This window comes from Helicobacter pylori (assembly GCF_021062735.1).
Lineage (GTDB): Bacteria > Campylobacterota > Campylobacteria > Campylobacterales > Helicobacteraceae > Helicobacter > Helicobacter pylori_DN.
Genome location: NZ_JAHXLB010000003.1, coordinates 1 through 115,343, shown reverse-complemented (window position 1 = coordinate 115,343; position 115,343 = coordinate 1). Strand labels below are relative to the sequence as shown.

General features: G+C 38.3%; 110 protein-coding genes, 2 tRNA genes and 5 pseudogenes (1 of these 117 running past the window's edge). 55 read left to right on the top strand and 62 right to left on the bottom strand.

Translation table 11 applies throughout. The annotated features are described in order from the left end of the window. Together recJ and pyrG are read right to left on the bottom strand one after the other, a co-directional pair. Positions 1 to 1,078, bottom strand: partial view of a single-stranded-DNA-specific exonuclease RecJ gene (gene recJ / locus KX581_RS02670; RefSeq protein ID WP_231175509.1) — the 5' portion only. 473 nt of this gene lie to the left of the window's left edge; the window shows 1,078 of its 1,551 coding nt (coding positions 1-1,078); the start codon lies at positions 1,076 to 1,078; its stop codon lies beyond the left edge, outside the window. An 8-nt stretch (positions 1,079 to 1,086) separates the two neighbouring features. Continuing rightward, the gene (pyrG, locus tag KX581_RS02665; protein ID WP_180593240.1) at positions 1,087 to 2,703 is read right to left on the bottom strand and encodes a glutamine hydrolyzing CTP synthase; all 1,617 of its coding nucleotides are present in this window, start codon (positions 2,701 to 2,703) and stop codon (positions 1,087 to 1,089) included. Positions 2,704 to 2,962: 259 nt separating this feature from the next. On the opposite strand from pyrG, the gene KX581_RS02660 reads away from it, so the two are divergent. The 10 genes and pseudogenes from KX581_RS02660 to KX581_RS08400 all read left to right on the top strand — a co-directional run bounded on the left by KX581_RS02660 (position 2,963) and on the right by KX581_RS08400 (position 12,306). After that, entirely contained in the window at positions 2,963 to 3,625 is a 663-nt protein-coding gene (locus tag KX581_RS02660; RefSeq protein ID WP_231175508.1) for a phosphatase PAP2 family protein, read from the top strand. Between the two features lie 43 nt (positions 3,626 to 3,668). Further along, the gene (gene fliF, locus KX581_RS02655) at positions 3,669 to 5,372 is read left to right on the top strand and encodes a flagellar basal-body MS-ring/collar protein FliF (protein ID WP_231175507.1); all 1,704 of its coding nucleotides are present in this window, start codon (positions 3,669 to 3,671) and stop codon (positions 5,370 to 5,372) included. Between the two features lie 12 nt (positions 5,373 to 5,384). After that, positions 5,385 to 6,416 carry a flagellar motor switch protein FliG gene (gene fliG / locus KX581_RS02650; RefSeq protein ID WP_000201859.1) on the top strand — a complete coding sequence of 344 codons (1,032 nt, stop codon included), beginning with the start codon at positions 5,385 to 5,387 and terminating at the stop codon, positions 6,414 to 6,416. Continuing rightward, the gene (gene fliH, locus KX581_RS02645; RefSeq protein WP_212874171.1) at positions 6,403 to 7,179 is read left to right on the top strand and encodes a flagellar assembly protein FliH; all 777 of its coding nucleotides are present in this window, start codon (positions 6,403 to 6,405) and stop codon (positions 7,177 to 7,179) included. The genes fliG and fliH overlap by 14 nt, the downstream gene beginning before the upstream one ends. A gap of 2 nt (positions 7,180 to 7,181) precedes the next feature. Then, positions 7,182 to 9,032, top strand: a complete 1,851-nt coding sequence (gene dxs, locus KX581_RS02640) for a 1-deoxy-D-xylulose-5-phosphate synthase (protein WP_231175506.1) — start codon at positions 7,182 to 7,184, stop codon at positions 9,030 to 9,032. Positions 9,033 to 9,046: 14 nt separating this feature from the next. Beyond that, positions 9,047 to 10,837: a translation elongation factor 4 gene (gene lepA, locus KX581_RS02635; RefSeq protein WP_231175521.1), complete on the top strand. Its 1,791-nt coding sequence runs from the start codon at positions 9,047 to 9,049 to the stop codon at positions 10,835 to 10,837. Between the two features lie 14 nt (positions 10,838 to 10,851). Then, positions 10,852 to 11,607 carry a protein NO VEIN domain-containing protein gene (locus tag KX581_RS02630; protein WP_180754874.1) on the top strand — a complete coding sequence of 252 codons (756 nt, stop codon included), beginning with the start codon at positions 10,852 to 10,854 and terminating at the stop codon, positions 11,605 to 11,607. 2 nt (positions 11,608 to 11,609) lie between these two features. Further along, positions 11,610 to 11,846 carry a hypothetical protein gene (locus KX581_RS02625; RefSeq protein WP_001011849.1) on the top strand — a complete coding sequence of 79 codons (237 nt, stop codon included), beginning with the start codon at positions 11,610 to 11,612 and terminating at the stop codon, positions 11,844 to 11,846. Between the two features lie 80 nt (positions 11,847 to 11,926). Further along, complete coding sequence (locus KX581_RS08245; protein ID WP_000364519.1) at positions 11,927 to 12,061, top strand: hypothetical protein; 135 nt, start codon at positions 11,927 to 11,929, stop codon at positions 12,059 to 12,061. Positions 12,062 to 12,097: 36 nt separating this feature from the next. Beyond that, positions 12,098 to 12,306 (top strand): annotated as a pseudogene (locus tag KX581_RS08400) (hypothetical protein). A gap of 213 nt (positions 12,307 to 12,519) precedes the next feature. On the opposite strand, the gene KX581_RS02620 reads toward KX581_RS08400, so the two are convergent. The 8 genes from KX581_RS02620 to KX581_RS02585 all read right to left on the bottom strand — a co-directional run bounded on the left by KX581_RS02620 (position 12,520) and on the right by KX581_RS02585 (position 23,724). Further along, positions 12,520 to 13,329, bottom strand: a complete 810-nt coding sequence (locus KX581_RS02620) for a flagellar hook-basal body protein (protein ID WP_231175505.1) — start codon at positions 13,327 to 13,329, stop codon at positions 12,520 to 12,522. A 49-nt stretch (positions 13,330 to 13,378) separates the two neighbouring features. Continuing rightward, positions 13,379 to 14,665, bottom strand: a complete 1,287-nt coding sequence (locus KX581_RS02615) for an MFS transporter (RefSeq protein WP_180503916.1) — start codon at positions 14,663 to 14,665, stop codon at positions 13,379 to 13,381. A 162-nt stretch (positions 14,666 to 14,827) separates the two neighbouring features. Continuing rightward, a complete protein-coding gene (locus KX581_RS02610; protein ID WP_231175504.1) occupies positions 14,828 to 17,392 on the bottom strand; it encodes a DNA translocase FtsK in 2,565 nt (854 codons plus the stop codon). Then, a complete protein-coding gene (gene addB / locus KX581_RS02605) occupies positions 17,389 to 19,725 on the bottom strand; it encodes an ATP-dependent deoxyribonuclease AddB (RefSeq protein ID WP_231175503.1) in 2,337 nt (778 codons plus the stop codon). Before addB ends, KX581_RS02610 begins: the two co-directional genes overlap by 4 nt. After that, complete coding sequence (tkt, locus tag KX581_RS02600) at positions 19,722 to 21,647, bottom strand: transketolase (RefSeq protein ID WP_231175502.1); 1,926 nt, start codon at positions 21,645 to 21,647, stop codon at positions 19,722 to 19,724. Before tkt ends, addB begins: the two co-directional genes overlap by 4 nt. A gap of 46 nt (positions 21,648 to 21,693) precedes the next feature. Then, positions 21,694 to 22,536: a bifunctional riboflavin kinase/FAD synthetase gene (locus KX581_RS02595; RefSeq protein WP_231175501.1), complete on the bottom strand. Its 843-nt coding sequence runs from the start codon at positions 22,534 to 22,536 to the stop codon at positions 21,694 to 21,696. Further along, positions 22,502 to 23,209, bottom strand: a complete 708-nt coding sequence (gene tlyA / locus KX581_RS02590; RefSeq protein WP_180503925.1) for a 23S rRNA (cytidine-2'-O)-methyltransferase TlyA — start codon at positions 23,207 to 23,209, stop codon at positions 22,502 to 22,504. The genes KX581_RS02595 and tlyA overlap by 35 nt, the downstream gene beginning before the upstream one ends. After that, entirely contained in the window at positions 23,209 to 23,724 is a 516-nt protein-coding gene (locus tag KX581_RS02585) for a hypothetical protein (RefSeq protein ID WP_000523561.1), read from the bottom strand. The genes tlyA and KX581_RS02585 overlap by 1 nt, the downstream gene beginning before the upstream one ends. A 66-nt stretch (positions 23,725 to 23,790) precedes the next feature. Here KX581_RS02585 and pyrB point away from each other — a divergent pair, with 66 nt between their 5' ends. From pyrB to KX581_RS02545, 8 genes and pseudogenes are all read left to right on the top strand, one after another. Next, positions 23,791 to 24,714 carry an aspartate carbamoyltransferase gene (pyrB, locus tag KX581_RS02580; RefSeq protein WP_231175500.1) on the top strand — a complete coding sequence of 308 codons (924 nt, stop codon included), beginning with the start codon at positions 23,791 to 23,793 and terminating at the stop codon, positions 24,712 to 24,714. 253 nt (positions 24,715 to 24,967) lie between these two features. After that, on the top strand, positions 24,968 to 26,407 hold the full coding sequence (gene hofB / locus KX581_RS02575; protein WP_231175499.1) for an outer membrane beta-barrel protein HofB: 1,440 nt from the start codon (positions 24,968 to 24,970) through the stop codon (positions 26,405 to 26,407). Positions 26,408 to 26,497: 90 nt separating this feature from the next. Further along, a complete protein-coding gene (locus KX581_RS02570; RefSeq protein WP_231175498.1) occupies positions 26,498 to 28,153 on the top strand; it encodes an ABC transporter ATP-binding protein in 1,656 nt (551 codons plus the stop codon). After that, positions 28,147 to 28,770 (top strand): neuraminyllactose-binding hemagglutinin family protein, encoded by a 624-nt coding sequence (locus KX581_RS02565; protein ID WP_120871692.1) that lies wholly within the window; start codon positions 28,147 to 28,149, stop codon positions 28,768 to 28,770. Before KX581_RS02570 ends, KX581_RS02565 begins: the two co-directional genes overlap by 7 nt. 3 nt (positions 28,771 to 28,773) lie before the next feature. Continuing rightward, on the top strand, positions 28,774 to 29,352 hold the full coding sequence (locus KX581_RS02560) for a restriction endonuclease (RefSeq protein WP_120880565.1): 579 nt from the start codon (positions 28,774 to 28,776) through the stop codon (positions 29,350 to 29,352). Positions 29,353 to 29,475: 123 nt separating this feature from the next. Further along, entirely contained in the window at positions 29,476 to 30,564 is a 1,089-nt protein-coding gene (locus tag KX581_RS02555; protein WP_231175497.1) for an AAA family ATPase, read from the top strand. Positions 30,565 to 30,592: 28 nt separating this feature from the next. Continuing rightward, positions 30,593 to 31,255: pseudogene (locus KX581_RS02550) on the top strand (DUF3226 domain-containing protein). Positions 31,256 to 31,312: 57 nt separating this feature from the next. After that, entirely contained in the window at positions 31,313 to 32,308 is a 996-nt protein-coding gene (locus tag KX581_RS02545; RefSeq protein ID WP_120871698.1) for a HoxN/HupN/NixA family nickel/cobalt transporter, read from the top strand. A 3-nt stretch (positions 32,309 to 32,311) separates the two neighbouring features. On the opposite strand, the gene KX581_RS02540 is transcribed toward KX581_RS02545, so the two are convergent. Beyond that, complete coding sequence (locus KX581_RS02540) at positions 32,312 to 32,827, bottom strand: flagellar FLiS export co-chaperone (RefSeq protein WP_231175496.1); 516 nt, start codon at positions 32,825 to 32,827, stop codon at positions 32,312 to 32,314. A 135-nt stretch (positions 32,828 to 32,962) separates the two neighbouring features. On the opposite strand from KX581_RS02540, the gene csd4 reads away from it, so the two are divergent. Together csd4 and KX581_RS02530 are read left to right on the top strand one after the other, a co-directional pair. After that, positions 32,963 to 34,279 carry a M14/M99 family metallopeptidase gene (csd4, locus tag KX581_RS02535; RefSeq protein WP_231175495.1) on the top strand — a complete coding sequence of 439 codons (1,317 nt, stop codon included), beginning with the start codon at positions 32,963 to 32,965 and terminating at the stop codon, positions 34,277 to 34,279. Positions 34,280 to 34,495: 216 nt separating this feature from the next. Then, positions 34,496 to 34,777: a hypothetical protein gene (locus KX581_RS02530; protein ID WP_120871806.1), complete on the top strand. Its 282-nt coding sequence runs from the start codon at positions 34,496 to 34,498 to the stop codon at positions 34,775 to 34,777. 151 nt (positions 34,778 to 34,928) lie between these two features. Here the strand turns inward: KX581_RS02530 and copP are convergent, their stop codons facing one another. Genes copP through KX581_RS02495 form a run of 7 tightly spaced genes read right to left on the bottom strand, consistent with a single transcriptional unit; the run spans position 34,929 to position 41,595 of the window. After that, positions 34,929 to 35,129, bottom strand: a complete 201-nt coding sequence (gene copP / locus KX581_RS02525) for a copper-binding metallochaperone CopP (protein WP_120871704.1) — start codon at positions 35,127 to 35,129, stop codon at positions 34,929 to 34,931. Then, entirely contained in the window at positions 35,130 to 37,355 is a 2,226-nt protein-coding gene (gene copA, locus KX581_RS02520; protein WP_231175494.1) for a copper-translocating P-type ATPase CopA, read from the bottom strand. After that, complete coding sequence (gene pssA / locus KX581_RS02515; protein WP_001122213.1) at positions 37,352 to 38,065, bottom strand: CDP-diacylglycerol--serine O-phosphatidyltransferase; 714 nt, start codon at positions 38,063 to 38,065, stop codon at positions 37,352 to 37,354. Before pssA ends, copA begins: the two co-directional genes overlap by 4 nt. Further along, complete coding sequence (locus KX581_RS02510) at positions 38,055 to 38,309, bottom strand: hypothetical protein (protein ID WP_154455583.1); 255 nt, start codon at positions 38,307 to 38,309, stop codon at positions 38,055 to 38,057. Before KX581_RS02510 ends, pssA begins: the two co-directional genes overlap by 11 nt. Positions 38,310 to 38,311: 2 nt before the next feature. Beyond that, positions 38,312 to 40,210 carry an ATP-dependent zinc metalloprotease FtsH gene (gene ftsH / locus KX581_RS02505; protein WP_000805295.1) on the bottom strand — a complete coding sequence of 633 codons (1,899 nt, stop codon included), beginning with the start codon at positions 40,208 to 40,210 and terminating at the stop codon, positions 38,312 to 38,314. A gap of 8 nt (positions 40,211 to 40,218) precedes the next feature. Continuing rightward, positions 40,219 to 41,208, bottom strand: a complete 990-nt coding sequence (gene prmA, locus KX581_RS02500; RefSeq protein ID WP_231175520.1) for a 50S ribosomal protein L11 methyltransferase — start codon at positions 41,206 to 41,208, stop codon at positions 40,219 to 40,221. Between the two features lie 12 nt (positions 41,209 to 41,220). Further along, on the bottom strand, positions 41,221 to 41,595 hold the full coding sequence (locus KX581_RS02495; protein ID WP_000772148.1) for a chemotaxis response regulator CheY: 375 nt from the start codon (positions 41,593 to 41,595) through the stop codon (positions 41,221 to 41,223). 289 nt (positions 41,596 to 41,884) lie between these two features. Between KX581_RS02495 and KX581_RS02490 the strand changes: the two genes are divergently transcribed. Beyond that, positions 41,885 to 42,487: an outer membrane protein gene (locus KX581_RS02490; protein ID WP_000291620.1), complete on the top strand. Its 603-nt coding sequence runs from the start codon at positions 41,885 to 41,887 to the stop codon at positions 42,485 to 42,487. A 1-nt stretch (position 42,488) separates the two neighbouring features. Here the strand turns inward: KX581_RS02490 and KX581_RS02485 are convergent. The 9 genes from KX581_RS02485 to panB form a co-directional block, all read right to left on the bottom strand. Then, positions 42,489 to 42,576: transfer RNA gene (locus tag KX581_RS02485), tRNA-Ser, on the bottom strand. Positions 42,577 to 42,618: 42 nt separating this feature from the next. Next, positions 42,619 to 43,026, bottom strand: coding sequence for a hypothetical protein (locus KX581_RS02480; RefSeq protein WP_231175493.1), 408 nt, complete (start codon positions 43,024 to 43,026; stop codon positions 42,619 to 42,621). Positions 43,027 to 43,028: 2 nt separating this feature from the next. Then, positions 43,029 to 43,259 (bottom strand): PP0621 family protein, encoded by a 231-nt coding sequence (locus KX581_RS02475; protein WP_162967176.1) that lies wholly within the window; start codon positions 43,257 to 43,259, stop codon positions 43,029 to 43,031. After that, positions 43,253 to 43,789 (bottom strand): 16S rRNA (guanine(527)-N(7))-methyltransferase RsmG, encoded by a 537-nt coding sequence (gene rsmG / locus KX581_RS02470; RefSeq protein ID WP_180629178.1) that lies wholly within the window; start codon positions 43,787 to 43,789, stop codon positions 43,253 to 43,255. The genes KX581_RS02475 and rsmG overlap by 7 nt, the downstream gene beginning before the upstream one ends. Continuing rightward, the gene (queA, locus tag KX581_RS02465; RefSeq protein ID WP_120871716.1) at positions 43,786 to 44,823 is read right to left on the bottom strand and encodes a tRNA preQ1(34) S-adenosylmethionine ribosyltransferase-isomerase QueA; all 1,038 of its coding nucleotides are present in this window, start codon (positions 44,821 to 44,823) and stop codon (positions 43,786 to 43,788) included. The genes rsmG and queA overlap by 4 nt, the downstream gene beginning before the upstream one ends. Then, the gene (tatC, locus tag KX581_RS02460; RefSeq protein ID WP_180385746.1) at positions 44,824 to 45,558 is read right to left on the bottom strand and encodes a twin-arginine translocase subunit TatC; all 735 of its coding nucleotides are present in this window, start codon (positions 45,556 to 45,558) and stop codon (positions 44,824 to 44,826) included. After that, the gene (gene tatB / locus KX581_RS02455; protein ID WP_120871720.1) at positions 45,551 to 46,033 is read right to left on the bottom strand and encodes a Sec-independent protein translocase protein TatB; all 483 of its coding nucleotides are present in this window, start codon (positions 46,031 to 46,033) and stop codon (positions 45,551 to 45,553) included. Before tatB ends, tatC begins: the two co-directional genes overlap by 8 nt. 66 nt (positions 46,034 to 46,099) lie before the next feature. Beyond that, positions 46,100 to 47,110 (bottom strand): Holliday junction branch migration DNA helicase RuvB, encoded by a 1,011-nt coding sequence (gene ruvB, locus KX581_RS02450; protein ID WP_231175492.1) that lies wholly within the window; start codon positions 47,108 to 47,110, stop codon positions 46,100 to 46,102. Then, a complete protein-coding gene (gene panB / locus KX581_RS02445) occupies positions 47,111 to 47,923 on the bottom strand; it encodes a 3-methyl-2-oxobutanoate hydroxymethyltransferase (RefSeq protein WP_231175491.1) in 813 nt (270 codons plus the stop codon). A gap of 149 nt (positions 47,924 to 48,072) precedes the next feature. Here panB and KX581_RS02440 point away from each other — a divergent pair, with 149 nt between their 5' ends. The 12 genes from KX581_RS02440 to KX581_RS02385 are packed head-to-tail and all read left to right on the top strand — an operon-like array spanning position 48,073 to position 58,677. After that, a complete protein-coding gene (locus KX581_RS02440; protein ID WP_231175490.1) occupies positions 48,073 to 48,795 on the top strand; it encodes a hypothetical protein in 723 nt (240 codons plus the stop codon). Then, positions 48,785 to 49,642: an outer membrane beta-barrel protein gene (locus tag KX581_RS02435; RefSeq protein ID WP_180629172.1), complete on the top strand. Its 858-nt coding sequence runs from the start codon at positions 48,785 to 48,787 to the stop codon at positions 49,640 to 49,642. Before KX581_RS02440 ends, KX581_RS02435 begins: the two co-directional genes overlap by 11 nt. Positions 49,643 to 49,650: 8 nt before the next feature. Next, on the top strand, positions 49,651 to 50,595 hold the full coding sequence (locus tag KX581_RS02430) for an outer membrane beta-barrel protein (protein WP_220904941.1): 945 nt from the start codon (positions 49,651 to 49,653) through the stop codon (positions 50,593 to 50,595). Positions 50,596 to 50,604: 9 nt separating this feature from the next. Continuing rightward, positions 50,605 to 51,927, top strand: coding sequence for a M23 family metallopeptidase (locus KX581_RS02425; protein ID WP_231175489.1), 1,323 nt, complete (start codon positions 50,605 to 50,607; stop codon positions 51,925 to 51,927). A gap of 2 nt (positions 51,928 to 51,929) precedes the next feature. After that, on the top strand, positions 51,930 to 52,517 hold the full coding sequence (gene minC, locus KX581_RS02420) for a septum site-determining protein MinC (protein ID WP_219025824.1): 588 nt from the start codon (positions 51,930 to 51,932) through the stop codon (positions 52,515 to 52,517). Then, positions 52,514 to 53,401 (top strand): UDP-3-O-acyl-N-acetylglucosamine deacetylase, encoded by an 888-nt coding sequence (gene lpxC / locus KX581_RS02415; protein WP_180629168.1) that lies wholly within the window; start codon positions 52,514 to 52,516, stop codon positions 53,399 to 53,401. Before minC ends, lpxC begins: the two co-directional genes overlap by 4 nt. Positions 53,402 to 53,422: 21 nt before the next feature. Beyond that, positions 53,423 to 53,896, top strand: coding sequence for a tRNA threonylcarbamoyladenosine biosynthesis protein TsaB (locus tag KX581_RS02410; RefSeq protein ID WP_001916905.1), 474 nt, complete (start codon positions 53,423 to 53,425; stop codon positions 53,894 to 53,896). A gap of 53 nt (positions 53,897 to 53,949) precedes the next feature. Continuing rightward, a complete protein-coding gene (thrB, locus tag KX581_RS02405; RefSeq protein ID WP_000261723.1) occupies positions 53,950 to 54,831 on the top strand; it encodes a homoserine kinase in 882 nt (293 codons plus the stop codon). Further along, positions 54,818 to 55,072, top strand: a complete 255-nt coding sequence (locus KX581_RS02400; protein WP_231175488.1) for a DUF448 domain-containing protein — start codon at positions 54,818 to 54,820, stop codon at positions 55,070 to 55,072. Before thrB ends, KX581_RS02400 begins: the two co-directional genes overlap by 14 nt. Then, positions 55,069 to 57,909 carry a translation initiation factor IF-2 gene (infB, locus tag KX581_RS02395; protein ID WP_180629166.1) on the top strand — a complete coding sequence of 947 codons (2,841 nt, stop codon included), beginning with the start codon at positions 55,069 to 55,071 and terminating at the stop codon, positions 57,907 to 57,909. Before KX581_RS02400 ends, infB begins: the two co-directional genes overlap by 4 nt. Beyond that, the gene (gene rbfA, locus KX581_RS02390; RefSeq protein WP_000991176.1) at positions 57,909 to 58,244 is read left to right on the top strand and encodes a 30S ribosome-binding factor RbfA; all 336 of its coding nucleotides are present in this window, start codon (positions 57,909 to 57,911) and stop codon (positions 58,242 to 58,244) included. Before infB ends, rbfA begins: the two co-directional genes overlap by 1 nt. Further along, a complete protein-coding gene (locus tag KX581_RS02385; protein WP_000162226.1) occupies positions 58,237 to 58,677 on the top strand; it encodes a ribosome maturation factor RimP in 441 nt (146 codons plus the stop codon). The genes rbfA and KX581_RS02385 overlap by 8 nt, the downstream gene beginning before the upstream one ends. Positions 58,678 to 58,784: 107 nt before the next feature. Here the strand turns inward: KX581_RS02385 and acs are convergent, their stop codons facing one another. Continuing rightward, complete coding sequence (acs, locus tag KX581_RS02380) at positions 58,785 to 60,773, bottom strand: acetate--CoA ligase (RefSeq protein ID WP_231175487.1); 1,989 nt, start codon at positions 60,771 to 60,773, stop codon at positions 58,785 to 58,787. A 199-nt stretch (positions 60,774 to 60,972) separates the two neighbouring features. On the opposite strand from acs, the gene KX581_RS02375 reads away from it, so the two are divergent. Together KX581_RS02375 and hsrA are read left to right on the top strand one after the other, a co-directional pair. Further along, a complete protein-coding gene (locus KX581_RS02375) occupies positions 60,973 to 62,085 on the top strand; it encodes a metallophosphoesterase (RefSeq protein ID WP_231175486.1) in 1,113 nt (370 codons plus the stop codon). A 340-nt stretch (positions 62,086 to 62,425) separates the two neighbouring features. Next, entirely contained in the window at positions 62,426 to 63,097 is a 672-nt protein-coding gene (gene hsrA, locus KX581_RS02370) for a response regulator-like transcription factor HsrA (protein ID WP_001264984.1), read from the top strand. Between the two features lie 794 nt (positions 63,098 to 63,891). Here hsrA and KX581_RS02365 read toward each other — a convergent pair. Beyond that, complete coding sequence (locus tag KX581_RS02365) at positions 63,892 to 64,935, bottom strand: DHH family phosphoesterase (protein WP_231175485.1); 1,044 nt, start codon at positions 64,933 to 64,935, stop codon at positions 63,892 to 63,894. Between the two features lie 30 nt (positions 64,936 to 64,965). Continuing rightward, entirely contained in the window at positions 64,966 to 67,167 is a 2,202-nt protein-coding gene (flhA, locus tag KX581_RS02360; protein ID WP_001262895.1) for a flagellar biosynthesis protein FlhA, read from the bottom strand. A gap of 134 nt (positions 67,168 to 67,301) precedes the next feature. Here flhA and rpsO point away from each other — a divergent pair, with 134 nt between their 5' ends. The 13 genes from rpsO (at position 67,302) to KX581_RS02295 (ending at position 77,403) form a co-directional block, all read left to right on the top strand. Then, entirely contained in the window at positions 67,302 to 67,574 is a 273-nt protein-coding gene (rpsO, locus tag KX581_RS02355) for a 30S ribosomal protein S15 (protein ID WP_001207130.1), read from the top strand. 29 nt (positions 67,575 to 67,603) lie between these two features. Beyond that, positions 67,604 to 68,893, top strand: a complete 1,290-nt coding sequence (locus KX581_RS02350; RefSeq protein ID WP_120871746.1) for an O-antigen ligase family protein — start codon at positions 67,604 to 67,606, stop codon at positions 68,891 to 68,893. Between the two features lie 130 nt (positions 68,894 to 69,023). After that, positions 69,024 to 69,527: a type II 3-dehydroquinate dehydratase gene (gene aroQ, locus KX581_RS02345; protein ID WP_000699284.1), complete on the top strand. Its 504-nt coding sequence runs from the start codon at positions 69,024 to 69,026 to the stop codon at positions 69,525 to 69,527. Positions 69,528 to 69,540: 13 nt separating this feature from the next. After that, positions 69,541 to 70,614 carry an aminopeptidase gene (locus tag KX581_RS02340; protein ID WP_108506568.1) on the top strand — a complete coding sequence of 358 codons (1,074 nt, stop codon included), beginning with the start codon at positions 69,541 to 69,543 and terminating at the stop codon, positions 70,612 to 70,614. After that, entirely contained in the window at positions 70,614 to 71,102 is a 489-nt protein-coding gene (gene folK, locus KX581_RS02335) for a 2-amino-4-hydroxy-6-hydroxymethyldihydropteridine diphosphokinase (RefSeq protein ID WP_180385730.1), read from the top strand. Before KX581_RS02340 ends, folK begins: the two co-directional genes overlap by 1 nt. Then, entirely contained in the window at positions 71,099 to 72,475 is a 1,377-nt protein-coding gene (gene flhF / locus KX581_RS02330; RefSeq protein ID WP_231175484.1) for a flagellar biosynthesis protein FlhF, read from the top strand. The genes folK and flhF overlap by 4 nt, the downstream gene beginning before the upstream one ends. Further along, positions 72,472 to 73,356 carry a flagellum site-determining protein YlxH gene (gene ylxH, locus KX581_RS02325; RefSeq protein ID WP_231175483.1) on the top strand — a complete coding sequence of 295 codons (885 nt, stop codon included), beginning with the start codon at positions 72,472 to 72,474 and terminating at the stop codon, positions 73,354 to 73,356. The genes flhF and ylxH overlap by 4 nt, the downstream gene beginning before the upstream one ends. Positions 73,357 to 73,360: 4 nt before the next feature. Then, entirely contained in the window at positions 73,361 to 73,675 is a 315-nt protein-coding gene (locus tag KX581_RS02320; protein WP_000868000.1) for a hypothetical protein, read from the top strand. Then, positions 73,653 to 74,420, top strand: a complete 768-nt coding sequence (locus KX581_RS02315) for an RNA polymerase sigma factor FliA (protein ID WP_231175482.1) — start codon at positions 73,653 to 73,655, stop codon at positions 74,418 to 74,420. The genes KX581_RS02320 and KX581_RS02315 overlap by 23 nt, the downstream gene beginning before the upstream one ends. Next, complete coding sequence (gene fliM, locus KX581_RS02310) at positions 74,413 to 75,477, top strand: flagellar motor switch protein FliM (protein ID WP_000763582.1); 1,065 nt, start codon at positions 74,413 to 74,415, stop codon at positions 75,475 to 75,477. Before KX581_RS02315 ends, fliM begins: the two co-directional genes overlap by 8 nt. A gap of 3 nt (positions 75,478 to 75,480) precedes the next feature. After that, positions 75,481 to 76,344, top strand: a complete 864-nt coding sequence (gene fliY / locus KX581_RS02305; protein ID WP_231175481.1) for a flagellar motor switch protein FliY — start codon at positions 75,481 to 75,483, stop codon at positions 76,342 to 76,344. A gap of 28 nt (positions 76,345 to 76,372) precedes the next feature. Beyond that, complete coding sequence (locus KX581_RS02300) at positions 76,373 to 76,909, top strand: NanQ anomerase/TabA/YiaL family protein (RefSeq protein WP_231175480.1); 537 nt, start codon at positions 76,373 to 76,375, stop codon at positions 76,907 to 76,909. Next, on the top strand, positions 76,906 to 77,403 hold the full coding sequence (locus KX581_RS02295) for a DUF2147 domain-containing protein (protein ID WP_000780285.1): 498 nt from the start codon (positions 76,906 to 76,908) through the stop codon (positions 77,401 to 77,403). The genes KX581_RS02300 and KX581_RS02295 overlap by 4 nt, the downstream gene beginning before the upstream one ends. A gap of 20 nt (positions 77,404 to 77,423) precedes the next feature. Here KX581_RS02295 and fur read toward each other — a convergent pair whose 3' ends face one another. From fur to KX581_RS02275, 4 genes are all read right to left on the bottom strand, one after another. Beyond that, on the bottom strand, positions 77,424 to 77,876 hold the full coding sequence (fur, locus tag KX581_RS02290; RefSeq protein WP_000824996.1) for a ferric iron uptake transcriptional regulator: 453 nt from the start codon (positions 77,874 to 77,876) through the stop codon (positions 77,424 to 77,426). Positions 77,877 to 78,035: 159 nt separating this feature from the next. Continuing rightward, the gene (locus tag KX581_RS02285) at positions 78,036 to 79,211 is read right to left on the bottom strand and encodes a replication-associated recombination protein A (RefSeq protein WP_120871761.1); all 1,176 of its coding nucleotides are present in this window, start codon (positions 79,209 to 79,211) and stop codon (positions 78,036 to 78,038) included. Continuing rightward, positions 79,208 to 79,579, bottom strand: a complete 372-nt coding sequence (locus KX581_RS02280) for a heat shock protein transcriptional repressor HspR (protein ID WP_000332994.1) — start codon at positions 79,577 to 79,579, stop codon at positions 79,208 to 79,210. The genes KX581_RS02285 and KX581_RS02280 overlap by 4 nt, the downstream gene beginning before the upstream one ends. A gap of 9 nt (positions 79,580 to 79,588) precedes the next feature. Next, complete coding sequence (locus KX581_RS02275) at positions 79,589 to 80,455, bottom strand: DnaJ C-terminal domain-containing protein (protein WP_231175479.1); 867 nt, start codon at positions 80,453 to 80,455, stop codon at positions 79,589 to 79,591. Between the two features lie 167 nt (positions 80,456 to 80,622). Here KX581_RS02275 and KX581_RS02270 point away from each other — a divergent pair, with 167 nt between their 5' ends. Continuing rightward, positions 80,623 to 81,873 carry a hypothetical protein gene (locus tag KX581_RS02270; protein ID WP_180610143.1) on the top strand — a complete coding sequence of 417 codons (1,251 nt, stop codon included), beginning with the start codon at positions 80,623 to 80,625 and terminating at the stop codon, positions 81,871 to 81,873. Positions 81,874 to 81,980: 107 nt separating this feature from the next. Here KX581_RS02270 and KX581_RS02265 read toward each other — a convergent pair whose 3' ends face one another. Then, positions 81,981 to 82,769, bottom strand: coding sequence for a 5'-3' exonuclease (locus KX581_RS02265; protein ID WP_229763836.1), 789 nt, complete (start codon positions 82,767 to 82,769; stop codon positions 81,981 to 81,983). Between KX581_RS02265 and KX581_RS02260 the strand changes: the two genes are divergently transcribed. Continuing rightward, positions 82,696 to 82,860, top strand: coding sequence for a hypothetical protein (locus KX581_RS02260; protein ID WP_231175478.1), 165 nt, complete (start codon positions 82,696 to 82,698; stop codon positions 82,858 to 82,860). The two genes, KX581_RS02265 and KX581_RS02260, sit on opposite strands and share 74 nt — an antisense overlap. Positions 82,861 to 83,072: 212 nt before the next feature. Here KX581_RS02260 and KX581_RS02255 read toward each other — a convergent pair whose 3' ends face one another. The 15 genes from KX581_RS02255 to KX581_RS02185 all read right to left on the bottom strand — a co-directional run bounded on the left by KX581_RS02255 (position 83,073) and on the right by KX581_RS02185 (position 101,237). Then, the gene (locus KX581_RS02255; protein WP_231175477.1) at positions 83,073 to 83,969 is read right to left on the bottom strand and encodes an OriC activity response regulator; all 897 of its coding nucleotides are present in this window, start codon (positions 83,967 to 83,969) and stop codon (positions 83,073 to 83,075) included. A gap of 21 nt (positions 83,970 to 83,990) precedes the next feature. Continuing rightward, positions 83,991 to 85,211 (bottom strand): bifunctional 2-C-methyl-D-erythritol 4-phosphate cytidylyltransferase/2-C-methyl-D-erythritol 2,4-cyclodiphosphate synthase, encoded by a 1,221-nt coding sequence (locus tag KX581_RS02250; protein ID WP_231175476.1) that lies wholly within the window; start codon positions 85,209 to 85,211, stop codon positions 83,991 to 83,993. Positions 85,212 to 85,232: 21 nt separating this feature from the next. After that, positions 85,233 to 86,663, bottom strand: a complete 1,431-nt coding sequence (locus tag KX581_RS02245) for a Do family serine endopeptidase (RefSeq protein WP_000976635.1) — start codon at positions 86,661 to 86,663, stop codon at positions 85,233 to 85,235. 44 nt (positions 86,664 to 86,707) lie between these two features. Beyond that, the gene (locus tag KX581_RS02240; protein WP_231175475.1) at positions 86,708 to 88,150 is read right to left on the bottom strand and encodes an amino acid permease; all 1,443 of its coding nucleotides are present in this window, start codon (positions 88,148 to 88,150) and stop codon (positions 86,708 to 86,710) included. Between the two features lie 213 nt (positions 88,151 to 88,363). Then, positions 88,364 to 88,903: a CDP-diacylglycerol--glycerol-3-phosphate 3-phosphatidyltransferase gene (pgsA, locus tag KX581_RS02235; protein ID WP_001846799.1), complete on the bottom strand. Its 540-nt coding sequence runs from the start codon at positions 88,901 to 88,903 to the stop codon at positions 88,364 to 88,366. Continuing rightward, entirely contained in the window at positions 88,900 to 89,508 is a 609-nt protein-coding gene (locus tag KX581_RS02230) for a hypothetical protein (RefSeq protein WP_231175474.1), read from the bottom strand. The genes pgsA and KX581_RS02230 overlap by 4 nt, the downstream gene beginning before the upstream one ends. Positions 89,509 to 89,517: 9 nt before the next feature. Next, positions 89,518 to 90,306, bottom strand: coding sequence for an enoyl-ACP reductase (locus tag KX581_RS02225; protein WP_001065845.1), 789 nt, complete (start codon positions 90,304 to 90,306; stop codon positions 89,518 to 89,520). Next, positions 90,303 to 91,205, bottom strand: coding sequence for a 4-hydroxy-tetrahydrodipicolinate synthase (gene dapA / locus KX581_RS02220; protein WP_231175473.1), 903 nt, complete (start codon positions 91,203 to 91,205; stop codon positions 90,303 to 90,305). Before dapA ends, KX581_RS02225 begins: the two co-directional genes overlap by 4 nt. A 14-nt stretch (positions 91,206 to 91,219) precedes the next feature. After that, on the bottom strand, positions 91,220 to 92,554 hold the full coding sequence (gene pqqE, locus KX581_RS02215; RefSeq protein ID WP_231175472.1) for a zinc protease PqqE: 1,335 nt from the start codon (positions 92,552 to 92,554) through the stop codon (positions 91,220 to 91,222). Further along, the gene (locus tag KX581_RS02210) at positions 92,551 to 93,606 is read right to left on the bottom strand and encodes a quinone-dependent dihydroorotate dehydrogenase (protein WP_231175471.1); all 1,056 of its coding nucleotides are present in this window, start codon (positions 93,604 to 93,606) and stop codon (positions 92,551 to 92,553) included. The genes pqqE and KX581_RS02210 overlap by 4 nt, the downstream gene beginning before the upstream one ends. A gap of 36 nt (positions 93,607 to 93,642) precedes the next feature. Continuing rightward, positions 93,643 to 95,670 (bottom strand): RNA degradosome polyphosphate kinase, encoded by a 2,028-nt coding sequence (locus KX581_RS02205; RefSeq protein WP_231175470.1) that lies wholly within the window; start codon positions 95,668 to 95,670, stop codon positions 93,643 to 93,645. 93 nt (positions 95,671 to 95,763) lie between these two features. Beyond that, positions 95,764 to 95,841: transfer RNA gene (locus KX581_RS02200), tRNA-Pro, on the bottom strand. A 261-nt stretch (positions 95,842 to 96,102) separates the two neighbouring features. Beyond that, the gene (locus KX581_RS02195) at positions 96,103 to 97,362 is read right to left on the bottom strand and encodes a restriction endonuclease subunit S (protein WP_180398472.1); all 1,260 of its coding nucleotides are present in this window, start codon (positions 97,360 to 97,362) and stop codon (positions 96,103 to 96,105) included. Further along, the gene (locus KX581_RS02190) at positions 97,355 to 98,986 is read right to left on the bottom strand and encodes an N-6 DNA methylase (RefSeq protein ID WP_231175469.1); all 1,632 of its coding nucleotides are present in this window, start codon (positions 98,984 to 98,986) and stop codon (positions 97,355 to 97,357) included. Before KX581_RS02190 ends, KX581_RS02195 begins: the two co-directional genes overlap by 8 nt. Then, the gene (locus KX581_RS02185) at positions 98,976 to 101,237 is read right to left on the bottom strand and encodes a DEAD/DEAH box helicase family protein (RefSeq protein ID WP_331273815.1); all 2,262 of its coding nucleotides are present in this window, start codon (positions 101,235 to 101,237) and stop codon (positions 98,976 to 98,978) included. The genes KX581_RS02190 and KX581_RS02185 overlap by 11 nt, the downstream gene beginning before the upstream one ends. Before the next feature lie 55 nt (positions 101,238 to 101,292). Here KX581_RS02185 and KX581_RS08320 point away from each other — a divergent pair, with 55 nt between their 5' ends. Further along, on the top strand, positions 101,293 to 101,424 hold the full coding sequence (locus tag KX581_RS08320; RefSeq protein WP_276145998.1) for a hypothetical protein: 132 nt from the start codon (positions 101,293 to 101,295) through the stop codon (positions 101,422 to 101,424). Here KX581_RS08320 and KX581_RS08315 read toward each other — a convergent pair. The 11 genes and pseudogenes from KX581_RS08315 to KX581_RS02135 all read right to left on the bottom strand — a co-directional run bounded on the left by KX581_RS08315 (position 101,408) and on the right by KX581_RS02135 (position 111,274). After that, positions 101,408 to 102,096 (bottom strand): annotated as a pseudogene (locus KX581_RS08315) (type I restriction endonuclease). The gene KX581_RS08320 and the pseudogene KX581_RS08315 sit on opposite strands and share 17 nt — an antisense overlap. A 47-nt stretch (positions 102,097 to 102,143) precedes the next feature. Next, the gene (locus tag KX581_RS02180; protein WP_231175468.1) at positions 102,144 to 104,039 is read right to left on the bottom strand and encodes a motility associated factor glycosyltransferase family protein; all 1,896 of its coding nucleotides are present in this window, start codon (positions 104,037 to 104,039) and stop codon (positions 102,144 to 102,146) included. Between the two features lie 25 nt (positions 104,040 to 104,064). Next, positions 104,065 to 104,832: a TerB family tellurite resistance protein gene (locus KX581_RS02175; RefSeq protein WP_180605107.1), complete on the bottom strand. Its 768-nt coding sequence runs from the start codon at positions 104,830 to 104,832 to the stop codon at positions 104,065 to 104,067. A gap of 9 nt (positions 104,833 to 104,841) precedes the next feature. Then, positions 104,842 to 105,156: a hypothetical protein gene (locus tag KX581_RS02170; RefSeq protein WP_001861281.1), complete on the bottom strand. Its 315-nt coding sequence runs from the start codon at positions 105,154 to 105,156 to the stop codon at positions 104,842 to 104,844. Position 105,157: 1 nt separating this feature from the next. After that, positions 105,158 to 106,645: a DUF5644 domain-containing protein gene (locus tag KX581_RS02165; RefSeq protein WP_231175467.1), complete on the bottom strand. Its 1,488-nt coding sequence runs from the start codon at positions 106,643 to 106,645 to the stop codon at positions 105,158 to 105,160. Positions 106,646 to 106,656: 11 nt separating this feature from the next. Then, complete coding sequence (locus KX581_RS02160; protein ID WP_108300290.1) at positions 106,657 to 107,145, bottom strand: hypothetical protein; 489 nt, start codon at positions 107,143 to 107,145, stop codon at positions 106,657 to 106,659. Next, positions 107,130 to 108,866 carry a M3 family oligoendopeptidase gene (locus KX581_RS02155; RefSeq protein WP_231175466.1) on the bottom strand — a complete coding sequence of 579 codons (1,737 nt, stop codon included), beginning with the start codon at positions 108,864 to 108,866 and terminating at the stop codon, positions 107,130 to 107,132. Before KX581_RS02155 ends, KX581_RS02160 begins: the two co-directional genes overlap by 16 nt. Positions 108,867 to 108,964: 98 nt before the next feature. After that, positions 108,965 to 110,215, bottom strand: a complete 1,251-nt coding sequence (locus KX581_RS02150) for a cation:proton antiporter (protein WP_231175465.1) — start codon at positions 110,213 to 110,215, stop codon at positions 108,965 to 108,967. Between the two features lie 152 nt (positions 110,216 to 110,367). Next, positions 110,368 to 110,553 carry a hypothetical protein gene (locus tag KX581_RS02145; RefSeq protein WP_231175464.1) on the bottom strand — a complete coding sequence of 62 codons (186 nt, stop codon included), beginning with the start codon at positions 110,551 to 110,553 and terminating at the stop codon, positions 110,368 to 110,370. Then, positions 110,537 to 111,097: an outer membrane beta-barrel protein gene (locus tag KX581_RS02140; RefSeq protein WP_000595776.1), complete on the bottom strand. Its 561-nt coding sequence runs from the start codon at positions 111,095 to 111,097 to the stop codon at positions 110,537 to 110,539. Before KX581_RS02140 ends, KX581_RS02145 begins: the two co-directional genes overlap by 17 nt. 43 nt (positions 111,098 to 111,140) lie before the next feature. Then, positions 111,141 to 111,274, bottom strand: a pseudogene (locus tag KX581_RS02135) (orotate phosphoribosyltransferase). 42 nt (positions 111,275 to 111,316) lie between these two features. On the opposite strand from KX581_RS02135, the gene modA reads away from it, so the two are divergent. From modA to KX581_RS08395, 4 genes and pseudogenes are all read left to right on the top strand, one after another. Continuing rightward, on the top strand, positions 111,317 to 112,057 hold the full coding sequence (gene modA, locus KX581_RS02130) for a molybdate ABC transporter substrate-binding protein (RefSeq protein WP_231175463.1): 741 nt from the start codon (positions 111,317 to 111,319) through the stop codon (positions 112,055 to 112,057). A 21-nt stretch (positions 112,058 to 112,078) separates the two neighbouring features. Beyond that, the gene (gene modB / locus KX581_RS02125) at positions 112,079 to 112,753 is read left to right on the top strand and encodes a molybdate ABC transporter permease subunit (protein ID WP_231175462.1); all 675 of its coding nucleotides are present in this window, start codon (positions 112,079 to 112,081) and stop codon (positions 112,751 to 112,753) included. Beyond that, positions 112,750 to 113,547 carry an ATP-binding cassette domain-containing protein gene (locus tag KX581_RS02120; protein WP_231175461.1) on the top strand — a complete coding sequence of 266 codons (798 nt, stop codon included), beginning with the start codon at positions 112,750 to 112,752 and terminating at the stop codon, positions 113,545 to 113,547. Before modB ends, KX581_RS02120 begins: the two co-directional genes overlap by 4 nt. A 29-nt stretch (positions 113,548 to 113,576) precedes the next feature. After that, positions 113,577 to 113,669 (top strand): annotated as a pseudogene (locus KX581_RS08395) (metalloprotease); the annotation flags it as partial. 48 nt (positions 113,670 to 113,717) lie between these two features. Here KX581_RS08395 and gltX read toward each other — a convergent pair. Further along, positions 113,718 to 115,109, bottom strand: coding sequence for a glutamate--tRNA ligase (gene gltX, locus KX581_RS02115; protein ID WP_120871802.1), 1,392 nt, complete (start codon positions 115,107 to 115,109; stop codon positions 113,718 to 113,720). Positions 115,110 to 115,343: the final 234 nt, after the last annotated feature.

The window sequence follows — 115,343 nt, the reverse complement described above, 5'->3', positions numbered from 1 at the left end:
TTTGAGAGCTACGAGCGCTCCCTTTATACACCCCTTCTTTAAAGGTAAAAACCAGGCTTGGCTTTTGAGTGGCTTCCACTAATTTTGAAGCCACGATCCCCAGCACGCCCTCATGCCAATTGTCCTTAAAAGCGACGATGATTTTTTCTCCAACCATCGCATGCTTAAAGGCTTCTTCAAAAACCTGCTGTTGGATCATTTTACGCTTCAAATTGCATGCTTTCAAGCGTTCATACAAAAAATAGCCATCTTGAAAATTACTCGCGCTTAAAAAATCTAAAGCCATTTTCGCGTCTTGCATGCGCCCTGCGGAGTTGATTAAGGGGGCGATACTAAAAGAAATATCGCTCGCTTTTAAAGAGCGTTTTCTAAAAACTTCTCTTTGGCGCAAAAACCCCATCGCCCCTAAGGATTCTTTTTGCAAAAAATACAAGGCTTTAGAAACTAAAAAGCGGTTAAAAAAAGTCAAAGGCATCATATCAGCAATAGTCGCCACACCCGCTAAGCACAGCAACTCGCTAGAATGGCTTTTTTCTTTTCCTAAAAGCTGATGGATCCCATAGCATAAATAAAACGCCACTAACGCCCCGCACACTTCCTTTTGGATAAAATCACAATCCGGTTGCTTGGGGTTGATCACCGCATAAGCGTCTGGGACTTCATCATGGTGTAAGCAATGGTGATCTGTGATGATAAGGGTGTAATTTTTTTCTTTGCAAAATCGCGCGGCTTCAAAAGCGTTAATCCCGTTATCCACCGTGATGATTAAAGGGGCGTGGTGTTTTTCTAAAAATTTTTTAGAAATCCCATAGCCATCAATGAAGCGATTAGGGATTGCAATGCGGACATGCTTATAATTCAGGCTTTCAAAGAATTTTGCCATGATAGTAGAGCTAATCACGCCGTCAGCGTCATAATCGCCCACCACTAAAATTTCTGTGTTTGCACGCATGGCTTCTATGATTTTGAGTGCGGCTTTTTTCAAGTCTTTGAATAAAAAGGGGCTAGGAAACCCTTTTTCATTATAAGCGATAGAGACCACTCGCTCTTTGATTTGAGCTTTAAGCTTTTGTTTCATTTGTTAGATTAGGATTTAGAAAGAGCACTCTTAATGAAATCCAAAATAATAGGGTTAGGGCTTTGCAACCTGGAGGTGAATTCCGGGTGGAATTGCACCCCCACAAAGAACGGGTGATCTTCTAACTCAATCGCTTCAATCAAATGATTCGCTCCAAAACCCACCACTTTCAAGCCCTTATTTTCCCACTCTTGGCGGTATTTGGGGTTGATTTCATAACGATGGCGGTGTCTTTCTTTAATGCTAGGCTTTTTATAAGCTTTTTCTAACAAACTATTTGGCACGATTTCGCATTCGTATTCCCCTAATCGCATGGTGCCTCCTAAAGGCGAATTATAGGTGCGCACCTGTTTTTGGTGGTTTTGATCCATAAAATCTCCAATCAAATACACCACAGGGTATTCGCAGCGTTGGTTAAACTCCGTAGAGTTAGCCCCTTTTAAACCCAAAACATTGCGACAAAATTCAACGATCGCTAATTGCATGCCCAAACAAATCCCTAAAAAGGGGAGTTTTTCTAACCTAGCTCTTTGAATGGCGCAAATTTTGCCCTCAATCCCCCTTTCTCCAAAGCCTCCAGGCACTAAAATCGCATCAACGCCCTCTAAATTAGTCTTTTCATTAAAATTCTCGCTATCTAGCCATTCAATATTGACTTGCGCATCCAAATGCGCGCCCGCATGGATTAAGGCTTCAATCAAGGATTTATAAGATTCTTTTAAACTTAAATACTTGCCCACAAAACCAATTTTGACTTTGTGTTTAGGAGCGATAATCTTTTCTACTAAAGTGTTCCAAGCCGCCATTTTGGGGTGTAGTTTATTCAAATTAAAGCGTCTGGCAATGGGGGTTAAAATGCCTTCTTGCAAGAAAAGAATGGGGCATGCGTAAATGCTTTTAGTGTCTGTGGCGACAATCACGCTGTCTTGTTCCACATCGCAACTCAAAGCGATTTTATTTTTCAATTCTTTATCCAAAGGCTTAGGCGATCGCGCCAAAATGATTTGAGGGGTTACGCCAAGACGCCTTAATTCTTGGACGGAATGTTGCGTGGGTTTGGTTTTTAATTCGTTAGTGGTTTGGATATAGGGGATCAAGGTTACATGCACATTGATGACTTTTTCATTCCCTAATTCCAATTTAAGCTGGCGGATCGCTTCCAAATAAAACATGCCCTCCATATCGCCCACGGTTCCGCCCACTTCCACGATTAAAAAATCCAACCCCTTAGCCGCGCTTTTAATGCGCCTTTTGATTTCATCGGTTACATGGGGGACGATTTGAATGGTTTTGCCTAAATATTCCCCTTTCCTTTCCTTTTCTATCACGCTTGAAAAAATCTGTCCGGTAGTGAAATTATTCAACCTTGTTAAATTCCTGTTCAAAAAGCGTTCATAATGCCCTATGTCTAAATCCGTTTCAGCGCCATCGCTAGTTACAAACACTTCCCCATGCTCTAAAGGGCTCATGGTGCCTGGATCAATATTGATATAAGGGTCAATCTTCAAAATAGAAACCTGGTAATTGCAATGCTGCAAAAGCGTAGCGATTGAAGAAGATGAAATCCCTTTCCCTAGAGAGCTTAACACGCCCCCTGTAACGAATATAAATTTGGCTCTATCCATAAGTTATTGCGTTCCTTTGATTTTTACTTCTCACATTGTAGTCTAAAAAGGGTTAAAAAGCTTTAAAAGAGGGCAAAAATTAAAGCGATTTCAAAAAAAAAAAAAAAAAACAATTTCAGTTTCTTATTAGCTAGGTTTGATTAAAATGAAAAGCTTTTATGTGTTTAAACTTCATTGTCTTAAAACTTTTAAGAGCAATTTTAAAGTTCGTTGGCGTATAATATCCATTTTGAATGAACTACTAAAAAGGTTTTAAATAATGGCTGAAAATTCTTTCAAAAATGTTTCCACACAACCCAAAGCATTTTTTTTATTACCAGTGAAAACCCTGTTTCTTTTAGGAGGCGTTTTTAGTGCGTTTTTTATCCTTATTGCTGGCTTAGTTTTTTTTGATTACACTAATTCAATGGATAATGCCATTTTTAGCTTGATGCGTTCAAATTCTTCTAACCCTATTTTAGATCAAACGCTCCAACGCATTGTTTTTTTAGGCTCTTTTCAATTCGTGTTGCCTTTGAGCTTGTTAGTGGGGGTGTTTTTAAGCCTGTATCGCAGAAACTTAGCGCTTGGGGTGTGGTTTGTGCTGAGCGTGGTTATATTTGAAGCTCTTTTAGAATCTTTAAAACACCTTTTTACGCATTTTGTTCAATGGCTTTCGCACAGCGCTAATTTCCCTAACGCTACTGCGCTTTCTTTAATGCTATTTTATGGGTTGCTTGTTTTATTGATACCCCACTTGATCACGCATCAAATATTTCAAAACATTCTTTCTTGTAGTTTGCTTGGTTTGATTCTTTTAATAGACTTAGCGCTGATTGTTTTAGGGGTGTCTTTTAGCAGTGTTTTAGGAGGGTTTTGTTTAGGGGCGTTAGGGGCTTGTTTTTCCATAGGGATTTATTTGAGCGTGTTTCAAAAGATCTAAGCGAACGGCTTAAAAGAATGAAAATTTTATCAAGGTTTTAATATTGGATTTAAAGGTATTATTGCAACGGATTGTTGATTTTTTCATCAAGCTCAATAAAAAGCAAAAAATCGCCCTAATCGCAGCTGGGGTTTTAATCACCGCTTTGCTTGTGTTTTTATTGCTCTATCCCTTTAAAGAAAAAGACTACGCGCAAGGGGGTTATGGGGTTTTATTTGAAGGCTTAGACTCTAGCGATAACGCTTTAATCTTACAGCACCTCCAGCAAAACCAAATCCCTTATAAAGTCTCCAAAGATGACACCATTCTTATCCCTAAAGATAAAGTGTATGAAGAAAGGATCACTCTGGCTTCTCAAGGGATCCCTAAAACGAGTAAAGTGGGCTTTGAAATCTTTGACACTAAAGACTTTGGGGCGACTGATTTTGATCAAAATATCAAACTCATTCGCGCCATTGAGGGCGAATTGTCGCGCACGATTGAAAGTTTAAACCCCATTCTTAAAGCCAATGTGCATATTGCAATCCCTAAAGACAGCGTGTTTGTGGCTAAAGAAGTCCCTCCTAGCGCTTCGGTGATGCTCAAACTCAAGCCTGACATGAAGCTTTCACCCACTCAAATTTTAGGGATTAAAAATTTAATCGCTGCAGCTGTGCCTAAACTCACGATAGAAAATGTGAAAATCGTGAATGAAAACGGCGAATCAATAGGCGAGGGCGATATACTAGAAAACTCCAAAGAATTAGCCCTAGAGCAATTGCATTACAAACAAAATTTTGAAAACATTTTAGAAAATAAGATTGTCAATATCTTAGCCCCTATTGTGGGGGGTAAAAACAAGGTGGTCGCAAGGGTCAATGCGGAGTTTGATTTCAGCCAAAAGAAAAGCACTAAAGAGACTTTTGATCCCAATAATGTTGTAAGGAGCGAGCAAAATTTAGAAGAAAAAAAAGAAGGTGCTTCTAAAAAACAAGTCGGCGGCGTGCCGGGGGTTGTGAGCAATATCGGGCCTGTGCAAGGATTGAAAGACAATAAAGAGCCAGAAAAATACGAAAAGTCTCAAAACACGACCAATTATGAAGTGGGTAAAACCATTAGCGAGATTAAGGGCGAGTTTGGCACTTTAGTGCGTTTGAATGCGGCGGTTGTGGTGGATGGCAAGTATAAAATCGCGCTTAAAGATGGGGCAAACACTTTAGAATACGAGCCTTTGAGCGATGAATCGCTTCAAAAAATCAACGCTCTAGTGAAACAAGCCATTGGCTATAACCAAAATAGAGGCGATGATGTGGCGGTGAGTAATTTTGAGTTTAACCCTATGGCGCCTGTGATTGATAACGCTACTTTGAGCGAAAAAATCATGCACAAAACTCAAAAAATCTTAGGCTCATTCACGCCTTTAATCAAGTATGTTTTGGTGTTTATAGTGTTATTTATTTTCTATAAAAAAGTGATTGTGCCTTTCAGCGAACGCATGCTAGAAGTGGTGCCTGATGAAGATAAGGAAGTGAAATCCATGTTTGAAGAAATGGATGAAGAAGAAGATGAGTTGAACAAACTGGGCGATTTGAGGAAAAAAGTAGAAGATCAATTAGGGCTTAATGCAACCTTTAGCGAAGAAGAAGTAAGATACGAAATTATTTTAGAAAAAATTAGGGGGACCCTTAAAGAGCGTCCTGATGAAATCGCCACGCTCTTTAAACTCCTAATCAAAGATGAAATCTCTTCAGACAGCGCGAAAGGTTAAAAAAGGTTAAAAATGGCAACCAAGCTTACCCCCAAACAAAAGGCTCAATTAGACGAACTTTCCATGAGTGAAAAAATCGCTATTTTACTCATTCAAGTGGGCGAAGACACCACAGGCGAGATTTTAAGGCATTTAGACATTGACTCTATTACAGAGATTTCTAAGCAAATCGTGCAATTAAACGGCACGGACAAGCAAATCGGTGCGGCGGTTTTAGAGGAATTTTTTGCGATTTTTCAGTCTAACCAATACATCAATACCGGCGGTTTAGAATACGCTAGAGAGCTTTTAACCAGGACTTTAGGGAGCGAAGAAGCCAGAAAAGTGATGGACAAACTCACTAAAAGCTTGCAAACGCAAAAAAACTTCGCTTATTTAGGCAAAATCAAGCCCCAACAACTCGCTGATTTCATCATTAACGAACACCCTCAAACCATTGCCTTGATTTTAGCCCACATGGAAGCCCCTAATGCGGCTGAGACTTTGAGCTATTTCCCTGATGAAATGAAAGCTGAGATTTCTATTAGAATGGCGAATTTAGGCGAAATATCGCCCCAAGTGGTTAAAAGGGTTTCCACGGTGTTGGAAAACAAACTAGAATCGCTCACTAGCTATAAAATTGAAGTGGGTGGCTTGAGAGCGGTGGCTGAAATCTTTAACCGCTTAGGCCAAAAGAGCGCTAAAACCACGCTCGCTCGCATTGAAAGCGTGGATAACAAACTCGCCGGTGCGATTAAAGAAATGATGTTCACTTTTGAAGACATAGCCAAACTAGACAATTTCGCTATCAGAGAGATTTTAAAAGTAGCGGATAAAAAAGATTTGTCTTTGGCACTAAAAACTTCTACCCAAGATTTAACCGATAAATTCTTAAACAACATGAGCAGTCGGGCAGCAGAGCAGTTTGTAGAAGAAATGCAATATTTAGGGGCAGTCAAAATCAAAGATGTGGATGTAGCCCAAAGGAAAATCATTGAAATCGTGCAGAGCTTGCAAGAAAAAGGCGTGATCCAAACCGGTGAAGAGGAAGATGTCATTGAATAGCCGTAAAAACTTGATCCAAAAAGACCATTTGAATAAGCATGACATTCAAAAATACGAATTTAAGAGCATGGCAAACTTACCCCCTAAAACTAATCCTAATGGCGCGTCTTTAGAAACGCCTAGCCCGCAAGAGCCTTTGGAAAAAAAAGCGATAGAAAACGATTTGATTGATTGCTTATTGAAAAAAACCGATGAGCTTTCAAGCCATTTAGTGAAATTGCAAATGCAATTTGAAAAAGCCCAAGAAGAGAGCAAAGTTTTGATTGAAAACGCTAAAAACGATGGCTATAAAATCGGCTTTAAAGAGGGCGAAGAAAAAATGCGTAACGAGCTCACTCATAGCGTGAATGAAGAAAAAAACCAGCTTTTGCATGCGATCAGCGCTTTAGATGAAAAAATGAAAAAATCAGAAGATCATTTAATGGCTTTAGAAAAGGAACTGAGTGCGATTGCGATAGATATAGCTAAAGAAGTGATCCTTAAAGAAGTGGAAGACAACAGCCAAAAAGTGGCCCTAGCTTTGGCTGAAGAGCTTTTAAAAAATGTTTTAGACGCAACGGATATTCATTTAAAAGTCAATCCCTTGGATTACCCTTATTTAAACGAGCGTTTGCAAAACGCTTCTAAAATCAAATTAGAGAGCAATGAGGCTATTTCTAAGGGAGGCGTTATGATCACTAGCTCTAACGGGAGTCTTGATGGGAATTTAATGGAGCGCTTTAAAACGCTCAAAGAAAGCGTGTTGGAAAATTTTAAGGTGTGATTTTGCAAAATAAAACTTTTGATTTAAACCCTAATGATATTGCAGGCTTGGAGTTGGTGTGTCAAACGCTGCGCAGTCGTATTTTAGAAGTGGTGAGCGCTAATGGGGGGCATTTAAGCTCTTCTTTAGGGGCTGTGGAGCTGATTGTAAGCATGCATGCCTTATTTGATTGCCAAAAAAACCCTTTTATTTTTGACACTTCGCACCAAGCTTACGCTCATAAGCTCTTAACCGGGCGTTTTGAAAGCTTTAGCACTCTAAGGCAATTTAAAGGTTTGAGCGGCTTTACTAAACCCAGCGAGAGCGCATACGATTATTTCATTGCCGGGCATAGCTCCACTTCGGTGTCTATAGGCGTGGGGGTGGCTAAAGCTTTTTGTTTGAAACAAGCGCTAGGCATGCCTATAGCTTTATTAGGCGATGGAAGCATTAGTGCAGGGATTTTTTATGAAGCCTTAAACGAATTGGGCGATAGGAAATACCCCATGATCATGATTTTGAACGATAATGAAATGAGTATCAGCACGCCTATTGGAGCTTTGTCTAAAGCCCTTAGCCAGCTGATGAAAGGCCCGTTTTACCAGTCTTTCCGCTCTAAAGTGAAAAAAATCTTAAACACCTTACCTGAAAGCGTGAATTACTTAGCGAGTCGCTTTGAAGAATCTTTCAAGCTCATCACCCCGGGCGTGTTTTTTGAAGAATTAGGCATTAACTATATAGGGCCTATTAATGGGCATGATTTGAGCGCGATTATTGAGACCTTGAAATTAGCCAAAGAGCTTAAAGAACCGGTGCTAATCCATGCGCAAACCTTAAAAGGCAAAGGCTATAAGATCGCTGAAGGGCGCTATGAAAAATGGCATGGGGTGGGGCCTTTTGATTTGGATACCGGCTTGTCTAAAAAATCCAAAAGCGCGATTTTATCGCCCACTGAAGCGTATTCTAACACCCTTTTAGAATTGGCCAAGAAAGATGAAAAAATCGTAGGCGTAACCGCAGCGATGCCTAGCGGCACAGGATTAGACAAACTCATTGACGCTTACCCTTTGCGCTTTTTTGATGTCGCTATCGCTGAACAACACGCCCTAACTTCTAGCAGCGCTATGGCTAAAGAGGGGTTTAAACCTTTTGTGAGTATCTATTCTACTTTTTTGCAAAGGGCTTATGATTCCATTGTGCATGACGCTTGCATTTCTAGCCTACCGATTAAATTGGCCATTGATAGGGCTGGGATTGTGGGCGAAGATGGCGAGACGCACCAAGGGCTTTTAGACGTGTCGTATTTGCGCTCTATCCCTAACATGGTCATTTTTGCCCCACGAGATAATGAGACTTTAAAAAACGCCGTGCGTTTTGCTAATGAGCATGATTCAAGCCCTTGCGCGTTCCGCTACCCTAGGGGGTCGTTTGCACTAAAAGAGGGGGTTTTTGAGCCTAGCGGTTTTGTTTTGGGGCAAAGCGAATTGTTGAAAAAAGAGGGCGAAATTTTACTCATTGGCTATGGTAATGGCGTGGGGCGGGCGCATTTGGTCCAACTGGCTTTAAAGGAAAAAAACATAGAATGCGCGCTTTTGGATCTCAGGTTTTTAAAGCCCTTAGATCCAAATTTAAGCGCAATCATTGCCCCTTATCAAAAGCTCTATGTTTTTAGCGATAATTACAAGCTTGGGGGGGTGGCTAGCGCGATTTTAGAGTTTTTGAGCGAACAAAATATTTTAAAGCCTGTTAAAAGCTTTGAAATCATTGATGAATTTATCATGCATGGGAACACCGCTTTAGTGGAAAAATCCTTAGGCTTAGACACAGAGAGTTTGACTGAGGCTATTTTAAAAGATTTAGGACAAGAGAGATGAAAACAAAAGCGCCAATGAAGAATATCCGCAATTTTTCCATTATCGCTCACATTGACCATGGTAAAAGCACTTTAGCGGATTGTTTGATTTCTGAATGCAACGCTATCAGTAATAGAGAGATGAAGAGCCAAGTGATGGACACGATGGATATTGAAAAAGAAAGAGGCATTACGATTAAGGCTCAAAGCGTGCGCTTGAATTACACTTTTAAGGGGGAGGATTATGTTTTAAACCTCATTGACACCCCAGGGCATGTGGATTTTAGCTATGAAGTGTCGCGCTCTTTGTGTTCATGCGAAGGGGCGTTATTGGTGGTGGATGCCACTCAAGGCGTGGAAGCGCAAACCATCGCCAACACTTATATCGCTTTAGATAACAATTTAGAGATTTTACCGGTGATCAATAAAATTGATTTGCCTAATGCGAATGTTTTAGAGGTCAAACAGGATATAGAAGACACGATAGGGATTGATTGCTCTGGCGCTAATGAAGTGAGCGCTAAAGCTAAGCTTGGCATTAAAGATTTGTTAGAAAAAATCATTACAACCATTCCTGCCCCTAGCGGTGATTTTAACGCTCCCTTAAAAGCGCTCATTTATGATTCATGGTTTGACAATTATTTAGGGGCGTTAGCACTAGTGCGTATCATGGATGGGAGCATCAACACCGAACAAGAAATTTTAGTGATGGGAACAGGTAAAAAACATGGCGTTTTAGGGCTATACTACCCTAACCCTTTGAAAAAAATCCCCACCAAAAGTTTAGAATGCGGCGAGATTGGCATTGTGAGTTTGGGGCTAAAAAGCGTTACTGATATTGCGGTGGGTGATACGCTCACAGACGCTAAAAACCATACCCCTAAACCCATTGAAGGCTTTATGCCGGCTAAACCCTTTGTTTTTGCGGGGCTTTACCCTATAGAAACGGACCGGTTTGAAGATTTAAGAGAAGCGTTATTGAAACTCCAGCTTAACGATTGCGCTTTAAATTTTGAGCCTGAAAGCTCGGTAGCACTTGGCTTTGGCTTTAGGGTGGGCTTTTTAGGGTTATTGCACATGGAAGTGATTAAAGAAAGGCTGGAAAGGGAATTTGGCCTTAACTTAATCGCTACCGCTCCCACGGTGGTGTATGAAGTGCATTTGACGGATAATAGCATCAAATATGTCCAAAACCCTAGCGAATTGCCCCCTGAAAATTGTATCGCTTGCATCAAAGAGCCTTTTGTGAGGGCGACGATCATCACGCCGAGTGAATTTTTGGGTAATTTAATGCAGTTATTGAACAATAAAAGAGGCATTCAAGAAAAAATGGAATATTTAAACCAGTCTCGTGTCATGCTCACTTATTCCTTGCCGAGCAATGAAATTGTGATGGATTTTTATGACAAGCTCAAATCTTGCACGAAAGGGTATGCGAGCTTTGATTATGAGCCTATAGAAAACAGAGAGGCTCATTTAGTGAAGTTAGATGTGAGGGTGGCAGGCGATGTGGTGGATGCGCTTTCTATCATTATAGATAAAAATAAGGCGTATGAAAAGGGGCGAGCTTTAGTGGAAACGATGAAAGAGCTTATCCCAAGACAGCTTTTTGAAGTCGCTATCCAAGCGAGCGTGGGGAATAAAATCATCGCCAGAGAGACGATTAAATCTGTCGGTAAGAATGTAACGGCTAAGTGCTATGGGGGCGATATTACACGAAAAAGAAAACTCTTAGAAAAGCAAAAAGAGGGCAAGAAACGCATGAAAGCTATCGGTAAAGTGGAGCTTCCCCAAGAAGCGTTTTTAGCGATATTAAAGATTGATTAGGGCGTTTAGCTTCTATGGCAAAACATAAGAACTATGAAATTTTAAATCTCATAGGCTATGCTTTGGCAAAATTTGATAATGACTTTATTAAAGAATTTGGTTTTTCTACTAAAAATACTTTTTTTGAATATTGCGTCCAAATTGGCCTAGCTGACACGACTGGCGTTATCAAAAATCGCATGGATTTATTTGATTATTTTTTTCCTAACAAACGCAAAGGCTGGTGGCAAAAAGGCAATGCCTATATCCATAGAAAATTATGGATTGATAGCTTGTTTAAAGATGAAGACGCTAAAGGTTTTAGCCATATTGTGAAATTATTTTTACAAGAACAATATGGCATTCAACTAGACATTACCCCTAACGCTTACCTTAAAACCCGCTATAAAAGCATGCAAGAAACAGGCTTAGAGGCAGAGTTATATTTTTTAAACCACTATAAAAATATAGAAGTGTTTTCTTGTGGGAGTTTAAAAGACATGCGTCTTTTTGGCGATGGGTATGACTTCTATATTCAAACCAACAAGCAGGCGTTTTTAGTGGAAGTTAAGGGGATTAGAGAAAAGCAAGGGACATTGAGATTGACTCAAAAAGAATACGATCAAGCGCAAACTTATAGCCATGATTATGTGCTTGTAGTGGTATTGAATTTGAGTAAGAAACCCTATCTTTTATCTGTTGTTAATCCTTTAGAGCGTTTAGAGTTTAAGGCATGCGAGAGAAAGCAAAAAAGCATTTTAGAATACCACTTAGTAGGGCAAATAAAATAACTTTGAATTTTACAGGAGGCTATAGGAGTGGGGTTCAAATTGATAGGAATGCCCCTAAACGCACTTACAAATACACCAAAAAAGATTGCGATTTGATTTTAGGGATAGACACTCGCACGAGCGAATGCTATATTATCCCTATTGAAGACACACAAGAATGGGGCAACACAAAGAGCTTGTCGCAACTCCAACACTATAAAGAGAATTGGCAAATTTTGATTGACTTGGCGTTGGAGTAAGAATATAAAACTACATTCACAAACAAGAAAAAAGATTTCTTTAGATATAGTGTTGGTTATGCCAAAAAGATAAAATCAAATTGGACTTAAAAAATAAAAGCTCTCGCTCACACACCGCCTATACCAGCGCTTTAAAGAATGACTTGCTCTTACACCCTAATTTAGTGGAAGCAGAAAGAAATTTTTTACAAGCTTTTGGAATGGCTCTATCTTAAAATGAACGCTAACAATCAAGTGGGTAATCAAAAAACTTGATTGGGGCGATAAAAACATTAAGGAAACTAGAAACCATTGGGACACTCCCTAATCATTACAGAGACGGCATTAACTGTAGCGTCCTTAATGGGATGTCCTACCACAAACGAGCTTAAAACACAAGAGCCATAACAAGAAAAATGGGGGCGTTGCTTACAGAATACCACAATAAAGAGCGTTTTTAAACAACAAACGAAATAATTAAAAATTGAATTATTGTTGAGTAGCTAGCGGCTATAAAGAGAAGCTTGCGTTACCGTCTACTTTGCAAGCGATTACAAAAGAAAAGGCATTTAATTCTTTAAACTCTTTTAAAACTAATCTTATATAAAAAAGATTAACAAGGCTTTTAAAAAGCGTCATTAGGGAGTTAAGGTATCGTAAAAACCCTCCTATGGATTTTAAAATCGCCAAAAGTTTAAGCTTTTGTAGCGAGTTTGTTGATCGCTTCAGCGTTCATGTCATCTTGATGGGTTTTTAGCACTTTAGAATACATGTCCAAAAAGCGGTTGATTTCAATTAAAGTGCTCATCTCACGCACCGCATTGACATTGCTTTTTTCTAGCATGTATTGCCTTAACGCGCCAGAGTCAGAGACTTGATGAATGCCTTCGCCCTGATAAGTATAAAGGTTTTGCCCTATTTTTTTAAGGTTTTTAGGTTCGCTAAAACTCACTAAAGCTAACGCGCCCGCTTGAATTTGGGCTTCATTATCCCTAAAAGTGATTCCGCCATTTTGATTAACTTCAATTTCAGCGTCAGGCATGAGCATGATCCCTCCTTTTTCGTTCAATCCAGAGCGTGAAAGCACCTTAAAGCCATTAAGAGTAACTAAAAAGCCGTCTTTATCAACGCTGAAATGCCCGTCTCTAGTATAGGCGACGCCCTCATTAGTTTGTATTGCAAAATAGAGGTTAGGGCTTGTTAGGGCAAAATCTAGGGGGTTATGCGTTTCTTCAAACGCGCCAAGGCTTCTATCCGTATAGATTTCTGATAAAATAGGCACACGATTGAGATTGCGGTTTAAATACTTCGCGCTCGCTTTGGTTTGATCTTCTAAGGGCAGTTGCTCTCGGTATTGTTGGTAAAGCCTTAAAAAATCGCCTGTAATCGCATCGTCTCTTTTAAAGCCATTGGTGTTTAAATTAGCTAAATTATTAGAAGTTAAATCCAAGCGGTTAAATTGTGTCGCCATAGCTCCCGTGGCCGCATAATACCCATTTTGCATGCAAGAATCCTTTTAAAAGAAAAAATTATAGCAAAAATTAAATAAAGATTTATTCCAAATAGGTTTTTTTAGGGAATATGATAACCATAACCATAAAGATAACAATACTAAACATGACATAGCCCACAAACCCCCATTCAAAACCATGTTGTTTGAATTGCAACGCTACATAACTCGCACTCCCTCCAAAAAGCGCATTCGCAATCGCATAGGCTAAACCCACGCCAAGCGCTCGCACATGTTCAGGGAATAATTCCGCTTTAACAACCCCAGCAATGCAAGTGTAAAAACTCATCGCGCTCAATGCAAGCATTTCATAAAATAGGGCTTCATACACGCCACTAGCATGCTTGATGCCATAAAAGACAACGGGCGTTATAATAAGCCCTGCGATAGCAAAAACCATCAGCATTTGGGTGCGCTTGATTTTATCAGCCAGCATTCCGCACAAGGGTTGTAAGAAGATAAAATAAGAGAGCGCTAAAAGCATGATAAAACTGCTTTCTTTAGGGCTGAATGATGAGCTGTTGGTTAAAAAGATTTTTAAATACACCGTAAAAGTATAAAAACACAAACTCCCTCCCATAGTTAGCCCAAAGACGATCATTAAGGCTTTTTTATGGTTGAGTAATTCCTTCAAACTGCCTCTTTGGGTTTTTTCTTTAATAGTGGTTTTAAAAGTTGTTTGACCATCCATAGTTTCTTCCATGATATTTCTTAAAAAGAGCGAGAGCAAGGCTAATATACCCCCTAAAGCGAATAAATAACGCCAAGCAAACGCGCTGATTTGCTCATGCGTGTAGATATTTTCAACGATAAAGAGTGAAAAAATAGCTAAGAGTTGCCCTCCCACTAAAGTTGCATATTGAAAAGAACCATAAAAACCTTTTTTGCCGTTCTTGCCTAATTCAGAGAGGTAAGTAGCGACCACGCCATATTCTCCTCCCACGCTAAAGCCTTGTAAAAGCCTGGCTAATAATAAAAACAAGAACGCCCATTCCCCTACGATTTCTTTAGTGGGGAGCAATGCGAGCAAAAAAGAGCCTAGCGCCATAAGGATAACGGAATACACCATAGAAGTTTTACGCCCCTTTTTATCCCCCAATTTACCAAAAAACAAACTCCCCAAAGGGCGCATGAAAAACCCTAGCATGAAAACTAAAAAAGCTGAGATTAGCGCTAAAGTGGGGTCATTAGTGTGGGTAAATTCCTTAGCAAAATAAGGCGCTAAGAAGGCATAAGTGTAAAAGTCATACCATTCTACTAAATTACCTGAACTAGCGGCTAAAAGGGATCTTAAGGGTTTTTTGGTGGCGGGTTGGGTTTGGGGGTTCATGGCTATCCTTGAATACGAAATTTTTAGGTAATTTTACTAGGAGTTAGGGAAACCACAGATAATATTTGATTAATAGATGAAAGGTTGGTATCGTTTGTATCATTGAGAAAAGTTTTTTAAAAATTAAAAATAATGTTTGCTAATATCCAATGAAAACAAAGCCTAAAAGTTTTGCAAAATCTCTCTGTTGCCTTTGGCGTTTCTTGGGGATAAAAAGCCTTGAGCTTCTAATTCGTCCGTAATGGTAGCGGCTTGGTTGTAGCCGATTTTTAATTGGCGTTGTAAAAAACTCGTAGAAGTGATCTTTTTTTCTAAAATCACCGCTTTGGCCCTTTCTAAAATGTCATCGCCTTGATAGTTAGGGGTGTCTAAAGGCATGCGCGATTCTTCTAGCAAAAAATCTTTATCGTATTCCACTTCTTTTTGGGCTTTAATAAAATCCACGATTTTTTTGATTTCATCTTCAGTGGCAAAGGGGGCATGCAAGCGCACTAACCCGTTTGTTCCTGGGGGGGTAAAGAGCATATCGCCCCTTCCTAGCAAGCTTTGCGCCCCATCGGTGTCTAAAATCACTTTAGAATCAATCTTAGTGCCTACCCTAAAACTCACCCTTGAAGGCAAGTTGGTTTTAATCAAGCCGGTTACAACATCCACGCTTGGGCGTTGGGTCGCTACAATGAGGTGCAAGCCGCTCGCGCGCCCCATTTGAGCGATCCTAGCGATAGGAAACTCCGCTTCTTTGCCTCCTGTCATCATCAAATCCGCTAATTCATCAATCACCACAATCAAATAGGGGAACGCTTCAACGCCATTATTTTCCGCCTGCTCGTTATAAGAATCAATGGTTTTAACCTTGTATTCGCTCATTAAAGAATATCGGCGCTCCATTTCTTTAGCCACGCTTTGTAAAGCCCCGATAGCTTTTTTAGGGTCGGTGATAATGGGCGTGAGTAAATGAGGGATGTCCGCATAAATGCTAAATTCTACCATTTTGGGATCGATCATCACTAATTTGAGCTGATCGGGGGGGTTTTTATAAAGTAAGGATAAGATCATCGCATTCACGCCCACGCTCTTACCGCTTCCTGTCGTGCCGGCGATGAGCAAGTGGGGGAGCTTTTTTAAATCCGTGATGAAAGGGTTACCCACAATGTCTTTGCCTAAAGCTAGAGTTAAGGGCGAGCTGGATTTTTGAAACAATTCGCTCTCTAAAATTTCTCTTAAATAAATAATTTGGCTTTGGCTGTTAGGGATTTCAATGCCAACGACATCTTTACCCTTAATAGGGGCTTGAATGCGAATGGATTCAGCGCATAAAGTCATCGCTAAATCATCGCTCAAGCCTAAAATGCGACTCACCTTAACATTAGGGGCTGGGCGGAATTCAAAAGTGGTTACAATAGGGCCTGAATAAGTGCGGATAATATCGCCATCAATTTTAAAGGTGCGCAGTTTGCTCAATAAATCCTGGATTTTTTGGTCAATCTCGTTTTCATCTAAAGAAGTGTCTTTCAAACAAAGCGCATTCAATAATTGCGTTGCGGGAAGCTCATAATCTTTGGGTTTTTCTACTTCGCCATAATCCAATCCGTCTAATATCTCTTTATTTTCGCTCAATTCTTTAACCATAACGGGTTTTTTAGCGCTAGTGGGGGTTAGTGGGCTAAAGTTTGGAGCGTTCTCTGTTTCTCTTTTTTCTTCTTTGAGATTTTCTTTTATCGTTTCTTCTATCATTTCTTTTTGCGCGTTTTCTTGTAGGCTTTCTTCTTTTTTTGGGTGGTTTGGGGCTTTGTGTTTTTCTGTGTTGTTGTCATTTTCTGTGTTGGGTGCAAGTGTGGGCATGATGGGTTTGGGCGTGGCAGGTTTGGACATAGTAGGAGCAAGAGTTTCTTTTGTAGGCGTGGGTTCTCTTTCTTTAGTTTCTTGTTTAATTTCTTTTAAAGTGGGGTTAGTGGGGTTAGAAAAATCATCAAATCGGTTTTTTTTAGGGTAAATGGTGTAATGGGTAGGGGGGTGGGAGGAGATTTGGACTAAGCCTTCTTGCGGCTCTAGAGCGTTTAAAGTCGTGTTATAGGGGGTAGGGATCGCTAAAAACGATTCTTCGTTAGGGGTTTTGTGATTTTCATCAATAGGGTTTTCTTTGCGGTTTTCTTTATCGTTTTTGGTTTCTTTTTTTTGAATATCTGATAGGGTGTTTTCAAAACTCTCTTTTTTTGGGCTAAAATTAGGGCTAAAGGCTTGTAAGCATTGTTTATAAACCTCTTTTAAAAGGTTTTGCGTTTTGTTCATATAAGGATAAAAAACGCTTTTAGGGGGCAGTTTGAATAAAATCAAATAAGAAATAACTACCATAAGCATTATAAGCGCATAAAGCCCAAAGTCCCCTATAAAAGGGCGTAAAAACAAACGCGCGCTGTTACCGATTTCCCCTTGATCCAACAGACTAGATTGCAAAAAAAGCAAAGATAAAATGCCTAATAGATGCCCTAAAGTTTTTTCTAAAACGATTTCTGTAAAAGGGTTTTTAGTCTTGTATAAAAGGAATAAAACCCACGCTAAATAGGGTAAATTAACCAATGAAAGATACCCAAAATATTTTTTATTGATTGCGGCAAACCACACCCCAAAACGCCCCACTAAACCGCTATTACCTAGCCATGAAGATAGGGTTAAAAACGCTAATAAAACCCCTATGATTAAAGCTAAATAAAGTTTTTTAGATTTCATCGGTTGCACATGTCTTTAAAAGAGCAATATTCACAATCTTTAGCCTCTAAAGTTTTTTCAAAATCAATTTCTTGTTTGAGCTTGGGGATAAGAGAAAATTCCAAATGATCCATTTTAGCCTGCAAAGTAAGCTCGTCTTCTTCTACTAGTTCGCCCTTTCTTAAATCATAAAAAAAGGCTTTTATAGGCCCTTTGTAACCCAGATTTTTAAGGGCAAACGCATAGATGGCCATTTGATAATCAGCACTTATTTGAGCGATTTCTATGGGGCTTAAGCCTTCTCTTTGTGTTTTACTCATGTTGTCTAATTTCAACTCGCTTTTGAATTTGTAATCCAATAAAATCATCTCATTGTCAGCCGTTTTGTCAATCCTGTCTATACGCCCTTTAAACACAACGCCTTGAATGGTCGTTTCAAAGCTTTTTTCAAGATCAAGGATTTTGATTTTTGCCTTAAAGCGTTCTTTTTCTTTAAGATAAAAAGCCTGGATTTTTTTGAGCGCTATAAGAGTGTCTAAACGCTCTTTAGGGGTAATGTTTTCTCTTGTTTCTAAGAGCTGAATGAGCCTTTCTTCTAATGCATAGGGGTTTTTATCCTTTTCATAAGCTTCTTTTAAAAATTCATGGAGCAAACTGCCTATAGTGCTATTATTTTCATCTTTAGGGCTTTCTTTGAATCGCTTAATGTAGTGGTAGTAAAAACGGCGTTTGCAAGTTAAAAAAGCGTTCAATGAGCTAGCGCTAAAGCTAAAATCTTTAGGGATAGTGGCTTGGATTTCTTCTTCTTGGTAGTCTTTTAAAGGGGTTGATTCAAAAAGCGTGTAAGCGTCTTTGATAGGCTCTATATGCAAATTTAATTCTAAAAGCATGTTAGAAACTTTTGAAGTTTCGCTCTCTATATAAGAAAGTGCCATTTCTTTAGAGTTTTTAAAGAGCTGGTAGTAATAATGTTTTTGCAAATTTTTCTTATCTAATAAAGTGGGGAGGTTGAGCGATTTTCTTAAAGCAGAGTTCAAAAACAAATCGCAATCTTTAAGGCTTGGCACGCAAGTTTCATTGAAATCCACAATAACGATTTTATCAAATTGCATGCCCCTTGTCTCTAAAGTGTCCATGACTCGTATTTTGCCCCCGCTAGAATCGTCTAAGCGGAAATTGGCTTCAAATTCTTGCAAATACAAATGCAACAAATCTTTAAGGCTGTAGTTTTTAAGCGTGTCTTTTAAAAGATGATACTGGTGCATGATTTGAGAATGCGCTTCTTTCAAGGGTGCTTTTTCTTTAGAACTTTGTTGTTCTAAAAGCGGGAGCGTGAGGTTTTCCAAATCCAATAAAGGCGATGCGCTCAAACCAAAACCGCTCGTTTCCAAATCTTCTAAGATTTTGACAAGCTCTGTATAATAAGGGCTGTTTTTAGCCCCTAATCCCATCGCAAAATTCAAATTGTTGTTTTTGTCTAAGAGTTTTAAAAAAGGTAAAAAATCCGCATTAGGCGTGATGATCGCCATTTTATTAGGGTCGTTATCTTTTTGCAAATACTCTTCTATGGTTTGTAAAACTAAAGCACCTTGTTTTAAATAACTGGAGTTAGCATAAAGTTTTGGCTTTATTTTTTGGCGCTTGGGCGTTTGGGAGAGGATCTTTTGGGTTTTAAAATCAATACAATAATCGCAATCTGTCTCTAATTTGAGATTCAAAAATTCCAAAAATTTTTGGTTGTATTTATCGCAAGATAGATGTAAAGTGATAGGCACTAACTCGGCTACTTCTAACAGGCATTGCCTTTCAAAAACGCTCATAAAGCCGTCTAAATGCCATTCAATGGAGGAAAAATGCTCAAAAAATTCTTTTAAAATGGTGGGCTTTTCTTGCATGATTTTGTCATAAAAGCCTAATTCTTCTAGCTTTTTAATATAGCGGTTATAAATCATTTCTAAGACTTCTAAATGCTTTTCATAATCCAAGTAAATGTCTTTAGAAGAAAGCTCATTGAGTTTGATACAAGCAGAGCTTAACTCATCAAACAAATCAAACAAAAAAGAAGTGCTTTCCAAATACCCCAAAAAGCTGTTTTCAAAAAGTAAAAGCCCTTCAAGAATGGATTTTTTTTCTTTAGCGATAGCTTTAATAGTGTCTATCATTAAAATTTGGCGCACGCTGTTAGGGATTTTCTTTTTATTAGGGATGTAAAAAGCCTGTTCAAAAAAATTCCCCATGCTCATTGCGTTAGGCAAAAACCCTTCGCCTTGCTCTAAATAAAAATGTTTTAAACGCCTGGTGGAGCTAAAAACAAATAGGGGGGTTTTTTCTAAAAAAAGTTTTTCTAAGTTCATGCGTGGAGTAATCTTTTAGCTTGAGCGGTGATGTTTTCAACGCTAAAGCCAAATTTTTCAAAGAGTTTATCGCCCTTTGCTGAGCTCCCAAAAGAATCCATGCCAATGATTTTATCCGCAAAACGATACCACTCTATCGCACGGCTCGCTTCAATCACTAAAACCTTACCCTTAAAGAGTTCTTTAAGATAGTTTTCATCTTGCTCTATCAATAAATCAAAGCAAGGTGCACTCACCACTTGAGTGGGGATATTTTCTCGCTCTAAAATCTTAGTGCTCTCTAAAGCTAAAGAGACCTCGCTCCCGCTCGCAACAAGCGTGATAATGGGATCTTTAGAGTGGTGTTTAACATACGCCCCTTTTAAAACCTGCTCTTTAGAAACCTCATCAAGCACGGGCAAATTCTGGCGCGATAAAATAAGAGCGCTAGGAGCGTTCAAACTTAACGCTATTTGCATGCAAGCCGTATTTTCAAAAGCATCGCTAGGCCTGAAAGTGTAGAAATTGGGCAAAGCGCGTAAATGGCTCAATTGCTCTATGGGTTGGTGCGTCGCCCCATCTTCGCCCACGCCAATGCTGTCATGCGTAAAGATAAAAAGGGCTTTTAGTTTCATTAAAGCGCTCAAACGAATGCTAGGCATCAAGTAATCGCTAAACACAAAAAAGGTCGCGCAAAAAGGCACAAACAAGCCATACGCTGCTAAAGCGTTAGTGATAGCCCCCATGGCATGCTCTCTGATCCCAAAATGCAAGTTTTGCCCTAAAGGGAAATCGCCAGAGTGTTTTAATTGCGTGTTATTAGAGGGGGCTAAATCCGCGCTCCCCCCTAAAAAGCCCTCGCATTCTTTAGCGATAGCGTTTAAAATCATGCCGTTACTCACTCTCGTGGCTAGAGATTCGCCTTTTTTGAAAACGGGGTAATTGATGGCACTAAAATCAAAATTCTTTAACACATGGATCTTTTCTTTTGCTTTAGGGCTTAAGGATTTTTCCCATAAGGCTTCTAAACTAACGCCCCTAACTTTCACTTCTTCAAAATGCATTTTGTTTTTTGGGCTAATGATAAAGCTTTCATCAGGGTTGATTTGAGCGTTTTCTTTGGATTGTTTTAACACTTCTTTATTTAAGGGTGAGCCATGCGTTTTTTCACTCCCCTCTAAGCCAATAGCCCCCTTACCAATAATCGTATGAGCGATTAAAAGCGTGGGTTTGGTGGATTTTTTGGCTTCTTCTAAAGCGTTATGAATCGCTTGATAGTCATGCCCATCGCATTCTAGAACTTCCCAATTTTGCGCCAAAAAACGCATCTTAACCTGTTCGCTAAAACTAATATTAATAGCGCCTTCAATGCTGATCTGGTTGCTGTCATAAATCACAATGAGGTTGTTTAGGTTGAGGTGCCCGGCTAAAGAAGCGCTCTCATAACTAATGCCTTCTTGCAAATCCCCATCCCCACACAAGCAATAGATTTTATGAGAAATGGCTTCTTTGTCTAAAAGGTTTTGAGCGTATTGACTCGCCATGCTAAAGCCCACAGCGTTAGCAAAACCTTGCCCCAAAGGCCCGGTCGTGATCTCAATGCCTTCGGTGTGGTGCAATTCGGGGTGTCCTGGGGTTTTAGAGTGTAATTGCCTGAAACATTTTAAATCTTCTAGGCTCAAATCAAAGCCCCACAAATGCAACAAACTATACGCTAACGCGCTCGCATGCCCTCCGCTAAAAACCAGCCTGTCTCTGTTGAGCCATTTAGGGTTGGTGGGGTTTAGGTTTAAGTGCAAGCTTAAAACCACCATCACATCAGCTAGTCCCAAGCACACGCCCGGATGCCCGCTATTAGCCCTATCTATCATGTCCGCACACAAAAAGCGTAGCGTGTTGGCCATGCTTTTTAATCGTTCTAAGTCAGCGTTACTCAATTGCATCAAATTTTTCCATTTTTAAGGTTTTTAAAAGCCATTTTAACACAAATTATCTCAAAATCTCTTTGGCTCTTAAGATGTCTTGTTGGATCTGATTTTTAAGCTCTTTTAACGAAGAAAAGCGCATGTTGTCTCGTATTTTTTGAACCAAACGCAAAGCGATTTCTTTAGGCGGGTTTTCTATGATGGTATCAAGGACATGGCATTCTATGGCGAAGTTTTGATCCGTGCTTAAGCGGTTGCCTATAAAACTCACGCTTTTTTGATAAATTGGATCTTTTATTTTCACTAAACTCGCATACACCCCAAAACTAGGGAGGATAAAATCTTTAGTTTTGATATTTAAAGTAGGCGCTAATTCTTTATGCCCTAAGCCTTGATCGCTAATGACTTCCCCGCACACTTCATAAGGCCTGCCTAAGAGCTTGTTAGCCAAAGATAAGTCGCCATGACTTAAGGCTAGTTTGATGGTTTTAGAATGCACGCTAATCTCTTTTATTTTCACTTCAGGCACAATAATGGTTTTTTCAAAACGCTCTTTTAAAAATAAAGCGTCATTTTGCCTCTCATGCCCAAACCTAAAATCATAGCCCACGACCAGGCGTTCTAAATGGGGGAATTTCTTTTTTAAAAGATCTAAAAATTCTAAAGCGTTTAATGGCGAAATCTCTTCTAAATACACAAAAAATAAAGGCATGCCCACGAGTTTAGCGCGGTATTTTAGGGGGGTTAAATAGCCTTTAGTGTAATGTTTTTTTTCTATGATTAAAAGGGCTTTGGGATCTTTTAATTCCTTAAAAAGGGCTTGATGCCCTAGATGCAAGCCATCAAATTTACCGATAGCCAGGCTTTTAATTTTAGGCTCGCTTGAAATGGATAAAAAATTCAACATTCCCGTTTTTCCCTTTCACTAAGCTTTCTTGGATCTTTAAGATTTGAAAATCCTTTGTTTTTAAATGGTTTTTAAAGTTTTCTAAAGCGTTTAAAATGGCTTCTTTATCCACCACCACCCCCTTTTTATTGCGTTTTGTCGCTCTGCCCACTTCAAATTGCGGTTTGAAAAGTGTTAAAAATTCATCGCTTAAAGGCAAAATCGCTTCTAAAATACAATATAAGGAAATAAAGCTCACATCACAAAGCGCTAAATCAATTTTTTCTGGCGTTTTAAACCCTCTAATATCGCATTCTTCATAACATTCTATGCGCTTGTCTTGTTTCAAACTTTCATCTAATTGCATTTTCCCCACATCCACGCAAAGCACCTTTTTAGCCCCTTTTAAAAGAGCCACTTCACTAAAGCCCCCTTTGCTCGCTCCCACATCTAAAACCACCTTTTTTTTAAAATCCACGAAATGGGTTTCTAAAAAAGCCACTAATTTTTCCCCAGCCCTGCTAACGAATAGATTTGTAGCGATGAGTTCAATCTTATCGCTCTCCCTCACCATAAAAGAGGGTTTAGAAACCACCATTTTATTGACTAAAACCTGATTTTTTAAAACCAACGCTTTAGCTTTTTCTCTGCTATTCACTAAATGCTGGTTGAATAAAGCGTAATCTAAGCGCATTAAAATTGAGGTAAGGGGACTTGATAAGCGAAATTAAAAACAATCTTGCCTAAACTATAGGCATCAAGCTCTAGTTTGGCTTCTTGCACCGCTAAATAATCCAATTTGTCAAAAGCGAGTAAAAAGGCTCTGCTCCAGCGATTCGTGGTTTCTAAAATGCCATCAAATTCATCTTTTGTGATTTCTCGCACCCATAAAGGCTCTTTTCCTATAGGTTTTGTGCCAAAAAGTTCATAAGAAATATAGCCATCATCAATCCAATCGTTATTTTGCGTGAAAATCTCCACTAAAAAATACTCATGGTCATAGTAAGTGCCGCTATCCACATCGTTTAAATGCGTAGCGATAGCCGTGATGATAGGCACATTATTTTGGGTGATTTCGCCTTTTCTGCTGGCTTGGATCTTTTTTTCTAAAATGAGATCCGGCGTGTAAGTGTCTTCATTAAAATTGCTCACACACCCTAAACAAAAGAATAAAAACACCAGAAGCGTTGAGAGATTTTTCAAGCCCATTCCTTGCTAAAACCCATGCCATTTTTAGCTAAAATAAAGTCTATATTATAACTAAAAGGGGGTTTTATGCCAAAAAAATGCCGACACTTGCTCCAAACCAGCGATTTAAGCCTGGATGAAATCAAGCTTTTATTAAAAAAAGCGAGCGTTTATGCGAACGATTTTAACGCCGTATCTTTAGAAACAAAAGAAAAAATGCAAAATAAAATCATCGTGGCTTTATTTTTTGAAAATTCCACCCGAACGGTGTCTAGTTTTGAAATCGCAAGCTTGAGGTTGGGGGCAAAAATCGTGAAATTAAACATGCAAACAAGCTCCGCTTCAAAGGGTGAAACTCTAACAGACACTTTCAAAAATATCCATGCCATGCAGCCTGATGTTATCATCACACGGCATGCTTTTTCAAGCGCACCTTTTAAATTAGCCGAATTTTCACAATGCCCCTTGATTAACGCAGGAAGCGGCGTAAGCGCTCATCCTACCCAAGCGTTATTAGACTTGCTCACCCTTTATCAGCATTTTGGCAGTTTAGAAAATTTAAAAGGGAAAAAAATCGCTTTCATAGGCGATGTGAAAAATTCCAGAGTGGCTAATAGCAACATTAAATTGCTCCAAAGACTAGGGCTTGAGATCATGCTGTGCGCTCCAAGCTCCATGCTCCCTACCACTTCTTTAAAAACGACGCATAACGTTGAAGAAGCGATAGCATTTGCTGACATCTTAATGAGTTTGAGGACTCAAACCGAACGGCACAACGCACCCATTTTTGCGAGCTTGAAAGATTACGGCAACGCTTATTGCATCACCCAAAAACGCCTAGAGGCTCACGCTAAAAATAAAGAGATCATTATTTTACACCCAGGCCCGGTGCATAGGGATATTGATATAGAAAGCACGGTGTTAGAAGACAAGCGTTCTAAAGTCTTAGAGCAAGTCAAAAATGGCGTGGCAATGCGCATGGCGGTGTTGGAGTTTTTGCTATTAGATTGATTGTCAAACTTAAAAAATGCTTTTTGGCATTTTTTTAAAAAATGGGTTTGGTTGTAAAACGGCACAAAAATCCTACTTTGATTAAATTTTGATTTAATTTCTCTCATTTTATGATGAAACTAAAAAAATTTCGTTATAATCTAGAATAGTTGAGTTAATTAAAAGTAAATAAATAGCTTGATTATACTTCTTTGTTTTTAGATCAGTTAAGAATTGTAGTCTTTAAGATGTATTGGCTATTAAAAGGAAAAAAATGAAAAATAGCGCGCCTTTAAAGAATCAAGTTTTTTGTGGGTTATATGTTTTAAGTTTGAGCGCTTCTTTGCAAGCGTTTGATTATAAAATTGAAGTTTTAGCGGAGTCCTTTTCTAAAGTTGGCTTTAATAAAAAAAAGATTGATATTTCTAGGGGGATTTATCCTACAGAGACTTTTGTAACCGCTGTAGGTCAGGGCAATATTTATGCGGATTTTTTATCTAAAAGCCTTAAAGATCAAGGGCATGTTTTAGAGGGAAAAGTCGGCGGCACGCTAGGAGGGGTCGCTTATGATAGCACGAAATTCAATCAAGGTGGATCGGTTATTTATAACTACATCGGTTATTGGGATGGCTATTTAGGGGGTAAAAGAGCCTTGCTTGATGGCACGAGTATCCATGAATGCGCGCTTGGTTCTGATGGCAAGGTGATTGATTCTATAGCGTGCGGGAACGCTAGGGCTAATAAAATCCGCCGTAATTACTTGATGAATAACGCTTTTTTAGAATACCGCTATAAAGATATTTTTTTAGCTAAAGGAGGGCGTTATCAATCTAGTGCTCCTTACATGAGCTCTTACACGCAAGGTTTTGAAATCAGCGCTAAAGTCAAGGATAAAAATGAGGGGAGTCATAAATTATGGTGGTTTAGCTCATGGGGTAGGGCGTTCGCTTATGGGGAGTGGATTTATGATTTTTACTCTCCAAGAACCGTGATTAAAAACGGGCGCACTTTGAATTATGGTATCCATTTAGTGGATTACACTTATGAAAGAAAAGGGGTTAGCGTTAGCCCTTTTTTCCAATTTTCGCCCGGGACTTATTATAGCCCTGGGGTGGTTGTAGGCTATGATAGTAACCCTAATTTTGATGGCGTGGGCTTTAGATCAGAAACAAAAGCTTATATTTTGCTCCCTGTCCATGCCCCCTTAAAAAGGGATACTTATCGTTACGCTATAAAAGCAGGCACCGCCGGGCAAAGCTTGCTCATTAGGCAACGGTTTGATTACAATGAATTTAATTTCGGGGGAGCGTTTTATAAAGTATGGAAAAACGCAAACGCTTACATCGGCACGACAGGAAACCCCTTAGGCATTGATTTTTGGACCAATAGCGTTTATGATATAGGGCAAGCCTTAAGCCATGTGGTAACCGCTGATGCCATCTCTGGCTGGGTTTTTGGTGGGGGCGTGCATAAAAAGTGGCTGTGGGGGACTTTATGGCGTTGGACTAGCGGCACTTTAGCCAATGAAGCGAGCGCGGCTGTTAATGTGGGCTATAAGATCAGTAAGAGTTTGACAGCGAGCGTGAAGTTAGAATATTTGGGCGTGATGACGCATTCAGGCTTTACGGTAGGGAGTTACAGACCCACGCCCGGCTCTAAAGCGCTTTATTCAGACAGGAGCCATTTGATGACAACCCTTAGCGCTAAATTCTAATCAATCGCTTTAAGCTGTTTATTAAAGCGTTAAAAATCCCCTAATAAAAACACTATAATACAAGTTTAATCAAATCCAAAGGTTAAGCATTTGAAACTCTTTTTCAGGCGTTATTCTAAATACCTTAAAGAGCATTATAAAAGTTTTATAGTGGTTTTATTTTCTTCTTTAGTGGTGGCTTTAAGCACGGCTTGGGGGACTTATTTAGTCAAGCCCACTTTAGATGAAATTTTTATCAATAAAGACACTCACATGCTCAAAATCCTGCCTTTTTTAGTGATTTTGGCGTATTTGGGTAAGAGTGGGGGCATGTATTTAGGCACTTATTTCACCAACTTTATTGGGCTTGATATTGTCAAAAAAATACGCAACACCATGTTAGAAAGCCTTCTCAAAATGGAAATGGATTTTTTTAACAGAACTAAAAAGGGCGAATTGATCGCAAGAATCACCAATGATATAGGTTTGATCAGAGCGAGTTTGTCCAATTACCTTTCAGAGAGCATAAGAGAGGGGCTAACGATTGTCGGGTTAGTGGGGGTGGTGATCTATCAAAGCCCTAAATTAGCGTTAGTGGGGCTAGTGATCATGCCCCTAGCCGCCATTCCTATCAGTAAAATCATTCGTAAGGTTAAAAAACTCGCTAAATCCCACCAAGAGAGTAACGCCAAAATCACCGCTCGTTTGAGTGAAGTCTTTAACAATGTGGAAGCGATTAAAATCTCTAATGGCGAAAAATTAGAGCATAAGGCTTTTGTGAAAGAAAATGAAGCGTTTTTTAAAATCGGCATCAAAAACATCGCCGTGGCTGAAATTTCTTCGCCTTTAATGGAGTTTTTAGGCTCTATCGCTATAGCGCTAGTGATTTATTTAGGGGGGAATGAAGTGATTAGGGGCCATATTAGCGTGGGAGCGTTTTTTTCTTTCATCACGGCCCTTTTTATGCTCTATACGCCGATCAAACGCCTAACTAGGATCGTTTCTAATTTTCAAGAAGCCTTTGTCGCTAGCGACAGGATCCATGAGATTTTAGAAAGAGAGCCGGCTATTGTTGATGGGGAATTAACGCTAGATGACGCTATACACACCATAGAATTTAAAAAGGTATGGCTGGCTTATACGCCAGACAATCAAGAGCGTTATGTTTTAAGCGATATTAGTTTGAAGTTCCAACAAAATGAAATCATCGCTTTAAAAGGCGAAAGCGGGAGCGGTAAAAGCTCATTAGTGAATCTGATCTTACGCCTTTATGAGCCAAGCCAGGGCGAAATTTTCATCAATGATCAAAAAATAGAAAGCATCACTCAAAAATCCTTGAGAGAAAAGATTAGCGTTGTCACTCAAAGGGTGTTTATTTTTAATGGGAGCGTGGCTGAAAATGTGGCGTATGGCTTGGAAATTGATGAGGTAAAAATCAAAGAATGCCTAAAAAAAGCTCAAGCCTTAGATTTTGTGGAAAAAATGCCTCATGGGATAGAGAGTGTTTTAGATGAATTTGGCGCTAATCTTAGCGGCGGCCAACGCCAAAGAATCGCCATTGCAAGAGCTTTGTATAAAGACGCTCAAGTTTTAATCTTTGATGAAGCCACTTCCGCTTTAGACAATCACACAGAAGAGAGCGTCAAACAAAGCATTTTAGAATTGAAACAAAACCGCTTGATCGTTCTCATCTCGCACAACCCAAGCACGCTTAAATTAGCCACCAAGCATGTGAAATTAGAGCATGGGCGTTTGATAGAATGCTAAGGGTTTTAAGCGTTGGTATTGCTTTTATTTTACTAGGGTGTCAGTTTTTCAACAAAACGACTCTCCATTTAAAATATAAAGATTATCCCAAAAACAGCCCTTTAAAAACCGCTTCCACTTTAACCCCCCCTAAAATCTTTTTTAACGCCCAGTTTGTGCCGCCTTTTTACCAAAAAGAATTTAAAAAAGCACTCACCCAACAAATCGCTTATTTTTTAAAAGATAAAAGCGCTTTTACCCTCAATGTTTCAGGCAATGTTTTTTTTTCTTTTGAAGAGAGTCCTAAAGATTTAAAAGCCATTAAAGAAAGGCTTAAAAAGACGATTGAGCCTAACGCTGACCCAAAATCCGTCATGCGTTTTTTAAATCTTCAAGCGAGCTTGATTTTAGAATGCATCCCGCAAACCACTTGCCCGTTTGACACCCTTTTAATCCCCACCGCTTTCAGCGTGCCTGTTTATTACGCTAATCGTTTGGGCGATAACCCCTCTCTTTTTTCCCAAGAGGACAAATCCTATCATAACGCTTTGATCAAAGCCCTTAATAAGGCTTACTATTCTCTTATGGAGGGTTTAGAAAAGCGTTTGAACGCTATAGAAAATGCCGAGTGGCTTTAAGGCATGAAAAAGATTGTATTTTTTATTTTTGTCATTTTGTTTTCGGTAGGGATTTATTTAGCTTGGCATGTTGTATTGGAAAAAGCCTTAGAATTGAAATTAGTAACCTCAGCTAATGATTTGCTTTTAAAATTGTTGTCAATTCTTGGCGTTTTTTCCATGTTAGTGCTTTTTCAAGGCGTTATCTCTTCGTATAAGAAGCGCCAACTCAAACGCATTTTGCAAAAAATAGACGCCATGAACGGCTTTGAATTTGAAGAATATTCTAAAATCTTTTTCACTTCAAAGGGTTTTGAAGTTACAATCACTCAAAAAAGCGGCGATTATGGAGCGGATTTGATTGTAGAAAAAGATGGCGTCAAATGGGCGGTTCAAGCTAAACGCTACTCGCATAAAGTTTCGCCCAAAGCTATTCAGGAGGTGGTCTCTTCTAAAGCTTACTACGCTTGCGAAAAAGCTTGCGTGATCACCAACAGCTATTTCACGCAGGCCGCTCAAAAACTGGCTCAAGCTAACGAAGTGCTTTTGATTGATAGAGACGAATGGGTCAGGTTTTTGGGTGGGAAAAACGAATCCAAATAGAATAATTTATATAATGCTTTTATTTTTATGATTTCTTATTTATTTCCTATTAAATTTTTTCGTAATCGCATGCGTTATAATATGAAAATTTAGCATCAATTTCTGTTTGGATAAAGGGGTTCAATGATTCAGTCTGTTCGCATTAAAAATTTTAAGACTTTTAAGGACACTCAAATTGATGGTTTTACCAAACTCAACATTATTACTGGTGGGAACAATGTGGGTAAATCTAATTTGCTAGAAGCGTTGTATTGTTTAGTGGGAAAATCCATGCACCCATGCACTAATATAACGGAAGTTTATGACAATATACACAAAGAGCCTTTAACAACAGAATCAAAGAACTTGATGTTTTATGGTTTGGACACTAAGGAAGAAATACAAATTGTTACAACTTTAGACAACAATCAAACCTTAGACTTGCAAATAAAATTCATAGCCAGTGAAAACCAAAAGGTAATAGAGTCGCAAATAATACCTACAGCAGAACAAACTCAAATGTCTTCTCAGCTTAATTTCACTCTTAAAAAAAATAATGAGGAAATTTATAACGATCACTTAAATATTGATAAATTTCCTAATCAGTCAGGCTACAATAGGCAATTTAAGAATTTTGATCCTAATCAATTGCAAAAACTTTTACCCTTTGAAAGCGCTGTCATAATACCTAGCGATTATAGGCAAGTTCATATGATTCAAGCGGTGAGTAAAATTTGCAGTAACAACCAATTAGAAGAAGAATTAAATAAACATCTTAGCCAATTTGATGACAATATCCAATCTATTAGCTTTAACACCAATAACCAACTCAAATTAAAAGTGAGAAATGTCAAAGAAAAACTCCCACTATCTGCATTTGGCGATGGTTTGAAGAAATATTTGCACATTGTAAGCGCTTTTATGGCTGATAACGCAAAAACGATTTATATTGATGAAGTAGAAAATGGCTTGCATTTTTCTCGCATGAGATTATTGTTAAAAAATATTATTGATTTTATCAATAATAATAAAGATGGTAATTTGCAAGTGTTTATGACTACCCACAACCAAGAATTTATAGAAATTTTAGATCAAGTTATCAGAGAAAAGGATTTTGCGCATCAAACTAAGTTGTTTTGTCTTAAGCAAGACGATCAATATGTTATTCCAAGAACTTATTATGGAGAAAATTTAGAATATTATTTTGAAAATGAAGAGAATCTTTTTGGCTAAAGCATCATACTAAGATTAGGATCATTCAATGGCAGATAAAGAAATACTGATTTTTGTAGAAGGTCCAAGCGATAAGGTGTTTTTAGAAGCTTATCTGTATTTTCTAGAAGATATTCCAATTAAAAATTTTAAGGTGAAAGATGTAACAGGAAAAGATAACCTATCTAAACGATTGCTTGAAATTGAAAAATACGATAAAACACTTATCATTTTTGATGCCGATAAAGACTATGAGAGTAATAAAAAAGAGATTTTATCAAAAACACAACAAAAGATTACAGAAGAACAAATTTTTTATTCCCTAACAATCAAGATGATGGCGATTTAGAAACCCTATTATTAGAAATTGCTAAACACGATGAATTTCTTAAATGTTTTGAAGGATACTTAGAATGCATTAAAAGTAAAGAACATTATAAACCGATTAAAAACATCAGCAAAAGTAAGTGGTATGCCTATTTAGAAGTGTTTGAACTACAAAATTTTTTCAAAGATAAGCGGAATAAAAATGACAAGAAGAATGAAGAAAAGATTATTATTGATGATAAAGGTAAAATAAGGAAAGAATATAAAGAAGAATATGAAAAACTAAAAGAAGTGATTGATTTTAACTCAAATTCTCTCATTCCCCTTAAAGATTTTCTAGGGCAATTCGCAAAATAATCAAAAAACAAAACTTAAGATTTTCTAATTTAACAAAATATATTACAATCATTCAAAAAATATTATTTTTACAAAAAGGTGCGTTGTGAAATTGTGGTTTCCTTATTTTTTAGCGATTGTGTTCTTGCATGCATTGGGTTTAGCGTTGCTCTTTATGGCTAATAACGCTTCGTTTTATGCGGCGGCGTCTATGGCTTACATGCTAGGGGCAAAGCATGCCTTTGATGCGGATCACATCGCTTGCATAGACAACACCATTAGAAAGCTCACCCAACAAGGCAAAAACGCCTATGGCGTGGGGTTTTACTTTTCTATGGGGCATTCAAGCGTGGTGATTTTAATGACTATTATCAGCGCGTTTGCAATCGCTTGGGCTAAAGAGCATACGCCGATGCTAGAAGAAATAGGGGGGGTAGTGGGGACTTTAGTTTCTGGGCTTTTCTTGCTCATTATAGGGCTATTGAATGCGATTATTCTCTTGGATTTATTAAAAATATTCAAAAAATCGCACTCTAATGAAAGCCTAAGCCGGCAACAAAATGAAGAGATTGAACGGCTTTTAACGAGTAGGGGCTTACTTAATCGCTTTTTTAAGCCCTTGTTTAATTTCGTCTCCAAGTCGTGGCATATTTATCCTGTGGGTTTTCTTTTTGGGCTAGGCTTTGATACCGCTAGTGAAGTCGCACTCTTGGCCCTTTCTAGCAGCGCGATTAAAGTGAGTGTGGTGGGCATGCTTTCTTTACCCATTCTTTTTGCCGCTGGCATGAGTTTGTTTGACACATTAGATGGGGCGTTCATGCTCAAGGCGTATGATTGGGCGTTCAAAACCCCTTTAAGGAAAATCTACTACAACATCTCCATCACCGCTTTAAGCGTGTTTATCGCGCTTTTTATTGGGTTGATTGAGCTTTTTCAAGTCGTTAGCGAGAAACTCCATTTAAAATTTGAAAACCGCCTTTTAAACACCTTACAAAGCCTGGAATTTACAGATTTAGGTTATTACTTGGTGGGCTTATTCGTGATAGCGTTTTTAGGCTCATTCTTCTTATGGAAAATCAAATTTTCTAAACTAGAAGGCTAGATTTTAAGCCCTCAAATCATCGCTCAACAAATCTTTAAGGCTTTTATTTGAAAAACTTGGCATAAAAGCTTTAGGGTTTGAAAGGCTTTCGCTCAAATAACTTAATAATTCTTTAATTTCGTTTAATTTTTCTTCCAAATAAGCTTGAAATCCGCCCACATTTTCCAATAAATTCAAAGGATTAGCCACAATCATGGAAAAAACTTCATCGTTAATGGCAATGTTGAGCTGAGTGTCAAACAAAGGGGAGGCTAAAAACTGGCAATTTTCTACAATTTCTCGCAACTCTTGTTTAATGATAGAAGCTTGCAAAGCGTCTTTATCTTCTAAACCCATGCTCTTATTGAAAAGCTTTTTGCAAGCGATTTGCAAGACTTGTAACGCTCCAACGCTCTCGTTTATATTTTTCATGTCCCTACTGAATTTAGCGATTTGTTGGGATTTTTCTATCGCATTGGTTTTAAAATCGCTTGTTTCAACATCGCCCAAATGCTTTTGAAGAGTTTTTAAAATATCCATAAAAAACCTTTTAAATAGAATTGATCATTCACAAGCATTTTTCGTTCCTTTTTTATGGAAACTTTAAAAAACACCCTTAAAAAGGTTTTTAGGTATAATTAGCGATCTTTTAGTTTTAAATAGTAGAGAGATTGGATGAAAAAAATATGGCTTTTGGTGTGGGGCTTGTATTCTTGGGTGTTTGTGCATGCGATAGAAACGATAGAAAAAGCCCCTACAAATGTAGAAGACAGAGACAAAGCCCCCCATTTGTTGCTTTTAGCAGGGATTCAAGGCGATGAGCCTGGAGGGTTTAATGCAACTAATTTGTTTTTAATGCACTATAGCGTTTTAAAAGGCTTGGTGGAAGTGGTTCCCGTATTGAATAAGCCTTCCATGTTAAGAAATCATAGGGGCTTGTATGGGGATATGAACCGCAAATTTGCTACTTTAGATAAAAAAGACCCCGAATACCCCACTATCCAAGAAATCAAATCCTTGATTGCAAAACCCAATATAGACGCCGTCTTGCACTTGCATGATGGTGGTGGGTATTATCGCCCTATTTATATTGATGCGACGCTCAATCCTAAGCGTTGGGGGAATTGCTTTATTATTGATCAAGATGAAGTTAAGGGGGCGAAATTCCCTAATTTGCTTGCTTTTGCAAACAATACGATTGAGAGCATCAACGCCCATTTATTGCACCCCATTGAGGAGTATCATTTAAAAAACACGCGCACTGCGCAAGGCGATACAGAAATGCAAAAAGCCCTAACTTTTTATGCGATCAATCAAAAAAAGAGCGCTTTTGCCAATGAAGCCAGCAAAGAACTCCCTTTAGCATCAAGGGTGTTTTACCACTTGCAAGCCATTGAGGGCTTACTCAATCAGCTCAATATCCCTTTTAAGCGCGATTTTGAGCTTAACCCTAACAGCGTGCATGCCCTAATCAATGATAAAAGCTTGTGGGCAAAAATCAGCTCTCTGCCTAAAATGCCCCTTTTTAACTTGCGCCCTAAACTCAATCATTTCCCCTTGCCCCACAACACTAAAATCCCGCAAATCCCCATAGAGAGCAACGCTTACATTGTGGGGTTAGTCAAAAATAAACAAGAAGTGTTTTTAAAATATGGTAACAAGCTTATGACACGATTATCGCCCTTTTATATAGAGTTTGATCATTCTTTAGAAGAAGTGAAAATGCGGCTTGACAATAACGATAAAATGGTTAAAATAGGGAGCGTGGTTGAAGTGAAAGAGAGTTTTTATATCCATGCTATGGATAATATCCGCGCGAATGTGATTGGCTTTAGCGTTTCTAATGAAAATAAGCCTAATGAAGCGGGTTATACGATTAGATTTAAAGATTTTCAAAAACGCTTTTCATTGGACAAGCAAGAAAGGATCTATCGCATAGAATTTTACAAAAATGATGCGTTTAGCGGGATGATCTTGGTGAAATTTGTGTAGGGATGGATAAACCTTACCAAAAGAGCTTATAGTGTTTTAAGGCAACGCATGACATAACATGACAACCGCCAATAAAGGATAGTGATGCCAGACATTAGAAATCTTTATTTATCATTACCTGACTTAACAAAGAGGCTATGCAAAATAAGCAGAAGACTTTATATCATGCGTTCATCTTATTCTTTTTTAGCAAGGGAATATTGTGTTTTAGAAAGAATGCATGAGATAATCCAAAAGGGCATGGATGGCTTAACACAGCGATTAGACAATGACTTAAAGGATGATTGCTCTCGCGTTCTTGTCCCTATTGAATACATACAGGGCTTATGCCTTGTTGGCAACATGAAACCTGATGAGCTATGCATATTGTTTGTTAAAATCTTTGAACTTATTCGCTCATCATTCAAAAGCCATTTATCTCTCGACTCCCTTTCTTTGATTGGTGGTGTAATCAGCGGCTTGAACAAGCAGATCCGTATGTATAAAAAATTGGAGTAAGAAAATGGGGAAATACGATAATTTTTTCTCTTATGGTTATGATAAATCACCATTGAAGGGCGTGAAAACACCCAAACAAAGCATTAAAAGACCAACAACCCTTTTGAATGTTGCGTTTTTTAACCCAATACTTCTATATCACACACCTTTATTATATTACTTCTTGCCCTGCATCTAATAAAGCTTCTTTGATCAAATCCTGTGTCGCTGGAGCTTCAAATTCCACAACCACGCTCTTTTTTTCCACGCTCACATCAATAAAATTCACGCCTTCAATTTCGCCCACAAATTTTTCAATTTTATCCACGCAATGGCTGCAAGTAATGCTTGGCACTTGAAAAGTTGCTTTCATTCAATGATCCTTAATTTTAAAATTCCTTAGTCTTTGGGAGTTTAAGACCACACTCACAGAGCTTAAACTCATCGCTAAACCCGCAATCGCCGGGCTTAACATGATATTAGCCTTATAAAGAACCCCGCAAGCTAAAGGGATAAACACGCTATTATAACAAAAAGCCCAAAACAAATTTTCTTTGATATTTTTAATGGTCGCCTGGCTTAATTTAATCGCGCTATAAACCGATTTAATATCGTTATTAAAGCTCACAATATCTGCTGCTTGCACGCTCACATCGCTCCCTTTAGCCATCACTACCGCCACATCGCTCATAGCAAGGCTAGGAGCGTCATTCAAGCCATCGCCCACCATCATCACGATCTGCCCTTTTTCCTTAAGCTCTTTAATCTTGTTGAGCTTGTCTTGTGGTTTAGCGTTGCTGATATAACCATCAATCCCTAATTCAAGCGTGCATTTTTTGACATTCTCTCTATTGTCCCCACTTAAAAGAAAAGTGTTAATGCCTAATTTTTTGATTTGAGCGATATGTTCTTTCACGCCTTTTTTGGGCAAATCTTCTAAAACAAACACCCCTAAAAGCTCGTCTTCTTTTTCACTAATCGCTCTACCCACAAACACTAAAATCCCATTTTCTTGAATTTCTAGCGTGTTAATAGGGTTAAAAAACTCGCTGTTACCTACTTTAATGGTCTCTTTAGCGCCCTGATAATCTGTTTTAGCACTAATGCCAAAGCCTATTTTCACTTTAACCCCGCTCATTTCTTTTAAGGGAGCGTTACGCTCTTTGGCGTATTCTACAATCCCTTTAGCGATGACATGTTCGCTGCTCTTTTCAATACTGCCCGCTAAACTCAATAACTCTAATAATTCTATCTTAGAATGGACGCTTTTAACGACAGGCTTGCCGTTAGTGAGCGTGCCGGTTTTATCAAAAACGATCGTATTGACTAGCCTTGCTTTTTCTAAACTTTTAGCGTCTTTAAAAAATAATCCTAAAGAACTCGCTTTCTGGTTCGCTACTAAAATGCTCATAGGCGTAGCCAATCCTAAGGCACAAGGGCAAGAAATCACTAAAACCGATACAAACACTTCTAAAGCGATTCCAAAATTCCACCAAAAATCGGGTTTAGGCGCGATGATGAGCCACACCACAAACGCTAAAATAGCGATAGCGATCACGCTTGGCACAAACACGCTTGAAACCTTATCCGCTAAGCGAGAAATCTCTGCCTTTGAGCTTTGAGCGTTATGGATCATTTCTACAATTTGAGACAAGGTGCTGTTTTTGTTATTTTGCGTGGCTTTCATTAAAAAACTCGTGTGGCTATTGAATGTCCCTGAAAAGACTTTATCGCCGACTTTTTTATAAACCGGTAACGCTTCGCCACTTAACATGCTCTCATCTAATTCCCCTTCGCCCTCTATGATTTCACCATCTACTGCAATCGCGCTTCCAGGGAGGACTTTCAAAATATCCCCCACCACAATGCTATCCACTAAAACTTCAATCTGTTGGTTATTTTGCATTTTAAGGGCGGTTTTTGGGGCGTTTTTCATCAAGGCTTGCATAGCGTCTAAAGCTTTGTCTTTAGAAACATTTTCAATGCGTTTGCCCACCATCACAAACATTAAAATCACGCACACGCTTTCAAAATAATAATGCCCATAAGACCACTGATTTGTATAAACGAAATACAATTGCCACAGGCTTGAAATTAAGGCAGCGCTTGTGCCTAGGGCAATAAGGCTGCTCATGTTAGGTTGTCTGTGCCATAAGGCTTTAAACCCTTGAATGTAAAAATCCCTCCCTAAATGCATGACAATGAGCGTGCCTATAAGCTGTAAGCAAGCGTTTAAAAAATTACTATGATTATTAATCGTAAGCAAGCGTTCAGGTAAAAGGCTAGGAATAAGCATCGCCCCCATAGAAAGATACACCACAAAAAGCGTGAAAACAACCGCCAACGCTAATTTAACATTAGGGTTAAAAAATCCTTTTTTTTCTTTTGTCAGGTTTTTTTTAGGGCTATAGCCCAGCTTTTCAATGAGCTTGAAAATTTCGTCTAAATTGGTTTGGTTTTCGTCAAATTCAATGTTAGCGCTCTTATTTAAAAGGCTCACTTCTATTTTTTTCACAAAACTCTTACGCCCCAAAGAGCGTTCAATCCCACTAGAACACGCCGTGCAAGTCATTCCCTCTATGTAAAAAGATTCTTTCATGCGCTCTTATTTTTATTAAAAATAATTTTTACCATTAAAAAGAGCCACCGAATGATGCCATAAATCAAATACAACCCCATAAACACGCTTAAAGCTTCTAAAGGACGCACAAACACTAACGATAAAAAAATCAACACTAAGATGAAAAGCTTGAGATTCCATTTGACTTTTTTAAAATTAGGGTAGCGGATATTGCTCACCATAAGCACCCCCAATAAGACAATGAAGCCTAAAAATAACTTTTCTGTATTTCCTTCTAAAAAATGGTATTTGTTATCCAATAATACACAAAGCACCACCAATACCGCCGCAGCAGGAATAGGGATGCCGATGAAAGAATAGGGGTCGCTTGTGTTGGTGCTGATATTGAATCGCGCCAATCGTATCGCTCCAAAAATCACAAACAACGCGCTCACCGCCATGCCTATGCGCCCAAAGTTATACCCCACATAAAAGTAAGTGATTAAGCTTGGGGCCACCCCAAAAGCGACCACATCAGCCAGGGAGTCAAATTCAATACCAAATTTGCTAGTGGTGTTGGTAAGCCTTGCGACACGCCCATCAAGCCCGTCTAAAATAAGGCTCGCTACCACTAACCAGCACGCCATGACAAATTGATAACTGGAAGCGTAAAAAATACTCATCATGCCTAAAAAAATACTGCTAGCGGTGAAAAGATTAGGGAAAAGATAGAGAGGGTTAATAGGCATTAGAGACTCTTTTTAACTTGGCTTTTAGAATGGGAATAAAAACGATTTTAAAATCCATTATGGAAATAAAAATCTCACAAGCGTTAAAAAACTTACAAGAAAAGAGCGTTAGAGAAAACGCTTTATAACGCTGTTGATAAGCATGAGTTTTTAGAAAACAAAATCTAAAAAAAAACTTTAAACAAACAGAATGTTTATAATAAGGCTTTAAACCCTTATCAAAAATCCGTTTGTAAGCTCGCACTCTTAACTCGCTTGCTCTTCTAAAGGGATCAAACGGCTTTCTAAATTGTTGGCAACTTCGTATTCGCTGATGATTTCACGCACCCTTTCGCCTGTAATGACTTCTTTGTCAAACAATTCTTTGACCATGATTTCAATCGCTTCTCTATAGTCGCTTAAGGTTTGTTTGACATGCTTATAGCGTTCTTCTAGCAAGTTTTTAATGAAAAGATCCATTTCTTCTGCGGTCTTTTCGCTAAATTCCCTACTGCTTCCATAACCACCTCCTAAAAAGGCGTTCCGCTGTTTTTCTAACACCATAAGCCCACTGACACTGCTCATGCCGTAGTAACTCACCATGCCTTTAATAATATCAGTCGCTCTTTCTAAATCGTTGCTCGCACCGGTAGAAATTTCTTCCAAAAAGACATCTTCAGCCGCTCTCCCGCCTAAAAGCACATCAATTTCAGCGATGAGTTCGTGTTTTTGCATCAAGTATTTGTTTTCTTCAGGCGTGTTAAGGGTGTAGCCTAAAGCCGCCATTCCCCTTGGAATGATAGAGACTTTATTCACCCTAGCGCTCCCTTTAGTCATTTCAGAAATCACGGCATGCCCGCTTTCATGGTAGGCGACGATTTTCTTTTCCTTAGGACTGATGCGCCTACTTTTCTTTTCTAACCCTGCAATCCCCCTTTCAACCGCTTCTTTTAAATGCTGTTGCCTGACTTCTTTTTGGTTGTTTCTTCCTGCTAAAAGCGCGGCTTCATTGATGATATTCGCTAAATCCGCTCCTGCAAGCCCTGCGGTGAGCTTGGCGACTTCTTGCAAATTCACATCATTAGCGAGTTTCACGCCTTTAATATGCACTTTTAAGATTTCTACCCTGCCATTAAAATCAGGCTTATCCACTAAAACCTGCCTGTCAAAACGCCCTGGACGCATTAAGGCCGGGTCTAAGATTTCAGGGCGGTTCGTTGCGGCTAAGACAATTACAGGTGCATTTTCGCTCCCAAAGCCATCCATTTCGGCTAAGAGCTGGTTTAAGGTTTGCTCTCTTTCATCGTTACCGCTCACCACGCCTCCAGCCGCTCGGCTTTTACCTATGGCATCAATTTCATCAATAAAAATGATGCTAGGGGCTTGTTTTTTAGCGGTTTCAAACAGATCCCTAACCCTGCTTGCCCCTAAGCCCACAAACATTTCAATGAAACTGCTCCCTCCCATAGAGAAAAACGGCACATGCGCTTCGCCGGCTACCGCTTTTGCTAAAAGGGTTTTACCGGTTCCTGGAGGCCCTACTAACAGCACGCCTTTAGGGATTTTAGCCCCTAAATTAGCGTATCGTTCGGGGTATTTTAAGAAATCTACGATTTCTACCACCTCTTCTTTGGCTTCTTCATTGCCCGCCATGTCATTAAAACGCACATTAGGTTTTTCAGCGTTAATGAGTTTTTTCGTGCTCCCCATGCCAAAAATACCCCCACCCATATTTTTTTGCATGCGGTTTGCCATAAACATCCATAACCCTAAAATCACTAAAATAGGCATGAGCCACCCTAACATGTCCGTAAAAAAGTTAGACTCGCTAAAACCAGAATAATTGATTTTCTTCTCGTCTAACAAAGGCACTAAGGTCAAATCAGGCACTCGTTTAGCGATATAAATCACACGATTGTTGCCCTCTTTATGGCTGGCTTTGATCAAAGTTTGACCGATACTCACATTTTCCACTTCATTATTGCTGATGAGCTGTTTGATTTCATGGTAGCTCACATTTTTAGTGCTAGAAGCTAAGAAATTGTCCGAAAAACTGCCATCAGAATTGAAAGAGCGCAGAAAAAAAATGAGTAAAATCCCTCCAAGAACCGCAAGGATAATGGGACTTTGAAAAAAAGGTTTTTTAGGTTCGTTCGTTGGTTTCATTATAATCCTTAATTTATTGATTGTTTTTTAAGCAATTTTAGAGCGACCCATTCGTTACGCTGTCGTTGCTCTAAAACCTCAAATCCATTATAATAGATCTGTAAAACAGAGTTTAAATGGGTTTCTAAAATCCCTGATAAAATAAGAGTGTGGTTACAAAGCCGCACAAATTCACTATACAAACTCTTAATCACATCAGCGACAATGTTCGCCACAATAATATCAAAACGCCCTTTAATTTTTTGCGTAGAGCCATGAATGACTTTATCTTGCGCTAATAGGGGTATTTGATTCAAGCTAAAATTTTTTAGGGTTTCTTCAACGGCTAAACTATCCGTATCGCAAGCTACTAAAGCACTAACGCCTTGTTTTTTTAAGGCGATGCTTAAAATCCCGCTCCCACAGCCCACATCTAGAGCGTTTTTGCGTTTTAAATCAAGGTTAGAGAGCAATTCCAAACACATAGAAGTGCTTTCATGATGGCCTGATCCAAAGGCAAGAGCCGGATCAATCATTATGCTATCATCTGTAGCGACATGGCTTGGTTTTTGATGCCAACTAGGGTGTATGTAAAATTGGGCGCATTGCACCGGCAAAATAGCTTGTTTGTAGGCTTCTAGCCAATCTTTTGAAGCCAAATTGCGTGAAAGGTAGAAAAAATCAAACTCACTTTGCAGGTTTTGTTTTAAATTCAAACAAAACGCTTCTAATACTGGAATGAGTGAGTTATTCAAATTCTCTTCAGAGCGTAAAATAACGAAATTTTTGAGATGTGGGGGTTTTTCTTTTAAATTTTCTTTTAAATCTTTTTTTAGGGGGTCATGAGTGGCGAAATAATGCCAACTGGATTGGCTTATAAACTCAACGGTTTCTTTATCGTCAAACGCTTTTAAATTCTCTAGGCTCGATTCTTCTAAGGCTAGATGCGTGGTGTCTAAAAGAAAGCTCTCAAAAAGCTCTCGCTCCTTAGGGAAGATAAAGAAAAACTCATAATACATTGGCTTTAACACTCAATCGTTTGTCCCTAAAACAACCTCTAATTTTTCTTTCAAAACTTGGGGGGTAAAAGGTTTCACAATGTAGTTGTTCACGCCCGCTTTCAAAGCCGTAATGACTTCGGCCTTACCGCCCTCTGTGGTGATCATAATAATAGGGATTTCTTTAAAACGGCTGTCCGCACGCACCTTTTTAACGAGATCCAAGCCGTTCATTTCAGGCATGTTCCAATCTGTAATAAGCACCTTAGTGTCCGCATTAGCGTCTAGTTTCTCCCAAGCTTCCACCCCATGCTCAGCTTCTAAAACATCTTCATAGCCTAAGCGTGAAAGTGTATTTTTAATAATTCTTCTCATAGTTGAGCTATCATCTACTACTAGTAATTTCAAAGCGCTTCTCCTTTTAAGATTGCATTTAAATTAGGCTCTTTTTAAACAGCCAAAGCGTCTCTAACGCCTTATAATAATAAATCATTCCAAATAATAGCATGTTTTGATTAAAATTACCTTGACCGACAATAATCATTGGCTAAATGGAGCGTTCAATGAGCGTTCTCATTTGTAAAAAAATTCAGTTTGTTTGCTATCATAATAGTTTAAAAGTAATAAAATAACTTTTGAGCGCGATAAAGGGTCATTGGATGGTTTGAAAAAAGAAAGACAAGGATTTTACAAGTAAGTGTATTATTTAAGAATTTTAATACTGGGTATAAGTTTTTTAAATATTTTAAATGCTGAAAATTTGAGTTATATGTCTTCTTCTTATCAAATAGGCACGGTGTTTATGCGCCCTTTAAACACTAACAAGCTTTTACAAGGGGCTTCAATCCTTCAAGGCTATGAAGTGAATCCTAAAAACGATTGGGCTTATTCTAGGTATTATTTCTTTATAGATTATGGTAATGTGCTTTTTAATAATGACTCTACTTTGCAAGCGAACATGTTCACTTATGGGGTGGGAGGGGATTTCATGGTCGCCTACGCTAAAAACCCTATCAACCGCTGGGCTTTTTTCTTTGGCTTGCAACTGGCCGCCAATACATGGATACTCAACAATAAAGTCAAAGATTTGGTGGTGAATACTTGGGATTCATTAAAAGATTTCAATTTTCACAACACTTATTTTAGGGCTATCGGGAAATTTGGGGTGCAGTTTCGCACGATCGTTTTGTATCATAAGGTGGATGTGGAAATTGGCATGAAAATCTTTCTAACCCCTGAAAGGCGCAGCTTGTTTGAAAGGAGCTTTTTGTTTTTTATTTCGCATTCGTGGCATTTTTAAATGGCGGAGAGAGAGGGATTCGAACCCTCGAAGGCTTGCACCTTACACGCGTTCCAGGCGTGCTCCTTCAACCACTCGGACATCTCCCCTTAAAAGGGGCTTATTATAACTAAGATTTGTTTAAAAAGGGCTTATTTTAAAAGGAGTGAATCTTTAGAAATCACGCCATCTATTTGATTTTTAGCGCAAATTTCCCACAATTCTGTATCGTTTAAATCCATAGAAAACAAGATTTTGCTATCTAATAAGTAATTAGTGGCGTGTTGTTGGGCGAGTATGGCTTGCTTAATATCCTTAAAAATACAATAGAGCGGTTTGAAAGCGTTGAATAAAAAAAAGGCGTCCGTTTCTATCTTGTGCGATAAAAAGATCACGCTAAAATTGACGCTATTTTCACAGCAATACTTAGCTAATTCCAAATTTTTTGGGTGTGCTTCAAAACACACTATATCGTTATTGGTGCTGGAATGAACAGCATCGGTGTTTTTAATGAAAACAAAACGAGTGCTAGGGATTAAAGGGTGTCCTAAAATAAGCATATTTACCCCTTATTATTCAAACAAGTTTCACTGCAATAGGCTACCGCCCCGCTGTAAATAGCGTCTTTGCTAGAGACATAGGTTTGGCATTTAGAGCATATAATCATGTGATCTTCTAATTCTTTAGGGGTTTGTTGCGTGTAAGAGTGGTTGTCTTTAAGGGGTTTTTGCCTCAAAAACAAACGCCATAAAACCCACACAATAATGAGCAAGGGGATTAAAATTCTTAACATAAACTTTCCTTTGATTTGTAAAAATAAACTCGTTTTTGATGCACAAAGCATTCAGTGTCTTTAAAAGCGATTTCATCTTTTAACTGCTCGCCTTTATAGAATAAAAAATACCCCTTATCTTTTAGGAAGCGTTGGCTTTTTTCTATCAAAAAAGAAGAGCTAGCGACCGCTCTAGAAGTGATCAAATCCACTTGTAAAAGATTTTGATAATCTTCTAAACGCTTTTTAATAATTTCAATGTTTTTTAAAGGCAAAACGCTTTTAAGGTAGTTTAAAAAAGCCGCTCTTTTTATTCTTGGCTCTAAAAGAATGAATTGCGTTTCCGGTTTTTCAAGGGCTAAAGGGATAGCAGGAAGTCCCGCCCCGCTCCCAATATCCAAGCAGCTTTTAAAATCTTTGACAAATTCTAAGGGCTTTAGAGCGTCTGTGATCTGGGGTTCTAACTCGCTTAAATTTTTCGCGCCGCTCAAGTTGTGCGTTTGATTCCATTCTAAAAGGATGCGCGCATAATCTTGCAATAAGGGGTTCATAAAATCAGCATCCCATCGCCATAAGAATAAAAACGATACTTCTTTTCTATGGCTATTTTGTAGATTTCTTTGGTTTTTTCTAAGCCTATCATCGCGCTTACAAGCATTAAAAGGCTTGATTTAGGCAAATGGAAATTAGTGAGCAAATAATTAACATGCAAAATAGGATTAGCAAGATGCAAGAAAATATCGCATTCAAACGATTCTTGATTAGGGTTTTTTAAGCGTTTGAAATATTCCACGCTCCTTAAAGCGGTCGTGCCGATGCATAAAATCTCTTGGGATTCTTGCAAAATTTCTTGGCTCTTTTTAGGAATATGCAAAACTTCTGTATGGATTTGATGCTCTCTAATATCCTTAGTTTCTACGCCAAGAAAAGTCCCAGCCCCCACATGCAAGGTCAAAAAAGCGTGCTTGAAATCTTTCAATAATTTTTCTAAGCCGTGTTGAGAAAAATGCAATGACGCTGTAGGGGCAGCCACCGCGCCGGTGTGTTTAGCGAACACGCTCTGGTATTCATGTGCATCCAAACTTTCATCGGCTCTTTTAATATAAGGGGGTAAGGGCATATGCCCGTATTGCTCTAAAAGCTTTAAGATATTTTCTTGATTTAAGGGGGTTTGATTGTCATAAAAAGCGATCAAGCGTTGGCCGTTATGGAGTAATTCCAAAACTTCAGCGTAATAATTTTCATCAAAAAAGATTTTATCCCCCACTTTGATCTTACCCTTGATTTGAGTTAGGGCGGTATTGTCTTTAAAAAAGCGGTGGAAAAACACTTCGGTCGTTTTTGATGGCAAAAAGGCATGCTTAGATCCAAAAAGCCTGGCCTTCATCACTTTGGTGTCGTTTAACACCACAAGGGCGTTTTTAGGGAAAAAATCTAAAACATGCTCAAAAGTGGTGTGCGTGATTGTTTGCGAACGCCTTTCATAGACGAGCAATTTAGCCTTTTCTTTGGGCAAAACGGGGTAGCTTGCGATCAATTCCTTAGGCAAATGATAATCATAGCTTTCTAGATCAAATTCTTTCAACTAATTCTCTTTGGTGTCATTTTCGTTATTATTTTCGTTATCTTTGGGAGCCGGATTGACCATTTTGGCGATTAAAATAGAAAGCCCATAAAGCCCCACTAAAGGCAATGCCATAAAGATTTGACTCACCACATCAGGGGGAGTGATAATGGCTGCTACAATAAAAATCACTACAATAGCGTATTTGAAATACGCTTTCAAACTCGCATCAGTAATCAAGCCCACTTTAGCTAAAAAATACGCCAAAACAGGCAATTCAAACGCCACGCCAAAGCCTAAAATCAAGCGCATGAAAAAGCTCACATAACTGGATGCAGAAATATTAGCCGCAAACACATCGCTCCCGAAAGTAGCTAAGTATTCAATGATGAAAGGGAACACCACATAATAAGAAAACGCCGCCCCCATTAAAAACATGCCGCTCCCAAAAAACACAAAAGGCAAAATCACTTTTTTTTCATTCTTGTAAAGCCCTGGAGCGATAAAGAGCCACAATTGCCAAAAAATAATGGGCATGGAAATGACGATAGCGGCTGAAAAACTGATTTTAACCGCTACCATGACCCCCTCAATAGGGGAGAGCTGAATGAGTGTGCCTTTATAAGAATTTTTAACAAATTCAAAAATATTTTTCCAAAAATGAAAGCACCCCAAAAACGCCACTAAAATCGTTCCTACAGAAACCATCAAACGCTTTCTTAATTCCTGTAAATGCGGTTTTAAATCTTCAAACATGCTCTTTTTCTTTGTTGTGTTCTTTAGCGTTGTTATCGGTTGTTAATTGGACTTCTTTAGGAGGTTCATCGCTTGAAATTTCTTCATTTAAGGCTTCTTCATTGGAAACTTCTTCATTGGAGTGGTTAGGGGGTGCGTTGTTTTCTAGGCTTTGTTTGTAATCTTGCATCAAATCCTGAATGCTTTTAATCTCCTTTTCTGCAGTTATTTTAGCGTCTTCTAATTCTTCAATCTTAACGCCTTTAAGACTCTCCACTTTGTTTTCAAAGAGTTTTTGATACTCTAGAGTTTCTTTTTTGATTTCTTCAATATTGATTTCTTTATCTAAAGTGTCCTTAGCGTCATTGAGCGTTTTTTTAACCGCACGAAAAAACTTCACTATATCCACGACAGCCTGGGGGAATTTTTCTGGCCCTAAAAAAATAATCGCCACAATCAACACCACAAGGATTTCAAAAAAGCCCATGCCAAACATAATAATCTACTTTCACACCCTTAAAATTTTATCGTTATTGTAGTGTAATTTTCTTTCTAAACAAGATTAAAATAAAGTTTGAGACTTTAAAGTGGGGATTTTTAAAAGTGCATGGGTTTTAGGCGTGGCGATTCTGCCTTTAGCGGTGCGCTCTAAATAACCATTAGCGAGTAAAAAAGGCTCAATCACGTCTTCAATCGTGCCCTCATCTTCTCTCATGGATGCTGCAATCGTGTTCAAACCCACCGGCCGTCCTTGAGCGTTAGCCAACAAAGACAAATACGCCAAATCCGCTTCATCAAAGCCTAATTCATTCACGCCTAATTCATTCAAAGCATGCAAAGTGATGTTTAAATCCATCAAGCTTGAATTTTTGACTAACGCAAAATCGCGCACCCTTTTTAAAAGCCTTAAAGCGATCCTTGGCGTGCCTCTGCTCCTTTTAGCGATTTCATCAGCGCTTTCTTCTTTGATGTCTTGGTTGAGTTTAGTGGCGGCTTTTTTGATGATAAGGGCCAGTTCGCTAGGGCTATAAAATTGCATTCTAAAACTCATGCCAAATCTGTCTCTTAAGGGGTTAGAGAGCATTCCGGCTCTGGTGGTAGCGCCGATGAGGGTGAAAGGGGGTAAATCAATTTTAATGGTTTGAGCCGCTGGGCCTGAGCCTATGATAATATCCAGCCTAAAATCTTCCATTGCCGGGTATAAAACCTCTTCAATCGCTGGGCTAAGCCGGTGGATTTCATCAATAAAAAGAATGTCTTTAGCTTGCAAATTCGTCAAAATGGCGGCCAAATCACCGCTTTTTTCTATCATGGGAGCGGCAGTGATTTTGATATTGGTTTCCATTTCTTTAGCGATGATATGGCTGATTGAAGTTTTACCCAAACCGGGCGGGCCAAAAAAGAGCATGTGATCCAAACTTTCTTGGCGTTTTTTAGCCGCACAAATAGAAATTTGCAAATTGCTTTTAATCTTTTCTTGACCGATAAAATCTTTCCAAAGATTAGGGCGCAAACTCACTTCTTGAGAAGTTTCAAAATCCAAAGTTTCTAAATTGACTATCCGTTCTTTCATTTAATGATAACTTTCTAATTCGTTAGGGAAGTTTCCCTTTTTCACATCATCAGCGTATTGCTTGATAGCGTTTTGAACCAATTCTTTCCCTTTGAGGTATTCTCGCACGAATTTAGGCTTAAAGCTATCAAAAAAGCCTAACATATCGCTCCACACTAAAATCTGCCCGTCGCAATCTTTACCGCTCCCTATGCCGATCGTGGGGATTTTGATTGTTTGCGTGATTTTTTGAGCGATAGGGGTGGTTATACCCTCTAAAACCAATAAACCCACCCCGGCTTCTTCTAAACTCAAGGCGTCTTCTAAAAGCTTTTTTTGTTGCTCTTCATTTTTGCCCTTAATCTTATAACCTCCATCAAGGCGCACGAATTGGGGCATCAAGCCAATATGCCCTACCACAATAACACCCTCATTAGTGAGCGTTTTAACCAGTTTCGCTTTTTCTTTTCCGCCCTCTAGTTTGATCGCGCTCGCTTGGGTTTCTTTATAAACTCTAATGGCGTTTTTTAGGGCTGTTTTTTCATCTTTATAGCTTCCAAAGGGCATGTCTGTGATGATAAAAGGATTCTTAGCGCCCGCGCACACGGCTTTGGTGTGATAGAGCATCATCTCAAAACTCGCACTTAAAGTGTCGTTTTGATTGAAAAAACTCATATTCAAACTATCGCCCACTAAAATCACATCCACTAGCGGATCAAATATTTGAGCGAATAGCGCATCATAAGCGGTAATAGCGATGATTTTTTCTTGATTTTTCTTAGCTTGGAGGTGGTTGAGAGTGATTTTTTTAATTGGGGCGGTTTGCATGCTCATTGAAAAATCCTAAGTGTTAGATATAGTGGCATTGTAGCATGACTTTATTGGGGTGGGTAAAAATTTTACTCCATTTTAACCGGTCATTTTAATTATTTTAGTATAATTGAAAGAAGCTTTTAACAAACAATTCAAGGGATTTAGCGATTTTGGGTCTTAAAAAACATGTTATTTTATGGTCTTTAATGGGGTTTTATACGGGATTGAGTGCACTTGATTATGATACCCTAGACCCGAAATATTACAAATATATCAAGTATTATAAAGCTTATGAAGATAAAGAAGTTGAAGAATTGATCAGAGACTTAAAAAGGGCGAACGCTAAAAGCGGGCTTATTTTAGGGATCAATACCGGGTTTTTTTATAACCATGAAATCATGGTTAGAACCAATAGCTCTAGCATCACCGGGAATATTTTAAATTATTTGTTCGCTTACGGCTTGCGTTTTGGCTATCAAACTTTCAGGCCGTCGTTTTTTGCACGCTTGGTCAAGCCAAATATCATTGGCAGGCGTATTTATATCCAATATTATGGAGGGGCTCCTAAAAAAGCGGGCTTTGGGAGCGTGGGGTTTCAATCGGTTATGCTGAATGGGGATTTTTTGTTGGACATTCCCTTACCTTTTGTGGGAAAATACCTTTATATGGGGGGTTATATGGGTTTAGGTTTAGGGGTTGTAGCGCATGGGGTGAATTATACGGCGGAATGGGGGATGTCTTTTAACGCAGGGTTGGCTCTAACGGTGTCAGAAAAAAACCGCATTGAATTTGAATTTAAAATTTTAAATAATTTCCCTTTTTTGCAATCTAATTCTTCAAAAGAGACTTGGTGGGGAGCTATAGCAAGCATTGGGTATCAATATGTGTTCTAAAAAAATACGAAATCTTATTTTATGCTTTGGTTTTATATTGGGTTTGAGTGCTGAAGAAAATACGGCTCAAGAGAATATGACTGAAGAAAACATGATTAAAGAAAATACCTCTAAAGACGCTCCCATTCTTTTGGAAGAAAAACACACTCAAACGCTAGAGTTTGAAGAAAACAAGGAAGCTAAAAAGAATATTGATGAAAAAAGCCTGCTTGAAGAAATCCATAAGAAAAAACGCCAACTTTACATGCTCAAAGGGGAATTGCATGAAAAAAATGAATCTCTCTTATTCCAACAAATGGCTAAAAATAAGAGCGGTTTTTTTATAGGCGTGATTCTTGGCGATATAGGGGTTAGCGCTCATTCTTATGAGAAGTTTGAACCTTTAAGCAATATTCAAGCTTCTCCTTTGTTGTATGGCTTAAGGAGCGGGTATCAAAAGTATTTTGCTAACGGGATTAGCGCCTTACGCTTTTATGGGGAGTATTTAGGGGGGGCGATGAAAGGGTTTAAAAGCGATTCTTTAGCCTCTTATCAAACCGCAAGCTTGAACATTGATTTGTTGATGGATAAGCCTATTGACAAAGAAAAAAGGTTTGCGTTAGGGATATTTGGAGGCGTTGGAGTGGGGTGGAATGGGATGTATCAAAATTTAAAAGAGATTAAAGGGTATTCACAGCCTAACGCCTTTGGGTTAGTGTTAAATTTAGGGGTGAGCATGACGCTTAATCTCAAACACCGCTTTGAATTAGCCTTAAAAATGCCTCCCTTAAAAGAAACCTCGCAAACTTTTTTATATTATTTTAAAAGCACTAATATTTATTATATTAGTTACAACTATTTATTGTAAAGGCTAAAATGTTGAAATTTAAATATGGTTTGATTTATATCGCGCTCATACTGGGACTTCAAGCGACAGATTATGACAATTTAGAAGAAGAAAACCAACAATTAGACGAAAAAATAAACCATTTAAAGCAACAGCTCACCGAAAAAGGGGTTTCGCCCAAAGAGATGGATAAGGATAAGTTTGAAGAAGAATATTTAGAGCGAACTTACCCAAAGATTTCTTCAAAGAAAAGAAAAAAATTACTCAAATCTTTTTCCATAGCCGATGATAAGAGCGGGGTTTTTTTAGGGGGTGGGTATGCTTATGGGGAACTTAACTTGTCTTATCAAGGGGAAATGTTAGACAGATATGGCGCGAATGCCTCTAGCGCGTTTAAAAACAATATTAAGATTAACGCTCCTGTTTCTATGATTAGCGTTAAATTCGGGTATCAAAAATACTTTGTGCCTTATTTTGGGACACGATTTTATGGGGATTTATTGCTTGGGGGAGGGGTGTTAAAAGAGGATGCAAGCAAGCAATCTGTAGGCTCGTTTATTTATGTTTTAGGGGCTGTCAATACCGATTTATTGTTTGATATGCCTTTAGATTTTAAAACTAAAAAGCATTTTTTAGGCGTTTATGCGGGTTTTGGGATAGGGCTTATGCTTTATCAAGACAAGCCTAATCAAAACGGGAGGAATTTGGTGGTGGGGGGCTATTCAAGCCCTAATTTTTTATGGAAATCTTTAATTGAAGTGGATTATACTTTTAATGTGGGCGTGAGTTTAACGCTTTATAGGAAACACCGCTTAGAGATTGGCACCAAATTACCGATTAGCTATTTGAGAATGGGAGTGGAAGAGGGAGCGCTCTATCAAAATAAAGAAGATAATGAACGATTGTTGATTTCAGCTAACAACCAGTTCAAGCGATCCAGTTTTTTATTAGTGAATTATGCGTTCATTTTTTAAGGCTTGATTTTGGAGTTAAGGTTTAAAATTTTAGCGTTAGTCGTTTTAATTTTAGGGGGTTATTTGATTTTTAACGCTTTAATCACAAAAACCAAAGCTTTAAGTTTTAGTTTGAATAGCAAAGAGGATGCGCTCAATAATAATAATGAAGCGCTTTTTTGGGATTTAAAAAAACCCATTAAGATTAAAATAGCAGCCCCAAAGGGCATCAAACGCTATGATTTAAAAGTAACCACACAAGATAATTTGATTCTTTATGAAAAAGAAAATCTGGTATTGGATAAACCCAAGTCTTTAGAAGTGCCTTTAATTAGGCCTGAAATCATGGGGTTAGAAGACAAGTGCCTTTTATATGAAATTAAAGCTAATGATTGGAGCTATGCTAATTTTTTCAATGGCAATAAGGCGTCTTTCAAACAAGAAGTGTGTATTGATACGATAAAACCTTCCATTAAAGTTTTATCCCGCTCCCCAAGCATCGCTTATGGAGGGAGCGCGGTAGTTGTCTTTGAAGCTTTGGATAAGAATTTGTCTCAAGCGTTTGTGCGCGTCAAAAAAAAGGATTTTGAAGCTTTCAGGCTTGTAGAATTCAAACAGCGTAATGTTTTTATCGCTCTAGTGCCTTGGTCTTATAAAAATAAGGATTTTAAGGCGTTCATTGTCGCTAAAGATAAAGCTTATAACTCTAATACCACCCCTTTATTACTCAAGCGAAAAACCCGTCATGTGAGGGAAAAAGATATAGACTTAAACGCCTTAAAAGATAAGATTGCACAGCAAGAAAAATTTCAAAATCACACTGAGCAAACTTTATTAGAAATATTTTCCAACGCGCGCTTAAAAGATTTAGAAAAAATCCAAAAGATCGCTTTAGATCAAGGGGGTTTTTATAAGGATTTTTCCCATTTTCAAGCGCTAAAACCCTTGAATGGGCCTTTTAAAATGATAAGCAATTTTTTAGAAAATCGGCGGTTTTTAAAGGACAATCAGGTGTTGTTTAAATTCTTGCATTTAGGGGTGGATTTGATACCCAGTAAGGATTTATCTTTAGCGTTTGATCCATCGGTAAAGAGGGTTTTTAAGGGGGAATTAGATTTTTATGGTAATAGTTTAATCAATTGCTATGGGTTAGGTTTGTGCGTTTTTTTAGCGCATTTAAAAGATGATGAAAGCGTGGGGAGTAGTGGTTTGAAATTAGGGAGCGGGTTGCATTTAGGGATGCTTTTGCAAGGGGTTTTTGTCCGGCCCAATGAATGGCTTAATGAGCAATGGATAAAAACCAATATCATCACCCCCATAGAGCAAGCCAAACGGCTTTTAATGAAAGGATAGTCATGTTAAAAACCAATCAAAAAAATGTGCATGCGTTTGAAATTGAAAAGCAAGATCCTGAAGCGGTCATGGAATTTTTAGAAAAAAACCATGCCCTTTTGCAATATTTTCTTATTATATTTAAATATGATATTGAACCAGAAGTCAAAGCCATTTTGCACAAACACCAGCTTTTATTTTTAGAAACGAATCGCACTTTAAACGGGCGTCATATCAAAACCATGTCTTTAAAAGACGAGACTGATCACTCAAAACCCAATAACCCTAAAACAGAACCTAAAACAACGATTTATGAGCGCCACATTAGGAGTGGGGAAGAGATTTATAGCGCTAATCACCTTATTTTTTTGGGGAATATCCACAACGGAGCGAAGATTATTTCAGAGGGCTGTGTGTCGGTTTATGGGGTTTGCGAAGGGGCGATTGTGTGCTTTGGAGAGTGCTTGATTTTGAAAGAAGTCAAGAGCGCTCAAATCGTTTTTCAAAATAAAATTTTATCTTTAAAAGAGGTTGAACGGCTTTTGGTAAATAAAAATATTAAAATAATCACTAAAAATGACGATATACTAGACATAAAGGAAGTATTATGAAACAAACAACCATTAACCACTCTGTGGAATTAGTAGGGATAGGCTTGCACAAGGGCATTCCTGTGAAGCTTGTTTTAGAGCCTTTAGGAGAAAATCAAGGCATTGTTTTTTACCGCTCTGATTTGGGCGTGAAGCTCCCCTTAAAACCTGAAAACATCGTGGATACCAAAATGGCAACCGTGTTGGGTAAGGATAACGCTAGAATTTCTACGATTGAGCATTTGCTTTCAGCTATCCATGCGTATGGCATTGACAATCTTAAAATCTCTGTGGATAACGAAGAGATCCCTATCATGGATGGGAGTGCTTTGACTTATTGCATGCTTTTAGATGAAGCAGGGATTAAAGAATTAGACGCTCCTAAAAAGGTGATGGAAATCAAGCAAGTCGTTGAGGTTAGAGAGGGCGATAAATTCGTTAAAATTGAGCCAGACAGCCAGCTTTCTTTGAATTTCACGATTGATTTTAACCATCCGGTTATCGCTAAGCAAGCCCATCATTTCGTCTTTAGTAAAACCGCTTACAAAGAGCAAGTCGCTAAAGCCCGTACCTTTGGGTTTTTGCAAGAAGTGAATTACTTGCGATCCATTGGTTTGGCTAAAGGGGGGAGCTTGAATAATTGCATCGTGTTAGATGAAAACAGCATCTTGAATAAGGAGGGCTTGAGATACGAAAAGGAATTCGTGTGCCACAAGATTTTAGACGCTATGGGGGATCTAATGGTCTTAGGCATGCCTGTGATGGGCAAATACACTTCTTTTTCAGGGAGTCATAAGCTCAATTCCATGTTGGTTAAAGTCATTTTAGCGGACGCTAAAAATTACGAAGTTTTGATCGCTACAGATCCGGCTAAAGAATTTGTGTTGCAAAAGGCTTTCGCTTAATCCTAAAATTAGGGTTTATTTTTGGAATTGGATTTAGTGCTTATCTCTTTAGGCGAGGGGGTTTTGCTTGGGGTGTATCAAAACAATTTTTTATGCGCTTCTTACACTTCCAAATCAAAAACAAGTGAAGCTTTAGTGGAAGTTTTTTCACAATTATTCAAAGATTTTAAAAACCCTACTTTACCGGCGATTAAAGGGGTTTATTACGCTAAAGGGCCAGGGAGTTTCACTAGCCTAAAGCTCACGCATGTTTTCTTACACACTTTGGCTTTAATCCATGACTTTGAACTCTATTCAACCACAGGCTTTGATTTTAACGACAACACGCCCATTTTGGCGTATGCCAATAAATACTTTGTTTCAAAAGAAAGGGAAAGCTTGACCGATTTTAAAGATTTGAAAATTGCACCAAAAGATTTCATGTTGCCCTCTTTTTTAGAGAAAGATAAATTCACTCAATTGAACACGCCGTTTTACATTTTGCCTCCTATTTAGTGTATAATGCTAGTTTTAAAAATGAAAGGGTATCAACAATAGGGATTTAAAATTTGGTAGTGAGTGTTCCTGCAACGAGTGCGAATTTAGGCCCCGGTTTTGATTGCTTGGGTTTGAGTTTGAATTTACGCAATCGGTTTTTTATTGAGCCTAGCAGTTTCCATGCGGTGAAATTGGTTGGGGAGGGTGAGGGGATCCCTAAGTTTTTAACCAACAATATTTTCACTAAAGTGTTTTATGAGATTTTAAAAAAGCATGGGAATGACGGCTCGTTTAAATTTTTATTGCATAATAAAGTCCCTATTACAAGGGGCATGGGGTCTAGCTCGGCGATGATTGTGGGGGCTGTCGCTTCAGCGTTTGCGTTTTTAGGGTTTGATTTTGATAGAGAAAACATTCTCAATACCGCTCTAATTTATGAAAACCACCCGGATAATATCACCCCGGCGGTGTTTGGGGGGTATAATGCAGCGTTTGTGGAAAAAAAGAAAGTGATAAGTTTAAAAACCAAAATCCCTTCTTTTTTAAAAGCGGTGATGGTGATCCCTAATAGGGCCATTTCTACCAAGCAATCGCGCCACCTCTTGCCCAAGCGTTACAGCGTGCAAGAAAGCGTGTTCAACCTTTCGCATGCGAGTTTGATGACGATGGCGATTGTGCAAGGGAAGTGGGATTTATTGCGTTGTTGCTCTAAAGACAGGATGCATCAATATAAGCGCATGCAAACTTATCCCGTGTTGTTTGCGATCCAAAAGCTCGCTTTAGAAAATAACGCCCTAATGAGCACGCTTTCAGGGAGCGGTTCGTCGTTTTTTAACATGTGTTATGAAGAGGACGCCCCTAAATTAAAGCAGGTTTTGAGCAAGAAATTCCCTAAATTTAGGGTAGCGGTTTTAGATTTTGATAATGATGGAGTCCTTATTGAGAAAGACTGAAATTAAAATCCGCATGTGTGTGGCGTGCAGAATGCGCCAACCTCAAAAGGATTTGTTGCGTTTAAAAAGCTTTGACAATCAAATCATGGAATTTGATGGCAAAGGCCGTAGTTTTTATGTGTGTGAAAATTGTTTGAAAAATGGAGAAAAAAAGTTGTTGAAAGCGGTTTCAAAAATGAAGAACACCCCAAAAGATGTTAAAAATATCATTACTTGGATTAAGGAGAGAAGCATAGCATGAGTGGTATGGTTGATTTAAAAGAATTTTTAGCCGAGCTTGGTAAGACCCAAAAAGAGCTTAAAAATGTGATCGAGCAAGCCAAAGACATTGGTTTAGAGCTTAAGACAAATTCTAAAATGACCCCAGAGCAAGCCGGCAAGCTATACAAATACATTGTGGATGGCATTAAAGAACAAATACAAGCCAATCAACCCGCTAAAAATCCTGAACAAGACAATAAAGACGATTTGAATACAGCCGTAGCGTCTAAATCTCTTAACAAAAAGGTTTCCAAAACGCCTAAAAAAGAAGAAAAAAGCCAGCCAAAGCCCAAAAAAACTAAAGAAAAGAAAAAAGAAGCTCCCACGCCTATTGCTAAAAAGAAGGGAGGGATAGAGATTGTCAGCACTTTTGAAAACCAAACGCCCCCTATAGAAAACACCCCTAAAGTGGTTAGCCACTCTCAAATAGAAAAAGCCAAGCAAAAACTCCAAGAAATCCAAAAAAGCCGAGAAGCCCTAAACAAGCTCACCCAAAGCAACACTAACAACGCTAACAGCACCAATAACGCTAATAACGCTAAAAAAGAAATCAGCGAAGTTAAAAAGCAAGAGCAAGAGATCAAACGCCATGAAAACATTAAAAGACGCACCGGTTTTAGGGTGATTAAACGCAACGATGAAACAGAAAATGAAATTGAAAACAGCGTAACAGAAAGCAAAAAACCCACTCAAAGCGCGGCGGCTATTTTTGAAGACATTAAAAAAGAATGGCAAGAAAAAGACAAACAAGAGGCTAAAAAAGTTAAAAAACCCAGTAAGCCCAAAGCCACCCCCACCGCCAAAAACAACAAATCCCATAAAATTGATTTGAGCGATGCGAGGGATTTTAAGGGCAATGATATTTATGATGATGAAACCGATGAAATCTTATTGTTTGATTTGCATGAACAAGATAATTTCAATAAGGAAGAAGAAGAAAAAGAAGCGCGCCAAAATATCAACGACAGGGTGCGCGTCCAAAGGAAAAACCCTTGGATGAATGAAAGCGGGATCAAACGACAATCCAAGAAAAAGCGTGCATTCCGTAACGATAACAGCCAAAAAGTGATCCAAAGCGCAATTGCAATCCCTGAAGAAGTGCGCGTCTATGAATTCGCGCAAAAAGCGAATTTGAATCTGGCTGATGTGATTAAAACCCTCTTTAATTTAGGGCTTATGGTAACTAAAAACGACTTTTTGGATAAGGATAGCATAGAAATTTTAGCCGAAGAGTTCCATTTAGAAATTTCTGTTCAAAACACTTTAGAAGAATTTGAAGTAGAAGAAGTGCTAGAGGGGGTGAAAAAAGAGCGCCCGCCTGTGGTTACTATCATGGGGCATGTTGATCATGGTAAAACTTCACTATTGGATAAAATCCGTGATAAAAGAGTCGCTCACACGGAAGCTGGGGGGATCACTCAGCACATTGGTGCTTACATGGTAGAAAAAAATGATAAGTGGGTGTCTTTCATTGACACCCCAGGGCATGAAGCCTTTAGCCAGATGCGTAATCGTGGGGCTCAAGTTACAGATATTGCAGTGATTGTGATAGCGGCTGATGATGGCGTGAAGCAGCAGACTATTGAAGCGTTAGAGCATGCAAAGGCCGCTAATGTGCCTGTGATTTTTGCGATGAATAAAATGGATAAGCCTAATGTGAATCCGGACAAACTCAAAGCCGAATGCGCTGAGCTTGGCTATAACCCTGTGGATTGGGGCGGAGAGCATGAGTTTATCCCTGTTTCGGCTAAAACGGGCGATGGCATTGACAATTTATTAGAAACCATTCTTATCCAAGCGGATATTATGGAATTAAAAGCCATAGAAGAGGGCAGCGCTAGAGCGGTTGTTTTAGAAGGAAGCGTGGAAAAAGGGCGTGGGGCAGTGGCCACTGTGATTGTTCAAAGCGGGACTTTGAGTGTGGGGGATAGTTTTTTTGCCGAAACGGCGTTTGGTAAAGTAAGAACGATGACTGATGATCAAGGCAAGAGCATTCAAAATTTAAAACCCTCTATGGTGGCTCTCATCACGGGCTTGAGCGAAGTGCCGCCTGCGGGATCTGTTTTAATAGGGGTAGAAAACGATTCTATCGCGCGCTTGCAGGCTCAAAAGAGGGCGACTTATTTACGCCAAAAAGCACTGAGTAAAAGCACTAAAGTGTCTTTTGATGAGCTTTCAGAAATGGTCGCTAATAAGGAATTAAAAAATATTCCTGTAGTCATTAAAGCGGATACGCAAGGAAGCTTAGAAGCCATTAAAAACAGCTTGTTGGAGCTTAATAACGAAGAAGTGGCGATCCAAGTGATCCACTCAGGGGTGGGGGGCATTACTGAGAATGATTTAAGCCTAGTTTCTAGCAGTGAGCATGCGGTGATTTTAGGCTTTAACATCCGCCCTACCGGTAATGTGAAAAATAAGGCTAAAGAATACAATGTGAGCATTAAAACTTACACGGTGATTTATGCCTTGATTGAAGAAATGCGATCGCTGTTATTAGGCTTGATGAGTCCTATTATTGAAGAAGAGCATACCGGGCAAGCGGAAGTGAGAGAAACCTTTAATATCCCTAAAGTTGGCACGATAGCCGGGTGTGTGGTGAGCGATGGGGTGATCGCTCGTGGCATTAAGGCGCGTTTGATTAGGGATGGCGTGGTGGTTCATACCGGCGAAATCCTTTCTTTGAAACGCTTTAAAGATGATGTGAAAGAAGTTTCTAAGGGCTATGAGTGCGGGATCATGCTAGAAAATTATAATGAGATTAAAGTGGGCGATGTGTTTGAAACCTATAAAGAAATCCATAAAAAAAGAACCCTCTGATGAACGCTCATAAAGAACGCTTAGAATCCAATCTTTTAGAATTATTACAAGAGGCTTTAGCGAGCTTGAACGACAGCGAGTTGAATTCTTTGAGCGTTACTAAAGTGGAATGCTCTAAAGGGAAGCACCACGCTTTTGTGTTTGTGCTTTCACAAGATCATAAAATCCTTTCTAAATTGAAAAAAGCTGAGGGTCTTATCAGGCAGTTTGTTTTGCAGGCGAGCGGGTGGTTTAAATGCCCAAAACTCAGTTTTGTTTCAGACAATAGCTTAGAAAAGCAACTCCGATTAGACGCCATATTTAATGAAATCGCTAAAGGGAAAGATAATGACTAAAAAAATAGAAGAGAAAATAGAGGGCGTGATTGAAAGCTTGGGTTATTTGCTTTATGATGTGAGTTTGATTAAAGAAAATGAGCAGCATGTTTTAAGGGTGAGCCTTAAAAACCCTAATGGAGCGGTTAGTTTGGACATTTGCCAACAAGTGAGCGAGATCATTTCGCCCTTATTAGATGTGTGCGATTTTATTCAAGACGCTTATATTTTGGAAGTGAGTTCCATGGGGTTAGAAAGAACGCTTAAAACCCCCAAACACTTCAAGCTTTCTTTAGGCGAAAAAGTGGAGGTCAAACTCACAAATAAAGAAAGCTTTCAAGCCGTCCTTAAAGACGCTAACGATTTGAGCGCGGATTTTGAATTAGAGGATCACGCTATCAAAAGCGTGGAGTATAAAGATTTAAAGAAAGTTAAAACGCTTTTTGAGTGGTGAAATAACGCTAATCGGTAGCGTTTGCACACCCTATAAGAGATTATCGCTGGATTGAAATTGGACTCTCATTATTTGGCTAAAAAACGCTAAAAAGCATTTTTTAGATTTTACTCCTCCATTTGAGCGATGCTCATTATTTCTTTAACCACATTCACATCTTCTAGCGTGCTTAAATCTTGAGTAATGGGCTCTTTTTTGGCGATGGATTTCAAAAGCCTTCTCATGATTTTCCCGCTCCTGGTTTTAGGCAAACCCGGCACATACATGACATTGTCTAATTTCGCGATCTTTCCAATTTCAACGGATAAGATATGATTCATTTCTTTTAACAATTCTAAACTCTCGCCAAGATTGCATTTAGCCCCATCGCACAGCACCACAAACGCAAATAAGCCCTCTCCTTTAATCGCATCAGGGATACCCACTACCGCGCATTCAGCCACCATTTCATGTTTAGAAATAGCGCTCTCCACTTCAGCCGTGCCAATCCTATGCCCGCTCACATTCACAATATCATCTGTGCGCCCAATAATAGTGATGTATCCGTTTTCATCCACGATAGCGCCATCTCCAGAGAGATAGACATATTCCCCATTCAACTTGATCTGAGAAAAATAGCTATCAATGTATCGTTTTTCATCGCCCCAAATGTTTCTTACCATAGAAGGCCATGGCTTAGTGATGCATAAAAATCCTTGCTCTCCGGGCTTTGTTTTGGTGCCGTCTTCGTTTAAAACTTCTGCATGGATTCCAGGCAAAGGTAAAGTCGCGCAGCTGGCCCTTATAGGCGTAGCTCCCGGTAAAGGGCTGATGATATGCCCGCCTGTTTCTGTTTGCCACCAAGTATCCACGATACTGCATTTTGAGTTACCGATTTTTTCATAAAACCATTTCCATGCCGTAGGGTTAATGGGCTCTCCTACCGTTCCTAAAACTTTGAGTGAGTCTAAATTATACTTTAAGGGTTCGTTTTCGCCTTTAGCATGCAGCATTCTTATAGCGGTGGGGGAAGTGTAGAATTTGTCCACTCGGTATTCTTCTATCATCCTCCACCATCTCCCATAATCCGGATAAGACATCGTGCCTTCTAGTATCAAAGTCGTCGCCCCACAAGCTAAAGGCCCATAAACCACATAAGTGTGCCCTGTGATCCAGCCAATATCAGCGGTGCACCAAAAATTATCGTTATCTCTAATATCAAAAACCCACTCCATCGTCATTTGTGCCCATAGCAAATACCCTGCACTGCTATGTTGAACGCCTTTAGGTTTTCCGGTTGATCCGCTTGTATAGAGCAAGAATAAAGGATCTTCAGAGTCCATCATTTCAGGTTCGCATTTATCGGATTGGTAATTGACCATTTCATTATAGACAAAATCGTGCCCTCTCACATAGTCAATCTCTCTGGCGTTTCGTATCACAATGAGCGCTTTTTCCACGCTAGGGCAGGCGTTATTTTCTAGAGCCTTGTCAAGGGCTGGCTTGAGCATGTAAGGTTTGCCTTTTCTAAAAGTCCCGTCCGCTGTGATAACTAATTTAGCTTGAGCGTCGTTGATCCTATCCCTCAAGGCTTCAGGGCTAAACCCAGCAAAAACGATGCTATGGATCGCTCCAATCCTAGCGCATGCGAGCATCATATAAACGCTTTCTACAATCATAGGCATATAGATAATGACTCTATCGCCTTTTTTGACATTGAATTCGTTTTTTAAAAGGTTAGCTGTTTTATTGACTTCAGAGTGGAGTTTTCTGTAAGTGATGACATTATAATCCCCCATCTCCCCTTCAAAAATGATCGCCACTTTATTTTTTTTGTCTTTTAAATGCCTATCTATGCAATTGTAAGAAACATTGATTTTGCCGTTTTCAAACCATTTGAAAAAAGGGGCGTTATCGCTGTTTAAAACCTTATCAAAAGGTTTAAACCATGTGAGTTTTTGCTTGGCTAACTCGCCCCAAAAATGTTCATAATCTTCATTGGCTTCATGCACTAAATCTTTATATTCGCACATGTTTTTAATCCTGGCTTGCTTGGCAAACACCCTGTTAGGGTTAAAGATTTTTTTAGCGAATTCTGAATCATTGTCTAATTGCATTATATCTCCTTTCTATGGCTTTAAGCGCATTTTTATTATTGTATCCAAACTCACACTCTTTTAAAGGGAGGTATACTTTTCTCCTTCTGTGGGGATTGAGACTGATAAAAAAGGAAACAATAGCAAGATGAAACCTAAAGGGAGCATTAGCGTTAATATGCTAATATAGCCAAAACATTATGACTGCAAAAAGGGTGGTATGCTGATCTCCATAGCGTTTTTATTGGTTTTGTGTCTTTTGAATTATAGTTCTTTTAGGATGTTGAAGTCGTTTTTAACCTTAAAAAAAATCTCTCAATACGCTTATTTGGGGTTTTTTATCCTTTTGAGTGCAGGCGAGACGGCTTTTGCTTTTTATAGAAATGCTATGCCTAGCCATTTGTTTGTTTTGACTTCAGCGTGTTCGTTTGTATCTTTTATTATTTTTATCCTTTCTTTAAGTTTTTACGGGTTTTCTTACTCTGTAGAAAAAATAGATTTTTTGCACTCAAGGCGTAAAAGTTTAAAAAACTTTTTAAAATTAGGGTTTTATCTGGCGTTATTAGGGTATTTTTGGCGCGGGTTTTATGAAGGGTTGGCCCGCCCTAAAATCAAAGAAACCCCTATTTATTTGGATAAGCTGGATAAAGAATTAAAGATTATTTTACTCACAGACATGCATGTGGGGAGTTTGTTGCAAAAAGATTTTGTTGATTACATTGTAGAAGAAGTCAATCAAAAAGAAGTGGATATGGTGCTGATTGGGGGGGATTTAGTGGATGAAAGCATTGAAAAAGTCAAATCTTTTTTACTGCCTTTAAATAACCTTAAAAGCACGCATGGCACTTTTTATGTGCCAGGAAATCATGAGTATTATCATGGCATAGAGCCGATTTTATCGTTTCTTAACACGCTTAATTTGACGATTTTAGGGAATGAGTGCGTGCATTTAGGGGGGATCAATTTGTGCGGTGTGTATGATTATTTCGCAAGGAAGCGTCAAAATTTTGCCCCTGATATTGACAAAGCTTTAAAAAAGCGCAATGAGAGTCAGCCCACAATCCTTTTAGCCCACCAGCCCAAACAAATCAGAAGTCTCAAAGAAAGCCACTCTGTAGATTTAGTCCTTTCAGGGCATACCCATGCAGGGCAAATCTTTCCCTTTAGCCTTTTAGTCAAGTTGGCGCAAACCTATTTACATGGTTTATACAAGCACAGCCCCACCACTCAAATTTATGTGAGCAGTGGGGCAGGGTATTGGGGGATTCCTTTAAGGTTTTTAGCCCCTAGCGAGATCGCATACCTTAGGCTTTTACCTAAAAATCAAGCTTAGTTGAACAAAATCTTAAAATCGTAATCAAGCGGTTAAAAACAAGGAGTTAAAAAACAACCGCCAAGACAAAGGGAAAGGAGGGGGAGGTGACCCTTCAATCTTAAGCGGTGCCAACCAAACCATAAGGAATGGTTGGATTGTAATTATACAATAAAATGGTGATTTTTAGCAAATGATTTTAAAAATTATCCATAAAAACGCTCAAAGGTATTTTTACAACCAATAACCAAGGGCTTGATTTTAATCAAGCGATAACTTTTATTAATATTTTCTTAAAACTAATTTAAAATTATGATATAATCAGTGCTTGAATTACTCTTAAATGCGGGAGTCATACACCATGCGCGTTCTACTGATTGAAAAAAATTCTGTTTTGGGTGGAGAAATTGAAAAGGGCTTAAATGTTAAAGGCTTTATGGCTGATGTAACAGAGAGTTTAGAGGATGGGGAATATCTTATGGATATTAGGAACTATGACTTGGTTATGGTTAGCGATAAAAACGCTTTAAGTTTTGTTTCTAGAATCAAGGAAAAGCATTCTTCTATTGTTGTTTTAGTTTCTTCTGATAACCCTACAAGCGAAGAAGAAGTCCATGCGTTTGAGCAGGGCGCGGACGATTATATCGCTAAGCCTTACCGCAGCATTAAGGCTTTAGTCGCAAGGATTGAGGCTCGTTTGAGATTTTGGGGTTCTAATGTGATTGAAATTGGGGATTTGACCATTAGCCCTGATGAAGAAAAGATTATTTACAAGGGGCGTGAAGTTGAAGTGAAAGGAAAGCCTTTTGAAGTGCTGACCCATCTTGCCAGACATAGGGATCAGATTGTCTCCAAAGAACAGCTTTTAGACGCTATTTGGGAAGAGCCTGAAATGGTTACCCCTAATGTCATTGAAGTGGCTATCAATCAAATCCGCCAAAAAATGGATAAACCCTTGGGGATTTCCACGGTTGAAACCGTAAGGCGCAGAGGCTATCGTTTTTGCTACCCCAAACCGGCGTGTGAAGAGTAAATTCCGTGGTTTGCTAAAAAATAGATTAGAATGAGAGTGTGGAGTGGGTAAAATCAAATATTTTAATAGCGATAATAGAGACACTCATATCGTGTTGGTGTTTAGTTAGGGGGCATAATCATTTTATCTGCGATCAGTAGGGTATTTTGGTTAAAAAAACACTCAAATAAATTCGTATCAATTCATGGATTTAAATATTTATCAAAATACAAACTTTGGCTCCGTTTTCATTGGATATTGAAAAAGTCTTATTTTTGTGGGATTTTTATGGGATACAAGAAAAATACACAAAGAAAACGCTAGCTAAACCCTAGCTTGCACTAAAATTTTAGTATAGTGGCGTTGTGAGAACCATTAAAACTATGATTGCTAATAGTAGTTTCATAGTTGGTCATCTCCTTTTTAAGATAGCCGCTCACTATTACCCCAAACCCTGACATGCTCCAAATACCCGCAACAAAAAAACAATAAAATAGAGAGATAACTTAAAATGATTATTTGCGTTGGCGTGATGATAATTTAAAAAACCTAAAAATACTAAAAAAGCGTTTTTTACAATCAAATGATTAAAAGAGCTTGATTTTAAGCAAGCGATAGTTTTTTAAAAAAGCGGTTTTTTGGGGTTAGGGGACTTAGTTGGAGATTTGATAGGGGGAGAATTATTTTAAAATATCTTCTATCCTTAAAGAAATGAGTTTTTGCTATAAAACGATGGGATGAAAATTTTTAAACCTTCTAAAAAGAGTTTTTAAACTCTTTTCAGTTTTTGTTAGCTTTTTCTAAACAGCTTAGTTTTAAGCGTTATTGAAGATTTCTTCAATTTGTTCTTTAATATCCCTATAATTAAAACTCTCTCTAAAACCATCAATCTTGCCTCCACTCGCATTCCTATGCCCTCCCCCATTAAAACACATTTGACTGAGTTCGCACACATCGCAATTCCCATTCGCTCTTAAGCTCACATTCCCTTTAGAATTCACATCTATATAAAAATCAAAATCCGGATTTTGCGTTAAAAAAAGGTTAGCCAACACGCTAATACCCCCCATAGAATAACTTAAAAACCCTTTTTTATCTTGGTAATAAACGCTGCAATCATGCTTTTTTAAAGAGAGCAAATGCGTTTGCGCGTTTGAAGAGATATTGTCCATCGTTTCTGTATCCGGGTCGCCCCCTAGAGCGATTTTTTTAAGTTTGAATAAATCGTTATCATAGGCTACAGGGGCATTTTCTAAAAACAAATAGTTTTTAACTTCTTCTAAAAGCTTTAATTTATAATCGCGGTTTTCATCATCAAACATGAAACGGTTCAATTCAGAGCTTTGAGTGATCATGCGCATACACACCTTGCCTAATTCAAAGCCATAACCTTGCGTGTCCCAAATATCCACAGAATTGACCATTTCCACTAAAGGCTCTAGCCATGCTGTGTTTTTTGGCTCTAAAATAGCGTAATGCTTTTTCAAAAATTCATACACGATTTTAGTCGCGCAACGGTTCGTGTCTAAAAAATACCAATGGAAACTCTCAGCCACTTTCTTACCGCTGATATGGTGATCCAAAAGCTGGATTTGAATGTTTTTATTTTGCAAGCGGTGTTCTTGGATTTTATCTTGCAAATACTGCGCTTCGTTTAAATTCAAATTCAAATCGCTAATCAAAATAAGGAATTCACTCTCTTTAGATTGAGCGATCGCGTTTAGAATCTCATAAATTCTCGCTGAGACTTCACACCCGTAATTAGCGTTATAGCATTGGGTATTTTTAAAAAATTGTTTTGAAACAAGCTGGCATGCATAGCCGTCTAAATCAATGTGTGAAAGGTGGTAAACTTGCATCATTCTCCTTTTTTATTAATTATTTATCCATTAAAAGTTAATATGGATCGTGCCTAAGGCTTCAAAATTAGAGTTAGGATCTAATTCAGCATGGCTTAGCACGACCACATCAATCCTAGCCTGCTCCATTTGATTGGAAAGGGCTTTTCTTAAATTAGGCTCTACGATCAAAATCACCGGAGCGATCCCTTTTTGCAAGACTTTCATGGCCTCTTCAGAGACCACTTCAATGAGTTTTTGCAATTCGCTCACATTGAGCAACAGGCTCTTAGAAGTGCCATTTTCTCGCAATTTATTAAGCAAAAATTGTTCGCTATCGGTAGAAAAGGTTAAAAATTTCAAACGCCCGTCTTCAGATTTAAAAGCGTTAGTGATCACCCTAGAAAGCCTCGCCCTCACTTGTTCGGTTAAGATATTCACATCGTTTTGAACCAATGGGGCAATATCGGTAATCGTTTCTAAAATAGTGAGCATGTCCTTAATGGGAATTTTTTCATGCAACAAGGCTTGCAAGACTGAGCGGATCGCACCGGTGGGGATTTTTTTACTCTCTTCTACAATTGTAGGATAGTCTTTAGCCAAGCGCTCTAAAAGGGATTTCACTTCATCTTTAGTGATAAAATCTTCAGCGTATTTTTTCACTAATTCGCTGGTGTGTGTCGCAATAACGGTGCTTGGATCAATAATAGTATAGCCTTGAATAATGGCTTCTTCTTTATTTTTAGTTTCAATCCATAAAGCGTCCATTCCAAAAGCCGGCTCTTTAGTAGGAATTCCTTCAATTTCTTTATTCACAAAACCGGTATTCATGGCTAAAAACTTATCTGGCATCACCATGCCCTCACCAATCACAATGCCCTTAAGCTTGATTTCATAATGCGTTGGGGGGAGCTGTAAATTATCCCTAATCCTAATTTGAGGCATCAAAAAGCCATAATCGCTCGCTATCTTTTTTCTAATACCCCTAATCCTTTCTAACAAATCGCCCCCTTGTTTCATGTCCGCTAAGCTGATGAGCTGATAGCCTAAAGCCAATTCTAAAAATTCAATTTTTAACACTTCATCAATGGCTTGTTCTTCTTCTCTTTTAAGCTCTTCTTGGGTTTTAGCCCTTGTGGTTGGGGTGTGGGGTTTGATTTTGGAGCTGTGGGGTTTTTCGCTCAAATCCAAGCCGAATTTTTGACTCAAATAATTTTCTAATTTAGTGAGTAATCCGTCTTTTCCCTCCCTGCTAATCAGCCATGCGATGAACAAAAAGAGTGTCCCTACAAACGCTAAAGAAAAGGTAGGGAGTCCAGGAATGGTGGCAAAAAGCAATAAAATCGCCCCCACAATCACTAAAGTTTTGCTTTTATTGGTGAGCTGTGTGATGAGTTTGGAAGCGAAGTCCTCTTCTTCGTTTTGCGTGGTGCGAGTGGCGACAATACCGGTCGCTGTTGCAATGATTAAAGCAGGGATTTGCCCTACAAGCCCATCGCCAATGGTTAGGATAGTGAAAGTGCTAGCGCTAAAGCTCAAGCTCATATCCCTTTGGAACACGCCCACTAAAAACCCTCCAATAATATTAATAAGCGTGATAATGATAGAAGCGATCGCATCGCCTTTGACAAATTTAGACGCGCCATCCATCGCGCCATAAAAATCCGCTTCTTGGCTTAGAGCGGCGCGCCGTTTTTTGGCTTCCTTATCATCAATAAGCCCTGAGTTTAAATCCGCATCAATCGCCATTTGCTTTCCTGGCATAGCGTCTAGGGCAAATCGTGCCCTCACTTCAGTAACCCTAGTAGAGCCATTAGTAACCACTAATAAATTCACTAACACTAAAATACTAAAGATAATCGCGCCAATCACATAATTCCCGCTCACGCTAAATTCCCCAAACGCCGTGATAATATCGCTCACCGCGCTAGGCCCTTTATAGCCTTGCGTTAAAATCATTCTAGTGGTGGCGACATTTAAAGCCAAGCGGTATAAGGTTACAATGAGTAATAAAGTGGGGAAAGCGCTAAAATCAGTCGGCTTGTCAATATAAAGCCCAATTAAAATGATCAACACCGATAGCGCGATAGAAATCGTGAGTAAAAAATCCAACACAAAAGGCGGTAACGGCACGATAATGATCGCTAAAATAGCTATCACAAAGACCACAAGGGCCAAGTCTTTGGATTGCAAAAAGCGTTTAAAGACAGGGAAAGTCTTTTTAAAAGCTAATTTGGAGCGTTCGTTTGCCATAATCTAAAATCAATGCCTTAATCTGGTAGGTGTGTTTGTCTCTTATTATAATACAAAGTTTAAAAGTATGACACAAAAAAGCTTATTTTACGCTATAATGCGATCTTTATTAAATTACCAATTAGGAGGTCGTTATGGCTTTGAATCTGGAGAAAAAACAAGAAATCATTAAGGCGTTTGCTACTAAGGAAAACGATACGGGTTCTTGTGAAGTGCAAGTGGCGTTGTTGAATGAAAGGATCAGGCTTTTAACCGAGCATTTAAAGGCTAACCCCAAAGATCATTCCAGTCGTTTAGGGCTTTTAAAATTAGTCGCTCAAAGACGCAACTTGTTGAAATACATCAAACGCACTAACCATGCGCGTTATGTGGTTTTGATTGAAAAGTTAGGCATTAAAGACAGATAATTTTATCGGTTTTAGGGTGTGGCGAGTTTGTGTTGAAAGAGCGTTTGAAGGCCTTTTTTAGTGCGGACTCTGTTTTCACTCTGATTTTTGCCCTTTTTTTTCTCACTTCGTTTAAAAAGCCTTTAACTCAAGTCTTATTGATTGTTTTAATGGTTTTTTTGTTTCTTAGGTGTTATTTCCAAGCGTCTTTGAAAGAAATCTTCACGATTAATCATTTAAAAACCATGCCTTTTAAATGGCTCACTCTGGCTTTTTTGGGCGTGTTTTTAAGCATCTTCCCTAACATGTTTAACATGTATGATAGCCAAACTTTCCGCTACAATTTATTCGCTCTAAACATGTCCTTAACTTACGCTTGCGGGGCGTTATGCTTGCTTTTTGCCAGTTGTTTAAGAATCAAATTGAATCAAAAAATCCTTTTTTATAGCATGGCTGTGGCAAATTTCACCAACGGCTTGCTTTCATTGGTGCAAAAAATTTATTTTAACATGCCCAGAGCGCAAGGGTTTAGCACGGTTAAGGAGTATGTGGTTTTAGTGAGCGTGTCCATTTTAGGCTGTTATATTTATGCGCTCTATTCGCAAAATCAAAAAGAAAAAAATTTTTTCACCCTTTCTGTTTTTGTGGGGTTTTTAGTCGTTATTTTAAGCGCTACAAGAAGTGCAACAATCGCTTTTGTTATTACTTTTTTAATCCTTTCTTGCTTTATTTTATACGCCAAAAAATCGCTCAAACCATTGGGTTATATGGTGGTTGTGAGTCTTGTTTTGAGCGCTTTGTATATGGGGAGTAACGCTTTAGAAAAAAAGGGGGCAATAGAGCAATCTAGGGTTCAAAACCAAAGCTTTGAAGAAGATTTGAAACGCTACGCTAAAAAGGACGCTGATAGCAGTATCGGGTGGCGTTTGGAGCGCTGGAAAGAAGCCCTAACGGTTTTGCGTTTAAGGCCCTTTTTTGGTATGGCCGCTAGCGAGAAATGCCAGAGGTTAGAAGAGATTTTATCCTTATCAAAGTCTTATAGGGCAAAAGATTTGATTCTTTGTTATGAAAGGTATGACAATCAAATCATTCACATTTTAGCCACTAGGGGGATCATAGGCTTTTTGATCTGGCTCTTTTTTTTATTAGCGGTTGTAAAGATTTTTTGGAGTGGGATCAAGCAAAATTCTTTAATATCATTCTTTATATTAACGGCATTCACTTTTTATCTCATTTTTGGCATCGGGTTTGACCCCTTTGATTTCTTCATTACGGGAAGTTTTTTTGTAGGAATGGTCATGATGGCTGTTTTTTTAAAAAAGGATAAAAGTGCTTTTTAGCATCAAAAAATTTAACGCTAGTCAAGCGGTAGTTTCTTGACAATGCGTTCTTAGGGGGATTTAAGGGGTAAGATAAAAACTTATGCTATAATGCGGTTTCATTCCATATTCAACAAGGAGAAATAAATTAATGAAAATTTTAGTGATTCAAGGGCCTAATTTAAACATGTTAGGACACAGAGACCCAAGACTTTATGGCATGGTAACCTTAGACCAAATCCATGAAATCATGCAAACTTTCGTGAAACAAGGCAATTTAGATGTGGAATTAGAGTTTTTTCAAACCAATTTTGAGGGCGAAATCATTGATAAAATCCAAGAGAGCGTGGGCAGCGATTATGAGGGGATTATCATTAACCCTGGAGCGTTTTCGCACACTTCTATTGCGATTGCAGATGCGATCATGCTAGCGGGCAAACCCGTTATTGAAGTGCATCTCACTAACATTCAAGCCAGAGAGGAATTCAGGAAAAATTCTTACACTGGAGCGGCTTGTGGAGGCGTGATCATGGGATTTGGCCCGCTTGGCTACAACATGGCTTTAATGGCGATGGTCAATATTTTAGCCGAAATGAAAGCGTTCCAAGAAGCCCAAAAAAACAACCCTAATAACCCCATTAACAATCAAAAATAAAAGGGGGCTACCCATGAAAGGATTAGAAAGAGAATCGCATTTCACGCTCAATGAGAACGCGATGTTTTTTGAGTGTGCTTATAGTTGCGATAACGCTTTGTTTTTGCAATTAGACGATCGCTCGTTTTTCATCACTGATTCTCGCTACACTCAAGAAGCTAAAGAAAGCATTCAGCCTAAAAATGGCGTTTTAGCGGAAGTGGTAGAATCTAGCGATTTAGCGCAAAGTGCGATTGATTTGATCGCTAAACACTCGGTTAAAAAGCTCTTTTTTGACCCCAATCAAGTGAATTTGCAAACCTACAAGCGTTTGGATTCAGCGGTTGGGGATAAGGTTGCTTTAGAGGGCGTGCCTAGTTACCACCGCCAAAAACGCATCATTAAAAACGAACATGAGATCCAACTCCTCAAAAAATCTCAAGCGTTGAATGTTGAAGCTTTTGAAAATTTTGCCGAGTATGTGAAAAAGATTTTTGATGAAAAAGAATCCTTGAGCGAGCGGTATTTGCAGCATAAGGTTAAGGACTTTTTGACTAAAGAGGGGGTTTATGATCTGAGTTTTGAGCCTATTTTAGCCTTGAATGCGAACGCGAGCAAACCCCATGCTTTGCCTAGCACGAAGGATTTTTTAAAAGCGGAGCACAGCATTCTTTTGGATATGGGGATCAAATACGAACGCTATTGCTCTGATCGGACTCGCACGGCTTTTTTTGACCCTAAAGATTTTGTCTTTAAAAGAGAGCAGAGTTTCAAGGATAAAGAGCGTCAAAAGATTTATGACATTGTGAAAGAAGCGCAAGAAAAGGCTATTTCAGGCATTAGAGCGGGCATGACCGGTAAAGAAGCGGACAGCTTGGCTAGGGGAGTGATTAGCGATTATGGTTATGGGCAGTATTTCACTCACAGCACCGGGCATGGCATTGGCTTAGACATCCATGAGCTTCCTTATATTTCATCGCGCAGTGAAACCATTTTAGAAGAGGGCATGGTGTTTTCTGTAGAGCCTGGGATTTATATCCCTGGATTTTTTGGGGTGCGCATTGAAGATTTAGTGGTGATCAAAAATTCTAGGGCTGAGCTTTTGTGATGCGAGAGATTCTGACTAGCCGCTTTTTCCCTAGCCTTTTTAAAAAAAGGCTTGATTTTTCTAACAGGGTGGTTTTAGGGTTGGGATCTAATCTTAAAAATCCTTTAAAAATATTAAAAAATTGTTTTTTATATTTTAAAAATCATAGTAAAATTGGGAAAATCTTTTCTTCGCCCATTTATATCAATCCGCCTTTTGGTTACACTAAGCAACCTAACTTTTATAACGCTACGATTATTCTTAAAACATCTTTAAGTTTGTGCCATTTTTTTGCTCTAGTGTTTTATATAGAAAGGCGTTTTGGGCGCAAAAGGAAGCGCGATTTTAAAGACGCTCCAAGAACTTTAGATATTGATATTATCGCTTTCAACCAAGTCATTTTAAGGCAGAATGATTTGACTTTACCTCACCCTAAATGGAGTGAAAGGGATTCGGTGTTAGTGCCTTTAACTTTACAACAAATTCTTTTTAAAAAAGGGGAGTGGTGAAATTCTATACCTATAGTGGGGAGACGGCTGCTGAAGCTTTAAAGATCGCTCAAAGCCACCATGGGGTGGATACGCTGGTGTTTAAAACGCAAGAAATCCGTAAAAAAACGCTCACTTCTTCTGGGCTTTATGAAATCGTTGTGGCGGTTGAAGAAGAGAGCGAAAACAAGCCTCCTAAAGCCCCCCTTATTCCAGAAAGTTTGTATGATGAAGAATTGAATGAAGAAGACGTGGTCATGCAGCTTTCAAGCACTGTAGAAGAAATGCGCAAACTCGCCGGGGTTTCATCCAATCAGCGCAACTATAGTTTTTCAAAAAATAAGACCCTTTTAGAAAAAGACGCCCCGTTAGAGGATGCGCCTTTAGAGGCTAATCAACAAGACGCTTTATTGCAAGCCTTAAAAAATGAAGCCAACCATAAAAAAGAAAGAGAAAAAAGAGAAGTCAAACAAGAAGAAGAGATTAAAGACATCAATCTGCAATTAAGCAAAATCAGAGACAGCCTGAAACTCATTCAAAACATGTTTTGGGATGAGAAAAACCCCAATTCTGTCAGTATCCCTCAAGAATTTGCCGAAATTTATAAACTGGCCAAACAAAGCGGGATGAAATCCAGCCATTTAGATGAAATCATGCAATTGAGCCTGGAATTGATGCCTTTACGCATGCGCGAAAATTCCGTAACGATCAAGCGTTATTTTAGAGAAGTGTTGCGCAAAATGATTTTGTGCCGCCCTGAAGATTTGAATTTAAGGCAAAAACGCATCTTAATGCTTGTAGGGCCAACAGGCGTGGGGAAAACGACGACTTTAGCTAAATTAGCTGCGCGCTATTCTAGAATGCTAGCGAAAAAATACAAGGTGGGCATTATCACTTTAGACAATTATCGCATTGGGGCTTTAGAGCAATTGAGTTGGTATGCTAATAAAATGAAAATGAGTATAGAAGCGGTGATTGACGCTAAAGATTTTGCTAAAGAAATTGAAGCGTTGGAATACTGCGATTTTATTTTAGTGGATACGACAGGGCATTCGCAATACGATAAAGAAAAAATTGCCGGTTTGAAAGAATTTATAGATGGGGGTTATAATATTGATGTGTCCTTAGTGCTTTCGGTTACCACTAAGTATGAAGACATGAAAGATATTTATGATTCTTTTGGGGTGTTAGGGATTGACACTTTAATCTTTACGAAATTAGATGAGAGTAGGGGGTTAGGGAATTTGTTTTCTTTAGTGCATGAAAGCCAAAAGCCTATCAGCTATCTTTCTGTTGGGCAAGAAGTGCCTATGGATTTGAAAGTGGCTACTAATGAATATTTAGTGGATTGCATGCTAGATGGCTTTAGTAACCCTAATAAGGAACAAGCATGAACAATCAAGCGAGCCGCTTAGATAATTTGATGAATATTAAAAACCCTAAAAGTTTTTTTGATAATAAAGGGAATACCAAATTCATCGCTATCACAAGCGGTAAGGGAGGCGTGGGGAAATCCAACATTAGCGCTAATTTAGCTTACTCTTTATACAAGAAAGGTTATAAGGTGGGGGTGTTTGATGCGGATATTGGTTTAGCGAATTTGGATGTCATTTTTGGGGTGAAAACCCATAAAAATATCTTGCATGCCTTAAAAGGCGAAGCCAAATTGCAAGAAATCATTTGCGAGATTGAACCCGGGCTTTGCTTAATTCCCGGGGATAGTGGCGAAGAAATTTTAAAATACATCAGCGGCGCAGAAGCTTTGGATCGATTCGTAGATGAAGAGGGGGTTTTAAGCTCTTTAGATTATATTGTGATTGATACGGGCGCTGGGATTGGAGTCACTACGCAAGCGTTTTTGAATGCGAGCGATTGTGTGGTGATTGTCACCACACCCGATCCTTCAGCGATTACCGATGCGTATGCATGCATTAAAATCAACTCCAAAAATAAAGATGAATTGTTTCTTATCGCTAACATGGTAGCCCAACCTAAAGAGGGCAGAGCGACTTATGAAAGGCTGTTTAAAGTGGCTAAAAACAATATCGCTTCATTAGAATTGCATTACTTGGGAGCGATTGAAAACAGCTCCTTATTGAAACGCTATGTGAGAGAACGCAAAATTTTGAGAAAAATAGCCCCTAACGATTTGTTTTCGCAATCCATTGATCAGATAGCGGGCCTTTTGGTTTCTAAATTAGAAACCGGCACTTTAGAAATACCAAAAGAAGGTTTGAAAAGCTTTTTTAAAAGGCTTTTGAAGTATTTGGGGTAGGCTGATGAAAGTTCAAAATTTTATCCATTTTTCTGTTGTGGTAGGGTTTTTTTTGGGGTTAGTGTTTTCGGTGTTGAAATTCAATGAGCCAGAGAGCATTTTATTATGGACGGTGTTATCCACGCTTGGGGGATACTTGATCGCGTTGTTATTTGCGTCTATTTTTATCGCTTGCACGGATTTAGACATTTGTCTTTTTGACAAAAAAGGCACTGAAGAGAGCTTGCTTCGTTTCAACCATGAGTTTAAGAACAGAGAAAAAGAAGTGGCTAGTATTTTAGAATACATTAGAAGTTATGATTTTGATGATGGAAAATAGAATGCCCAAAGGAATTCAAAAAACTGAAACCAGCGAAAAAAATATAGAAAAGGTTTTGAACGCCTATGATAAGCAACAACACCACCATCAAGACGATCTCGCTATCCAGTATTTACCGGCCGTGCGCGCGATGGCGTTTCGTTTAAAAGAGCGCTTGCCCAGCTCTATTGATTTTAACGATCTGGTTTCTATTGGCACTGAAGAATTGATTAAATTAGCCAGGCGTTATGAGAGCGCGTTAAACGATTCTTTTTGGGGGTATGCTAAAACTCGTGTCAATGGGGCGATGCTAGATTATTTGCGTTCTTTAGATGTGATTTCTCGCTCTAATAGGAAACTCATTAAAAGCATTGATATTGAAATTACCAAACACCTTAATAAGCATGGGAAAGAGCCTAGCGATGCGTATTTAGCAGAAGCTCTAGGAGAAAATATTGAAAAGATTAGAGAAGCTAAAACGGCTTCAGATATTTATGCGTTAGTGCCAATAGATGAACAATTCAATGCGATTGAGCAAGATGAAATCACTAAAAAGATTGAAGCAGAAGAGTTGTTAGAGCATGTCCAAAAAGCGCTGAATCAAATGAGCGAAAGAGAGCAAATCCTTATCCAGCTTTATTACTTTGAAGAGTTGAATTTGAGCGAGATTAAAGAGATTTTAGGCATCACTGAATCGCGTATTTCTCAAATCATTAAAGAAGTGATTAAAAAGGTGCGTAAATCCTTAGGAGTGGATCATGGCTGATATTTTAAGCCAAGAAGAAATTGATGCGCTTTTAGAAGTCGTTGATGAAAATGTGGATATTCAAAATGTCCAAAAAAAAGATATTATCCCGCAGCGCAGCGTAACCCTCTATGATTTCAAACGCCCTAATCGTGTGAGTAAGGAGCAACTGCGCTCTTTTAGGAGTATCCATGACAAAATGGCTAGGAATCTTTCCAGTCAAGTCTCTTCTATCATGCGTTCTATTGTAGAGATTCAGCTCCACAGCGTGGATCAAATGACTTATGGCGAATTTTTGATGAGTTTGCCTAGCCCTACGAGTTTTAATGTCTTTTCCATGAAGCCTATGGGAGGAACGGGGGTTTTAGAAATCAATCCTAGCATCGCTTTCCCTATGATTGACAGACTATTAGGGGGTAAGGGGAGCGCGTATGATCAAAACAGGGAGTTTAGCGATATTGAATTGAATTTATTGGATACGATTTTACGCCAAGTGATGCAAATTTTAAAAGAAGTGTGGTCGCCCGTTGTGGAGATGTTTCCTACCATTGACGCTAAAGAATCCAGCGCGAATGTGGTTCAGATCGTCGCTCAAAATGAAATTTCTATCATGGTGGTTTTAGAGATTATTATCGGACATAGCCGTGGGATGATGAATATTTGTTACCCGGTGATTTCCATTGAGAGCATTCTTTCTAAAATGGGAAGTAGGGATTTGATGCTTTCAGAAACGAACTCTAAAAAGAGCCGTAATAAGGAATTGCAAGCGCTATTGAGCGGGGTGAGCGTGGATATGATGGTGTTTTTGGGCGCGGTGGAATTGAGCCTGAAAGAAATGTTGGATTTAGATGTGGGGGATACTATCCGGTTGAATAAGATCGCTAATGATGAAGTGAGCGTGTATGTGCATAAAAAAAAGCGTTATTTAGCGAGCGTGGGGTTTCAAGGGTATAGGAAAACCATTCAAATTAAAGAAGTGGTTTATAGCGAAAAAGAACGCACTAAAGAAATTTTAGAAATGCTAGAAGAACAGCGCAGAGGTAAAGTGGGCGATATTATGAAAATAGAAGAAGAGTGAGAAATGCAAGATTTTATTAAAATTTTTATTCAAGAGGTTGTTTCTACTTTAGAAGGGTTAGTGGGTAAGGCTCCAAGCGTGGGATTAGAAAAAGAAGTTTCTAGTAGCGACGAATCTTTTTTGAAATTAATCAGCGCGCCTTATGCAAGAGTTAAGATTAGTGCGATTGAAAAAGAAGAGAGTCCTATTGAATTACTGGCTCCGGTAGATTTAGTTACCGCTTTAAGCGATTTGATGCTAGGAGGTGAGGGGGCGAGTAAGGAAGAAATGGATAATGACGATTTAGACGCTTTTAAAGAAATGGCTTCTAATATTTTTGGCGCGATCGCTACAAGCTTGAAGTCTCAAGAATTGCTCCCTAAACTCAATTTCACCACTATAAACGCTGAAATCGCTAAAGAGCTTCCTAAAAAAGAAGATTACGCTAAAGCGATGGTGTTTTCTTTTAAAATGGAAGCCATCAAAGAAAGCCAAATCATTTTATTGACTACGACGGCTTTTGAACGCCAATTTGAAAAAACGCACAAAGAAGAAAAAGAAGAAACGACACAGAGCGCTACTGAAGAGGTTAAAACCCACGATGCGTCTTTAGAAAACATAGAAATCCGCAATATCAGCATGCTTTTGGATGTGAAATTGAACGTTAAGGTGCGCATCGGGCAAAAAAAGATGATTTTAAAAGATGTGGTCTCTATGGATATAGGGAGCGTGGTAGAGCTTGATCAATTGGTGAATGACCCTTTGGAAATTCTTGTAGATGACAAGGTGATCGCTAAGGGCGAAGTGGTGATCGTGGATGGGAATTTTGGCATTCAGATCACGGATATTGGCACTAAAAAAGAACGCTTAGAACAACTGAAACATTAAATCTTTTTATCATAAAAAGGAAAGGGATATGGCTATTTTTGGGGAATTAAGCTCGCTTGGGCATTTGTTTAAAAAAACGCAAGAATTAGAAATTTTGCATGAGTATTTAAAAGATGTCATGCAAAAGGGTAGTAAAGCGAATCAAAGGGTTTTGAACCTCAATCATAATACAGAATTTCAAACGCCTTTAGGGCATGGCATTTTTAGCATAGAGCAGAGTTATTGTTTAGAGCATGCTAAAGAAAGCGAGAAAGGTTTTTTTGAAAGCCACAAAAAATATGTGGATTTCCAGCTGATTGTCAAAGGCGTTGAGGGGGCTAAAGTGGTGGGTATCAATCAAGCCACCATTAAAACCCCTTACGATGAAAAAAGAGATTTGATCGTTTATGAGCCGGTTCAAGAAGCTTCTTTTTTGCGTTTAGATGCGGGCATGCTGGCTATTTTTTTTGAAAACGATGCACATGCGTTGAGGTTCTATGGAGAGTCTTTTGAAAAATATAGGGAAGAGCCGATTTTTAAAGCGGTCGTTAAAGTGCCTAAAGGATTAATTAAATTAAAATTATGAAATTGGTGAGTCTTGTTATAGTTTTTTGTTGTTTTTTAGGGGCTGTAGAGTTGCCTGGAATTTATCAAACTCAGGAATTTTTATACATGAAAAGCTCTTTTGTGGAGTTTTTTGAGCATAATGGGAAATTCTATGCTTATGGTATTTCTGATGTGGATGGCTCTAAAGCCAAAAAAGACAAACTCAATCCTAACCCAAAGCTAAGGAATCGCAGCGATAAAGGCGTGGTGTTTTTAAGCGATTTGATTAAGGTTGGAAAACGATCTTATAAAGGCGGTAAAGCGTATAATTTTTATGACGGCAAGACTTACTATGTAAGGGTTACTCAAAATTCAAACGGGGATTTAGAATTCACTTCAAGCTATGATAAATGGGGGTATGTGGGCAAGACTTTCACTTGGAAACGCTTGAGCGATGAAGAAATCAAAAATCTAAAACTCAAGCGTTTTAACCTGGATGAAGTCCTTAAAACCATTAAAGATAGCCCTATTTAAGCTAGCTTTTTTAAAATCTCTTAACATTCACTCTCTTGGCATTCTTTACACCACACAAACATTTTCATGTCATGGCTGATCAGCTTGGCTTGATATTTTTTAACGACTTCATTCTGGCGGTTTTCAATTTCAGGGTCTGCAAATTCAATGATCTTACCGCAATGCAAACAAATGATGTGATCATGGTGTTCTTTAGCCGCAATTTCATAACGCCGGCCGCTTTTTGAAGTCTCTAAAACACAGATAAAATTTTCTTTTTCTAAGAAATTCAAAATGCGATAGACTGAAGAAATGCTGGTGTTTTTGTCCTTTTGGCGGATAGAATGCGTGATTTCTTCAGGGCTTAGGTGTGTGCCGCTGCGATACAAAACGCTCACCACTTCTTCCCTCTGTTTTGAATTTTTGAGTCCGTTTTTTTTGATAGACATTCTCAAGCGCTCTAAAATGGATTCCAAAGTTTCTAATCTTTTCATGCTGATATTTTCCTTATCCGTAAAATGATTTTTATAACTAGAATATTATTATACAATAATAATGCGATGAAACATAGATAAAACTCATTATTATTTTAATTTAATCAAAAAATATTGATTTTTTATTACCATTGTCGCATTTTAATGTAACTTATAAGATCAATTTCTTATTTTATCAAGCCATTCTAAAAGGGTTTTTTCAAACCCTATGCCTTGAGAAGAAACCAGATTTAGGGGTTTTTCCAAATAATCTTGTTTGACATAGCCGTTATAATCATGCGGGTAAAGATAGTCTTTAGCGTTAGGCAACAGGTGTTTAGGAATAGGGTAGAGCAAGCCTTTTTGAACGCAATCCAAAGCCTGATTGATCGCTCTATAAGCCGTGTTGGATTTAGGCGAACAAGCCAGATAAATCACGCATTGGCTTAAAATGATGCGCGCTTCAGGGTAGCCGATTTGTTTGACTGCAAACAAGCAAGAAGAGGCTAAATTAAGGGCGTTTGGGTTAGCGTTACCAATATCTTCGCTCGCAAAAATCACCAATCTTCTGGCGATAAATTCCGGGTTTTCCCCGCCAGCAATCAAGCGCGCCAGATAATAAATGGAGGCGTTTTCATCGCTCCCTCTTAAAGATTTGATTAACGCGCTAGTGAGATTATAATGCGTATCATCGCTATAAGATCCGTCATTTAGGCTATGGGGCCGTAAGGATTTGAGCGTTTTTAAAGTGATAGGATTTTCTATTTTAGCGCTCAAATCTAAAAGGTTTAATAACGCTCTAGCATCGCCAGCACTGTTGTTTAAAAGATAGGTTTTAGCGTCAGACTCTATTTGTTTTTTGAGCAATGTTAAAGCTTTGGTGCAAAGCTTGTCTAAATCGCTCTTTTTTAGGGGGGTCAATTCAAAAATAAAACTTCTTGAGCGGATCGCATGGCTTAGGCTGTAATTAGGATCTTGCGTGCTAGCCCCTAAGATTAAAGCGTGATCTTTTTCCATAATAGGGAGTAGAAATTCTTGTTGGGTTTTATTCAATCTGTGGGTTTCATCAATAAAAACAACGGGTTTTAAAAGGGTGTTTTGGTAATTTTTAAGCTTAAGGCGTAAATCCTCTAATTTGAAATCCGTCGCATTAAATGAAAGAATGGGGCGCTCTAGGGAATGAGCGATGATTTGAGCTAGGCTTGTTTTACCCACGCCAGGAGGGCCATAGAAAAAGGCATGGGGGAAGTGTTTGGATTGTAAGGCTTTAAATAAGGGGGCGTCTTTCCCTATTAAATGCTCTTGGCCTAAAAAATCTTCTAGGCTTTTTGGGTTTAAAAGCGAAGTCAGGCTCATTTTTTAAATAAAATCAATTCGTAAAAATTCGTAGGGGTGTTTAAATTTTTCGTTGGGGTTTTGGTGTTTTTAGAGTGTTTGTGCAGAGCGTCTTGCAATTCTTTATTGAGATTGTCTAATTCATCAAGCTTTTCTTTTAAACGCAAGATAATATCCACGCCCGCAAGATTAACCCCCATATCCCTTGTAAGGCGTAAAATCGTTTTGATTTTGTCCATGTCTCGTTGGGAATACAAGCGCATTTTCCCATCAGTCCTGCTAGGCTCTATCAAACCCTCTTTTTCGTATTGGCGCAAGGTTTGAGGGTGCACGCCTAAGATTTTAGCCACGACGCTGATTAAATAAAGCGGTTCATCATAATCACACACGATTCCTCCTTACAATTCTTTTTCTAATAACGCTTTTAACTCATTAGAAAGCGTTTCAGTTTTAGGCAAGATCAAACGAGCTTGCAAATACAGATCCCCCACATGCGAAGTTTTTCTGTTTTTGATCCCTTTGTCTTTGATGCGGAATTTTTGCATGGCTTTAGTGTTAGGGGGAATGGTTAGGGTTAAGGTTTTATGCCAAGTGGCGATTTCAATTTTCCCTCCAAAAAGAGCCGTTTTTAAGGGTAAATCAAAGATTTGGATAATATCATCTTTCTCGCGCCTATAAATTTCATCTTCTTCAATATGGATCTGCAAGAGCAAATCGCCCCTAGTCGTTCGCCCCATTTTCCCCTTGTTGCGAACCCTGATTTTTTCGCCCTCTTCCACGCCGATAGGGATTTTAAGGCTAAAAGTCTCATTATTGATGCTCACTTGTTTTTTATTGCCTAAAAGGGTGTCTAAAACAGAGACATTTAAAGTGGCGGTCATGTCTAAATCTTCAGGGGCGAAATTGGAAAAATTAAAGCCAGAAAAGCCTTGCGAGTTTTGAGAAAATCTTTGCGAAAAGCCTCCTTTCCCAAAAATAGAGCTTAAAATATCATCTAAATCTTCACTAGGACCACGGCTTCTGGCAAAATCGCTGAAATTCTGCCCCCCAAACATGTTGTCGCCAAACTGATCGTATTGGCTGCGTTTTTCTTCATCGCTCAAAATTTCATAAGCGGCGTTGATTTCTTTGAATTTCTCTTCGGCTTCTTTGGTTTTATTCAAATCCGGGTGGTATTGCCTAGCTAAACGGCGGTAGGATTTTTTGATTTCATCTTGGCTGGCGTTTTCGCTCACGTTTAAAGTTTGGTATAAACTCTTGCTCATGAATCACCTTTAAAATAGTTTTATTAGAATACTATCATAAATCTTTAGTGTTAGTCAATCAAGTTTATTGATAATGTTTAGTGGTAATTGAGATTTTAAACCCGTTTCAGCGCAATTAAAAGGAATTTTAACTAAAATATTGAGTTTAAATCCACGATGAGTTTTTAATGCAATATAAGAAAAATAAGAAAAGATATTATTATTTAGCGTTAGGGATCCTTTTTTTAAATGGTCTGTCTTTGAAAGCTTTAGAAATCGCAGTCAAACCTTTTGGCTATCTGGGGTTATTATATAATCAAGGGGCACAAAAAAACCCTCACAGCTATGTGGGGGCTTTAGCGCGTCTTGGGGTGGATTTTTCTTATAGCAATGGGTGGTCCTTTGGTATTGGAGCGATTGGGGCTTGGAATATTTATAACAAACAGCGTTTGGCTAACCTTTACATCAGTCTGGGGAATTTTTTTGGTAGTTCTAAAAATGTTAAACCTTATTTGAGCGCTGGCGATGTTTCTGATGCGTATCTTCAATACGCTAACCAGCGTTTTAAAATCGCTTTAGGGCGTTTCAATACCGATTTTGTGGATTTTGATTGGATAGGGGGCAATATTCAAGGGGTTTCTGTGGCTTTTAAGCAAAATTCCATGCGTTATTTTGGGATTTTTATGGATAGCATGCTTTATAACGGGCATCAGATCAATAAAGAGCAAGGGAATCGGATCGCTACTTCCCTAAACGCTCTAGCGTCTTATGACCCTGTGTCTAAACGCTTGTATGTGGGGGGGGAAGTGTTTGTTTTGGGTGCAGAATACAGGCATGAAAATCTTAAAGTGGTGCCTTTTATTTTAACGGACACCCGCTTGCCTTTGCCCACCCAAAATGTTTTAGTGCAAGTTGGGGGTAAGTTGGAGTATGACGCTTCTTTAGCTAAGGGTTTCACTTCGCGCACTCTAGTGCATGGCATGTATCAATACGGCAACACTGATAGTGCTACAAGTGCCAAAAATACCGGCTTGTTTTTGATCGATCAAACTTTTAAATACCAAATTTTTAATTTTGGAACGGGTTTTTATATCGTTCCAGCAAGAAACAACAAGGGCTATCTATGGACTTTTAATGACAGGACTAAATTCTATGGCCGCGGGATCAACGCGCCCGGTGTGCCAGCGATTTATTTTGCTAATTCTAGCATTTCAGGCTATGTTTTTTTAGGGCTTAAGACTAAAAGGGTGCGTTTAGACGCGATGGTGGCTTTTGGGGATTACCAAGAATATTCTTTGATGAGCAGTTTTAGGGTTTGGACTTATAGGAGTTTGTCTTTTGATATGGGTGGGGGGTATGTGTATGCTTATAATTCTAAAGCCACGAGAAAAAGCCTTGGAAATAGTTCTTTTGTCTTTTTTGGGAAGTTTTTGTTTTAAAAAAATGCCGTTTTTACAATCAATAGCAGAGAAAGCTTGCCAAAAGTAAGCGATAATTTCTTTTTTAAAAAATCAACATTAAAAGAAGTTTTTGTTTTAAAAATGTTTTAAGAAATTCTTTTGAAATCAGGTCTTTGGGGTTTTTTAGGGAAAAAGGTTTTTTTAAACTCAGGCTCCCATAGTTTGATCACGCCATGGTGGGTCATCTGGTGCATATTGACTAAGCGCATGTTTAAAAGAGCCTTTTCTTTAGCTTCGCTATCGCTCAAATCTTCTTTAATTTTGAACGCTTGAATGATTTGCTCCCACAATTCATGCTCTTTAGCGTCTTCGTTTAAAAAATCTTTATAATTGAAGCCGCCAATCCCTTTAACCCCTTTAATGTTATCCCCCTTATCCCCCACAACGCACTGGTAATAAGCAAAAAAATGAGCCTCTTTTTGACTCACATTAAAAAAAGCGTTGGTTTTGAGGTTGAAATGAGAGCCTCTATTGGAATACAAAATATCCTTATCCATGCTGGCTATCACATAATTTTGGGGGTCTTTCTTTTTGTAAAAAGAGATAATATCATCGGCTTCATATTCAAAACAATGTTCGCCCTGGATTCTAGCCCCTTTTTTTAGGGGGTATTTTTCCACTAAAGCGATTTTTAGAGCTTTTAAAAGAGATCTAAAATCTTCATTAAATTGGTGGCGTTTTTGTTTGTAATGATCGCACAGCTGGTAGCGGAAACTCTCTCTGCCCCTAGTGATAAAAAAAAGCGTTTTAGAGCAACGGGTTTTGCGCATGATGGATAAAATTTGAGTGGTAAGAAAGATTATGCCTACTTCTTGCAAGCTACAAGCGGCGAATCTTTTAGGGAGCGTTTTATTAGAGAGCAAACGCCTAACAATATTAGGGATCACGCAATCAATGTCTAGTAAAAGGGTTTTTGAATGCGTGAATCTTGCCTTGTTAAACGCTTGTCTAATGGTTAATCCTTAAGTTGAATTTCTCCTTTTTAAAAGTTAAACTATTATAGTAAATATATAGCAAATAATAAGTTATTTTAATAATAATTAGCTCTATTTTCATTAAATACGCTAAATTTTGAGAGGTTATCGCTTGTTTTAGCTCTTTTGATTGTAAAAACGCTTTTGGCATTCTTGCATTTTATGATCAAACGCCCAACGAGAACAAAGCCTAAGGATTTTCTTTTATTTGCGCGGTAAGTTATATTTCCGGCGTTTTTCCCAAAGGCTTTTGCGGCTAATGCCAAGCTTGTTGGCTAATTCCGTGTCCGTGCAGGTAGAAGAAAAATGCCTAATGGCTTCTTTTTCATACTCTTGAATGGAAAGGAAAGTCGTGTTATCGCTAAACAAAGATAGGGGTCTATTGCCGCATTCAATGCTCACAATTTTAGGAAATTCTAGGGGTTCTTTATGGGTATAGGACAAAACAATAGGGCATGAACGGGCCAATTCTAACAATTTCAATTGCTCGTCTTTTTTAAGCTCTTCTAAATGCATGATGTAAAAAGGGCGTTCTAGTTTGTCTTTATTCTTGTATAGCTCTTTCCAAGTGGTATCCTTTAAAGAGAAAAAAGAAAAATCCATTTGCCTTTCTTTAGCGTATTGCAATAAATAAGCGTTCGCAAGCTCTTGAGAGGGCGTGTGGATGATGAAAGGCGGCCGGTAAGAAAAATCTTTAGGCAAGGGTAATTCCGCATGGATAAAGTCTAAGTAATTTTCATAAAATCCCAAGCGAGCGGTCATTTCTTGGTAGGCTTTGTGGTATTGGATCTTGCGCAACAATTCATCCATTTTAAAAGGTTTTAGAATATAATCTCTCGCTCCCGCTTGAATGGGTTTATTCACGCCATCTTCATTGACATGCGAAGCCATCATGATAATGATTTGCTTGGAATTATAACGCACAAAATGTTCGCAACGCCCTTGAGTGCAAACTTTAGAAGAAACTAAAATCACATCATAAGGCTTTTTATTTTCTTCTGAAATGCTAGAGATGATCTCGCAAAAATGCCCTAAATCATGCAAATTATGAGAGATACTCCTAGCTAGCGCTAAATTGTCTTCAATGATTAAGATTTTCATCCATTCTTCCTTTTATCGCGTTTAAAGTTTTTGTTTATAACGCATGCTCGCATGCGCTTGGACTAACAGCCCTTCTTGTTTGCCAATGAACCCCATTTTTTCCATTGTGGTGGCTTTTAAGCTGATTTGAGATTTTTCTAAACCCAAAAGTTGGTTCAAATTCTCTAAAATCGCCGGTTTGTAAGGAGTGATTTTAGGGATTTCGCTAAAGATGGTCGCCCCCATTTCAAACAATTCAAACCCAATGCTTTGAGAAAAATCCAACACGATTTTTAAAAGTTCTTTAGAAGAGGCGTTTTTGTATTTGGGGTCATTATCAGGGAACCATTCGCCAATATCCCCTCCTTTAATCGCTCCTAAAACCGCATCAATAACCGCATGCAATAAAGCATCGCCATCGCTGTGAGCCTTTAACCCAAACTCGCAATCCAAAACAACCCCTCCTAAAACCATAGGCTTATCTTTAACAAACGCATGCGTATCAAAGCCCATGCCTATAAAAGTGTCTTTTGCTGGGTTAAAAAAAGGCGTAAAAACTTTTAAATCATCGCTCGTGGTGATCTTGCGCAAATCCTTACTGCCTTCAATATAACTCACACGATCAGGAAAAGCTTGTAAAATCGCACTGCTTTCATCTTTAAAATCCCCTTGATTTAGGGCTGATCGGAGTGCTTTGGTGTGGCTTAATTGCGGGGTTTGAATGAGTTTGATCGCTTCTCTATCCAAAACCTCGTTATAATAGATCGCTGTGTCATAGCAAGGCAAGTAAGGAGCGATGCAATAATGGCTTGTTTGTTGGAGGGTTAAAAACAAGCTTTTAAGTGCTTCCATATTGGCTAAACCCCTAGCCACATCGCTGGTGAGCGTGTAAGCGCTATCAATTACTTTTAAAGCGTTACGCACGGATTCCTGCCTTGATGCCCCGCCTTTTACAAGCTTGATTTCAGGGTAATGGCGTTGGATGTAAATATAATCCAATTCGCTTACGACTAAAAGGATTTCTTTAAAGTCTAGGGCTTTTTTAAAGCTTTCATAAACGCTGAGCCATAAGGGGGTATGATTAGAACGCAACCATTGTTTTTTGATGGTTTGAGAAAAACGCTTAGACTCCCCAGCAGCCAATAAAACAACGCTCGTTTGTTTAACAAGCGTTTCTAGCGTTTCTTTAGTTTCAAAAGAGTCTTCTTCTAAACTTTCTAAAGAGAGTTTAAAAGCTTCCCCATTCACTCTAATCAAAGACATGCGACTAACGACCCACCCCTATCATTTCACCAAAATGATCCTATAACCTTGATTCAAGTCTAAAACTAAGAATCGTTTGGGTTTGCCTTTATACTTTTCTAAAGCATGGTTAAAATCCGCAACGCTTTTCACTTCAATCTCTTCAATTTTTGTGATAATGTTACCTTGCCTGAAGCCGGCTTGCTCTGCTGGGGAATTTTCATTCACTTGAGAGACTAAAACCCCTTGAACATCATCGCTCAAACGCATAGACCTTTTGGTTTTTTGGGTTAAATCTTCTACTTGAAGCCCGTTCAATTGGCCTTGCGCGCCGTTTTGAGCAGAAATGGTTTCTTTTTTGTTAGGGTTTTTCCTTTCGGCTAGAGTGAGGGTAAAGGTGCGTTCTTTTTTGTCTCTAATGACTTTTAAGGTTACTCTTTGATTGGGCAGCATAGAGCCGATTAGATTTCTTAACTCGTTCGTGTTTTTAACCTTTTTGCCATTGACCTCAGTGATCAAATCCCACACCAAAATCCCTGCTTTTTTAGCCGGAGAGTCTTTTTCTACGCTAATGACAACCGCCCCTTCTTTATTGTCATAAGAATTTTGCAAATCGCCACTCAAATCTTGCAAGCCCACGCCCAAGTAACCTCTCTCAATCTTACCGGTTTTAATGAGTTGGGTTACAATATCTTTAACCATGTTAGAAGGGATGGCAAAGCCAATGCCGTGGTTGCCTCCGGTTTTAGAGATAATAGCGGTATTGATCCCCACTAACCCTCCACGGCTATCAATTAAAGCGCCGCCGGAATTTCCAGGATTGATGGAAGCGTCTGTTTGAATGAAATTCTCATAGCTGTTGATCCCAATCCCGCTTTTATTGAGCGCTGAAACAATGCCTTGCGTAACGCTTTCACCCACGCCAAAAGGGTTACCAATCGCAAAAACCAAATCGCCCACTGAAATATCATTAGAATCAGAGAATTTGATCGTGGGCAGATTGTCTTTAGTGATGCGAATCACCGCCAAATCGCTCTCAGAGTCCGTGCCTACTAGAGTGGCGGAATATTCTTTATTGCTCCCTGGAATGGTAACTTTAATCTTATCTGCGCCATCAATCACATGGTTATTAGTTACAATATAGCCGTCTTTAGAAATGATTACGCCACTGCCTAAAGCCCTTTCCATTCTTTCTTTAGGGATCATGCCGCCCAAATCCCCAAAAAATTGTTGGAAAAAGGGGTCATTAAACACACCGCCACCTATAAAATTGTTTTTAATCTTCTTTTCAGTGGAGATATTCACCACCGCTTTAATCGAATCCTTAATGGAATCGTGGTAAGAATAGATCGTATCGTCTTTAGAGGGGACACTCACTCGTTCTTTAACCTTGGGCATGTTTTGGATTTGGATATTGCCCGCATTCAAGCTTAACGCTAAAGCCAAAGAGATAAAAAGGGTTTTTTTCATCATGGTTACTTCCTTAAAATTTGCTAAACTTCAAAATTAAAAAGAGATTATATCAAACCTTTTTTGTTATTTTCATTAGTTTTTTGTGTAAAATAGTATCCAATGTAACACACAATGGCAAAAACAATCGTTAAAATCATCCCAATGCGTTGATCCTTATCCATAGCCGAACCAATCACGCCGATGACACACCCAGTGATCCCTATGAGTTGCAAAAAGGGTAGAAAGGGGGCTTTATAAGGCAAATCCGCTAAAGAATGCCCGGCTTTTAAGTATTGCTTGCGGAAAGAATATTGCGAAACGGACACGCTAACCCACACAATAATCACCGTGAAACTGATCACATTAATCAAAGCTTCCACGACATTTTCTTTGGCATAAATTTGGACTAAAAGCCCTATGAGAGAAAAAGAAAGGGAAAAAAGCATCGCATAAGTGGGCGTGCCTTGTCGGTTGAGTTGGGAAAAAACCTTAAAAAACATCTTTTGTTTGGACAGTCCATAAATCATGCGGCTCGCTCCATAAAGCCCTGAATTAGCGGTAGAAAACATCGCGGTAATGATAACAGCGTTCATTATATCAGCCACATAAGGGATACCCATGCCAATAAAGGGCAAGTTGATGCGTTCTAAAACGCTCACAAAAGGGCTTTGCGCGATAGAAGAATCATTCATGGGTAAAAAAACAGAAATGACAAACACAGAGCCTAAAAAGAAAAAGACAATCCGCCACAAAGTCGCTTTAATCGCTTTGGGCATCACTTCGCTAGCGTTTTTAGTCTCTCCCACAGCCACCCCAATCACCTCTGTGCCAGTGAAAGCAAAAATAACAGCGAGCATAGCAGAAAAAACCGCTGTGCTCCCGTTAGGGAAAAACCCCTTATCGCCAAAATGGAAGTTATCAAAAATAGAACTAAACCCATGCGAATAGATTTGATAAATAATCCCAATCACACCAATCCCTATAAAAGCGATCACCGCTAAAACTTTAATCAGGCTAAAGAAAAACTCGCCCTCGGCAAAAATTTTAACCGAAAAAAAGTTCAATAAAAAAACTAACGCAATGCATAAAATAACCCAATAATGGATAGGAATATCAGCAAACCAGCGTTGCATGAGCATGCCTATAGCGATGTATTCTAACGCCACCGTGATCACCCAGCCAAGCCAATACATCCAAAAAACCATATAGCCCGTGCCAGGGCCTATGAATTTAGCCGCATAATCCCCAAAACTTCCCGTAGTGGGATAAACGCTAGCCAATTCGCCTAAAGAGAGCATGATGCAATAGACCACAAGCCCTCCAAAACAATAAGCGATCAAGGTCCCTAAAGGGCCAGCGCTCGCAATATTACCCCCAGTGCCTACAAAAAGCCCTGTGCCAATCGCTCCTCCAAATGCAATCATTAAGAGATGGCGCATTTTCATGTCTCTTTTAAGCTCGCCTTGTTTTTGCGTGGTATTTTGATGCGTTATCTTTTGATTGTCCATGCGACACCTCCTTAGACTGAAAATAAAAATAGCTTGAATTATAACAAAAATAAAATAAAATGATTTTTTTTAATTGAATATTGAAAATAAAATTTAAAAAAAACGATCAAAAGCATTTTTTAAAGATTAAATAGTAAAAGAGCTTGATCAAGCGATAGCTTTTTAAGCGTTTTAAGGTTTTTTTAAAGAACGCTAAAAACTTCTTTTAAAACATTAAGATTTATAATATTTAATGGTGTAATCTATCCCTGAATAAAGGGTTAAAAAAACCGCTATAGCCACAAGCACATAAGAGTAAGTTAAATTGGCTAATAAAGCGCCAATCGCCACGACTTGAGAAACGGTTTTATACTTGCCTAGTGCATTGACAGGAATATCCTTTTTTTCATTAGCGGCTAAGACTCTAAGCCCTGAAATAAAAAATTCACGCCCTAAAATCACAAACGGGATCCACGCATTCACACGATCCAAATGGACTAACCCTAAAAACGCACTCAAAATAAGGATTTTATCCGCTAAAGGATCAAAAATTTCCCCAAAGCGCGATTTGGCTTTATAGCTTCTAGCGATGTAGCCGTCCAATAAATCCGTGAGCGCGGCAAACAAAAAAACCAATGAAGAGATCATGTTAATGTGAAAGGGGGTTAAAAAACTAAAATAAGTGCGCGTGTTTAACAATAAAAATAATAAAAATAAGGATAAGACAATGCGTAAAATCGTCAAAAAATTAGGCAGGAGTTTTAAAACTTTCATGCTTTCAAAAAGACTTGTGAAAAATTCAAAAACGCACGCCCTAAAAAGCCAAGCGCCACACACATTAAAATCACAGCGATCGTTAAAAAAATGATAACTAACGCTTGCACTAAAACCCCTAAAAGAGCCAACATGAAACTAAAAAGCAACAACCTAAACCCGCTTAAAAAAAACCTTTCTTGCGCATAAAGGCTCAATTCTCTATAGAGTTTATGCAAATAAAAAATAGAAACGCCATTACCGATTAGCGAAAGAGCGTTACTGGCGTTAGGGATAAGATAGCTTAAAAGGGTGCATAAAATCACCGCTAAAAAACTGAAAGCGAAATTTTCAAAAAAACTCAGATGGCGTGTGATTTTAGAAAGCCTGTAAAAACCAATCGCTCCGGCAATAAACCCAAGCGCGCACAAAAAAAGAGACAATAAAACGATATAAGCTAGTTGGTTGTTAAAGAGGTTAGAAATTTGAAACGATTTTGCCCCGCTTGAAACAAGAAAAAGCACCAACAAAACAGCCCCACACAAAGGGGCGAAAAAATAGCACAACAAGCATTTTTTAATGAATTGCAACTCTTTGTTTTGGTGGATGTGGATAATGTTTTTCAAAAAAAATCTTTATTTAAAAGTAGTCCCGCCATCTACAACGATCGTTTGCCCTGTAAGCCAACCGCTTTGGGTTTCATCGCATAAAAAATAAGCCGCTCCGGCTAGATCGTTAGGATTGCCCATGCGTTTTAGGGGCGATTGCTCTTCTACTTTTTCTTTAATCTCCACATAATCAGGGAAGGCTTTCAAAGCGTCCGTATCAATAGGCCCGCCACTAACCGCATTCACTCTAATGTTAAACTCGCCTAAATCCACGGCAGCGTATTTGACCATGGTTTCTACGGCGTTTTTAGAATTGCCATGCCCAGCGTAATTGGGCATATAGACCAAATTCCCGGTAGAGCTTAAGCTTACGATCGCCCCGCCGCCTATTTTTTGCATGCGTTTTGCCGCTTCTTGAGCCCCCACCACAAACGCTAACACGGTGGCTGTGTAAATGTTGTTTAACCCCTTAGGTTTTAATCGCATAAACGGCGCAAATCCGCCCACGACAGAACGCCCATAAATAATAGCGTTAGAAATAAAAAAATCCACTCTATCAAAATCAGCGTCAATTTGCTTGAAAAGCTCCGTGTATTGCTCAGGCTCTAAAACATTAAGAGAGTAGGCTTTGGCTTTAATGGAATATTTTTGCTCCACATCTTCTATGATTTTGTTGGCTTCTTCAACATTTTTATTGTAAGTGAAAGCGATATTCACGCCGCTTTGAGCGAAGCGATACAATATCGCCTTGCCAATCCCTCTAGTCGCGCCGCTGATCACTAGGGTTTTATTTTTCATGTGATTGGAATTGTTCATGCAATTACCTCATATTGTTGTAAAGTTTTTTCTAAAAGTTGAATCGTTTCTTTGCTTGGGGCCACTAAAGGCAGTCTATAACTTGGGTTTTCAATCAAGCCGGCTAAATGCATAGCCATTTTAATGGGGATGGGATTTGTTTCTACAAAAAGGGCTTGGTGCAAACAAAAAAGCTTATTTTGGATTTCTAGGGCTTGTTGGTATTCAAGTTTGAGTGCGCAATTGACCATCTGTGAAATCAGATTAGGCATTAAATTACCGGTCACTGAAATCACGCCGCACCCCCCTGAAAACATGATAGAGTGGTTGAGTGAATCTTCCCCGCTAAAAATTTTAAAATCTTTTTCATAATAATGCAATTCTGTCACTCTTTTCAAAGAGCCAGACGCTTCCTTAATGGCTTTAATGTTAGGGACTTCTCTAAAGAGTTTGAGAGCGGTTGAAACTTCAATAGAAACGCCTGTTCGGCTTGGCACATCATAAAGCATGACAGGGATTTCCACTGATTGAGCGATAGTTTTATAATGTTCAAACAAGCCTTGTTGGGTGGGGCGGTTATAATAGGGGCTTACGCATAAAATCGCATCCGCACCGATTTTTTGAGCGAACTTTGCTAAAGAAAGGGACTCGCTCGTGGCGTTACTGCCCACGCCGGCTAACACTTTCATGCGCGAATTTGAGAGCGTTTTAGTGTTTTTGCAAGTCTCTATGGCGATTTCAATGCAACGCATGTGCTCTTTGTGGGTGAGCGTGGCGGATTCTCCTGTCGTGCCAACAGGCACGCATGCATCCATGCCCTGAAAAATTTGGCGCTTGATCAAAGTTTCATAAGCGGCCTCATCAACGCTCAAATCTTTTTTAAAAGGCGTAATTAACGCACTAGATGAATGAAATTGCATGCGATAAGGCTCTTTTAAGGTTTCAAAAACACGGTGGTTGATTGGGTGTCTTTAAAATATTCATTAGCCACACGCACCAAATCGCTCACTTTTAAATCCAAAAATTGTTGCTGATAATCCGTCAAGCCTTGAATATCGTTTTGCACTAAATAGTCCGCAAAAAGCCCCGCCACATCGCTAGAACTTTCTAAGTTAGAAATAAAGTCAGCTTTTTGATTGATTTTGAGCTTGTCTAACTCGGCTTGAGTGATTTCGCCTTTTTTAAGCTTTTCTAAAAGCACTACGATTTCTTTTTGTAAATCTTCGGCTTTGACATTAGGATTACCCCCCGCAATGAATAAAAACACGCTTTCATCTTGTAATTGCATGTTGTGCGAGAAAGCTTGAGAAGCCAGGCGTTTTTTATCCACTAATTCGCTTTGCAACCACGAGCTTTTACCTTCGCCTAAAAGCCTACTTAACGCATCTAAAGCGACTTGATCTTTATGTTTGAAAGCAGGCACTTTATACCCTAACGCTACCCATTCTAAATGGACCCCATCTTTATGCACGACTGCCGTTCTGGCTCCATCTTGCTTAGGCTCTTTCATGTAAGGGGTGGGGATAGCTTTTTCATCAAGGTTTTTTAAGGATTCAAAATGCTTTTTACTCAATTCAAAAACCTTTTGGGAATTGACATCGCCTACCACTAAAACGATAGCGTTTTTAGGCTGATAATAGAGCGAATGGAATTTTTTAATGTCTTTTAAAGTCCAGTTTTGAATGTCGTCCATAAAACCAATGGGCGTCCAATGGTAGGGGTGATAGACATAAGCGGTGTTAAAAAAGCGGAAATAAAGCATGCCGATAGGGGAATTATCGGTGCGCCATCGCCTTTCTTCAGCGACCACTTGACGCTCAGGCAAAAACTCATCTTCTTTTAAATTCAAAGAACCCATGGTTTCAGCGAACAATTCTAAAGATTTATCCAAGTTAGCCTGACTGGTTTTAATGAAATAGCGTGTAATATCAAAGCTCGTAGAAGCGTTACTCACGCCCCCAAAACGCTTAACGATTTTATCAAATTCGCCGGCTTTAAGGTTTTTGGTGCTTTTAAAATTCAAATGCTCTAACATGTGAGCGATCCCGCTCTTGCCCATGACTTCGTTTCTAGAGCCGACTTTATAAAGCACATCCACTTCTATAACCCCGGTTTTATTTTCTAGGGGAACGCTTACGACTTGCAACCCATTCTTTAAGGTAATACTCTCATGTTTGGGTAAGTAAGATTGTGCGTGCATGCTCGCTCCTAAAGTGACTAACAAGACAGAACTAAGCCCTAAAAGTCTTTTAACAGAAAAATATCTCATCTTAAATCCGCTCCTATAGCCTCTTTAACGCTCAAAAATCCATCTTTTTGGAGTAATTTTACCAAATCTTTAAGAATATTTTGGCATAAATTTGGCCCGTTGTAAATAAAAGCGCTATAAATTTGTAACAGACTCGCTCCCATTTTAATCCTTTCATAAGCTTCTTTGGCATCGCTAATCCCCCCCACAGAAACAAGAACGCTTTTGTTAAAAAAAGCTTTAGCCAATTCTTTAAAGACTTCACGGCTTTTTTTAGTCAAGCATTTCCCGCTCAAGCCCCCCATTTCTTTAGGAGCGAACACCAGGCTTTTATCAATGGTCGTGTTAGTCGCAATAATCCCATTTGCTCCGGCTCCAATAGCGCTATTGACGATTTCTAGCATGTCATCTATTTCTAAATCCGGGGCGATTTTTAAAAATAAAGGCTTATGGGTCATTTCTTTCGCCATGCAAAAAAGCTCATTCACAAACGCCTTGTTTTGTAAATCCCTTAAATTAGGGGTGTTGGGCGAAGAAAGGTTGAAAGTGTAATAATCGCCAATGTTTAAACATTGATTTAAAACCGCCTTGTAATCTTTTAGGGCATGCACTTGCTCTATGCGTTTGTTTTTGCCTAAATTGATGCCAATAGGGGTTTTATAAGGGGCGAAGCGCTTGAACGATCTCGCTGCTAAAATTGCCCCATGATTATTAAACCCCATCGCATTTTGTAAGGATTCTTCTTCAATGTGCCTGAAAAGCCTTGGTCTTTCATTCCCCACTTGCGCTTCATTGGTGAGAGTGCCTGCTTCTAAATAGCCAAACCCAAAAGCAATTAACGCCCTGAGCATGGAAGCGTTTTTATCAAAACCGGCGGCTAAGCCTAAGGGGTTAGGGAAATGCAAGCCTAAAATTTCATTTTCAAGCTTTGGGTTTTTATAACCCCATTGAGAATCAATCAAACGACACAAAAAGGGCGATGAAGAAAGCATTTTTAAAATTTTACACACTTTTTCATGCACATCTTCAGCGTCTAGGCTAAAAAGATATTTTTTTAATAACGAATAAAGCATTTAAATCCTTATCTTTTATGATTTGAACGATAACCCTTAAAAGGTTTTAAGGGCTTGTTTTTCAAAATAATCCTGCGAATTTAAAGGATCGTTAGGGTTTGAAACTTTTGCGTAACGGCCTTTAGAATTTAACTCGTAGCGTTTTAGAGTGTCTTTCAATTGGATTTCTAAAATATGCAACAATTTATTAGCGATCTTTGGGTTTGTGGCCGGGACAAGCAATTCCACGCGCCTTTCTAAATTTCTGGGCATTAAATCCGCGCTAGAAAAATAGATATTCTCATGTTTAAAATAATAAATGCGTGCATGTTCTAAATATTTCCCCACAATAGAATACACCCTGATATTTTCGCTCAATCCCTTGACTTGGGGCTTTAAACAGCAAATCCCTCTAATAATGAGATCAATTTTAACCCCTTTTTGAGAGGCTTGATAGAGCCATTCAATGATTTCTCTATCCACTAGGGCGTTGGCTTTTAAAATGATATAGCCTTCTTGTTGGTGATTCATTTCATTTTGAATGAGTTCAATGATTTTAGGCTTGATCTGTTTGGGCGCCATAAAAAGCGTTTCTAATGCGCTATTAGTCGCACTGCTAGTGAGTAAGGAATGGAAAAGCTTGATAATGTCGTTAGCGATTTCATTTTTAGCGCTAAAAAAACTCACATCGGTATAGATTTTAGCGCTCAAAGGGTTGTAATTGCCCGTGCTTAAATGGGTGAAATGGCGTAATTGGTTGTCTGTTTTTTTAGTGATCACTAGCATTTTAGCATGCACTTTGAGTTTGAAAACGCCATGAACGACTAACGCGCCCGCCCTTTCTAAAGCTTTTGCCCAATGCAGATTGCTTTCTTCATCAAAGCGCGCTTTTAATTCCACTAAAACGCTCACTTGAATCTTGCTCGCTGCTTCAATTAAAGCTTTGACAATGGGGGAATGCTTGCCCACACGATAAAGCGTCATTTTGATAGAAAGGGTGGCGGGATCGCTAGCGGCTTGCTCTATTAGATCAATTACAGGCTCAAAACTTTCATACGGGTGGAACAGCAACAGATCTTGCTTTTCTATGGATTTGAAGAGATCGTTTTCGTTGAAATGAGGGTGGATTTTGGGCATGAAATTGGGCGATTTAAGCGCTTTAAAATCGCTATGATTGACCAATTCCCACAAATCCCCTAAATTGAGCATGATCATGCTTTTATAGGCATGCATGCCGGTGAGTTTGTGCTTTTTGTAAGAGTGGGTTTGAAAACTCCTTAAAGACGCTAAAAGGGTTTTTAAAAGCTCTTGACTCCCTTTTTGAGTTTGCAAGCGCACGATTTCGCCTTGATTGCGTTTCCTCAAACTCTTACTCATCAAATCCGCATAATCATGCGCTTCATCTTCAGTGATAGCAATATCTGCATCGCAAGTTACCCTAAACGCCATGCAATCTAAAATCTCATGCTCTAAAAACAATTCTTCTAAATGCGCTTCTACGATTTCTTCAGCCAGCACAAACAAGCCTTTTTCTAGCTCTACAAAACGGAAGATAAAAGAGGGGAGTTTGATGAGCGCATAGGAGGTGGTTTGGGTTTCTTTGTCTTTAATGCGGGCAAAAAGTGCGAAAGTCAAATTCGCTAAAGGCGGGAAAGTGTGCGAAGAATCCAACTTAAAAGGCAAGACTAACGCGTAAAGTTGCTCTTTAAAATAGGTTTTAGCCTTAGCTTTTTGCTCTAAATTCAATTCATTATAGGGGGTGATACAAAGCCCTTTTTTAAAGAGTAGGGCTTGGATTTTTTGAAATTCCAACTCCCTTTCTTCAATTTCATGCGCTAAATAATGCTTAATTTTTTCTAATTGTTCTTCAGGGCTTGCGCCATCAATACCTTTAGAGGCGATTTTATGCTCATAGAGTTGTTTAAGCCCTGCCACTCTTATCATGTAAAATTCGTCTAAATTCGTGTCATAAATGGCTAAAAATTTCAAGCGCTCTAATAAAGGCAAGCTCTCATCTTTGGCTTCGTTCAAAACCCTTGTGTTAAAAGCTAACCATGAAAGCTCTCGGTTAAAGAAACGATTCAACAGAAATCCTTTAAATCATCATGTTTAAAAATCAGTTTGTTTGGTGTGATTATATAATGAAATGATAATAATTGAAGCTTTTTTAAAAAGTCATGGTCGGAGTAGCGGGATTCAAACCCACGACCTCACCCACCCCAAGGGTGCGCGCTAATCAGGCTGCGCCATACTCCGCAATCAAAAAGGAATATTCTAATATAAGTTTTCTTAGTTATTGCTTATTTTTGGTTTTTGTTTTGTAGGTTAGACACAAAAACCTAAAAAATGCTAAAAGCATTTTTTAAAAATAAATAGTAAAGAGCTTGATTTTAATCAAGCGATAATTTCTTAAGGCGGTCTTAGGGGGTTAGGGGGATTTTAAGGGGGTTAAGGGGGGGTGTTATCGCAAAATACCACCCTATCCCCTTAAGGAAATGAGTTTTACTATAAGGTTTTTTATTCAGGTTTGACTTGTTGTTTTAGGAGTAGGGGGAGTAGAAAATCTCTGAGCGCGGTTAGGGTTTGGGTTGATTGCATGTTGGATACAAGTAATTTAATGATATTTTCGCATGTTTTTGAGTATTGCTTGATTATTTTATGGTTGAAAGGGATTTGAATTTTTAAGGTGTCAATAGGGCTTAAATTTTGTTGAGATGAGCCTATAGCGTTTCTCTTTAGTATGGCTGAGAATAGGGGATTTCTTATCAAAGAATAATAAAAGGGGTTTAGCTCTTTTTCTTTTGGTAAAACTACGCCGACGCGCTGATTTAAAATACAATTTTTTGAAAACACTAAGGCACAGCGTCCAATATGTCCTGTTAATGTGATTAAAATATTTGTTGGCTCTAATAGGCAATATTTAGGGAGTTTTTTCGGTAAAAATAAAAGATTAGTTGTAATACTTAAATCAACTAATGAATGTTGAACATTTTTATTTGTGATTAAAATATAATCATTTTTGTTGTTGCTGTATGTATTTGATTGAAAAGAATAACCGCTGAAAATATCCACTAGTTCCCCTAGCGTTTTAACTTCAAAATCGTTGGGGATAAGGCGGTTTAATTCTTTAGAAAATTCCATTTTTCCGCCGCTAGTTTGATAGGGTTTGTTATTTTCATCTAAAAAATCAAAACGAACGAAGTATTGCTCATAAAGAAGTTCTAGGATTTTGTGTAAAAGCTCATTGATTTTATGGTTGTTCTCTATTTTTTGATCTAGGATAGAAAGCGTGCGGGCGATTTTTTGTTGTGTTTCTAGTGGGTAAAGTTTGATTTTAATATTGAGAAAATCTAAGGGCGTGATAGAGGGGTAGCTAGAAGTCCCACATTCTGCAATGCGTTGCAAGTAATGAGTGATTTTATCTTGCGTAATATAATAATACAAATAATTAGGGTCTAATTTTTCTAAGTCTATAACATCTATTACGATAAAAGCGGTAGAAACTAAAAAATTTTTTGGAATTTCTTTGATAATCCCAAAGTGGCGTTGGTTGGGTCTTACGCTAGAATAAATAATGCTATTAATAGAGCATTTTCGTTTAGCTCTTGAAGGCAATTTTTCTTTTGTCAAATCAATTTTTAGAAAAGCATTTATTCTATTGTTTGTGATGTTATCAGTATCTAAATAACAAACTTTTTTGTAATTGTCTTTTTTAGTGTAGTTGTTTTGATTGATAGCAATTACTGAATTATTTTTTAAATCTAAAAGTTTAGTCATAATTAAGATTTCCTAAAGTTTCTAAAATTTCTTGTTGCAAGCTCTGGCTTTCATCAAAAAGGCTTGTCAGTTCGCTTGAATATTGTTGCATTAAGCTTTCAAATTCTGCTTGGCTTATTTTCTCGCTTGTGTCTTCTATGGTGAAATACTGCCCGGGGTTTAGGGAATAATTTTTTTCTATGATTTCATCAAAAGAAACCAGAGCGCAAAAATCCGCTTTTTGGGTTTTATTTTGAAAAGTTTCTAAAATCAAATCAATATCGCTTTCTCTTAAGCGCGTTTTTTTGTTTTTGTTTTCGGTGTATTCTTCGCCGAGTTTGGAAGCGTCAATCAAAATCACTTCATCTTCGCTTGGCGTTTTTTTAAAAAAGATGATGCTCACGTTAGTGCCGGTGTTGGCAAAAACTTGACTGGGCATGCAAATCACACCATAAACGAGCTTTTCATCCACTAAATGCCTGACAATCTTATTTTCTACCCCGCTTTTAGCACTAATGAATCCGGTTGGCACGACGATAGCCCCCTTACCCTTATTATTAAGCATGTTCAAGCAATGCTGGAAAAAGAGCGTGTAAATGGGCATTTTGCTTTTATCGTTTTTAGGGATATTAGGCACGCCTAAGAAAAAATCGTTTTTGTTTTGCGAAATTTCGGCATGCTCGTTGGAAAAATCCAGCTTGAAAGGGGGGTTACTCACGATGTAATCCATTTTCCCTTTACATTCTTTAGAATGGTAGGGGTTGGTTAAAGTGTTTCCCTCAATGGCGTATTTTAAAGAGTGGGTCAAGTCGTTTAAAATGAGGTTGAGTTTGAGCATTTTTAAGGATTTTTGCGAAATGTCTTGGGCATAAAGGGTGCAAGAATCCGTTCCTATTTGGTGGGCTAACGCCATTAAAAGCGTTCCTGTGCCTGCGCTTGGGTCATAGATTTTGACATTTTTAGTTGGCTCATTAACTAAAAGCTTAGCAATGATGCTAGCGATGCTTAAAGGGGTGTAGTATTCGGCGTATTTGCCCCCGCCGGCGTTATTGTAATCTTTGAGCAAATATTCAAAAATGGGGGCGAAAAAATCATAGCCTTGCTGGTTTTGTAGGTTTAAAAAAGCTTGTTTGAAATCAAAATTTTTGAGTTTGTCCAGTAAGGCTTTGGTGAAATTAGCCCTTTTAGACTCTTCATTAATGTATTGTGAGACGCTTTCAAATAAAGCGATATTGGTTTCATCCGTGCTTTTGGTGTTGAAAAGCTCGGCATTATTGCTAGAAATACGATTAAAAATAGTATCTAGCTTTAGGTGTAAATCGTTATCGTTAAAATGTTTTTCAAAAAGATAGCTTAAAAGATCATCATAGGCGAGTTTGGGGAGTCCTTTATCTATTAATGTAATAAAAAAATATTCTTTTTCTTCTTCGTTAAAGTCTTTGTAATCTTGTATTGTTTGGTTAGGAAATTCTTGTTCAAAAAGGAATTCAAACTTATCGCATAAGAATTTATACAAAAAGCATTGCGTGATGATCTTGTATTCGTTGCCATCATTCCCTAAACCAAAACTTGCGCAAATGACTTTTAAATCATCAATGAGGCTTAGGGTGTTTTGTTTGATTTGTAATAGAGCGTTATTGGGCATGTGAATTTCCTTGATGGTGGTTTTGCAGCTCGTTAAAAAGGGTTTGAACGATAAATTCTTTTTCTTTTTCTAAATCTTTTAAGGAGGGGTTTTCTTTGAAAGCGTTCCTTAATTCTAGTTTTATGGCATTTTTTAGGTGGTATTCTTCGTTTAAGATTTCTTGACGCTTAGAAATACGCTCATCAATAGATTTTTTTAAGGTGCTTAAAAGCGTGAAAATTCCCACTGGGTCAGAAATGTTTTCTTCCATGAAGCGTTTTTGGAGGCGTTTGTGCGTGATCGCATAAGATAAATCATTATCGTATTTCTTTAATAAGTGGGTGGTTTGTTCTTTGTGTTGTTTGAGTTGTGAAATGATCGCGCTATAAGAATGAGAAATCCCATCAAAATTCTGGCTTGTTGCGGGCGTTTGGAGCAGTTTTGAAAATTCTTTATAAATCTTTTGGATTTCTTTATCTTTTTGATCCGGGATTTTTTCTAAAATTTCTTTAGCTTGCTTTTGTTGGGTGGTAATTTCTTCGCTTTCTTTGAAGTGTAATTCTTTGCGTTCTTTAAACTCTATTTTAAAGTCTAAAAGAGCGATGAGATCTTCTAAAATGATTAAATCGTTTGGGTTTTTAGGCTCATTGATATTTTTTAACGCATAGAGTTGTTTGGCTTTTTGGCTGAGCGTTGAAGAGATTTTATTGATCTTTTCAATATCAATTTTTTCTTTTAATGAAAGGATTTTTTCATCATTAGAAGTGCGGATTAAATTGTAGCGCTCTTTGAGCGTTTTAATAGCGTGTGAAACTTTTTGCAACTCGTTAATTTCGCTAATATTCACAATAGCGTTAGTCATGTCCTCTATATCATCAATGGGGTAATCAAAAAGATCATTATAGGCGTTTTTAATGTCTTTTTCTAAATTCTCACGATCCGCAAAAATGTCTTTGATATTAGAATCGCTGTTGGCATCGCTTTGATTGAATCGGTTTAATTCTTTCAAATAATCATCAGTCGTTTTGTCAAAATTTTCTTGAATCCCTACGAAATCTATAAGATAGCCAAAAGACATGTTGTTATAGGAGCGATTCACTCTGGCTAGGGCTTGGAGTAAATTGTGATCTTTTAATTCTCTGTGGATATAAAGGCGTTTGAGACTGGGTAAATCAAAGCCGGTTAAAAGCATGTTAAATACAAAAACTATATCCGTATCTTCATGTTTGAAAGAATAGATCTTTTCTTTGACTTCTTGTTCGTCATGCAAAATGAGGCTGGATTGGAGTTTTTTTAAAATCCTTAGGTTGGGGTTTTCTTGTAAGACTTTTTCTTGGACTTCATTAAAAAATAAATTAGCTAACCTAGCTTGGGCGCTTGAAAAACAAACCACCATAGCCTTTAAATTTTCATCATTATTTACACGCCTGAAATTCAATAAATCTCTGATGATATAATAGAGCATGGCTTTAATGTATTTTTCATGATTAAAAATAAATTCTTTTTTAACCTCTATGTCTTCAATAGTGATGCTTTCTTGTAAAAGGCGATAGATTTCTTGTAGTTTTTCTTTGTAACTCTTTTCAATGATTTCTAACTGGAGTTTTAGGGTGTGTCTGTCTTTAATGGATTCTGTATAAGAATAGGTGTGCAAGTAGTTGCCAAAAGTGTTTTTAGTGGCTTTATCTTGTGCGTTGTCTTCTAATAGGGGCGTGCCTGTGAGGGCGATTTTGATTGCTGTCTTGTCGCATTCTATCAAATTAGCGTAAAAGCAACCTTTAGGGTCATAGCTCCTGTGGGCTTCATCTATGATAAACACCCTTTGTAAATCGTGGTTATCTTTTGTCGCTTCTTGTAATTCTGTTTTAGAAATAATTTCTTTAGGAACGCTAGAAGGGTCTTTATTAGGGGCTTTGAATTTTTGGATATTCACAACGATGATTTCATCATTCCCTTGAGGGCCTTCAAAAACGCTAGAGCTTTTTAATTTTTGGCTCAAATCCTCTTTATTTTCTGCCTCATGTGCTTGAAGGCCTCTTTTTAAAAACTCGTTTTTGGCTTGCTCTAATAAATCCAACCTATCCACAATAAAATAAAATTTAGTCTTTTTCCCTAGCGGGCTAAAAAAGTCTTTTATGAGTTTGGTTAAATGATAGGTTAAGGCGGTTTTACCGCTGCCTTGCGTGTGCCAAATGATGCCTTTTAGGGGATCTTTGGGGTTATTTTCATAATGCTTTTGCAATTCTTTTAAAACATTCAAGCTCGCAAACATCTGCGCATAACGCCAAATGTGTTTTTTAAACTCTGATTTTTCTTTTAAGAAACTGATGCCGTATTTTAGGATAAAGCAAAGCCTTTTTGGAGAGCAAAACGAAGTTAAAAGGGCGTTTGTGGGGGTGTCAGGGCTTTTTGGGCAGTCGGTGTCTTTAAGGTTAAACTCGTTTAAAACGCTTTTTTGAATTTCTTCAAGCGATTTGTGGTTTTGATGATTTTGATCATTTTGATGATTTTTTCGGGGGGGGGGGGGTAATATCTAGCTTATTGGCTTCAACAAAGCGTTGGAAAATGGGCGAATATGAAGCACTATAAAACGCGCCTTGATCGGGGTTGTTTTCATCATAGGGTAAGTTATCGCTAAAGAGCCAAATTTGTGCAAGGTTATAAAAAACTTTGTTTTCGGGGTTTTTATAGCGTTTGATGTGGCGATCTCTTTCTTCTTTAATGCCTTGTCCGGCTAAAGGCTGTTTAACTTCTATATTCACCAAAGGCAAGCCATTGATAAAAAGGGTGATGTCAGGCCTAAAGGATTTATAGGGTAATTCAGCCATCATTTCATAAAGATTGTTGTTAGGGTTATCAAAGTCTATGATTTGACGCTCGCTTTTGAGCAAGTATTCATAAAAGCTTTTGCCTAAATCATCATATTTCAAGCGTTTTTTCATTTCAGTAAGCGAATCTTTTGCGTTTTTAGTGGGGTTTAATCGCTCAAACGCTTGAGTGAAACTATCTATTAAAATATTAGTGGCCGTGTCTAGGTTAGGCTTAGAATTAGTGGGAATAAAATCATAGCCCAACTTGGCTAAATGCATTAAGGCAGGGACTTGAACCCTTGTGATTTCATTGTGTGGCATGAGCACCCCTTTGATTTAAGGTTGTTATTATAATGTAAAAATAAAAATCATGGTTGTTTGAGTTGCATTTGCAATAACAAACAAGCTTTTTTAAAGAATTGTTTTAAGGTGTTTTGAGAGTGGTTGATAAAATTTGTAAGCTCATTTTCTTTAAGATGCAATGAAACGATTAGAACGCTTTGTAAGATATGAGCGATACTCCCTTCAAATAAAATGCCTATGGTGGGGGTTTTAGCGCTAATTGTTTGGCAAAACCCACTCAAATTATCCACCCATTCAAATATTTCTTGCTTGGTTTTACAAGGCGTGTTTAAATGCGTGAAAAAACCCTCTTTAAAACTCATAAGATTTTTTTGTAAATTGTTTAAATCTTTAGCATGGTTATCTCTAGGGCTAAACATGCTTTTAATGCGAGCGATAGCGTCTTGTTTGTTGATTTGTTTCAATTTCACTTGAGAGTGATTGAGGCTAACAGCATGCTTGATTTTCGCCCCATAGCTTAAATTATAGACTTTTTTAGGCTGGTAATAATGAAGGGCTTCTTCAATCCTTTCTTTAGAGAGCAAAAAAAGCGAGTCGCTAAAAGTTTCATAACCTTTAAAATTGCCCTCTATGCTGATTAAAGATGAGGTGTCAATTTCTTTTTCATCTCCATAATAGGAATTTTTAGCGTGCTTTTTAAACCCTTTAATATAAGCGCAATCTAAAGCGCACAAATAGATTTCATCACTCATCAAACCCGCTAAAGCCACCCCGGCATTGCCCACAAAAGGCGCTGCGTATTCTATACTTAAAGGGCTTATATACGCGCAAGCACTCCCCCCACGCATAAACATCAACGCTTCTTTGGCTAAATTAAAAGCGTTAGGATTGAGCATGTTAGCCCCCATTAAGGGGGTGTCTTCTAGGGGGGCTTTTTCTAAAACTTCCTTAAGATAGTCTATGCGCTCCACTTCTATTTGAAAATCCACTTTAACGCCATGCGTTTTTAAAGGCTTTAAAGCGGTTCCGCATGAAAAAATGATGCAATTTTCTTCATTTTCTTTTAAAAAATCTAACAGCAAATCCAGGCTTGGCCCATTACCCACCACGCAAATGGGGGCGTTAATCTTTTTGGGTTTGGTTTTTAGGGTTTGGTATAGGGGTAAGTTTTTAAGCGTGTTCTTTAACCCTAGCAATTCGTCTTCAAAACTCCCCCAACCCCTTAAGGCTTGTTTGTAATAGCTTTGAATGTTTTCTCGCATGCGCAAATTAAAAGCGCTTTTATAGGGCATGATTTCTAGCTTTAAAAAAGAATGCGTAACAGGGCGTTTTAAAAAATCCATTTTCAATTCATTGGGGTTAAAAAACCCTTGAATAAAGAGTTTAGCCCCTTTTATAATCAAATCTTCATAACGCACAAAATAACAACTGATTTTAAACAAATCTAAATTTTCTTCAAACAAATAAAGCGAATGGAAGCGGTAATTTTGAGCCTGTAAAATAGCCAAAAACAAGCCGTCTAAAACGCCATAAATCATGGTAGGGGGTAGGAATTTCTTTAAAGAGCAAGGCGTTTGATGATTATCTAAAAAGTTTGAGATCGCATGCGTGGCTTTAAGGGTTAGGGGGAGTTTGGGGTTGTTTTGAGTTTTTAAATAATGTAAAGAAAGGTGGTTATTGTCTAATGACCATCTGGGATTATTCAAGGGGTTAGAAGCCATGTTGAAAGCGATTTCTATCATTTGATTTTTAGGGTAGCTTAAAGCGTTTGTGGGCGTGTGTAAGAGATTGAAATGATTTTTTTCAAAAAGCAATTGGTAATTTTTAAAAGGCGTATTGAGAGCGTTAAACAGATTGAGGTGATAGGATTTGAAAAAAATTAAATTATCCCTAAAACGCTTTGAAATTTCTTTTTCTAAAAAGGGCGCATCAAAAGATTCTAGGGCTTTTAAAAAGGGCATGTAATGGCCTTTTTCATCACACCCCTTATGAGTCTTTTAAATCATTTTCTAAAAGTTGGGAAGCGAGGGCGATTTTTTTCAAAGAGATAAAATCTTGTTCGCTGTAGCGTTTGTTGTCATTCATTTTATGGTAGTAGGGGGCGCTTAAATCCAAGGCTTTTTTCTCTAAATCTTGCTTGGTGGTGTTAGTTTGGATTTCAAAAAGACTTTTTGCTTCTTCTAAAGACATAGGGATTTCTATTGCATTGAAGCGTTCAAAATTGTCATAAAGCTCGTTAAAATCTTGATTGTCTATCTGCAAAAACGCCCCCACATCTAAAAACAATTCTTTTTCTTTGCTGTCTAGTATCCCATCAGCATAGGCCAATAACATAAGAAATTCCACTAATTTCAGGCGTTTGGTGTATTCTCCATGCGTGTGGTCGGCGATTTCTTGGCATAAGGATTCAAAATTTTCTTTTTTATCCACAGGCTCATTGAGAAGCTCTTTGGCTAAATTTTGCTGTTCGCTGTTTAAGGGCTGCTCTAATTCATGGATAAAAAGCGTTCTTAAGGCGTTATCCAAAGCGTTTTTTTGAATGTCTAAAAACTTTAAAAGACGCATATACGCACCCGTTTGGGTTTGCTTGAATTTGTCTAGGGGGCTAGATTGCGCTAACAAATAGGGGTCATTTTTCAAGTCGTATTCTTCGGTTTTGGTTTTAGGGTTTAGGGGGTTTTTCAAATATTCTTTGAGAGTGTTGTAAAAATAAAACAACACAACCGCCGCAACAATTAATAAAATGATTTCCATGATTTTCCTTTATGAGTATTTTTTCATTTGTTCTTTGAGGTCTTGTTTTTGCCTGCTCTCTCGCTCTTTTTTGGCTTGATAGAGGCGCATTTGCTCTTCTTTTTGCTTGTCTTGTAAGATCATTTTTCTCTCATGGTTTTTTTTAAGCCGTTCTATGTATTCTTCTCGTTTTTCTGGGTCTTGGAAACTCACAGGGCGGATGAAAAAAACAAACAAAATCAACACAAAAATCCCTATAGCGACAATTTCAGAGCCTTCGCCATTGAAAGCATACCAAAGCCCCCCCATCAAAGAAGCGAGCGCGAGTTTTAAAAAAGCGTTCATTTTAAATGAAAGTAACCTTATGATAATGCGTATCAAGCCCTAAAGCTTGCGTGTTTTTTTCCCCCATAGCCATTAGTGCGATTTGAGGTAAAAATAAAGTGGGGGTGTTGTCATTATCTCTTTTATAAACTTTTGAAGCTTTTAAGCTTAAATTTTCAAAAGCGTAAAAAAGCCCTAAAGAATGCGCGATTAAAAAATCCGCCCCCAAATCAATCCCTAAATAGCGTAAATGCGCGCACTGGAGTAAGCCGCTTGCTTCATTGACTTCTAAAAGGGGGGCGTAATTTTGAAAAGACTCTAAAAAATGGGGGGCTTTTAAACGGATTTTATTGAAAAAATGATCGCTTGGTTTGATGCGAGAAAATTCAGCCCCTACAAACGCGTCAAAAGGGCTTTTCAATTCCCATGCCAAAAATTCATTAACCCACTCATTAAGATAGACTATCTCAATATCTTTTTCATAAACGAGTTGGTATTTTTTCAATTTTTCATTGACGGAGTTGATGATTTCAGGGTTGTTGTCTAAAACTTCTTTAGCATGCAAGATATTCAAATACGAATCTTCTTCGCAAAAAATGAGCGAAACGCCATTGGCTTTGGCTAGAGCCAGATTATACGCAGAAGCGGTAAGGAAATCATGCGTGCTTATAATCTTCCCATAATAGCCCCCATCATAACAAAAAGGCAGATCAATGATTTTTTGCCCCATTTTTTCTAAATAGAGCTTAGCGCTTTTGAGAAGTGATTGCGCGTCTAAATGCTTCGCATAAGCGTTAAAGAGCGCGCAAGTTTTAGGGGGGTTAGGCGTTTTAGGGGGGTTAGAATGGTATTGAAAAAGGCTTAAAAGGTTTTTAGAAAAATCTTTCCATGGCTTGATTTTGGAATTGGTTAGGATTTCTTGCAACTCATAGATTTCATGGTCAATGTTGTCATCGTTTTTATAGAGGTAATGCGCCACGCTTAAAAAATTCATCACGCCGCTTTCAGGCTGAGAAATCATCTCTAATAACCGGTTGCGCTCTGTGGGGTAGCGTTTCATCAGCCATTTAACATACAAGAAAAAGCCATCGCCCAGATATTTAGGGTTTGTTTGGGGGTTGATAAAATTGATTTGGATAAACTTTTCTAACTCTTCTTTTTCGCCTTTAGTGATGTAGGGGACTTGTTTGAAAAAAACTTCATAGTTTTTTAAAACCGCCTTTTCATCAACCACCAAATCTTTTAAAGCGTATCGTTTGGATAGGGGATCTAGCACCCACTCTTTAGAAAAAAACGCCACCAAATCGCTCACTTTAGCGTCTTCAAACACCGCAATTTGATTGATTTTAAGCGCGATATTTTCACTATAGCTCACGCCTTTGAGTTGTTTTAAAAGATCTAAAAGGTATTGATCTTCTTGGTATTCTAAAAAATAAGATTCATAAGCAGGGTTGTAATCTTTGTTGGTTTCAAAACGAAAGACCTTTACATGCAATTTCAAAACGCTCATCAATGATTCCTTTAGCTTTTGTGTAAATTTTCTAAAATCGCGCGGTTTTTGGAATTGGAAAAAAGGGCCTCTTTAGAATCCAGCCATTCTTTAGACTCTCGTTCGTCTTTTTTTGGCTCTTGAAGGGGTGGTTCTTCTTTATGGAACACTTCAAGCGAATCGCAACGATTGAATAAAACGGCATTTTCATTTTTTTCTTTGATAAGGATTTGAATGATGCCAGGAAGTTTTACTTGAACCACACTGCCAATATTGTTAGGGCCAAACCCGGCTTCAAACTGCACGCTTTGTGTGTCAATCATCAAGCTTTCTAAGGTGTATCCGGCTAAAACAAACAGCACTAACGCGCCGAATTTTTCATGGATTTCTTTAGGGAGCTTGGGGGAAAAATCAATCGCATCTCTTTCACACAAAAGGTTAAAACTCAAATGGTTTTTGGACAGAAATTGCAAGTATTCAACGCAATGTTTGTTATTTAAAAGCCTTAATTCTCTTTGCATGCGAGCAACCTTTCAAATTCTTCTAACAAATGGCACACCTCTTGCATGCCAATTTCCCAAAATTCTTTGCTATCAATATCAAAGCCAAACATGGACACTAATTCTTTAGGGCTTTTTGACCCTCCTAAGCTCAAAAATTCCGTGTAAGTTTTAACAAATTCTTTAGCGTCGCTTTTTTTATAAAGCCCATAAAGCGCTAAAGTCAAAAGCTGCCCGTAACTATAAGCGTAGCAATAAAAAGGCGAATGGATAAAATGGGGGATATAGCTCCACCACAAATGGTAGTTTTTAGTGAGTTTCACGCTCTTTTCAAACATTCTTTGGTTTTCTTCAAACCAGATTTGATCAAAATCTTTGGTGTCTAATTCTTCATCCATTTCATGGATTCTTCTTTCAAAATTAGTCATCACCACTTGCCTAAAAAGGGTAGAAAAAATATCTTCTAACTTGCCTGCTAGCATGAAAAGGAGTTCATCTTGTTTTAAACCCTTTTTTAAATGCTCAAAAAACAGCATTTCAGAAAAGACAGAAGCGGTTTCTGCGGTGGTTAGGGGCGTATCCATGTTCAATACGCCCTGTTTTTTGGACAATTCTTGGTGGATCATATGCCCAAATTCATGAGCGATAGTGAAAGCGTCTCGGCGATTTCCTGTGTAGTTTAATAACACATAAGGGTGAACGCTAGGCGTTGCACCATGGCTAAAAGCCCCACCTTGCTTAAAGTCTTTAGGGTGTGAATCCACCCAGCCTTCTTTAATCGCTTTAGAAGCGATTTTATGGAATTCAGGGCTAAAGGCTTTAAGGGTGTTAAGCACTTCTTCTAAAGCTTGAGAGTAAGTCATGGTGGTGTTTTCATCGTTTAAAGGAGCGTAGCGGTCGTAATCTTTGAGCTTATGCCCTAAAATTTGCGCTTTTTGATGGTAGTAACGATGCACTAAAGAAAAATTAGCGTTCACAATCTCTATCATGCTATCCACACTCTCTTGAGAGATCTGGTTGTCAATGTGGCGGAAACTCTCTTTTTTATCGTATTTTCTTAGCCTAGTTTCAATGAGCAAATCTTTACGCACCATGTTTAAAATGTAAGTGAGTAAAGGGCGGGATTTTTCTAACGCTTTGCTGAAAGCTTTTTGGGATTTTTTGCGGATCTTGCGTTTGGGGTTGTGCAAGAGGGCTAAAATTTCTTCTTCGCTTAAGTTTTGCTCTTCAAAAGGGATTTTCAAAGAAGAAAAATGCTCATCAAAAAGACGGCTAAACGCGCCCACTCCCACAGGTGAAAGGGCTAGAGCGATCTTTTCTTCATCTAAATTTAGGGTGTGCTTTTTCTTTTCTATGAGATTGTTCAAATAAAAAGCATGGTCTTTGCATTTTTTAATGAAAGCGAGTTGTTTTTTGGCGTCTAAATTCTTGAATTCAATTTCAAAAAACAAAAGGTGTTGTTGGATATTCGCGCAAACCATTTCGCACTGCGAATAAAACTTCGCTTCTTTAGTGTTCTTAGCAAAAAGCAATTGAGCGTAAGTCATCGCTCTAGAGATTTTTTCTGACAAATTTTCGTAATGTTTAAGAGCGTCGGCAAATTTTGCAGCGTCTAAATTCTTAAGGTTGTTTTGATAAGCGCTCTCAAATTCTTGCACTTCTGTTTGTAAGATTTTTAAAAATTCTTCTGTGCTTTCTTTATTTTCAAATAAAGCGCTTAAATCCCATTCTTGCTCTTTCATAAAATCCCCTTTTTATATCAATTTGGAGTTAAAATATGCTTGTATTCTAACATAACACTGACAATACAAGCAAACTTATCATTTGGTTTTTTGTGCAATTATTTTTTAGCTGGCTCGTTTTCTTGGCTCTTTTGGTGCAAAATAAATTGAGCGATAGATTCTAGGTATTTTAAAATAAAAGGGGTTGCTAACATAGAAAAAACCACCATAAGGATAAGGAATTGGTGGATGTCATTTTGAGCGATACTTAAGATATTTTTTTGGTGCAAAAAACCAAGAATCCCTTTTTTTTCTTGCAAATTAAAGAGCTGGTGCGAGCCTGAATTTAAAAAGATAACAAAAGAAAACTCCCCGATTTGCGCCAAAGAAAGAGCGGTTTTTATGGCAGTTTTAGCGTCTCTAAAAAAACGCAAAAGCGCATAAATGATAGCAGTCTTAAAACCCATCACTAAAATGAGTAAGAAGATGACAACAAAGAACTTCTCCATAAAGAAACTCACATTAATTTGCATCCCTATCGTAATGAAAAAAAGGGCTAAGAAGAGGTTTTTTAATTGCGCGAATTCTTCTTGAACATTGATTTTATAGCGCGATTTAGAAATCGCCATGCCCACAATGAACGCCCCCAAAGACATAGAAAACCCAAAAAAATGGCTCAACCCTGCTGCGCTGCAAACAATCACTAAAATCGTGCCTATAAAAATTTCAGGCAAGCGCGTGTCTTTTGCTTGCTCTAAGATGAGATTAGCCCCTTTTTTTCCAGGCAATAATAAAAGAACTAAAATAATCCCTGCTGAAACAAGGGTTTTAAGAATGAGTAAATTGACATTAGAATCTTTGCTGCCTAGAATAGTGAGAATTAAAAGCATGGGAATGGCTGCAATATCTTGGAAAATCAAAATCCCCACCGCGCTCTTTCCCATGGGCGTGCTAAGCTGTTTGGAATCTTCAAAGAATTTCAGCACAATAGCGGTTGAAGAGAGCGAAAGCCCCATGCCTAAAACAAGGGAAAAAATGGGTGAAAGACCCAAAATAAAATACCCCACTAAAAAAGCGATTAAAGCGCACAAAATGACTTGTAAAAGCCCAAAAACCAGCACTTCTTGTTTGATGGATTTGAGCTTGTCAAAATTAAACTCAATGCCTATCATAAACATTAAAAAGACGATACCAAATTCACCAATATCAGACAACAAATTAAAATCATTGATTTTAAAAAAAGCCGCTAAGACCGTTCCTGTGCAAATGTAGCCAATGATAACCGGCATGTCTAATTTCTTTAAAAAGATTCCAAAGCCTACCGCAAGCCATAAGCCAGCAATAACAATATAAAGTGTGCTGTTTTCCATAAAAACCCTTCCCCAGTAGAATCAATTTGTTTTAAAGAAATAAAAGCGAAACTATCCTATTAAATTGAGCCATTAAATAACACTATTGAATAAAATAATATCTATCAAATATATATAAGTAATTGATTATTTAAATCTTACTAAACCCATATTCAAACGCAAACACCAAACGCTCTTCTATTGAGTAAAATAAAAATTAAAACGCTAGGATTATACTGCACTAAGGCAAACTTTCTATTTATGAAAAAGATTTTTGAACCCCAACCTTTTAAGAGTTGGCTAGGGTTTGATTTGATGAAGAAGAGCGAACGAAAGAATAAATTAGAAAGTGAAGACATAATCCACATACCAAGAATAGTAGCGGATAAGCCCTACATCTTTGCTGCCCTGATTAACCATAGGGAATTTCACGCCCGCTTCAAACGCGCTGCGATCCCCAACGCGCATTCTTCCGCCTAAATTCCATAAGAACTGGAATCTCGTTTGATTGACATCATAAGGGAACATCCAAGTGTTTCCGGCTAATTGAACGCCACCAATGAGACCTAGAGCGAATTTATCCAAAGGAATGAGATTGACAATCAAATCGCCACCGCCACCATAGGTGAGCAAATTGGTTTTGGTGTGTTCAGTCCCCGAAGTGTTAAACCAATCTAAAAAGCCATACACCCTAGCCCCAAACCATTTATTGGCAAAGCCTACAAAACCTAATTTGAAATTCAAACCATAAAGATCATTGCCATGGCGCCAATCAGAGTAATTGCTGTTATAAGGGCCATAACGACCTTGCTGATAACCCGCACCCATAAAAAACCCATTCACTTCGCCAGCCAGTGCTAAACTCGCACTCAAGCTTAAAATACAAGCAATTCTTTTAATCATAATAAATCCTTCTTGTTGAATTAAAGTTACACCCTAAAATCGGTTATTTTTCTAAAAGGTTTAATTTTTTATCAAAGATGAGGGTTTTAGAGTGAAAATATTGATTAAATCATGGATAAGTGGGATACACCTACAAAACCACCTCAAATTTTTAAAATACAAATTTTTAAGATACAAATAGGTATAATCACCAACTTCAATTTAATCAAAGGGAGTTCTATGAAAAATACTTTCAAAGCGTTTGCCTTTTTAATCGTATTTTTTTCAAGTGCTCTTTTGGCACAGGATTTAAAAATCGCTGCTGCTGCTAATCTCACACGTGCTTTAAAAGCCCTTGTTAAAGAATTTCAAAAAGAACACCCAAAAGACGCTATTAGTATTAGTTTTAATTCTTCAGGCAAACTCTACGCTCAAATCACTCAAAACGCCCCTTTTGATTTATTCATTTCAGCGGATATGATTAGACCTAAAAAGCTTTATGATGAAAAAATAACCCCTTTTAAAGAAGAAGTCTATGCTAAAGGCGTGTTGGTTTTGTGGAGCGAAAATCTAAAAATGGATTCTTTAGAAATTCTTAAAGACCCTAAAATTAAATATATCGCTATGGCTAATCCTAAACTAGCCCCTTATGGAAAAGCCAGTATGGAAGTCTTAGAGAATTTAAAACTCGCTTCCAGTCTTAAACCTAAAATCATTTATGGCGCTTCTGTTTCTCAAGCCCATCAATTTGTCGCTACTAAAAACGCTCAAATAGGCTTTGGAGCGTTATCTTTGATGGATAAAAAAGATAAAAACCTCTCTTATTTCATCATTGATAAAGCCCTTTATAACCCTATTGAACAAGCTTTGATCATCACTAAAAATGGGGCTAACAACCCTTTAGCCAAAGTTTTTAAAGATTTTTTATTCAGCCCTAAAGCTAGAGCTGTCTTTAAAGAATACGGCTATATTGTGGATTAAAACGCATAAAAAAGGCGAATAATGGATCATGAGTTTTTGATTACCATGCGTTTGAGCTTTTCTTTAGCCTTGATTACCACCCTTATTTTACTCCCTATAGGGATTTTTTTGGGCTATTTTTTAAGCCTTAAACGCAATCTTTTAACGAGCTTAACAGAAACGCTTGTGTATATGCCTTTAGTTTTACCCCCAAGCGTGCTAGGGTTTTATCTCCTTTTAATCTTTTCGCCTTCTTCTTTTTTAGGAGCGTTTTTACAAGATGCGTTAAATGTGAAACTTGTTTTTAGTTTTCAAGGGCTTATTTTAGGGAGTGTGATTTTTTCCTTACCCTTTATGGTAAGCCCCATTAAAAGCGCGCTAATTTCCTTGCCCGCTTCTTTAAAAGAAGCCAGTTATAGCTTGGGTAAAGGGGAATATTACACCCTTTTTTTTGTCCTACTCCCTAACATCAAACCCAGTTTATTGATGGCTATCATCACAACTTTTACGCACACTATAGGTGAATTTGGCGTGGTGATGATGCTTGGGGGTGATATATTAGGGGAAACAAGAGTGGCCAGTATTGCGATTTTTAACGAAACTGAAGCGCTCAATTTCCCTAAAGCCCACCAATACGCCTTAACGCTCACGCTTATCAGTTTTAGCCTCTTATTTGTTACCCTATTTTTGAATAAAAAACAAAGCTCGTTTTTATGATAAAAGCGCGGTTTAAAAAACGCCTTTTAGGATCTAGGGGCGCGTTTGATTTGAATATAGACTTAGAAATTAAAGAAGCGGAAGTTGTCGCTTTATTAGGAGAATCGGGAGCGGGTAAAAGCACGATTTTACGCATTTTAGCAGGGCTTGAAGCGGTGAATAGCGGCTATATTGAAGTCAATCATTCAGTATGGCTAGACACTCAAAAAAAGATTTTTTTAAAACCGCAACAACGAAAAATCGGCTTTGTGTTTCAAGATTACGCCCTATTTCCGCATTTAAATGTGTATCAAAACATCGCCTTTGCTCAACCTAAAGATACAAATAAAATCCACGAAGTGTTACGCTTAATGCGTTTAGAAAATTTAAGCCAGCAAAAAATTCTTCAACTCTCTGGCGGACAAGCCCAACGAGTCGCTTTAGCAAGAGCTTTGATCGCAGCCAAGAATTTATTGCTTTTAGATGAGCCTTTAAACGCCCTAGATAACGCCTTAAAAAACGAAGTGCAACAAGGTTTGCTTGATTTTATCAAACGTGAAAATTTAAGCGTGTTATTGGTAAGCCATAATCCCAATGAAATCACCAAACTCGCGCAAACTTTTCTCTTTTTAAACAATGGCGTTATTGATCCTAATCAAGAAAATCGGCTTTTTTCAAACCGCCTATGGGTAAAACCTCTCTTTGAAGATGAAAATTATTGCCATTATGAGGTCATTCCTCAAACGATCAGTTTGCCAAAAAACTGCTTGAACCCAACTTTTAAGCTTGATTTCAATCAAGGCAAAAAATTTTAGAAATATTTTTTTCATTTTCCTCTTAAAACCCTCTTATTTTTCAAAAAATGCAAACTTTATGCACCCATTTTAGTGTTAGGAATAACGCTAAAGTTTTAGGGAGTCGCTCTCATAACAACCGCTAAAATCAAACTCTTTTATTAATATCCAATGAAAACAGAGCCAATCTTTTAGTTTTTCAAAAACTCTTCTATTCTTTTGACGCTCTCTGCTTTGCCTAAAATAAAAAGTGCTTCTTTAAGGCCTATCCCGCCCCCCTTGCCCAAAAGGGCTAATCTTAAAGGCTGCATGAAACTACCCGCTTTAATCTTTTCTTCTTCAATGATTTGGTGCATGGTGTTTTCTAGCGCGCTTTCATCGTTGAAATTGGTTGTATTTAATTCCAATTTAAACTTTTCTAACAAGGGCATAACGAGCGCTTGATTGAGTTTTTTCAAAACCTTTTCTTCATACTCTATAGGGGCGATTAAAACCTCATCTATTTTAAGGGCTAATTCTTTTAAAGTTTGAGATCTTTCTTTGAGGGCGTCCAACAAGCGATCCAATTGAGCGGGGTTTAAATGCGAGAGATCGCTAAAACTAAAAGGCTTTAAAAGCTTTAATAATTCTTGTGTGCTTTGGTTTTTTAAATAGTGAGCGTTGAGCCAATTAAGCTTGTGCCAGCTGAAGCAACTGGGCGAAGAATTTAAATCTTTAGGGTCAAAACATTCCAATAATTCTTGCATGCTAAAAATCTCTTTATCTTGATAGCTCCACCCCAAACGCGCTAAAAAATTCACTAAAGCTTCCTTAAGATAGCCCCTTTCTTGATAGTCCATCACATTAGTGGCCCCATGGCGTTTGCTTAATTTTTGCCCTTCTTCGTTCAAAATCATCGGCACATGGAAAAAATTAGGGATTTTAAAATTCAAAGCCTTATAGAGAACGATTTGTTTAGGGGTGTTAGAAAGGTGATCATCGCCTCTAATCACATCAGTAATCCCCATTAAAGCGTCATCAATAATAACCACAAAGTTATAAGTGGGCGTCCCATCGCTCCTGGCGATAATAAAATCGTCTATTTCGTTAGTGTTCACTCTCACTTCGCCTTTAACCCCGTCATTAAAACTAATGATCTCATTTTGGGGGACTTTAATCCTTACCACAGGCTCTATGCCTTTAGGGGGCGTGCCTTTAAAATCACGATAACGATTGTCATAGCGTGGGGTTTCTTTCCTAGCTTTTTGCTCTTCTCTCAAAGCGTCCAACTCATCTTTGCTCATGTAGCAATAATAGGCTTTGTCTTCGTCTAAGAGTTTTTGAATGTATTCTTTATAAATCTCAAAGCGTTTGGATTGGTAGAGGATTTCGCCATCGTATTCTAGCCCTACCCATTTGAAAGCTTCTATAATGGCGTTAGCCGCTTCTATAGAGTTACGGCTCAAATCCGTGTCTTCAATGCGTAAAAAAAACTTTCCTTGATTGGCTCGTGCAAAAAGATAGTTGAAAATGGCTGTCCTTAAGCCTCCTATGTGGAGATAGCCAGTGGGCGATGGAGCGAAGCGCGTAACGATCAAACTCATTATTCTAACCTTAAAAATAAAATACTCTTATTGTATTCAAAAATGGCTTAAAAATGGTTTCACTTTTTTCTATTAAAATTAGTGTATGATTGAGATTATTTTTGATTAGGATCACCCATGCAATTTCCAAAAGCCTTATTACATTCATCATTCTTTTTACTTTTACTTTTATCTTTTTGTATCGCTGAAGAAAATGGGGCGTATGCGAGCGTGGGGTTTGAATATTCCATTAGT

What these genes read in the sequence shown, in the direction of transcription:
- pyrG (WP_180593240.1), bottom strand. Translation starts at nt 2,703, where the DNA reads ATGGATAGAGCCAAATTTATATTCGTTACAGGGGGCGTGTTAAGCTCT.
- KX581_RS02660 (WP_231175508.1), top strand. Translation starts at nt 2,963, where the DNA reads ATGGCTGAAAATTCTTTCAAAAATGTTTCCACACAACCCAAAGCATTT.
- fliG (WP_000201859.1), top strand. Translation starts at nt 5,385, where the DNA reads ATGGCAACCAAGCTTACCCCCAAACAAAAGGCTCAATTAGACGAACTT.
- fliH (WP_212874171.1), top strand. Translation starts at nt 6,403, where the DNA reads ATGTCATTGAATAGCCGTAAAAACTTGATCCAAAAAGACCATTTGAAT.
- lepA (WP_231175521.1), top strand. Translation starts at nt 9,047, where the DNA reads ATGAAGAATATCCGCAATTTTTCCATTATCGCTCACATTGACCATGGT.
- KX581_RS02630 (WP_180754874.1), top strand. Translation starts at nt 10,852, where the DNA reads ATGGCAAAACATAAGAACTATGAAATTTTAAATCTCATAGGCTATGCT.
- KX581_RS02620 (WP_231175505.1), bottom strand. Translation starts at nt 13,329, where the DNA reads ATGCAAAATGGGTATTATGCGGCCACGGGAGCTATGGCGACACAATTT.
- KX581_RS02615 (WP_180503916.1), bottom strand. Translation starts at nt 14,665, where the DNA reads ATGAACCCCCAAACCCAACCCGCCACCAAAAAACCCTTAAGATCCCTT.
- KX581_RS02610 (WP_231175504.1), bottom strand. Translation starts at nt 17,392, where the DNA reads ATGAAATCTAAAAAACTTTATTTAGCTTTAATCATAGGGGTTTTATTA.
- addB (WP_231175503.1), bottom strand. Translation starts at nt 19,725, where the DNA reads ATGAACTTAGAAAAACTTTTTTTAGAAAAAACCCCCCTATTTGTTTTT.
- tkt (WP_231175502.1), bottom strand. Translation starts at nt 21,647, where the DNA reads ATGCAATTGAGTAACGCTGACTTAGAACGATTAAAAAGCATGGCCAAC.
- KX581_RS02595 (WP_231175501.1), bottom strand. Translation starts at nt 22,536, where the DNA reads ATGTTGAATTTTTTATCCATTTCAAGCGAGCCTAAAATTAAAAGCCTG.
- tlyA (WP_180503925.1), bottom strand. Translation starts at nt 23,209, where the DNA reads ATGCGCTTAGATTACGCTTTATTCAACCAGCATTTAGTGAATAGCAGA.
- KX581_RS02585 (WP_000523561.1), bottom strand. Translation starts at nt 23,724, where the DNA reads ATGGGCTTGAAAAATCTCTCAACGCTTCTGGTGTTTTTATTCTTTTGT.
- pyrB (WP_231175500.1), top strand. Translation starts at nt 23,791, where the DNA reads ATGCCAAAAAAATGCCGACACTTGCTCCAAACCAGCGATTTAAGCCTG.
- hofB (WP_231175499.1), top strand. Translation starts at nt 24,968, where the DNA reads ATGAAAAATAGCGCGCCTTTAAAGAATCAAGTTTTTTGTGGGTTATAT.
- KX581_RS02565 (WP_120871692.1), top strand. Translation starts at nt 28,147, where the DNA reads ATGCTAAGGGTTTTAAGCGTTGGTATTGCTTTTATTTTACTAGGGTGT.
- KX581_RS02560 (WP_120880565.1), top strand. Translation starts at nt 28,774, where the DNA reads ATGAAAAAGATTGTATTTTTTATTTTTGTCATTTTGTTTTCGGTAGGG.
- KX581_RS02555 (WP_231175497.1), top strand. Translation starts at nt 29,476, where the DNA reads ATGATTCAGTCTGTTCGCATTAAAAATTTTAAGACTTTTAAGGACACT.
- KX581_RS02540 (WP_231175496.1), bottom strand. Translation starts at nt 32,827, where the DNA reads ATGGATATTTTAAAAACTCTTCAAAAGCATTTGGGCGATGTTGAAACA.
- csd4 (WP_231175495.1), top strand. Translation starts at nt 32,963, where the DNA reads ATGAAAAAAATATGGCTTTTGGTGTGGGGCTTGTATTCTTGGGTGTTT.
- KX581_RS02530 (WP_120871806.1), top strand. Translation starts at nt 34,496, where the DNA reads ATGCATGAGATAATCCAAAAGGGCATGGATGGCTTAACACAGCGATTA.
- copP (WP_120871704.1), bottom strand. Translation starts at nt 35,129, where the DNA reads ATGAAAGCAACTTTTCAAGTGCCAAGCATTACTTGCAGCCATTGCGTG.
- copA (WP_231175494.1), bottom strand. Translation starts at nt 37,355, where the DNA reads ATGAAAGAATCTTTTTACATAGAGGGAATGACTTGCACGGCGTGTTCT.
- pssA (WP_001122213.1), bottom strand. Translation starts at nt 38,065, where the DNA reads ATGCCTATTAACCCTCTCTATCTTTTCCCTAATCTTTTCACCGCTAGC.
- ftsH (WP_000805295.1), bottom strand. Translation starts at nt 40,210, where the DNA reads ATGAAACCAACGAACGAACCTAAAAAACCTTTTTTTCAAAGTCCCATT.
- prmA (WP_231175520.1), bottom strand. Translation starts at nt 41,208, where the DNA reads ATGTATTATGAGTTTTTCTTTATCTTCCCTAAGGAGCGAGAGCTTTTT.
- KX581_RS02480 (WP_231175493.1), bottom strand. Translation starts at nt 43,026, where the DNA reads ATGCTTATTTTAGGACACCCTTTAATCCCTAGCACTCGTTTTGTTTTC.
- KX581_RS02475 (WP_162967176.1), bottom strand. Translation starts at nt 43,259, where the DNA reads ATGTTAAGAATTTTAATCCCCTTGCTCATTATTGTGTGGGTTTTATGG.
- rsmG (WP_180629178.1), bottom strand. Translation starts at nt 43,789, where the DNA reads ATGAACCCCTTATTGCAAGATTATGCGCGCATCCTTTTAGAATGGAAT.
- tatC (WP_180385746.1), bottom strand. Translation starts at nt 45,558, where the DNA reads ATGTTTGAAGATTTAAAACCGCATTTACAGGAATTAAGAAAGCGTTTG.
- tatB (WP_120871720.1), bottom strand. Translation starts at nt 46,033, where the DNA reads ATGTTTGGCATGGGCTTTTTTGAAATCCTTGTGGTGTTGATTGTGGCG.
- ruvB (WP_231175492.1), bottom strand. Translation starts at nt 47,110, where the DNA reads ATGAAAGAACGGATAGTCAATTTAGAAACTTTGGATTTTGAAACTTCT.
- panB (WP_231175491.1), bottom strand. Translation starts at nt 47,923, where the DNA reads ATGAGCATGCAAACCGCCCCAATTAAAAAAATCACTCTCAACCACCTC.
- KX581_RS02435 (WP_180629172.1), top strand. Translation starts at nt 48,785, where the DNA reads ATGTGTTCTAAAAAAATACGAAATCTTATTTTATGCTTTGGTTTTATA.
- KX581_RS02430 (WP_220904941.1), top strand. Translation starts at nt 49,651, where the DNA reads ATGTTGAAATTTAAATATGGTTTGATTTATATCGCGCTCATACTGGGA.
- minC (WP_219025824.1), top strand. Translation starts at nt 51,930, where the DNA reads ATGTTAAAAACCAATCAAAAAAATGTGCATGCGTTTGAAATTGAAAAG.
- lpxC (WP_180629168.1), top strand. Translation starts at nt 52,514, where the DNA reads ATGAAACAAACAACCATTAACCACTCTGTGGAATTAGTAGGGATAGGC.
- infB (WP_180629166.1), top strand. Translation starts at nt 55,069, where the DNA reads ATGAGTGGTATGGTTGATTTAAAAGAATTTTTAGCCGAGCTTGGTAAG.
- rbfA (WP_000991176.1), top strand. Translation starts at nt 57,909, where the DNA reads ATGAACGCTCATAAAGAACGCTTAGAATCCAATCTTTTAGAATTATTA.
- KX581_RS02385 (WP_000162226.1), top strand. Translation starts at nt 58,237, where the DNA reads ATGACTAAAAAAATAGAAGAGAAAATAGAGGGCGTGATTGAAAGCTTG.
- acs (WP_231175487.1), bottom strand. Translation starts at nt 60,773, where the DNA reads ATGCAATTAGACAATGATTCAGAATTCGCTAAAAAAATCTTTAACCCT.
- KX581_RS02375 (WP_231175486.1), top strand. Translation starts at nt 60,973, where the DNA reads ATGCTGATCTCCATAGCGTTTTTATTGGTTTTGTGTCTTTTGAATTAT.
- hsrA (WP_001264984.1), top strand. Translation starts at nt 62,426, where the DNA reads ATGCGCGTTCTACTGATTGAAAAAAATTCTGTTTTGGGTGGAGAAATT.
- KX581_RS02365 (WP_231175485.1), bottom strand. Translation starts at nt 64,935, where the DNA reads ATGCAAGTTTACCACCTTTCACACATTGATTTAGACGGCTATGCATGC.
- flhA (WP_001262895.1), bottom strand. Translation starts at nt 67,167, where the DNA reads ATGGCAAACGAACGCTCCAAATTAGCTTTTAAAAAGACTTTCCCTGTC.
- rpsO (WP_001207130.1), top strand. Translation starts at nt 67,302, where the DNA reads ATGGCTTTGAATCTGGAGAAAAAACAAGAAATCATTAAGGCGTTTGCT.
- aroQ (WP_000699284.1), top strand. Translation starts at nt 69,024, where the DNA reads ATGAAAATTTTAGTGATTCAAGGGCCTAATTTAAACATGTTAGGACAC.
- KX581_RS02340 (WP_108506568.1), top strand. Translation starts at nt 69,541, where the DNA reads ATGAAAGGATTAGAAAGAGAATCGCATTTCACGCTCAATGAGAACGCG.
- folK (WP_180385730.1), top strand. Translation starts at nt 70,614, where the DNA reads ATGCGAGAGATTCTGACTAGCCGCTTTTTCCCTAGCCTTTTTAAAAAA.
- ylxH (WP_231175483.1), top strand. Translation starts at nt 72,472, where the DNA reads ATGAACAATCAAGCGAGCCGCTTAGATAATTTGATGAATATTAAAAAC.
- KX581_RS02320 (WP_000868000.1), top strand. Translation starts at nt 73,361, where the DNA reads ATGAAAGTTCAAAATTTTATCCATTTTTCTGTTGTGGTAGGGTTTTTT.
- KX581_RS02315 (WP_231175482.1), top strand. Translation starts at nt 73,653, where the DNA reads ATGATTTTGATGATGGAAAATAGAATGCCCAAAGGAATTCAAAAAACT.
- fliM (WP_000763582.1), top strand. Translation starts at nt 74,413, where the DNA reads ATGGCTGATATTTTAAGCCAAGAAGAAATTGATGCGCTTTTAGAAGTC.
- fliY (WP_231175481.1), top strand. Translation starts at nt 75,481, where the DNA reads ATGCAAGATTTTATTAAAATTTTTATTCAAGAGGTTGTTTCTACTTTA.
- KX581_RS02300 (WP_231175480.1), top strand. Translation starts at nt 76,373, where the DNA reads ATGGCTATTTTTGGGGAATTAAGCTCGCTTGGGCATTTGTTTAAAAAA.
- KX581_RS02295 (WP_000780285.1), top strand. Translation starts at nt 76,906, where the DNA reads ATGAAATTGGTGAGTCTTGTTATAGTTTTTTGTTGTTTTTTAGGGGCT.
- fur (WP_000824996.1), bottom strand. Translation starts at nt 77,876, where the DNA reads ATGAAAAGATTAGAAACTTTGGAATCCATTTTAGAGCGCTTGAGAATG.
- KX581_RS02285 (WP_120871761.1), bottom strand. Translation starts at nt 79,211, where the DNA reads ATGAGCCTGACTTCGCTTTTAAACCCAAAAAGCCTAGAAGATTTTTTA.
- KX581_RS02275 (WP_231175479.1), bottom strand. Translation starts at nt 80,455, where the DNA reads ATGAGCAAGAGTTTATACCAAACTTTAAACGTGAGCGAAAACGCCAGC.
- KX581_RS02270 (WP_180610143.1), top strand. Translation starts at nt 80,623, where the DNA reads ATGCAATATAAGAAAAATAAGAAAAGATATTATTATTTAGCGTTAGGG.
- KX581_RS02260 (WP_231175478.1), top strand. Translation starts at nt 82,696, where the DNA reads ATGCCTACTTCTTGCAAGCTACAAGCGGCGAATCTTTTAGGGAGCGTT.
- KX581_RS02255 (WP_231175477.1), bottom strand. Translation starts at nt 83,969, where the DNA reads ATGAAAATCTTAATCATTGAAGACAATTTAGCGCTAGCTAGGAGTATC.
- KX581_RS02250 (WP_231175476.1), bottom strand. Translation starts at nt 85,211, where the DNA reads ATGTCTTTGATTAGAGTGAATGGGGAAGCTTTTAAACTCTCTTTAGAA.
- KX581_RS02245 (WP_000976635.1), bottom strand. Translation starts at nt 86,663, where the DNA reads ATGATGAAAAAAACCCTTTTTATCTCTTTGGCTTTAGCGTTAAGCTTG.
- KX581_RS02240 (WP_231175475.1), bottom strand. Translation starts at nt 88,150, where the DNA reads ATGGACAATCAAAAGATAACGCATCAAAATACCACGCAAAAACAAGGC.
- pgsA (WP_001846799.1), bottom strand. Translation starts at nt 88,903, where the DNA reads ATGAAAGTTTTAAAACTCCTGCCTAATTTTTTGACGATTTTACGCATT.
- KX581_RS02225 (WP_001065845.1), bottom strand. Translation starts at nt 90,306, where the DNA reads ATGAACAATTCCAATCACATGAAAAATAAAACCCTAGTGATCAGCGGC.
- dapA (WP_231175473.1), bottom strand. Translation starts at nt 91,205, where the DNA reads ATGCAATTTCATTCATCTAGTGCGTTAATTACGCCTTTTAAAAAAGAT.
- pqqE (WP_231175472.1), bottom strand. Translation starts at nt 92,554, where the DNA reads ATGAGATATTTTTCTGTTAAAAGACTTTTAGGGCTTAGTTCTGTCTTG.
- KX581_RS02210 (WP_231175471.1), bottom strand. Translation starts at nt 93,606, where the DNA reads ATGCTTTATTCGTTATTAAAAAAATATCTTTTTAGCCTAGACGCTGAA.
- KX581_RS02195 (WP_180398472.1), bottom strand. Translation starts at nt 97,362, where the DNA reads ATGACTAAACTTTTAGATTTAAAAAATAATTCAGTAATTGCTATCAAT.
- KX581_RS02190 (WP_231175469.1), bottom strand. Translation starts at nt 98,986, where the DNA reads ATGCCCAATAACGCTCTATTACAAATCAAACAAAACACCCTAAGCCTC.
- KX581_RS02185 (WP_331273815.1), bottom strand. Translation starts at nt 101,237, where the DNA reads ATGTTTGCGAGCTTGAATGTTTTAAAAGAATTGCAAAAGCATTATGAA.
- KX581_RS08320 (WP_276145998.1), top strand. Translation starts at nt 101,293, where the DNA reads ATGCCGTATTTTAGGATAAAGCAAAGCCTTTTTGGAGAGCAAAACGAA.
- KX581_RS02180 (WP_231175468.1), bottom strand. Translation starts at nt 104,039, where the DNA reads ATGCCCTTTTTAAAAGCCCTAGAATCTTTTGATGCGCCCTTTTTAGAA.
- KX581_RS02175 (WP_180605107.1), bottom strand. Translation starts at nt 104,832, where the DNA reads ATGGAAATCATTTTATTAATTGTTGCGGCGGTTGTGTTGTTTTATTTT.
- KX581_RS02170 (WP_001861281.1), bottom strand. Translation starts at nt 105,156, where the DNA reads ATGAACGCTTTTTTAAAACTCGCGCTCGCTTCTTTGATGGGGGGGCTT.
- KX581_RS02165 (WP_231175467.1), bottom strand. Translation starts at nt 106,645, where the DNA reads ATGAGCGTTTTGAAATTGCATGTAAAGGTCTTTCGTTTTGAAACCAAC.
- KX581_RS02160 (WP_108300290.1), bottom strand. Translation starts at nt 107,145, where the DNA reads ATGCAAAGAGAATTAAGGCTTTTAAATAACAAACATTGCGTTGAATAC.
- KX581_RS02155 (WP_231175466.1), bottom strand. Translation starts at nt 108,866, where the DNA reads ATGAAAGAGCAAGAATGGGATTTAAGCGCTTTATTTGAAAATAAAGAA.
- KX581_RS02150 (WP_231175465.1), bottom strand. Translation starts at nt 110,215, where the DNA reads ATGGAAAACAGCACACTTTATATTGTTATTGCTGGCTTATGGCTTGCG.
- KX581_RS02145 (WP_231175464.1), bottom strand. Translation starts at nt 110,553, where the DNA reads ATGTCTTCACTTTCTAATTTATTCTTTCGTTCGCTCTTCTTCATCAAA.
- KX581_RS02140 (WP_000595776.1), bottom strand. Translation starts at nt 111,097, where the DNA reads ATGATTAAAAGAATTGCTTGTATTTTAAGCTTGAGTGCGAGTTTAGCA.
- modA (WP_231175463.1), top strand. Translation starts at nt 111,317, where the DNA reads ATGAAAAATACTTTCAAAGCGTTTGCCTTTTTAATCGTATTTTTTTCA.
- modB (WP_231175462.1), top strand. Translation starts at nt 112,079, where the DNA reads ATGGATCATGAGTTTTTGATTACCATGCGTTTGAGCTTTTCTTTAGCC.
- KX581_RS02120 (WP_231175461.1), top strand. Translation starts at nt 112,750, where the DNA reads ATGATAAAAGCGCGGTTTAAAAAACGCCTTTTAGGATCTAGGGGCGCG.
- gltX (WP_120871802.1), bottom strand. Translation starts at nt 115,109, where the DNA reads ATGAGTTTGATCGTTACGCGCTTCGCTCCATCGCCCACTGGCTATCTC.